The 115,343-nt window shown below is 37.3% G+C and carries 111 protein-coding genes; 68 read left to right on the plus strand and 43 right to left on the minus strand.

Annotated features, from left to right (window positions below; all coding sequences use genetic code 11):
- Positions 1 to 217: 217 nt before the first annotated feature.
- On the minus strand, positions 218 to 466 hold the full coding sequence (locus ACY45D_RS04785; RefSeq protein WP_463108670.1) for a hypothetical protein: 249 nt from the start codon (positions 464 to 466) through the stop codon (positions 218 to 220).
- Between the two features lie 445 nt (positions 467 to 911).
- Here ACY45D_RS04785 and ACY45D_RS04790 point away from each other — a divergent pair, with 445 nt between their 5' ends.
- The 9 genes from ACY45D_RS04790 (at position 912) to ACY45D_RS04830 (ending at position 9,879) form a co-directional block, all read left to right on the plus strand.
- On the plus strand, positions 912 to 1,925 hold the full coding sequence (locus tag ACY45D_RS04790; RefSeq protein WP_463108671.1) for a CobW family GTP-binding protein: 1,014 nt from the start codon (positions 912 to 914) through the stop codon (positions 1,923 to 1,925).
- Positions 1,926 to 1,985: 60 nt separating this feature from the next.
- On the plus strand, positions 1,986 to 2,516 hold the full coding sequence (locus ACY45D_RS04795) for a YaeQ family protein (RefSeq protein ID WP_463108672.1): 531 nt from the start codon (positions 1,986 to 1,988) through the stop codon (positions 2,514 to 2,516).
- A gap of 159 nt (positions 2,517 to 2,675) precedes the next feature.
- Positions 2,676 to 3,014, plus strand: coding sequence for an FKBP-type peptidyl-prolyl cis-trans isomerase (locus ACY45D_RS04800; protein ID WP_089603683.1), 339 nt, complete (start codon positions 2,676 to 2,678; stop codon positions 3,012 to 3,014).
- A 470-nt stretch (positions 3,015 to 3,484) separates the two neighbouring features.
- Positions 3,485 to 5,518 carry a poly-beta-1,6-N-acetyl-D-glucosamine N-deacetylase PgaB gene (pgaB, locus tag ACY45D_RS04805; protein ID WP_463109428.1) on the plus strand — a complete coding sequence of 678 codons (2,034 nt, stop codon included), beginning with the start codon at positions 3,485 to 3,487 and terminating at the stop codon, positions 5,516 to 5,518.
- Between the two features lie 7 nt (positions 5,519 to 5,525).
- Entirely contained in the window at positions 5,526 to 6,791 is a 1,266-nt protein-coding gene (pgaC, locus tag ACY45D_RS04810) for a poly-beta-1,6-N-acetyl-D-glucosamine synthase (protein ID WP_463108673.1), read from the plus strand.
- 25 nt (positions 6,792 to 6,816) lie between these two features.
- Positions 6,817 to 7,230 (plus strand): poly-beta-1,6-N-acetyl-D-glucosamine biosynthesis protein PgaD, encoded by a 414-nt coding sequence (gene pgaD / locus ACY45D_RS04815; protein ID WP_463108674.1) that lies wholly within the window; start codon positions 6,817 to 6,819, stop codon positions 7,228 to 7,230.
- Positions 7,231 to 7,499: 269 nt separating this feature from the next.
- Positions 7,500 to 8,639 (plus strand): acyltransferase family protein, encoded by a 1,140-nt coding sequence (locus ACY45D_RS04820; RefSeq protein ID WP_463108675.1) that lies wholly within the window; start codon positions 7,500 to 7,502, stop codon positions 8,637 to 8,639.
- Positions 8,640 to 8,812: 173 nt separating this feature from the next.
- Positions 8,813 to 9,286 (plus strand): hypothetical protein, encoded by a 474-nt coding sequence (locus tag ACY45D_RS04825; protein ID WP_463108676.1) that lies wholly within the window; start codon positions 8,813 to 8,815, stop codon positions 9,284 to 9,286.
- Between the two features lie 38 nt (positions 9,287 to 9,324).
- Positions 9,325 to 9,879 (plus strand): hypothetical protein, encoded by a 555-nt coding sequence (locus tag ACY45D_RS04830; RefSeq protein ID WP_463108677.1) that lies wholly within the window; start codon positions 9,325 to 9,327, stop codon positions 9,877 to 9,879.
- Between the two features lie 76 nt (positions 9,880 to 9,955).
- On the opposite strand, the gene ACY45D_RS04835 is transcribed toward ACY45D_RS04830, so the two are convergent.
- From ACY45D_RS04835 to ACY45D_RS04845, 3 genes are read right to left on the minus strand one after another with little or no spacing between them, the layout of a single operon-like run.
- Entirely contained in the window at positions 9,956 to 10,525 is a 570-nt protein-coding gene (locus ACY45D_RS04835; RefSeq protein ID WP_463108678.1) for a TetR/AcrR family transcriptional regulator, read from the minus strand.
- A gap of 18 nt (positions 10,526 to 10,543) precedes the next feature.
- Positions 10,544 to 11,452 (minus strand): alpha/beta hydrolase family protein, encoded by a 909-nt coding sequence (locus tag ACY45D_RS04840; protein ID WP_463108679.1) that lies wholly within the window; start codon positions 11,450 to 11,452, stop codon positions 10,544 to 10,546.
- A 47-nt stretch (positions 11,453 to 11,499) separates the two neighbouring features.
- Positions 11,500 to 12,285, minus strand: a complete 786-nt coding sequence (locus tag ACY45D_RS04845) for a crotonase/enoyl-CoA hydratase family protein (RefSeq protein ID WP_463108680.1) — start codon at positions 12,283 to 12,285, stop codon at positions 11,500 to 11,502.
- 374 nt (positions 12,286 to 12,659) lie between these two features.
- Between ACY45D_RS04845 and pnuC the strand changes: the two genes are divergently transcribed.
- The 4 genes from pnuC (at position 12,660) to ACY45D_RS04865 (ending at position 15,997) form a co-directional block, all read left to right on the plus strand.
- Positions 12,660 to 13,244: a nicotinamide riboside transporter PnuC gene (pnuC, locus tag ACY45D_RS04850; protein ID WP_463108681.1), complete on the plus strand. Its 585-nt coding sequence runs from the start codon at positions 12,660 to 12,662 to the stop codon at positions 13,242 to 13,244.
- 20 nt (positions 13,245 to 13,264) lie between these two features.
- Positions 13,265 to 13,534 (plus strand): hypothetical protein, encoded by a 270-nt coding sequence (locus ACY45D_RS04855; protein ID WP_463108682.1) that lies wholly within the window; start codon positions 13,265 to 13,267, stop codon positions 13,532 to 13,534.
- Between the two features lie 125 nt (positions 13,535 to 13,659).
- On the plus strand, positions 13,660 to 14,163 hold the full coding sequence (locus tag ACY45D_RS04860) for a DUF2505 family protein (protein ID WP_463108683.1): 504 nt from the start codon (positions 13,660 to 13,662) through the stop codon (positions 14,161 to 14,163).
- Positions 14,164 to 14,875: 712 nt separating this feature from the next.
- Positions 14,876 to 15,997, plus strand: coding sequence for a GGDEF domain-containing protein (locus ACY45D_RS04865; RefSeq protein ID WP_463108684.1), 1,122 nt, complete (start codon positions 14,876 to 14,878; stop codon positions 15,995 to 15,997).
- Between the two features lie 234 nt (positions 15,998 to 16,231).
- On the opposite strand, the gene ACY45D_RS04870 is transcribed toward ACY45D_RS04865, so the two are convergent.
- From ACY45D_RS04870 to ACY45D_RS04880, 3 genes are all read right to left on the minus strand, one after another.
- Entirely contained in the window at positions 16,232 to 16,420 is a 189-nt protein-coding gene (locus ACY45D_RS04870) for a hypothetical protein (RefSeq protein WP_463109429.1), read from the minus strand.
- Positions 16,421 to 16,780: 360 nt separating this feature from the next.
- Positions 16,781 to 17,299, minus strand: a complete 519-nt coding sequence (locus tag ACY45D_RS04875; protein WP_463108685.1) for a chromate transporter — start codon at positions 17,297 to 17,299, stop codon at positions 16,781 to 16,783.
- A gap of 6 nt (positions 17,300 to 17,305) precedes the next feature.
- Complete coding sequence (locus tag ACY45D_RS04880; protein WP_463108686.1) at positions 17,306 to 17,887, minus strand: chromate transporter; 582 nt, start codon at positions 17,885 to 17,887, stop codon at positions 17,306 to 17,308.
- A gap of 122 nt (positions 17,888 to 18,009) precedes the next feature.
- On the opposite strand from ACY45D_RS04880, the gene ACY45D_RS04885 reads away from it, so the two are divergent.
- The 4 genes from ACY45D_RS04885 to ACY45D_RS04900 all read left to right on the plus strand — a co-directional run bounded on the left by ACY45D_RS04885 (position 18,010) and on the right by ACY45D_RS04900 (position 23,208).
- Entirely contained in the window at positions 18,010 to 18,894 is an 885-nt protein-coding gene (locus tag ACY45D_RS04885) for a LysR family transcriptional regulator (RefSeq protein ID WP_463108687.1), read from the plus strand.
- 283 nt (positions 18,895 to 19,177) lie between these two features.
- The gene (locus ACY45D_RS04890; RefSeq protein ID WP_463108688.1) at positions 19,178 to 21,250 is read left to right on the plus strand and encodes a M13 family metallopeptidase; all 2,073 of its coding nucleotides are present in this window, start codon (positions 19,178 to 19,180) and stop codon (positions 21,248 to 21,250) included.
- Positions 21,251 to 21,534: 284 nt separating this feature from the next.
- Positions 21,535 to 22,506 carry a hypothetical protein gene (locus ACY45D_RS04895; protein WP_463108689.1) on the plus strand — a complete coding sequence of 324 codons (972 nt, stop codon included), beginning with the start codon at positions 21,535 to 21,537 and terminating at the stop codon, positions 22,504 to 22,506.
- A gap of 183 nt (positions 22,507 to 22,689) precedes the next feature.
- A complete protein-coding gene (locus ACY45D_RS04900) occupies positions 22,690 to 23,208 on the plus strand; it encodes a hypothetical protein (protein ID WP_463108690.1) in 519 nt (172 codons plus the stop codon).
- 63 nt (positions 23,209 to 23,271) lie between these two features.
- On the opposite strand, the gene ACY45D_RS04905 is transcribed toward ACY45D_RS04900, so the two are convergent.
- A complete protein-coding gene (locus ACY45D_RS04905; protein ID WP_463108691.1) occupies positions 23,272 to 24,024 on the minus strand; it encodes a DUF4850 domain-containing protein in 753 nt (250 codons plus the stop codon).
- Positions 24,025 to 24,375: 351 nt separating this feature from the next.
- Between ACY45D_RS04905 and ACY45D_RS04910 the strand changes: the two genes are divergently transcribed.
- The gene (locus tag ACY45D_RS04910; RefSeq protein WP_463108692.1) at positions 24,376 to 25,143 is read left to right on the plus strand and encodes a hypothetical protein; all 768 of its coding nucleotides are present in this window, start codon (positions 24,376 to 24,378) and stop codon (positions 25,141 to 25,143) included.
- Positions 25,144 to 25,239: 96 nt separating this feature from the next.
- Here the strand turns inward: ACY45D_RS04910 and ACY45D_RS04915 are convergent, their stop codons facing one another.
- A complete protein-coding gene (locus ACY45D_RS04915) occupies positions 25,240 to 26,832 on the minus strand; it encodes an FAD-dependent oxidoreductase (protein ID WP_463108693.1) in 1,593 nt (530 codons plus the stop codon).
- A gap of 2 nt (positions 26,833 to 26,834) precedes the next feature.
- Positions 26,835 to 27,290, minus strand: coding sequence for a hypothetical protein (locus ACY45D_RS04920; RefSeq protein WP_463108694.1), 456 nt, complete (start codon positions 27,288 to 27,290; stop codon positions 26,835 to 26,837).
- Between the two features lie 130 nt (positions 27,291 to 27,420).
- Here ACY45D_RS04920 and ACY45D_RS04925 point away from each other — a divergent pair, with 130 nt between their 5' ends.
- The 3 genes from ACY45D_RS04925 (at position 27,421) to ACY45D_RS04935 (ending at position 28,365) form a co-directional block, all read left to right on the plus strand.
- Positions 27,421 to 27,618, plus strand: coding sequence for a hypothetical protein (locus ACY45D_RS04925; protein WP_463109512.1), 198 nt, complete (start codon positions 27,421 to 27,423; stop codon positions 27,616 to 27,618).
- Positions 27,619 to 27,709: 91 nt separating this feature from the next.
- On the plus strand, positions 27,710 to 27,961 hold the full coding sequence (locus ACY45D_RS04930; RefSeq protein ID WP_010115997.1) for a DUF6364 family protein: 252 nt from the start codon (positions 27,710 to 27,712) through the stop codon (positions 27,959 to 27,961).
- On the plus strand, positions 27,958 to 28,365 hold the full coding sequence (locus tag ACY45D_RS04935) for a PIN domain-containing protein (protein WP_010115998.1): 408 nt from the start codon (positions 27,958 to 27,960) through the stop codon (positions 28,363 to 28,365). Before ACY45D_RS04930 ends, ACY45D_RS04935 begins: the two co-directional genes overlap by 4 nt.
- A gap of 307 nt (positions 28,366 to 28,672) precedes the next feature.
- Here ACY45D_RS04935 and ACY45D_RS04940 read toward each other — a convergent pair whose 3' ends face one another.
- Positions 28,673 to 29,008 carry a DUF4850 domain-containing protein gene (locus ACY45D_RS04940; RefSeq protein WP_463108695.1) on the minus strand — a complete coding sequence of 112 codons (336 nt, stop codon included), beginning with the start codon at positions 29,006 to 29,008 and terminating at the stop codon, positions 28,673 to 28,675.
- 91 nt (positions 29,009 to 29,099) lie between these two features.
- On the opposite strand from ACY45D_RS04940, the gene ACY45D_RS04945 reads away from it, so the two are divergent.
- The 5 genes from ACY45D_RS04945 (at position 29,100) to ACY45D_RS04965 (ending at position 32,405) form a co-directional block, all read left to right on the plus strand.
- Positions 29,100 to 29,285, plus strand: coding sequence for a hypothetical protein (locus ACY45D_RS04945; protein WP_463108696.1), 186 nt, complete (start codon positions 29,100 to 29,102; stop codon positions 29,283 to 29,285).
- A 35-nt stretch (positions 29,286 to 29,320) separates the two neighbouring features.
- Entirely contained in the window at positions 29,321 to 29,698 is a 378-nt protein-coding gene (locus ACY45D_RS04950) for an IS630 transposase-related protein (protein ID WP_463106851.1), read from the plus strand.
- A 20-nt stretch (positions 29,699 to 29,718) separates the two neighbouring features.
- A complete protein-coding gene (locus tag ACY45D_RS04955) occupies positions 29,719 to 30,225 on the plus strand; it encodes an IS630 family transposase (RefSeq protein ID WP_463109430.1) in 507 nt (168 codons plus the stop codon).
- A gap of 76 nt (positions 30,226 to 30,301) precedes the next feature.
- Positions 30,302 to 30,400, plus strand: a complete 99-nt coding sequence (locus ACY45D_RS04960) for a DinB family protein (RefSeq protein ID WP_463108697.1) — start codon at positions 30,302 to 30,304, stop codon at positions 30,398 to 30,400.
- 220 nt (positions 30,401 to 30,620) lie between these two features.
- Positions 30,621 to 32,405, plus strand: a complete 1,785-nt coding sequence (locus tag ACY45D_RS04965; protein ID WP_463108698.1) for an NACHT domain-containing protein — start codon at positions 30,621 to 30,623, stop codon at positions 32,403 to 32,405.
- Between the two features lie 30 nt (positions 32,406 to 32,435).
- Here ACY45D_RS04965 and gatB read toward each other — a convergent pair whose 3' ends face one another.
- Genes gatB through gatC form a run of 3 tightly spaced genes read right to left on the minus strand, consistent with a single transcriptional unit; the run spans position 32,436 to position 35,772 of the window.
- Entirely contained in the window at positions 32,436 to 33,926 is a 1,491-nt protein-coding gene (gene gatB / locus ACY45D_RS04970; RefSeq protein WP_463108699.1) for an Asp-tRNA(Asn)/Glu-tRNA(Gln) amidotransferase subunit GatB, read from the minus strand.
- Positions 33,927 to 35,405, minus strand: a complete 1,479-nt coding sequence (gene gatA, locus ACY45D_RS04975; protein ID WP_463108700.1) for an Asp-tRNA(Asn)/Glu-tRNA(Gln) amidotransferase subunit GatA — start codon at positions 35,403 to 35,405, stop codon at positions 33,927 to 33,929.
- A 52-nt stretch (positions 35,406 to 35,457) separates the two neighbouring features.
- The gene (gatC, locus tag ACY45D_RS04980) at positions 35,458 to 35,772 is read right to left on the minus strand and encodes an Asp-tRNA(Asn)/Glu-tRNA(Gln) amidotransferase subunit GatC (RefSeq protein WP_463108701.1); all 315 of its coding nucleotides are present in this window, start codon (positions 35,770 to 35,772) and stop codon (positions 35,458 to 35,460) included.
- Positions 35,773 to 35,906: 134 nt separating this feature from the next.
- Between gatC and ACY45D_RS04985 the strand changes: the two genes are divergently transcribed.
- The 6 genes from ACY45D_RS04985 (at position 35,907) to ACY45D_RS05010 (ending at position 40,685) form a co-directional block, all read left to right on the plus strand.
- Complete coding sequence (locus ACY45D_RS04985; RefSeq protein ID WP_010116007.1) at positions 35,907 to 36,947, plus strand: rod shape-determining protein; 1,041 nt, start codon at positions 35,907 to 35,909, stop codon at positions 36,945 to 36,947.
- A 31-nt stretch (positions 36,948 to 36,978) separates the two neighbouring features.
- Positions 36,979 to 37,836, plus strand: coding sequence for a rod shape-determining protein MreC (gene mreC, locus ACY45D_RS04990; protein ID WP_010116008.1), 858 nt, complete (start codon positions 36,979 to 36,981; stop codon positions 37,834 to 37,836).
- Entirely contained in the window at positions 37,823 to 38,320 is a 498-nt protein-coding gene (gene mreD / locus ACY45D_RS04995) for a rod shape-determining protein MreD (RefSeq protein WP_463108702.1), read from the plus strand. Before mreC ends, mreD begins: the two co-directional genes overlap by 14 nt.
- Positions 38,308 to 38,874: a Maf family nucleotide pyrophosphatase gene (locus ACY45D_RS05000; protein WP_463108703.1), complete on the plus strand. Its 567-nt coding sequence runs from the start codon at positions 38,308 to 38,310 to the stop codon at positions 38,872 to 38,874. Before mreD ends, ACY45D_RS05000 begins: the two co-directional genes overlap by 13 nt.
- A gap of 51 nt (positions 38,875 to 38,925) precedes the next feature.
- A complete protein-coding gene (gene rng / locus ACY45D_RS05005; RefSeq protein WP_463108704.1) occupies positions 38,926 to 40,380 on the plus strand; it encodes a ribonuclease G in 1,455 nt (484 codons plus the stop codon).
- 131 nt (positions 40,381 to 40,511) lie between these two features.
- Positions 40,512 to 40,685, plus strand: a complete 174-nt coding sequence (locus tag ACY45D_RS05010; RefSeq protein WP_463108705.1) for a PA1571 family protein — start codon at positions 40,512 to 40,514, stop codon at positions 40,683 to 40,685.
- Between the two features lie 206 nt (positions 40,686 to 40,891).
- Here the strand turns inward: ACY45D_RS05010 and ACY45D_RS05015 are convergent, their stop codons facing one another.
- Both ACY45D_RS05015 and ACY45D_RS05020 read right to left on the minus strand, forming a co-directional pair.
- Positions 40,892 to 42,358, minus strand: a complete 1,467-nt coding sequence (locus ACY45D_RS05015) for a WS/DGAT/MGAT family O-acyltransferase (protein ID WP_463108706.1) — start codon at positions 42,356 to 42,358, stop codon at positions 40,892 to 40,894.
- A gap of 187 nt (positions 42,359 to 42,545) precedes the next feature.
- Entirely contained in the window at positions 42,546 to 43,277 is a 732-nt protein-coding gene (locus ACY45D_RS05020; RefSeq protein WP_463108707.1) for a phosphoadenylyl-sulfate reductase, read from the minus strand.
- 406 nt (positions 43,278 to 43,683) lie between these two features.
- On the opposite strand from ACY45D_RS05020, the gene thrH reads away from it, so the two are divergent.
- On the plus strand, positions 43,684 to 44,301 hold the full coding sequence (gene thrH / locus ACY45D_RS05025) for a bifunctional phosphoserine phosphatase/homoserine phosphotransferase ThrH (RefSeq protein ID WP_010116018.1): 618 nt from the start codon (positions 43,684 to 43,686) through the stop codon (positions 44,299 to 44,301).
- Positions 44,302 to 44,492: 191 nt separating this feature from the next.
- Here the strand turns inward: thrH and ACY45D_RS05030 are convergent, their stop codons facing one another.
- A complete protein-coding gene (locus ACY45D_RS05030) occupies positions 44,493 to 45,107 on the minus strand; it encodes an arylesterase (protein WP_463108708.1) in 615 nt (204 codons plus the stop codon).
- Positions 45,108 to 45,153: 46 nt separating this feature from the next.
- On the opposite strand from ACY45D_RS05030, the gene ACY45D_RS05035 reads away from it, so the two are divergent.
- From ACY45D_RS05035 to ACY45D_RS05045, 3 genes are all read left to right on the plus strand, one after another.
- The gene (locus tag ACY45D_RS05035) at positions 45,154 to 45,903 is read left to right on the plus strand and encodes an ABC transporter ATP-binding protein (protein ID WP_463108709.1); all 750 of its coding nucleotides are present in this window, start codon (positions 45,154 to 45,156) and stop codon (positions 45,901 to 45,903) included.
- Positions 45,903 to 48,491 carry an ABC transporter permease gene (locus ACY45D_RS05040; RefSeq protein ID WP_463108710.1) on the plus strand — a complete coding sequence of 863 codons (2,589 nt, stop codon included), beginning with the start codon at positions 45,903 to 45,905 and terminating at the stop codon, positions 48,489 to 48,491. The genes ACY45D_RS05035 and ACY45D_RS05040 overlap by 1 nt, the downstream gene beginning before the upstream one ends.
- A 273-nt stretch (positions 48,492 to 48,764) precedes the next feature.
- Positions 48,765 to 49,184 carry a hypothetical protein gene (locus tag ACY45D_RS05045; RefSeq protein ID WP_463108711.1) on the plus strand — a complete coding sequence of 140 codons (420 nt, stop codon included), beginning with the start codon at positions 48,765 to 48,767 and terminating at the stop codon, positions 49,182 to 49,184.
- 137 nt (positions 49,185 to 49,321) lie between these two features.
- Here ACY45D_RS05045 and ACY45D_RS05050 read toward each other — a convergent pair whose 3' ends face one another.
- Positions 49,322 to 50,134, minus strand: coding sequence for a rhomboid family intramembrane serine protease (locus ACY45D_RS05050; RefSeq protein ID WP_463108712.1), 813 nt, complete (start codon positions 50,132 to 50,134; stop codon positions 49,322 to 49,324).
- 73 nt (positions 50,135 to 50,207) lie between these two features.
- Between ACY45D_RS05050 and mtgA the strand changes: the two genes are divergently transcribed.
- On the plus strand, positions 50,208 to 50,882 hold the full coding sequence (mtgA, locus tag ACY45D_RS05055; protein WP_463108713.1) for a monofunctional biosynthetic peptidoglycan transglycosylase: 675 nt from the start codon (positions 50,208 to 50,210) through the stop codon (positions 50,880 to 50,882).
- 128 nt (positions 50,883 to 51,010) lie between these two features.
- Positions 51,011 to 53,089: a polyphosphate kinase 1 gene (gene ppk1, locus ACY45D_RS05060; protein ID WP_463108714.1), complete on the plus strand. Its 2,079-nt coding sequence runs from the start codon at positions 51,011 to 51,013 to the stop codon at positions 53,087 to 53,089.
- Positions 53,090 to 53,185: 96 nt separating this feature from the next.
- Here ppk1 and oxyR read toward each other — a convergent pair whose 3' ends face one another.
- The 4 genes from oxyR to rubA all read right to left on the minus strand — a co-directional run bounded on the left by oxyR (position 53,186) and on the right by rubA (position 56,678).
- On the minus strand, positions 53,186 to 54,097 hold the full coding sequence (gene oxyR, locus ACY45D_RS05065; protein WP_463108715.1) for a LysR family transcriptional regulator OxyR: 912 nt from the start codon (positions 54,095 to 54,097) through the stop codon (positions 53,186 to 53,188).
- Between the two features lie 13 nt (positions 54,098 to 54,110).
- On the minus strand, positions 54,111 to 55,049 hold the full coding sequence (gene estB, locus ACY45D_RS05070; RefSeq protein WP_463108716.1) for an esterase EstB: 939 nt from the start codon (positions 55,047 to 55,049) through the stop codon (positions 54,111 to 54,113).
- 63 nt (positions 55,050 to 55,112) lie between these two features.
- The gene (locus tag ACY45D_RS05075) at positions 55,113 to 56,303 is read right to left on the minus strand and encodes an NAD(P)/FAD-dependent oxidoreductase (RefSeq protein ID WP_463108717.1); all 1,191 of its coding nucleotides are present in this window, start codon (positions 56,301 to 56,303) and stop codon (positions 55,113 to 55,115) included.
- A gap of 210 nt (positions 56,304 to 56,513) precedes the next feature.
- The gene (rubA, locus tag ACY45D_RS05080; RefSeq protein WP_010116534.1) at positions 56,514 to 56,678 is read right to left on the minus strand and encodes a rubredoxin RubA; all 165 of its coding nucleotides are present in this window, start codon (positions 56,676 to 56,678) and stop codon (positions 56,514 to 56,516) included.
- Between the two features lie 532 nt (positions 56,679 to 57,210).
- Here rubA and ACY45D_RS05085 point away from each other — a divergent pair.
- Positions 57,211 to 57,756 (plus strand): adenine phosphoribosyltransferase, encoded by a 546-nt coding sequence (locus tag ACY45D_RS05085; RefSeq protein WP_463108718.1) that lies wholly within the window; start codon positions 57,211 to 57,213, stop codon positions 57,754 to 57,756.
- A gap of 107 nt (positions 57,757 to 57,863) precedes the next feature.
- Here ACY45D_RS05085 and ACY45D_RS05090 read toward each other — a convergent pair whose 3' ends face one another.
- Entirely contained in the window at positions 57,864 to 58,367 is a 504-nt protein-coding gene (locus ACY45D_RS05090; protein ID WP_463108719.1) for a YqiA/YcfP family alpha/beta fold hydrolase, read from the minus strand.
- Between the two features lie 298 nt (positions 58,368 to 58,665).
- Between ACY45D_RS05090 and ACY45D_RS05095 the strand changes: the two genes are divergently transcribed.
- A complete protein-coding gene (locus ACY45D_RS05095; RefSeq protein ID WP_463108720.1) occupies positions 58,666 to 59,106 on the plus strand; it encodes an SRPBCC family protein in 441 nt (146 codons plus the stop codon).
- 79 nt (positions 59,107 to 59,185) lie between these two features.
- Here ACY45D_RS05095 and ACY45D_RS05100 read toward each other — a convergent pair whose 3' ends face one another.
- Positions 59,186 to 59,794 (minus strand): hypothetical protein, encoded by a 609-nt coding sequence (locus ACY45D_RS05100; RefSeq protein ID WP_463108721.1) that lies wholly within the window; start codon positions 59,792 to 59,794, stop codon positions 59,186 to 59,188.
- Between the two features lie 197 nt (positions 59,795 to 59,991).
- Here ACY45D_RS05100 and lysS point away from each other — a divergent pair, with 197 nt between their 5' ends.
- Positions 59,992 to 61,518: a lysine--tRNA ligase gene (lysS, locus tag ACY45D_RS05105; protein WP_463108722.1), complete on the plus strand. Its 1,527-nt coding sequence runs from the start codon at positions 59,992 to 59,994 to the stop codon at positions 61,516 to 61,518.
- Positions 61,519 to 62,122: 604 nt separating this feature from the next.
- Entirely contained in the window at positions 62,123 to 63,598 is a 1,476-nt protein-coding gene (locus tag ACY45D_RS05110; protein WP_463108723.1) for a capsule assembly Wzi family protein, read from the plus strand.
- Between the two features lie 481 nt (positions 63,599 to 64,079).
- Here the strand turns inward: ACY45D_RS05110 and ACY45D_RS05115 are convergent, their stop codons facing one another.
- Together ACY45D_RS05115 and ACY45D_RS05120 are read right to left on the minus strand one after the other, a co-directional pair.
- The gene (locus tag ACY45D_RS05115) at positions 64,080 to 64,523 is read right to left on the minus strand and encodes a GNAT family N-acetyltransferase (RefSeq protein WP_463108724.1); all 444 of its coding nucleotides are present in this window, start codon (positions 64,521 to 64,523) and stop codon (positions 64,080 to 64,082) included.
- A gap of 135 nt (positions 64,524 to 64,658) precedes the next feature.
- Entirely contained in the window at positions 64,659 to 65,102 is a 444-nt protein-coding gene (locus tag ACY45D_RS05120) for an N-acetyltransferase family protein (protein WP_463108725.1), read from the minus strand.
- 147 nt (positions 65,103 to 65,249) lie between these two features.
- Between ACY45D_RS05120 and cysD the strand changes: the two genes are divergently transcribed.
- The 6 genes from cysD (at position 65,250) to ACY45D_RS05150 (ending at position 71,221) form a co-directional block, all read left to right on the plus strand.
- Positions 65,250 to 66,158 (plus strand): sulfate adenylyltransferase subunit CysD, encoded by a 909-nt coding sequence (gene cysD / locus ACY45D_RS05125; protein ID WP_463109431.1) that lies wholly within the window; start codon positions 65,250 to 65,252, stop codon positions 66,156 to 66,158.
- Positions 66,159 to 66,298: 140 nt separating this feature from the next.
- Positions 66,299 to 67,912, plus strand: a complete 1,614-nt coding sequence (gene cysN / locus ACY45D_RS05130; protein WP_463108726.1) for a sulfate adenylyltransferase subunit CysN — start codon at positions 66,299 to 66,301, stop codon at positions 67,910 to 67,912.
- Between the two features lie 115 nt (positions 67,913 to 68,027).
- Positions 68,028 to 69,089: an ATP-binding protein gene (locus tag ACY45D_RS05135; RefSeq protein WP_463108727.1), complete on the plus strand. Its 1,062-nt coding sequence runs from the start codon at positions 68,028 to 68,030 to the stop codon at positions 69,087 to 69,089.
- 12 nt (positions 69,090 to 69,101) lie between these two features.
- Positions 69,102 to 69,443 carry an STAS-like domain-containing protein gene (locus ACY45D_RS05140; RefSeq protein WP_463108728.1) on the plus strand — a complete coding sequence of 114 codons (342 nt, stop codon included), beginning with the start codon at positions 69,102 to 69,104 and terminating at the stop codon, positions 69,441 to 69,443.
- Between the two features lie 16 nt (positions 69,444 to 69,459).
- Positions 69,460 to 70,029, plus strand: a complete 570-nt coding sequence (locus ACY45D_RS05145; RefSeq protein WP_463108729.1) for a hypothetical protein — start codon at positions 69,460 to 69,462, stop codon at positions 70,027 to 70,029.
- A 199-nt stretch (positions 70,030 to 70,228) separates the two neighbouring features.
- The gene (locus tag ACY45D_RS05150) at positions 70,229 to 71,221 is read left to right on the plus strand and encodes an NAD(P)H-quinone oxidoreductase (protein ID WP_463108730.1); all 993 of its coding nucleotides are present in this window, start codon (positions 70,229 to 70,231) and stop codon (positions 71,219 to 71,221) included.
- A 134-nt stretch (positions 71,222 to 71,355) separates the two neighbouring features.
- Here the strand turns inward: ACY45D_RS05150 and ACY45D_RS05155 are convergent, their stop codons facing one another.
- Positions 71,356 to 72,366, minus strand: coding sequence for a zinc-binding alcohol dehydrogenase family protein (locus ACY45D_RS05155; protein ID WP_463108731.1), 1,011 nt, complete (start codon positions 72,364 to 72,366; stop codon positions 71,356 to 71,358).
- A 291-nt stretch (positions 72,367 to 72,657) separates the two neighbouring features.
- Here ACY45D_RS05155 and ACY45D_RS05160 point away from each other — a divergent pair, with 291 nt between their 5' ends.
- Positions 72,658 to 73,170 (plus strand): hypothetical protein, encoded by a 513-nt coding sequence (locus ACY45D_RS05160; protein WP_463108732.1) that lies wholly within the window; start codon positions 72,658 to 72,660, stop codon positions 73,168 to 73,170.
- A gap of 129 nt (positions 73,171 to 73,299) precedes the next feature.
- On the opposite strand, the gene ACY45D_RS05165 is transcribed toward ACY45D_RS05160, so the two are convergent.
- The 3 genes from ACY45D_RS05165 to ACY45D_RS05175 all read right to left on the minus strand — a co-directional run bounded on the left by ACY45D_RS05165 (position 73,300) and on the right by ACY45D_RS05175 (position 77,613).
- Positions 73,300 to 74,643 carry a CitMHS family transporter gene (locus tag ACY45D_RS05165; protein ID WP_463108733.1) on the minus strand — a complete coding sequence of 448 codons (1,344 nt, stop codon included), beginning with the start codon at positions 74,641 to 74,643 and terminating at the stop codon, positions 73,300 to 73,302.
- A gap of 512 nt (positions 74,644 to 75,155) precedes the next feature.
- Positions 75,156 to 76,478, minus strand: coding sequence for a polyamine export protein PaeA (gene paeA / locus ACY45D_RS05170; RefSeq protein WP_463108734.1), 1,323 nt, complete (start codon positions 76,476 to 76,478; stop codon positions 75,156 to 75,158).
- Between the two features lie 145 nt (positions 76,479 to 76,623).
- Complete coding sequence (locus tag ACY45D_RS05175) at positions 76,624 to 77,613, minus strand: LysR family transcriptional regulator (protein ID WP_089604397.1); 990 nt, start codon at positions 77,611 to 77,613, stop codon at positions 76,624 to 76,626.
- Between the two features lie 634 nt (positions 77,614 to 78,247).
- Here ACY45D_RS05175 and ACY45D_RS05180 point away from each other — a divergent pair.
- Entirely contained in the window at positions 78,248 to 79,852 is a 1,605-nt protein-coding gene (locus tag ACY45D_RS05180) for an isocitrate lyase (RefSeq protein WP_463108735.1), read from the plus strand.
- A 128-nt stretch (positions 79,853 to 79,980) separates the two neighbouring features.
- Here ACY45D_RS05180 and ACY45D_RS05185 read toward each other — a convergent pair whose 3' ends face one another.
- A complete protein-coding gene (locus ACY45D_RS05185; RefSeq protein WP_463108736.1) occupies positions 79,981 to 80,469 on the minus strand; it encodes a copper resistance protein NlpE in 489 nt (162 codons plus the stop codon).
- 489 nt (positions 80,470 to 80,958) lie between these two features.
- Between ACY45D_RS05185 and ACY45D_RS05190 the strand changes: the two genes are divergently transcribed.
- Entirely contained in the window at positions 80,959 to 81,552 is a 594-nt protein-coding gene (locus ACY45D_RS05190) for a 1-acyl-sn-glycerol-3-phosphate acyltransferase (protein ID WP_463108737.1), read from the plus strand.
- Positions 81,553 to 81,751: 199 nt separating this feature from the next.
- Here the strand turns inward: ACY45D_RS05190 and ACY45D_RS05195 are convergent, their stop codons facing one another.
- Positions 81,752 to 82,096, minus strand: a complete 345-nt coding sequence (locus tag ACY45D_RS05195) for a hypothetical protein (RefSeq protein ID WP_463108738.1) — start codon at positions 82,094 to 82,096, stop codon at positions 81,752 to 81,754.
- A 452-nt stretch (positions 82,097 to 82,548) separates the two neighbouring features.
- On the opposite strand from ACY45D_RS05195, the gene ACY45D_RS05200 reads away from it, so the two are divergent.
- Positions 82,549 to 82,863: a type II toxin-antitoxin system Phd/YefM family antitoxin gene (locus ACY45D_RS05200; protein ID WP_463108739.1), complete on the plus strand. Its 315-nt coding sequence runs from the start codon at positions 82,549 to 82,551 to the stop codon at positions 82,861 to 82,863.
- The gene (locus ACY45D_RS05205) at positions 82,860 to 83,162 is read left to right on the plus strand and encodes a type II toxin-antitoxin system RelE/ParE family toxin (protein ID WP_463108740.1); all 303 of its coding nucleotides are present in this window, start codon (positions 82,860 to 82,862) and stop codon (positions 83,160 to 83,162) included. The genes ACY45D_RS05200 and ACY45D_RS05205 overlap by 4 nt, the downstream gene beginning before the upstream one ends.
- 225 nt (positions 83,163 to 83,387) lie before the next feature.
- Here the strand turns inward: ACY45D_RS05205 and ACY45D_RS05210 are convergent, their stop codons facing one another.
- The 5 genes from ACY45D_RS05210 to ACY45D_RS05230 form a co-directional block, all read right to left on the minus strand.
- Positions 83,388 to 83,648, minus strand: a complete 261-nt coding sequence (locus tag ACY45D_RS05210) for a hypothetical protein (protein ID WP_463108741.1) — start codon at positions 83,646 to 83,648, stop codon at positions 83,388 to 83,390.
- A 217-nt stretch (positions 83,649 to 83,865) separates the two neighbouring features.
- A complete protein-coding gene (locus ACY45D_RS05215; RefSeq protein ID WP_463108742.1) occupies positions 83,866 to 84,912 on the minus strand; it encodes a hypothetical protein in 1,047 nt (348 codons plus the stop codon).
- 5 nt (positions 84,913 to 84,917) lie between these two features.
- Positions 84,918 to 86,543, minus strand: a complete 1,626-nt coding sequence (locus tag ACY45D_RS05220; protein WP_463108743.1) for an NAD+ synthase — start codon at positions 86,541 to 86,543, stop codon at positions 84,918 to 84,920.
- Between the two features lie 387 nt (positions 86,544 to 86,930).
- The gene (locus tag ACY45D_RS05225; protein WP_463108744.1) at positions 86,931 to 87,431 is read right to left on the minus strand and encodes a hypothetical protein; all 501 of its coding nucleotides are present in this window, start codon (positions 87,429 to 87,431) and stop codon (positions 86,931 to 86,933) included.
- Between the two features lie 170 nt (positions 87,432 to 87,601).
- Entirely contained in the window at positions 87,602 to 88,399 is a 798-nt protein-coding gene (locus ACY45D_RS05230) for an alpha/beta fold hydrolase (RefSeq protein WP_463109432.1), read from the minus strand.
- Positions 88,400 to 88,788: 389 nt separating this feature from the next.
- Here ACY45D_RS05230 and ACY45D_RS05235 point away from each other — a divergent pair, with 389 nt between their 5' ends.
- The 3 genes from ACY45D_RS05235 to ACY45D_RS05245 are packed head-to-tail and all read left to right on the plus strand — an operon-like array spanning position 88,789 to position 92,479.
- Positions 88,789 to 89,745 (plus strand): metal-dependent hydrolase, encoded by a 957-nt coding sequence (locus tag ACY45D_RS05235; RefSeq protein ID WP_463108745.1) that lies wholly within the window; start codon positions 88,789 to 88,791, stop codon positions 89,743 to 89,745.
- Positions 89,746 to 89,792: 47 nt separating this feature from the next.
- Entirely contained in the window at positions 89,793 to 90,638 is an 846-nt protein-coding gene (locus ACY45D_RS05240; protein ID WP_463108746.1) for an SDR family NAD(P)-dependent oxidoreductase, read from the plus strand.
- A gap of 17 nt (positions 90,639 to 90,655) precedes the next feature.
- Positions 90,656 to 92,479, plus strand: a complete 1,824-nt coding sequence (locus tag ACY45D_RS05245; RefSeq protein WP_463108747.1) for a flavin-containing monooxygenase — start codon at positions 90,656 to 90,658, stop codon at positions 92,477 to 92,479.
- A gap of 68 nt (positions 92,480 to 92,547) precedes the next feature.
- On the opposite strand, the gene ACY45D_RS05250 is transcribed toward ACY45D_RS05245, so the two are convergent.
- Positions 92,548 to 93,147, minus strand: a complete 600-nt coding sequence (locus ACY45D_RS05250) for a DUF2306 domain-containing protein (protein ID WP_463108748.1) — start codon at positions 93,145 to 93,147, stop codon at positions 92,548 to 92,550.
- Positions 93,148 to 93,546: 399 nt separating this feature from the next.
- On the opposite strand from ACY45D_RS05250, the gene ACY45D_RS05255 reads away from it, so the two are divergent.
- Entirely contained in the window at positions 93,547 to 94,215 is a 669-nt protein-coding gene (locus ACY45D_RS05255; protein WP_463108749.1) for a YARHG domain-containing protein, read from the plus strand.
- Between the two features lie 68 nt (positions 94,216 to 94,283).
- Here the strand turns inward: ACY45D_RS05255 and ACY45D_RS05260 are convergent, their stop codons facing one another.
- Entirely contained in the window at positions 94,284 to 96,086 is a 1,803-nt protein-coding gene (locus tag ACY45D_RS05260; RefSeq protein ID WP_463108750.1) for an aminopeptidase P family protein, read from the minus strand.
- Positions 96,087 to 96,244: 158 nt separating this feature from the next.
- Complete coding sequence (gltA, locus tag ACY45D_RS05265; RefSeq protein WP_463108751.1) at positions 96,245 to 97,519, minus strand: citrate synthase; 1,275 nt, start codon at positions 97,517 to 97,519, stop codon at positions 96,245 to 96,247.
- Positions 97,520 to 98,587: 1,068 nt separating this feature from the next.
- Here gltA and sdhC point away from each other — a divergent pair.
- From sdhC to sucD, 9 genes are all read left to right on the plus strand, one after another.
- Positions 98,588 to 98,986, plus strand: a complete 399-nt coding sequence (sdhC, locus tag ACY45D_RS05270) for a succinate dehydrogenase, cytochrome b556 subunit (RefSeq protein WP_463108752.1) — start codon at positions 98,588 to 98,590, stop codon at positions 98,984 to 98,986.
- Positions 98,986 to 99,351 (plus strand): succinate dehydrogenase, hydrophobic membrane anchor protein, encoded by a 366-nt coding sequence (sdhD, locus tag ACY45D_RS05275; RefSeq protein ID WP_120382835.1) that lies wholly within the window; start codon positions 98,986 to 98,988, stop codon positions 99,349 to 99,351. The genes sdhC and sdhD overlap by 1 nt, the downstream gene beginning before the upstream one ends.
- A gap of 12 nt (positions 99,352 to 99,363) precedes the next feature.
- Positions 99,364 to 101,262 (plus strand): succinate dehydrogenase flavoprotein subunit, encoded by a 1,899-nt coding sequence (gene sdhA / locus ACY45D_RS05280; protein WP_463108753.1) that lies wholly within the window; start codon positions 99,364 to 99,366, stop codon positions 101,260 to 101,262.
- A 14-nt stretch (positions 101,263 to 101,276) separates the two neighbouring features.
- Complete coding sequence (locus tag ACY45D_RS05285) at positions 101,277 to 101,987, plus strand: succinate dehydrogenase iron-sulfur subunit (RefSeq protein ID WP_089604413.1); 711 nt, start codon at positions 101,277 to 101,279, stop codon at positions 101,985 to 101,987.
- 574 nt (positions 101,988 to 102,561) lie between these two features.
- A complete protein-coding gene (locus ACY45D_RS05290; protein ID WP_463108754.1) occupies positions 102,562 to 105,399 on the plus strand; it encodes a 2-oxoglutarate dehydrogenase E1 component in 2,838 nt (945 codons plus the stop codon).
- Positions 105,399 to 106,610 carry a 2-oxoglutarate dehydrogenase complex dihydrolipoyllysine-residue succinyltransferase gene (gene odhB / locus ACY45D_RS05295; protein ID WP_463108755.1) on the plus strand — a complete coding sequence of 404 codons (1,212 nt, stop codon included), beginning with the start codon at positions 105,399 to 105,401 and terminating at the stop codon, positions 106,608 to 106,610. Before ACY45D_RS05290 ends, odhB begins: the two co-directional genes overlap by 1 nt.
- Positions 106,611 to 106,740: 130 nt before the next feature.
- Positions 106,741 to 108,177: a dihydrolipoyl dehydrogenase gene (gene lpdA, locus ACY45D_RS05300; RefSeq protein WP_463108756.1), complete on the plus strand. Its 1,437-nt coding sequence runs from the start codon at positions 106,741 to 106,743 to the stop codon at positions 108,175 to 108,177.
- A 166-nt stretch (positions 108,178 to 108,343) separates the two neighbouring features.
- Positions 108,344 to 109,510: an ADP-forming succinate--CoA ligase subunit beta gene (gene sucC / locus ACY45D_RS05305; protein ID WP_463108757.1), complete on the plus strand. Its 1,167-nt coding sequence runs from the start codon at positions 108,344 to 108,346 to the stop codon at positions 109,508 to 109,510.
- 12 nt (positions 109,511 to 109,522) lie between these two features.
- Complete coding sequence (gene sucD / locus ACY45D_RS05310; protein WP_463108758.1) at positions 109,523 to 110,413, plus strand: succinate--CoA ligase subunit alpha; 891 nt, start codon at positions 109,523 to 109,525, stop codon at positions 110,411 to 110,413.
- Between the two features lie 85 nt (positions 110,414 to 110,498).
- Here sucD and ACY45D_RS05315 read toward each other — a convergent pair whose 3' ends face one another.
- Positions 110,499 to 111,260: a 3-oxoacyl-ACP reductase gene (locus ACY45D_RS05315; RefSeq protein ID WP_463108759.1), complete on the minus strand. Its 762-nt coding sequence runs from the start codon at positions 111,258 to 111,260 to the stop codon at positions 110,499 to 110,501.
- Positions 111,261 to 111,521: 261 nt separating this feature from the next.
- Between ACY45D_RS05315 and ACY45D_RS05320 the strand changes: the two genes are divergently transcribed.
- Both ACY45D_RS05320 and ACY45D_RS05325 read left to right on the plus strand, forming a co-directional pair.
- Positions 111,522 to 112,082: a hypothetical protein gene (locus tag ACY45D_RS05320; RefSeq protein ID WP_463108760.1), complete on the plus strand. Its 561-nt coding sequence runs from the start codon at positions 111,522 to 111,524 to the stop codon at positions 112,080 to 112,082.
- Positions 112,083 to 112,220: 138 nt separating this feature from the next.
- Positions 112,221 to 112,466 (plus strand): hypothetical protein, encoded by a 246-nt coding sequence (locus tag ACY45D_RS05325; RefSeq protein WP_463108761.1) that lies wholly within the window; start codon positions 112,221 to 112,223, stop codon positions 112,464 to 112,466.
- 105 nt (positions 112,467 to 112,571) lie between these two features.
- On the opposite strand, the gene rsmD is transcribed toward ACY45D_RS05325, so the two are convergent.
- Positions 112,572 to 113,132: a 16S rRNA (guanine(966)-N(2))-methyltransferase RsmD gene (gene rsmD / locus ACY45D_RS05330; RefSeq protein WP_463108762.1), complete on the minus strand. Its 561-nt coding sequence runs from the start codon at positions 113,130 to 113,132 to the stop codon at positions 112,572 to 112,574.
- Positions 113,125 to 115,215: a penicillin-binding protein 2 gene (gene mrdA / locus ACY45D_RS05335; RefSeq protein ID WP_463108763.1), complete on the minus strand. Its 2,091-nt coding sequence runs from the start codon at positions 115,213 to 115,215 to the stop codon at positions 113,125 to 113,127. Before mrdA ends, rsmD begins: the two co-directional genes overlap by 8 nt.
- Positions 115,216 to 115,343: the final 128 nt, after the last annotated feature.

Consider the following 115,343-nt stretch of genomic DNA (forward strand, 5'->3'; position numbering starts at 1 on the left):
GCAGATATCAAGCATTGCAACAGTCTTATTTTTTGTAAGAGTTCAGATGAAAGATAAAAACCACATCATCAAAAAAGACTGTATCGCAGCAATGATACAGTCTTTTTTATGTTAACGATTGGTTTGAAAAAGCCTGATCAGCTCATCATCGTGAACTCTGGAGGAGTCATCATTTTCACGATAAAGCACTCATCTTTTTGGGCAATTCAAAACTCAATCATTGTTTAGTTTTTGGTGCAGACGTTGCTGGTGTTTCAGCCGCACTTTCAGATGAAGGTTGGTTGGCATTTGATGAACCAGCAGCAGTTTCTTCTGCTGAAGTTGTATCATTTGGCTGCTCTTGTGTAGAAACAATAACTTTTTCGCTGCTTTCAGCAGACTGAGTTGTTTTTTCAGAAGCTGCAAAAGTTGTTGTTGCAGCAGTCAAAGCAAAAGTTGTTGCTAAAAGCGTTTTAACTAAATTCATTGGAGGCATCCTTATTCATTAAAAATAAAACCTGTAATGCAAAGTCTGAATCGACTGAGCTACAAGGCGTGAACTCATGCTAAGTGCTGAATGAAAATACGGCAACCTTATCAACAAAGCGAAACAGTCTGAGTTACGTGTTTAAAACAAAGGGCTGTGTTATGTAAGAATTTTGTGAGAAATCGGCATTTCCCCAATGATTTAAGTGTATTCAAATATTAAAAAATGACTAAAAATTAAACAGGTTGATTACTAGGATTAAACAATAACTGCAAATTTTCTTATTTATTTGAATCGTCTTTTAGATCAATTGTAACATTTTAACTCCAAAAATAGATTAATCCCTTAATCTTGTCTGTACAATCTCAACTGTAGCTAACAGGCGTTAAGCAAACTTTATATCAATCTTTAATAGCAATCGTTCATTGTAACTTGAGTAGTATCTGTGAAAATTATTTCTCAAAAAGTCGTCAAGACCCATATTATTTCTGGCTTCTTAGGTGCGGGGAAGACCACATTATTACAGCATTTACTACAACAAAAGCCTGAAGGAGAGACTTGGGCAATCCTGATGAATGAGTTTGGTCAAATTGGAATTGATCAGCAACTATTACCACAGCAAGGGGGGTATGAAGTCAAAGAACTCCTTGGTGGTTGTTTGTGTTGTGCAGGGCAATTACCGATGCAAATCGCTTTATCTCGATTGATTCAGGAAAAACAACCTGATCGACTTTTTATTGAACCAACAGGTTTGGGGCATCCTGCACAACTTTTAGAACAATTAACAGAGCCACATTGGCAATCTCAAATTGATATGCGGGCTTTGGTTACAGTTGTGGATGGATCTCGTTTACAAGATCAGGCTTGGGTTCAACAAGAGCTTTATCAAGATCAATTAAAAGCAGCGCAGATTGTTGTTGTTTCACATGCAGATATGATGACTGAACTTGATCAAAAACAATTAGATCAGTTTAAAAATGAGTATTTGGCTTATATTCAAACATGGTTATTGGCTGAAAACGGCAACATTCAACTTGAACAAATTGATGTTACGCATCAAGGGATACAGCGGAAAATTGTGCCTTTGATTCATATTCAAAAACAACTCAACTCAACTGAAGATTTACCTGTAATTAAGCAATTGCCATATCATTATGTAGAGTTATCCAATGGTTATACGGTTGCGGGTTGGAAATTTTCCAAGCGTTGGCAATTTGATTTTTATGACTTATTGGATGCGTTATGCGAGCAAAAAGACTGGTTAAGAATTAAAGGCATTTTTAATACCAATCAAGGTTGGATGAGCTTTAATTTCAATCCTGAAAACTTAAATTATAAATCGGCAGAAGAAAGTATCGATAATCGTGTCGAGATCATTACACAACAGGATCGTGACTGGGAAAGCTTTGAAACTCAACTTTTACAATGCCGAATTGATCGGTCTGAAAATTCTCAGTAATTCGTTTGAAAATCTTATAGACTGAGCGGCATATTTTAGAACTTATTTTTTGGATTTGACATGGCTTTAAAAGCAACGATTTATAAAGCAGATTTAAATATCGCCAATATGGATGTGCATCAGTATGGTGATTATCAATTGACCATGGCATTGCATCCATCTGAAACGATTGAACGTTTAATGGTTCGAATTTTAGCTTATGCACGTTTTGCAGATGAGCAGTTGGAATTTACCAAAGATTTATTTGAAACCGATGAGCCTGCGCTGTGGGAAAAAGATTTAACAGGTCAATTGGTGAAATGGATTGAAGTTGGTTTGCCAGATGAAGACAAAGTTAAAAAAGCCGCTGCACGTTGTAAGCACGTTGCTGTCGTCGCTTATGGTTCAGCTGTTGCAGAATGGTATAAGCGTAGTTCAAAGCTTAAAACCTTATCTAATGTTGAAGTTTGGCAATTGTCTGAGCAGACGACGGCTGCCATTCAACAGTTGTGTGAAAGAACCATGCAATTGCAATTGAATGTAATGGATGGTGAATGGACATTGATTGGTGATCATGCTCAAGCGGTGATTGAGTGGACGCAGCTACAATAAGGCTTTTAAAATTTAAAAGGTGTGAGTTTGGCTGACATCTTTTAAATCAGCTTGTACTTCAAGCGTTGAAAATTTAAGGTTCAAAAATCACAGAGTTCAGCACTTTTTCTTAGACCTGTTTATAATCCACGTTAGAAATTGAAAATTTAGGTAATTGCTATGTCGAATGAATTAGAAATCATTGATTTGAAAATTGGTGAAGGGAAAGAAGCGGTAAAAGGTGCTTTAATCACGACCCATTATACTGGCTGGTTAGAAGATGGTACCAAGTTTGATTCTTCAATCGACCGTGGCAATTATTTTGAAACCGTGATTGGTACTGGCCGTGTGATTAAAGGTTGGGATCAGGGCATCATGGGAATGAAAGTAGGCGGTAAGCGTAAGCTGATTGTGCCTTCTCATTTGGCGTACGGTGAACGCAAAATGGGTAAAGTAATTCCTGCAAATTCAAACCTCATTTTTGAAATTGAATTGTTTGATGTAAAAACACGTGATTAATCGATTGTTATGCTGAAATAGCATGAGTATCTAAAAATAGAGGCCATCGAGGTCTCTATTTTTTTGCAAATTAAAAAGTGAAATTTTTTATACTGGTTGTTATCTCAAATTTTTTTCTTTCATAATTCAGCATTATAAAATATTCTAGTTGAACTTTTTTGTTTTGTTATTTGATCATGATTTATTAAAAATAACGTGAAACATAACACAATAAAATTTTTTCTGTGTGTATAAAATATGCATAATTTAACAATCATCTACAATATTTTTGTTCTAAAAGTGTTTAAATGGCGCGAAGAAATAATTCTGTTCAGAGTTGTTTTTTAAGATTCGTTTCAGCTTTATTCTTTTAAATCATCGTTGTAAAACGCTTGATTCAATTCGTCTAGAAAAAGGATTTTTAGTATTTCAATGATGGAATGCTATAGATGAGTTCAGGTCTAAACAATGATGATAGAGTATTAAAATCTATGGTAACTCGTTACTTTCCTGCTACAGCAATGTTGTGTGCATCACTATTCTTTTCATCCTTTTTGAATAGTGCCTTTGCTGAAGAAAACCAAGCACTGCCAGACACTGCTGTTGAGCAGGAAGCGCCTAAAATTAATTTAGATACGCTGACAATTATTGGTTACCACGAAATCACAGCTGAAAAAAATGCAGTTATTCCAGACTATGCCGTAACGACTAAGCAATTTGAATTGCATTTAGATTGGCTGATTAAAAATGGCTATCACTTTGTGACTGTCAATCAAATCATTCGTGCCAAAGAAGGTAAGTTTAAATTACCCACCAAGCCAGTATTGCTCACTGTAGATGATGGTTATCAATCCTTCTATCAATACGCATATCCGATTATCAAACAAAGAAAAATTCCTGTTGTTCTCTCGGTTGTCGGCAGTTGGTTAGAAACCAAGCCGAATCAATTGGTTCAATTTGGTGATGAAAAGCTAGATCGCAGTAAATTATTGACATGGGAAGAACTTAAAACCATGCAAAATAGTGGTTTAGTTGAAATCGGTAGCCATAGTTATAATTTGCATCGTGGGATTATGGGCAATCCACAAGGGAACTCTGAACCTGCTGCAACGACACGTGAATACAATCCTAAAACCAAACAATATGAATCTGACCAAGCTTATGCAGAACGTATTTTTAATGATTTAAAGAAAAATAATAAGCTTTTAAAAGCACATGGTCTAAAAGCACCACGTATCATGGTTTGGCCATATGGTCGCTACAATATGCAAGCTGTAGAGATTGCAAAAAAAGCAGGCATGCCAATTACGATTAGCTTGGATGATGGTCCAGATCATATTGAAAAATCTTTAGGTCATCTCAACCGAATTTTAGTTGAAGGCAGTATGACGACGGATGCTTTGGCGCAAGAGATTCAAAGTCGTCAAATGGGGCTAACCGATAACAATCGCCCACAAAAAATTATGCATGTTGATTTGGATTATATTTACGACCCAGATCCAGCGCAGCAAGAACGTAACCTTGGACATTTATTAGATCGTATTCGTGAAATGCATGTAACAACGGTCTATTTGCAAGCTTTCTCTGACCCTGATGCAAATGGTTCTGCCGATATGGTGTATTTCCCCAATCGTTATTTACCCATGCGCGCAGACCTATTTAACCGAGTGGCTTGGCAAATTCAAACGCGTACACAAGTCAGCCGTTTATATGCTTGGATGCCGTTATTGGCTTGGGAGTTGCCACAATCTAATCCAGTTTCAAAAGATTTAGTGGTGACTCAGCAAGCCAAAGCAGGGGATCACTTAAACATGGGTTATCATCGTTTAAGCCCTTATTCAGCAGATGCACGTAAAACCATTGAAGGGATTTATCAGGATTTAGCCAAGTCAGCAACGTTTGATGGAATCTTGTTCCATGATGATGCGACATTGTCGGATTATGAAGATGCGAGTCCAGAGGCACTCAAAGCCTATCAAAAAATAGGTTTACCCACAGATCTAGCTGAAATCCGTAATGATGATGCAAAGCTGCAAAAATGGACTGCATTTAAAACGCAAACGATTGATTCTTTTGCGTTGGATTTGGCGCAAAAAGTACGTTATTACCAACCTTTCTTATTAACTGCACGTAATTTATACGCACAAGTTGCTTTATCAGCGTATTCTGAAAATTGGTATGCACAATCTTTAGAGCAATCGATTAAAAATTATGATTTTACCGCCATTATGGCAATGCCATATATGGAGCAAGCACCTGATAAAGATAAATTTTATCGAGATTTGGTGCAGCGAGTGAAACAGCAACCGAATGGAATGAAGAAAACAGTTTTTGAACTGCAAGCGGTGAATTGGCGGAACAATGAGAAAGTTCCAACAGCGGAATTAACTCAAACCATACAATCGTTGTATCAGCAAGGCGTGATTCATGTTGGTTATTATCCTGATGATCCGATCCAAGATCATCCTGATGCCACTGAAATGCGTAAAGTGTTTGATTCTAAATCATCACGTTTGATTCCGTAGGCGACCTATGCACTCATTTCAGCATCTGTGGCAATCCATACTGAATTTTATATTCTATTATCCACTGTTCATGTCGTATTTGTGGATGATCGGCGCACTTATTTTCTATTGGAAAGAGCGTAAAGGGCCCCCATATAAACAACCAGAGGCATTGTCTGAATATCCTTTGGTTGCGGTATTAATTCCTTGTTTTAATGAACAAGATAATGCTGTCGAAACCATTACTCATGCACTGAATCTGAATTATCCAAACTTTGAAGTGATTGCAATCAATGATGGAAGTTCGGATCGAACAGCAGAAATTCTCAATGCTTTGGCTGAAAAACATGAGAAATTACGTGTTGTTCATTTGGCCGAAAACCAAGGTAAAGCAATGGCTTTACAGGCGGGGAGTCTATTAACAGATGCAGAATATTTAATTGGTATCGATGGTGATGCTTTATTAGACCAACACGCTGCGCAATGGATGATTCACCATTTTTTACAAAATCCATCAGTGGCAGCCGTTACGGGCAACCCCCGTATTAGAACGCGTTCAACTTTGCTTGGTCGTATTCAGGTTGGGGAGTTTTCTTCGATTGTTGGTATGATCAAACGTGCTCAAAGAACTTTTGGTCGTTTGTTTACAGTGTCGGGTGTGATTACTGCATTTCGTAAAAGTGCAGTGCATGAGGTGGGTTATTGGTCACCCAATATGCTGACAGAAGATATTGATATCACTTGGAAATTACACCGTGCTGGCTGGGATGTGAGATTTGAACCGAATGCTTTGGTTTGGATTCTCATGCCAGAAACCTTTAATGGTTTATGGAAACAGCGTCTGCGTTGGGCAATGGGCGGCGCACAGGTATTAATCAAAAATATTGATGTGCTTTTTAAACCTAAATTGAATTTTTTATGGCCACTCATTATTGAGTTATGTCTGACGTTAGTTTGGTCATATTTAATGTTGTTCATGGTGATCTTATGGATTTTGCATTGGGTTTTACCTTATGCAGGTTTTCCTGTCGTAAGTTCACCTTTACTGCCAATGGGAACAGGAATTTTACTTGGTACGACTTGTCTACTGCAATTTGCAATAAGCAAATGGATGGATAGTCGTTACGAATCCAATTTAGCCAAAAACTTTTACTGGATGATTTGGTATCCAATCGTTTTTTGGCTGATTACAGTGACTGCAAGCATCATCGCATTTCCAAAGGTTTTGCTGCGTGGTAGTGGTAAGAGAGCACGATGGGTTAGCCCTGATCGTGGTATGCGACATGATGACTAAATCATACAAGTCATAGAGAACATTGATGAAAACTGAAACTTTGATTATAGATGTACGTGATCAGTTGCCTTGGCACAAACGTTATCTATCCAATACAACAACGGCAATGTTATGGGGATTTTGGTTATTCCTATGGCGTCCTTTGGTGATTCTGATTGGGTATATTTCAGTACAAAAGCCCCATTTAATTGAACATTTCTTTGGTACGCTTGCGCATGTTTTAGAGAATGGTTTTACCGCTTTATTGGCTTGCGCCGTTTCTTTATGGTTATGGAGCCATTTCATTCCATCCAAAACCAAAGCACAAGCTAAAGATAAAAGCACTGAAGAATATGCTCGGTCATTCAACTTAGATACGCAGGAACTGAAAATGTCGCGTTTACAAAAAGTTGCGACTGTGCACCATGATGCAAATGGTCGAATTACCCATATTGACTAAAAGTTGTATTTGCCAAAGTCCCACTGGTTGGAAATGTTATTCAGTTAAGAGTAATTTAGTGGTTACTCATAAAAATCTCCCCTAACCCCTCTTTAAAAAAGAGGGGAACTGTTGAGAATTTAAAATAATTTTAGATTCCTTGCGCAGCAGTGCTGCTCATCCCTTCCTTTGAAAAAGGTGAGGAGCATGCTCCGTAAGGGAAGGATTTAAAAAGACTTAACTGATTGGTATTTCCGCTACTTAGGATCTTGTTTTGTTAGGAAAAGTTGATGTCAGTTAAGATTCACTCAGCAGAGAGCATCCGCGGTTTAGCCTGTCTTGCTGTGGTATTTTCACATCTGGCGATGAGTTTTTTCCCTTATCTACATCATTTCGATGCCAATGATACGACAGATCTGGCATGGGTCAATGCACTGCATCATTCTCCATTTGGTTTTTTATATTCAGGTGATGCTGCGGTTTTTGTATTCTTTGTCCTCAGTGGCTTCGTGCTGAGTTATGCAATTTTAAAAAGCCCGGATCAGTTTAGTTATAAAATTAAAAGTATGATGATTAAACGCTATCCGCGTTTGATGATTCCTGCACTCACTTCATGTTTATTGATTTGGTCAGTTTTTAAAGTTATTCATATTGATAGTCATCTTGTCGGCGGGTGGTTACAGGCATTTACAGCACAAAACTTTAGTTTAAAACAAGCCTTCTATGAAGGCACTGTCGGTGCTTTTTTCTTTTCAGATAGTAATATTAACTGGGTTCTTTGGACCATGACCATCGAGTTGATGGGATCGTTTGTACTGTTTTTCTTGCTCTATCTTTATCATCATCAAAAAAATGCATTTTTTCTAGCTTCATTGCTGATCCCCTGTTTGGCTTATTATTGGCGTGGACAAGGTTTTAGTTTTGGCATATCCAGCTTTATTTTCGGGATGTATATTTACCTTTACGCTAAACCACTCAAAAACTATAGCGCAGTGATCATACTATTGATCGGTTTATATTTTGCAGGGGCGCATAATAGCAGTGGTGCTTATTCTTGGATTCATCACATTTTAGGCGATGCAACGTATGACTACTGCAACTTTATTGCAGGTATTTTAATTGTTTATAGTATTTTAATGAATCCGCTATTGTCTAAACGATTGGATCATCCTTTTTTAATTTGGCTCGGAAAGCTTTCATTCTCAATTTATTTATTGCATCTTTTAATGCTATATCTCATCTGTATTCCGCTCTTTAATCTTTTTTCTAGTTGGCAATGGAGTTATTCACTGTCTGTTTTTGTTTCAGCCATCGCTGCGATTTTAATGACTTTGTTGGTGGCGAATTTATATAGTCGTTATGTAGATCAGTTTGCGATTACTGCGAGTAATTGGTTGGCAAATACAGTATTAGGTAAAGGTTTTAAATAATTTGAGTTGTGCTATTTATTTTAGCTATTTATTTTATAAGTCGAACTACTTTTTATGTATTGCTCAGCGTATAATTTAATAAATGATCATTCAAGATATTGATACTTAATTAATAAATAACTGAATGTTTTGTCGATATATTGAATTTAGAACAAATAAATGAGTAAATTAAAATGCGAAAAATATTAATGCTGAGTGTACTCAGTTGTCTTTCTTCATTGAGTTTGGCTGATCCAGTGGTTCAACCCGTGATTCAAGGGAAAAGCTATAATAGTTTTCAAATAACAAATAATACTACGCCAAAGAAAACATTTGGAACGCCATTAAAAATTGTCAAAGGTGAAGTTGATGAATGCAATGGTGGACATTTCCCTGATCAATGGATTTATGATAGTTTTATCGTGTTAGATAATGGACGTATAGATAAAGTCTATTTGAAAATGAATAATGCTGTTAAAATAAACAACATAAAAATAGATGGAAAAATAACGGAAACACAATTTAAAAAGAAATTTTCACCGTTTATTTTTAATTTAGAACCCCATGTTTACGGTATTGAAACACCTAAAGATTCAAACGATTCCGTAACTTTTTACTTTAAAAATGGTCACTTGAATAACTACCAGTTTAATTTTGATGATTGTTAATACGTTAATACAATGAATAAATGAGGGAGTAGGGCGCGATGAAGTTGATCTTTTTGATTCTAATAATTGTCACGCTCTACATGCTTTGGAGATGGGTTGCTAAACATAAAATCAATGCATTATTTGACGAACAACATCAAGCATTATCACAACTGGTAAAAAATGAACAAGAGGGTGATGAGTTACCTGAGAAATCTAAAGCAATCAAACAAGCCTTAGATGCTGAACGTGTAAAAACGACTGAAGCCATTGATGTTGATCACTTAGGCTTAGCTTCACACGTTGCTGTTGTCGAAATGCCAGTTAAGGAACAAGACCAACGATTATTTGATGAAGTTGCACAATTGTTTTTTGATAAGGCCACGCAAGTCAAAGACATTCAGCAAGCTGAAAGAATTCAACAAGAATTTTTAAACAAAATGCCGATGAATACACAAAGCCAAACGGGAAGTTTTGACTTTGGTGAATGGTCAATTTTTTGGAGTTACCATGATCAATCACTTGAATATTATGTCGGACGTTATGGTGTTTTCTATGCGCATGTTGATCGTGAAGGTGTAGAACATAAGGCGGAGTTTAAAGACCGCTATTAATTTGTTAAACCATTTTCAAAATTTCTAACTATTTGTAAATAAGAGCATCCCTTGTAAATATTGTTCATCTAAAAATTTAAGATTGAAGTGCCTGCAAAATTCTCATTTTGACTTGATCAAGATAGAAAAGATCATGATTCAAGCGGTACATTAAAATAGCACCTTCATAATCTGCAATACTGATTTTAGCCAAAGCTTGTGCTGAATTTTCATCCAGCCGTTGACGAAATAATTGATAAAAAGCGAGTTGCCAATCCTGAAAGATTTCACGTATTTTTTGCACAATCTGCTCAGAGATATGTCCTGACTCTATAGACAGGATTCCAACGAGACAGCCTTTAATTTGATAACTAAAAAAATCTACAGCTTTGTCATGCATCTGGTTAAAGCACAGCAAAGGCTCAAAATGACTCATATCATCTGAGTAAGCAATCGCAAATACAGATGCTTTTAGATAAGTATGGGTATGTTCTAAGACTTTGAGCAATAAGGCTTCTTTATTGGGGTAGTAGTAATAAAATGCAGCTTTACTGAGCCCACATGCTTTGGCCAGCATGTCCATACTTGTTGCTGCATAACCATGCGCTTTAAATTGCAAAGCACATGTGTTGAGTATTTGTTCAGGTGTAAGCTTCTGTGGGCGCATGTATTCTGACCTAAGTCTCTAGGGATGAAGTAAATCTTCAAAAGTATTCAGCATTTTATCCCAAATCGGTTCTGAACCTTTACGAAAATAGCCCATATGACCGATTTGTTTTAATCCAAACTCATCAGCCGAAATATTAATAAAGTTCATGGGTGCATGGCGATAATGTTGCATAAACGCATAGCGTGAACTGGGTAAAGCCCAGTCATCATCGAGTGCTGCTACAGCATAAATTGGTGTTTTAACTTGAGCATATTGATTATGCAAATGCTGTTGTTCAGGGTCTGCAAAGAAATAGGTTGGATTTTTGCACCATTTTCGCCATTGTGAATAAACACCTTTGGGGAGGTCAGCTCCCATATTGAGTTTGCTCCAAGGTAAATAACCCACAGCAGCAACCATCGGTGGAAAGACAATATTCCAAATTACTTGAACTTTGATTTTTTCTTTGAGTGGCATATAGCCATGCCAGCCTGCTCCTGTGCCAAAGCAATACATTGCTGTGACTTTATGGTGATTTTCAGTCAGCCCCAAAGCTTGACCGCCGTAAGAATGCCCAACTAGAAATAGAGATAAATCTTCCTGTGCCAAATAATCGATTGCAGCAGTCAAATCTAATTTCCCCCAATCGAGATAAGACATTTGAAAGCCTTTTAAGCTTTTAGGGGCAGATTGACTCACACCACGATAATCGAAAGTAAAGACTTGATAACCCAACTGCGTTGCATATTCAGCGAAACGACGATAAAACGCTTGCGGCACACCAGTCGCACATGAAAGTACAATTTGCGCTTTAATCTGTTGTTTGGGTGTATATAAAGTACCAACCAAGGGATAATCATCCGCAGCTTTAAACGGAATAGTTTCAGTATTAAACGCTTGTATATGCATATGTTGTGTATTCGCTGGTTGCTTTAAGTTTTGCATCGTCATTTCTCTATGATTTGTGTTATTTGTAGGATGAGTTGAACGGTTTATTTACCTTTAAAGTTCGGCATTCTTCGTTCAATCATGGCCATAACACCTTCTTGCGCATCTTCGGATACAAGTAATGGGCTAAGTAAACCCTGTAGATTTGTAAAAGCGGCTTGCGGGTTTTGTAAAAAGGCTTGCTGTGCAGATTGAAGTGCGGCTTGTATCGCAAGTGGCGCAGCTTGGGCAATACGTTCGGCCAATTCAACAGCTCGGTTCAATGGTTGGTCTGTAACGACTTCAGTGACTAAATTCATTTCATAAGCCGTTTGTGCATAAAATAAATCACCTGTCAGGATGTACTTCATGGCTTTGACCCAACCCGCGGCTTGAACAAAACGCACCGTTGCACCACCAAAAGGTAGAATACCGCGTTGCACTTCGATCTGAGTGAATTGAGTATTTTCATGGGCAATGACAATGTCTGAATTCAACATCAATTCGATCCCTGCGGTATAGCAATAGCCTTGTACAACGGTAACGAGAGGTTTAGTGCGTTGGCGGCCAATAGTTCCCCAAGGGTTTACCATTTCATCAGAAAAGCTAAACACACCCTCTGCAAGTTTAGGTTGTAATTCAATTAAATCTAAGCCAGCTGTAAAATGCTCACCATGCGCAAAAACAACAGCACAGCGCAATTCGGGATTATCTTCATATTCAGTTAAAGCGAGTGATAAGTCGTGAATCATGTGACTATCGAAAGCATTGCGCTTATCTGCACGGTCTAATCCGATTAAATAAAGATGACCACGGATTTCACGACTGACTTTCCCTTGATTATTCGACATTGTTTTTTTCCTCTTTGGTTGTTATTTATATTTTTAAACGATCGTTAGAAAACTGTCAAATCAATAAATATGACTGGATCGTCTATCGTTGTATTCGAGAGTTGTATTAAAGATTTGAGCAAACTTGAATTTAGCGCTATGGGGGATTGAGCAAAATCTTCAATAAGATCTTTGCTACTCAAAGTTTTGGATCTTGTTCATGGTGATAGGCTTGAGTTATTTTGGAATCGTGATCGCTGTGATCTGAAGCATAATATTTATTTTAATTTTATGGTGCATTCACAAGATAACAGCATCAGACCGTGATTGTTTTTTACTTGCATTCGTTGTGTATCTTTTCATAATAAGCACATCTTTTTATATGTAGCCTAAGTATGTCACCATTAGAAATATTCGCCGTGATCATCAGTATTATTGGTGTTGCACTTACCATTAAACGGAATATGTGGTGTTGGTTATTTAACTTTTTAGCCTTTGTTTTATATGCTTATTTATTTTTTGAATTTAAATTGTATGGTGAAACCATTTTACAATTCTTTTTCATGGTCGTGAATTTTTACGGATTCTATCATTGGTTAAAAGGCAAACAGCAAGACCATGAAATTCGTATTGAGCCGATTGCTGTAAAAACAGTGATCTTGCAAATGGCTTTGGCGGCTGTGGGTGGGCTAGTATTTGGCTTATCTCTACACTATTTTACCGATGCTGCTTTGCCAATGTTAGATTCGCAATTGGCTGCATTTAGTTTATTAGCAACCTATTGGACCAGTCGTAAACATATTACCACTTGGGTACTTTGGGTTTTTGTCGATATTGTTTATGTCGGCATGTTTATTTATAAAGACTTATTTCTAACTGCGGGTTTATATGCAGCTTTTGTAGGAATGGCTGCATTTGGCTGGTGGCAATGGGAACAAGTGAAAAAGAAACAGCAAGATAAAGCATTTAATGGTATTTAACGGACAGCAGAATCAACGCCATGATGATCGATTTTATTGAAATGCAAAAACAAAAGTTTGATGAAATTGTACAGAAAATCATGGCGGAACCTGAAGAATATTTGGATTTTGATTCAGTTTCAGACTTTTATAAATCGACTTGGTTAGATGATTTTCCAAAAGGAACAACATGGGCAGTGTCAGGTTTGGATGATGGTGCAGAACAGTTTGATATTTATATTGAATATAGAAGCCATTATTTGTCTATTCACATTCAAGACGAAATAAAGCTATCGCATGGCATAAAATAACAAAAACAAGTCGCGCGCAGTCAATCAAAAGTCAAAATTAAAATATATAGTGGGGTTTAATTGACGCTAATCAAAACAATTGAGTCAGCGTTTATGGACTACAAAAACGAGGAAAGGGTTTTTATATGGCACATCAATTTACTGTAAATGCAACCATATCAGGTGTATCACTCAATGATTTCAAAAGATTAGCAGCAGATACCTCGTTGCATGAGGCGGTATGTAAAAGAATTCCAGGAGAGAACTTGGAAATTATTGAATCTAAAATTGAAGGGAATACGTATACTTTACGCCGTGCCTATAATTTAGATGTCAATATTCCAGACATCGCAAAAAAACTATTAAAAGATGCATTTCGATTAAAGCGTTCAGATGTAACGAATTTAGAAGCAATGACATCTAAAGTAGAATTAGGTGCAAACTTACCTTTAGTTGCGAATTGTAGTCGTTCTGTGACTGGTGATGACAAACAAGTGAATATTAAACTGGATTGGGATGTGAAAGTGAAAGTACCACTGATCGGTGGTTTACTGGAAAAACATGCTGAAGGCGAAATTAGAAAATTCACAGATTTAGAAATTGAAATCATTGAAGATGAATTAAAGAAGAATTTAGCAAATCAAAGCTAATTTGATACGAGATTGAATATAGCAAGGCCTCAATGAGGTCTTGCTTTTTTTTGACTAAGCAAAAGTGGCAGTGCATAATAAATGTTATAAGTCTTTATGAATCATAATTTTATAGACAAGGAAAATAAAACAATGAATCAGACTAATTTTAAAATATTTCGATACAGCGTAATACTCAAATAACAGCATTAAGAATTGTTGAATTGAGAATATTTAAGTTCAAAACTGAATTTATTTCAGTATATGCTAAAGAATTACTAAATAAATAAAATTAAAAAACAAAGTATTTTACCAATATACTACCTACTATTAAGTTTATGTTACAAATATGTGAAATAATATAATCAACGTTGAATCATGTTTTATTCAGTTGTAAACTTATTACAATGATAACATTAAAAAACCTAATTTCTTGATTATTGATATTATACTTAGTATTTTAACCAATCTTTACTTATACTAAAGACTAATAATTAAATAAAAGGTGAACCTTGACATGAGCTCTAAATCACACGTATAAAATGATAACCGCATCACGTTTATTATATATTTTGTGACTTGTTTATTTTATTTGGTTTTTATTAATCAAATTAAATAGAAAGTTTTTAAATTAACAAGAGATGAGTATATTGAGTAGTAATTTCCCATGAAGCTTAATTTTGTTAACGTACTTAGAAACGAATATTCAAAATTCATGAAAGACAGTGTCATCATGAATTGGAGCAACGTCAATAAAAGTATCTTAGCATTTAGCTTATGTGCTGTTATTACAGTGTTATGGATTGTATGGTGGCTGATATGGACGAGAGTACCCGGTTACCAGATTTGGATTAATTTTGAGTTTTATCCCGATCTGATGACCGCCTATGTACTGTCATTAGTGGGGTATCTGATTTCAATTGTTGTTGCTTATTTATTACGTAAAAACCTCTTTGTAGAAAGGTATATTCCATATTTTACTACGTGTTATGTTGGTATAACACTTATGTATGGCGCATATTGTACAGGTATTATTAGTTTTGCTTCAATTGCTGGTTTTGTCAGTTTGGTTACGGTTGGCTTGGTCCTTTTTCAACCCAGAGAAGTGTATACAGCTGTTATACCTGTCATTTTTTTGATCTTGATCGCAGGTTATTTAAGTATGACTGATCAAATTGCATATGCACCTATTTATAGTCAAAAACTACAAGAGCTTCCCCTACATAATAATATGTTCTGGGTCGGCAGTATGCTGTATTTTTATATCCCTATCTTTTTAGTGAGTATCACCTTATTTATTATCTTGTTGATCCAATGGCAATATAGGGAAGAATATATCGATAAAATGAGTAAGATAGACCCATTAACTTTGGTGTATAACCGCCGTAGTATCAATGATTTTTTGGCTGTGAATCATCAGCAGAAACAGGACTATATTATTGTTCTTTTAGATATTGATCATTTTAAACACGTGAATGATAGCTATGGGCATGATGTAGGTGATCAAGTCCTTATCAAAGTTGCACAGATATTGATGGATAATATCCGAAAAAATGATTATGTCGGACGTTTTGGTGGTGAAGAATTTATTTTTATTTTAAATCATATTGAATTGAAACAGGCTTTTGAAATCGCAGAACGATGCCGAATAGAAATTGAAAAGAATCTTATTGATCTAAACAACATTGAAAAAATTGGAGTCACAGCAAGTTTTGGTATTTCTATGCCATCTGAGTTTACTGGCGATCTAACCAAAGAAATATTTATACGCCAAGCAGATCAAGCTTTGTATTTTGCAAAATTAAGCGGACGGAATCAGGTTAGACAGTTCTCTGAGTTAGGTATCACAATTTGATCGCTCTTGTATTGAGGTTAGGTGTGTAGTTTTTTATGTTTCTGATTTTAATGAGAAAATTATTTAAATTAATTGATAAAGCGCTATGTTTCTGAGAATTATCTATTTTTACAGGATCATATATTTATTATAGATCATTTCATGCTCTCCAAAATAACAAGGTAGATATACATGGTTCAACGTATACATTCGTTTTTGAAAGAGCATATTTTTAAAGTTTTATTCAGTGAAAAATTAAATCCGCTTCCACTGAATATTTTCATCACTGAAATTGATCAGAAAAGAAAAACCTTTTTCATCTCCTACAAGATAAGAAGACGGGTTGGTCATCAATATCTTCAATAAAGTTCCAGCCTCAATCGTTATCGGTTCTAAATCATCTTTTTTTAGTGTTACAGGTTTGAGTAATTCAATCACATTTATTTCCAACGTATTGTTTGTAAAAACATCAAATTTATTATTGCACAATAAAATCCAACTTTTGTTGTGTTTGGTCAAACAATTGCAAATTTTTGTATCAAGCCTACTGGGTTTTAAATTCTATTTCTTATACTTTCTGATTGTATATAGTTGAATTATATAAGGAGTAATGGCTAAATAATGAATATATTTAACGTGAATTTGGCTTTTATTTTGAGTTGCTATAATGATTTAAACAACAAGCTTTAAAGCAAAAGCTTTGGTTATCGCGTCCAGTCTTGAATGCTTATAACCAAAGCTTATTGTGATAAAACGTATTGAGATCATCTGATCAGATGATCAGGCTTAGGAGGGCAAATGAAGTTATAACAAGACTGCACCAGTACTTGCGCCAATGACCATTAACCAAACAGGATGCACGTTTTTAAATACACTCAAAATAACTGTTAAAATAACAATAATGATCAACAATATATTTTGTGCAGAAGCTTGTGCAATGATCCAAGCACTGACTAAAACGAGACCTACAGTGATGGGTTTCAGTGCTTTTTCAAATTTAGCTCTAAGCGGATGATCTTTAAAATTATTCCAAAACTTTAAAGCATAAACCGTGATAATCGAAGAGGGCCCAAACTTTGCCAATGAAGTCACAAGCAAACCTAGAGGCCCCGCAACATGCCAACCGACTAAAGGTACAATCATCATATTGGGGCCAGGTGCCGCTTGCGCCATTGCAAACATTGAACTGAATTGTTCCGCTGTCATCCATTGATGAACTGTGACCACTTGATGCTGCATTTCAGGCAAAATCGCATTTCCGCCTCCAAAAGCCAATAAAGACAATTGAGTAAAAACCAGTGTCAGCGCTAAAAGTACATACATGCTGTTTTACTCCTGATTCATTTGATGTTGTTTAAATGTTAAAACCAGCATATTAATCGCCACTAAAATCAATAAGGTCAGTGCCAATGGTAATTTAATCAATAACATGAAAATGATGGTTAATAGGATGGTGAAATAAGTCAATTTACTTTTCAGCATCGGCTTAAGCATTTTAAAACCTGTTGCAAAAAGTAGCCCCGCGGCGGCAGCTGCCAAACCTTGAATCATGTGTTGTACCAGTGGAATCTGCTGAAATTGTGCATAAAGCTGATACAGTGAAATCACGATCATGGTTGGAGCGAGCATCAAACCAAATACCGCACTGATTGCACCTTTTAGCCCTGCAAAATCATAACCAATCGCAACCGCCATATTGACAATATTGCCGCCCGGTAAAATCTGACAGACGCCTAACAAATCTGTAAATTGTTCAGCAGTAAGCCACTTTTGATCTTCAACAATTAAACGCTGTGCCAGTGGTAAAACACCGCCAAAGCCCATTAAACCGAGTTTGCTAAAGCCTAGAAATAATGTTTTGCAATTGGGTACTTCCAAATGTTGTTCTAATGGCATGGCTTTAGTATTCATTTAGACCTCTTTCAATTGCTTTGCTATTTACCTTGAAACCCATTATCTGCTTGTTTACCTATAATGAAAAATGCTATTTTTGCTGTTAGATATATCAAAAAAGTATGCTTTTAGGTGGGATGATGATTGATATTCATAAACTCAAAGCGTTTGTCGCCGTCGTAGAGGAAAGTAATATTTCACGTGCAGCAGTGCGTTTGAATATGCAACAACCACCACTTACTAGAATGATTAAAAGCTTAGAAAATGAATTATCGACTGATTTATTGAAACGTTTGCCTCGAGGTGTTGAAGTCACAGAAGCAGGTAAGGCTTTGTATCAAGAAGCATTGACCATACTTGCGCATGCGCAAGCGATTCCAAAACGTGTACAAAATATTTCAATGGGTTTAGAAGGGCAAATCAGTATAGGTTTTACCAATTCAGTCGGTTTGCATCCATTTCTACCTGCATTATTACGTAATTTTCGAGAAGCTTTCCCTGCTGTTTCTATTCAATTAGAAGAGGATGGAAGTAGCTCGCTGATTGACTCTATTATCAATGATAAAAATGATATCGTGTTTTTACGCAAACCTGCGCCAATCGGTTTCGGATTGACCAGCTTGCATGTGTTAGATGAACCCCTGATTGTCGCATTGCCCAATAATCATCCTTTGGCAAATCAAATAGATGCAATTCATATCTTAGATTTAGAGGCCTATGATTTTGTTCTCTATCGACGTTTAGCAGGGCAAGACTTGTTTGATAATATTTTGGCCAGTTGTTATCAGGCTGGATTTAGTCCCAAAATTGTGCAAGAAGCTCCTCGTTTAACGTCAAGTCTTAATTTGATCGCAGCGGGAATTGGTTTGTCGATTGTACCCGCTTCGATTCGTGACTTTTGGAATAAGCAAATTGTCTATAAAGATCTTAAAGCGGATACGCCGTGTATCGCCCCAATTTATGCAGTGTACAAACACAATACTGCCAATATTCGTTTGGCGCATGTGTTGAATTTACTTAAGTGATTTCATTGATTAGCGTGTTTTAGATTTTTATCAATTTTATTAAAAATTATACAATTCAGCTTGCTTTGGTTTAATTGTTGCTGTTATTTATAACGGATTGATTTTCAATTTATTTAACTGGGCTAAGAACAGTAATTTAAGCTTTATTGATCAATCATAATTAAATGCTTGTTCAAATTTAATGATGTGGAAATTGCATTTTCGCAACAGATTAAACTTGCTTAAAAGCACAAAATTGAAAGTTAACTGCATACGTTTAAAAATTAAAATAGAGGATAGATCTTTGAAATACAGATTCATAAAAAGTGTTTTAGCAACAGCAATCATGTCTGCATCTGCGTCACTTTGGGCAGCTACGACAGTTCAACCTGTACAAACCACATCATCGACAGAACAAGTTCAAAAAAAATCAGGTCTAGAAAAGCAATATTTTGATTCAAGTATCAGTGAAAAAGATGATTTTTATGAGCATGTGAATGGGTTGTGGTTAAAAAATACCGCAATTCCTGCTGATAAATCACGTTGGGGAACCTTTGATATTTTGCATGAAAATTCGGTCAATCAGTTACATGATATTGTTGATGAGTTATCCAAACAACAATCGGCAGAAGGAAGCGCTGAGCAAAAAGTTGCGAGTCTGTACGCTAATTTTATGGACGAAAAAAGTATTGAAGCACTGGGAATAAAGCCGATTCAAGCTGAAATTTCAAAGGTTGACGCACTAAAAAATAAACAGCAATTGGCACAATTGGCAGCGCATTTTTCACGTATTGGCGTAACCAGTCCTTTTGACGTGGGAATCGAACAAGACATGAAAGATTCTACGCAAATGCGTGCTGTACTTGGGCAAAGTGGCTTAGGTCTTCCTGATCGTGATTATTACTTAAAAGATGATGCAAAATTCAAAAAAATCCGTTCGCAATATGTTGCTTATATTGAAAAAACACTTGCAATGGCAGGGGATAAACAGGCATCACAACATGCTAAAGATATTCTAAAATTAGAAACACAAATTGCAAAAGTGCAATGGAGCAATGTACAAAATCGTGATGTGCAGAAACTCTATAATATTTATAAAGTTGAAGATTTAGCCAAGTTAAGTCCGAAAATTGATTGGCAAACCTATCTAAAAGGACAAGGTTTAGCCGATAAAATTCAAACCATTCAAGTGGTTCAACCAAGTTATTTTAAAGCGCTTAGTCCGATTGTAGAGAACACTACTTTGGATACATGGAAAGCTTATTATAAATTTCACTTAGTCAGCGATTTTTCATCTTTATTGAGTAAAGCTTTTGTCGATAACAGCTTTAATTTTTATAGTTATCAACTTAGAGAAATGAAAGAGCAAAGACCACGTTGGAAACGTGGCGTACAGTTAGTTGAGGGTACGCTTGGTGAAAGTTTGGGTCAGATTTATGTGAAAAAGCATTTTTCTCCCGAGAAAAAACAACGCATGGAACAACTGGTTCAAAACTTAATGAAAGCTTATCAACAAAGTATTGATGATTTGGATTGGATGAGTCCAACGACTAAGGTTGAAGCACAGAAGAAATTAGCCAGTTTTGCTGTGAAAATTGGTTATCCAAACAAATGGCGAGACTACTCAGCTTTAGAGATTAAAAATAATGATTTGGTTGGTAATGTGATCCGTTCACGTGAATTTGAGCATCAATATGCATTAAATAAATTGGGTAAACCTGTTGATCGTGATGAATGGGGGATGACACCACAAACCATCAATGCCTATTACAATGCTTCTTTAAACGAAATCGTTTTTCCTGCTGCAATTTTGCAGCCGCCATTTTTTGATATGGATGCGGATGATGCTACGAACTACGGTGCAATCGGTGCGATTATTGGGCATGAAATCAGCCATGGTTTTGATGACCAAGGCAGTGAGTTTGATGATGTCGGTAATATGAAAAACTGGTGGACGGATGAGGACCGTAAGAAGTTTAAAGAAAAGACAGAAGTTCTTGTAAAACAGTATGCTGCATACGAACCTGTGAAAGGCTACCATGTCGATGGCGAACTCACCTTAGGTGAAAATATTGCCGATAACTCGGGACTTGCGATTGCTTATAAAGCCTATCAGCTGTCTTTAAATGGTAAACCTGCACCCGTTTTAGATGGCTTTACAGGTGAACAGCGTTTTTATTTAGGCTGGGCACAAGCATGGCGTTCTAAAATTACAGATGCATTGCAAGTTGAATATATAAAAAGAGATCCTCATTCACCCGATAAAGTCCGCGGTAATGCAACATTGCTGAATCAAACACCATTTTATGATGCATTTAAAATCAAACAAGGTGACAAGATGTATTTGCCAGCCAATAAACGAGTGACCATTTGGTAAGCGACTTTATTTTTAATTCATGCTTTTTACCGAATTTTAGCCGAGGTTAAAATTCGGTTTTTTATGATTCATCGTTATTATCTGCTCTATTATCTAAGTTAAAAAATAGTTAATTAGATTTTAATAATCTTAACTTTGTTTGATTAAGTCTCAAAGTTTTGTGATTTGTGTGCTTCATTCGTTATTTTATTTTGATAAATGGATAATAAAATCAATATATTAAGTTTGTTATTTTGGTCGATTTCATATATTTTCATTTAAAAAATATAATCGAGAATTGTTACGTGAATTTCAAAACATTTCTGTTGTTGGGTGGGGTTGGCTTTGGTTTACATGGTTGTACCAGTATCAATGGATTAACATCAGAATCATTTACTCAGTACACTTCGCCTCAAGAAGTGATTGATAAAAAGAATATCAATGACAATAACAGTTCAGCAAAAGAGTACGTCTATTATTGGGGACCTCAGCAAGGCGAGACTGAAGTTCAATCTGTAATCCCTAAAAGTTATTTAAGTCGTTTTTGTGCAGCCAAAGATGGAAAGTTTTCTCAAATTCAAAAAAGTTCAATGAGTTTGGTGAAGGACGTTTGGTCAAAGAAGTTACTGAATACTTATAGCAGTGTGAAACAAGGCATCGGTGGGTATCAGTGTAAGCAAAGCGATGGTCAGCAATGGTATGTGTCGATTGAGCCTATTTCTGAACGTAAGCTAGATCATACTGAAACGCGAGTCGTTTATTTACAAACGAAACTTGTATCTTTGGATGAGCTGAAAAAACTGTATGCGAAAACCAATACACTTCCAACCGTACAAGAGAAAAAACCAAGTTTAAATAATGCTAAAAATACGGTTTCAACCAAAGCACCACCACCAGTAAAAGTGGTTGAAGAGAAAAAGCCAGTCCTTCCACCCGTAGAAGAAGAAAAACCACCCGTTGAGAAAGTTGTTTTATCGCCACAACTGCAACAGATGCAACTGTATGCTTCTGCACGTAAAGATTTAGGGCGAGGGCAGAACCAAATCAACGCATGTAATAATGCTGAACGCGCTTATGGATATGGGCGCTTGCGTGGCGCAAGTGGAATCAATGTCTACGCAGAGTCAGGTGTTTTGGTTGCTAAATGTTTAACCAGTGTACCGAGTTATAGTCGTCGTTTTTCGAATCCGCAAGATCGTGCAAAACGTATTTTACAAAATTTATCCACCAACCAGAATCATGCTGTCGCGAAGTATATGTTGAAACAGATGAAGTAATGCTTGATGTGATTAGATTTAAAAATGAATGTTCAATGACCAATAGCCATTTTACGCTAGTGGTCTGAACTTTTAGAAATTCTATTTGTATTGAAACGATAAAGATTCGTTTACAGAGTCATAACAGGTGAATCATTGGCTTTCATGATACAAAGAAAATTATTTTGTATTAGAAGATTGCTTATGTTAAGCCAAGTATTTTCGTCTATTGGTCAACGCTTTTCCCGCAGTATCCAGTCTGCTTTTATCGCCGTAGCTTTGCTTGGAACTACGCAATTGGCAACAGCAGGGCAAACGGTCGATCAGTTGAGTGATTGTTTAGTCAAAGCCACCACAGCAACCGATAAAACCACAGTGTTGCAATGGACTTTCTCTGCTTTGTCTGCACATCCCGATTTAAAAGCATTGAGTAATGTGACAGATGCGCAACGAGAACAACTCGATCAAAAGTTTGCTCAGGTTCTGCAACGTGTAATCGTGGAGCAATGTGCTGCTCAAACCAAGGCAGTGATTCAAACTGAAGGTCTACAAGCGGTCGGTGATAGTTTTCAAGAGTTAGGACGTAGCACGGGTGAAGATATTATTCAAAATCCACAAGTGAAGCAGCAGTTACAAGGTGTGATTCGCTATGTAGACTTGAATAAATTAGTCACGACTTTTTTAACACCTGATATTTTTAATAAATTGGGCATTACCCGATAGTTTTTATACTGCTTTACACAACCCTCTCCTTGATTTAGGTGAGGGTTTTGTCTTTTACATTTATCAATGTGTCGTATTATAAAAATTTAGAATCGGTGTTGCTAAGTTTTGATTGGCTTTGTCTAAAGTGACATGAATATTCACAAAATTAAAATCGTCATTATCTGCGTATTTCGCAATACCATGGGTTTTGTTATTTAAATTGGGAATTTGATAACTAAAAAATGCTGTGGTTTTGGATGGATAAACCAGCTTTAATTTTTTATTGAGATCTTTATAGCCTCCAAATTCTGAATCAAGGCTTTGTTTTAATAAGTTTGGAAAATACAAGGTCGCATTCGGCAAACCACAACCCACACAGAAAGATGAGTCATATACTGTAATCGCTTCCTTTTTATTTGGACTCATCATCAGAACTGAACCTGTACCATTGGCGCCTGTTGCCGCTGATATATCTGTCCAATGTCTGGGAACAAGAATATAACCAAGACTTGGAATTGCAACGAGTTTGAGTTTTTCAGCCTGTTTAGCATCAAGTTTAAAATTGAACGTACAGTTACTTTTGGTGCAAGGTTCAGTATTTTTAAGCAAACCATCTTCAGCAGGGTTTTCTACCGTTACGCCATAAGCAGGAATTTTGACTTGGTTTGAAAATGTCGCCTGTCCGAGAGCATAGAATTGGTTGATTTTTTTCCGTTGTGCATCAGTGTTTGAAAACTTCGGAAAAGTAGGTTGAAAGGTTTCTACATTCTGTGCATGCGTAGTGGTAGTAAAAATAGATAACAGTAAACTAAAACCGATGATTTGCTTTTTCATTTTTAAAATACGCTGACTTCGATGATTCAAAAATAGCATATTGTTGAGATGTGTGGGAAATCGAGCTGATGAATTTGTTAAAGGCTTGGTTGTGGTTTGGTATAGGATTGCTATCGTTGAAGAACTAGGGTTGAAGAAACGCTTACACTTTTATTATTTTTCGCATCAATCAATTGTGAAAACAGTTGGCTTAAATACTTTGATATAAATGACTCAGAAAAAATTGATTATTTTGCTAAATTGCAGTTTGAACCTAAGTTAAATTCAAATTATGCATTTTTAGATAAGCGTATAGATTGGGAATTGTAGTATAAAATATTTTATAAAACGAATACTTTTTGAGTAATGGATATGACACATCGCCAAACGATTTTGAAATGGATTGCAGCAACATCTTTGGCAGTGTGTGCAATGCCTAGTTTTGCTTGTTCAGATTTGCCGAATATTTGCGAAATGAATGCGCAACATCATCAAAATATGATGGATATTGGACATTCGATTGCTGAAGCAAATTATTGGCAGCAACAAGAGGAGATGCAGGACGCAGATGAATATTATTATCACCATGAGCCTTCATATGGTTATGACCCTACATTACAACGCATGAATGTGGCAGGTAGTGTGGCAAATACTATGGCAAACCATGCCACCCGATTAGAACAAGTTAAAAATGACCCACGTTACCAAAGTTATGAAAATGGTAGTTGGGAGTTTTTTCAGGATGCCCCTAAAGTCAAAGCAGGTGAATATTGTGCCGCATTATATTGGCAGAAAGATAACTTTGTTCGAGTGTCAGGCCCAGGTGGTGAATACAAAGGTGCTCTGTTAACCTTTTGGGGGCCAAATATTCCAAAGCCTGAAAAGCAACAAACGATAAAAATTTCGTTATATCAAAATGATGAAGCACCACAGAATGTACAAGTGTTTAACTATGCTTTGCCGAATTATGAATATGGTGCAATTGCGATCGCAGTACCCACTTTGGATGCTTTGCTGTCAAATATGGAAGATAAAATGAAGTTTGAGATTAAACAGGATGGTAAATCGATTGCCAATATTGCTTGGCATAGTGGTTTACGTGCAAAGGAGATGTTACGGCAGTGTACGAGCGGTAAGTGAGTTTTTAAACACGTCTAGAACACTATTGTTCTTTACCAAATAAGATGCATACATTGTGCAATATACAGGGTATGCATCATTATTTTGAATCTAAGCTCAATGTGAGTTTCCCTTTTCAGGAATATGTGCGGCAAATCGTTCTGCCATTGCAGTAATGGTTAAGCTAGGATTTACTCCCACATTTGCTGGAATCGCAGAGCCATCAACGATATAGAGTCCAGGATAGCCAAAGACTTCATGGTGAATATCGATTACACCTGTTTCGGTTGAATCTGCCATAACTGCACCTCCTAGAATATGGGCCGTGACTGACATATTGCCTAGGCTTTCAGCTGCCATATTCTGTGGAATACCATTACTGACTTCGGCAACAGCACGTGCAGCAGCATTTGCCTGAGGTAAAAAGGATGGCGTTCGTCCATCAGCCCCTAGTTCGGAGCGTAAACCATAATGAAAACCACGTAGTGCAGTTCGACCAAAGCTAAATTTCATTTCATTATCTGCTTGTTGCATTACAGTCAGATAGGTCGTACGCTTGTACCAATGCCGTGCGAAATAGATTTTTAATATATTCATTGGGTGACGTAAGTACGCCCAAAGGGTACGCAGTATACGGCGTGTTGGATGCGTATCATCAACCATAGGTACCATATAAAACTTCATCATGGCGTAGCTAGGTGGTAGTCGATTCTGTGTAAGATGTGTTTTTTCATCAGCATAGAAATGTGTTGATATGGATGTACCATAGGTAACATCGACATCAGGATCTCGTGCAGTAATACCAACAAGAGCCTCACTATTGGTACGTACTCTTTGACCGAGTGTCTGAGAAACTAGAGGTAGAGTCTGATAACGATCTCGTGAATTAAACAGGATTTCTTGTGTGCCAATTGCACCTGCCGAAATAATGACTTTCGTAGCACGTAATGGCGTGTATTTTTTGCCTTTCTCCCAAGGATGTTCGATATGCAGAAGATAACCACCCTCCTGATGTGGAGCAATATGACTGACTTTATGTTCGGCTAATATTTTAACACCGAGCTTTTCAGCAAAATATAAATAGTTTTTATCCAGTGAATTTTTTGCACCGACAGCGCACCCTGTAAAACAGCGTCCACATTGTGTACATCCGTGTCGTTCAGGTCCTTGCTGATTAAAATAGGGATCAGGACTTACTCGATCAGGGTCACCAAAGAAAATTCCCTGTGGCACACTGCCAAATGTATCTGCTACACCCATATTTTGAGCCGCTTTCTCTAGCCATTGATCTTGAATGCCTCGATAGGGATTATCGGCAATCCCTAACATTTTTCGTGCTGTGAGGTAATGTGGTGCGAGTTCTTGCTGCCAATCCTGATGAAGGTGTGACCATGCTGGATCAAGATAAAATGCTTTTTTGGGTTCTAAAAGTACAGCACCATAAAGATTACTACCGCCACCGACACCAATCCCTCTTAGAATCGCGACATGCTGAAATATTTCTTGGGCAAAAAAACCTTTCATTCCCAAAGTTGGCATCCAAGAAAGTGCAGTAGTACTGGTAGCTGCTTTATCAAAATCTTCTTTGCCTAAACGCCGACCCATTTCTAAAATGGCAACTTTCCAACCCTTTTCAGCAAGCCTTAATGCGCTGACACTCCCACCAAAGCCAGAACCAATAATAATCACATCATAATCTACAGCACTCATGACTATTCTCTTTCTAAAAGAAACGGAATAGCAAAATGACGCAGTATAGGCAGATGGAGACGTGTCATACCTAGCAATGTATTATCATCGATCACACGCAGCTCATCTGTGACCCAGCGCCAAGGTATTGGGCTTGGTGTTGGGTAGCTTAAAGTAATGACTGGTTGACCATCTATTTCTGAAGATTTTTCAGTCACTTTCATTTGCAAAGCATCAATTGTCCCATTTCCTCGTTTGAGTACATTGGTTGCAGTATCTTTGGCAGTAAACTTTTTACCCTGCCAGCCCCATAAGCCTGAAAGATAACAACTCGGCATACCTGTTAGACGTAACCATAATGGCCCGACAAAACGTGCGCGCCAAAATCCTTGTCGTTGTTCTGCGGGTAATAGTTGACCTTGGTGGAATCGTTGTCTGAGTTCAGATAAAGAGATTTTAGGATCGATGTGTGTTGTCATATGGGGTAACCCTCTTGTTTTTTATATATTTTAAAAATTTGATTAAAACAGTGTTAAATTTATTTAACATTGATGTTGGGTATATTCTTTGATTTTAGTAATTCTGACAATGTCGTTTGTCAGTTAAAGTTTGTCTGTTCAGCCAAGTGATTGGGTTGGAGAGGCTTTTCAGCAGTTAGGTCAGAGTGCGGGTGAGGATATTGTCAAAGACCCAGCGGTCAGACAGCAGTTACAAGGTACTTTGCGTTATATTGATTTAAATAAATTGGTTACGACTTTTTTGACACCTGATATCTGGAATAAGTTGGGTGTGTTAGGAGGGCGGTGATTATTTCACTCTATATTCACGAACTAAAATAAATTGCTAAAAAACAATTTATACGTATAATTAATTATATTATACGTATAGGAGTATACTCATGCAAGCGAAGTTAACGCTCTCGATTGATAAAAATGTAATTGAACGAGCAAAGCATTATGCACAGCAACATCAGCAAAGTGTTTCTAGTTTGGTTGAGGCTTATTTAGATCGTATCTCAGCTCAAGCGAATAGGGCAAATGAGATCCAAGCTCCAATTACGGAACATTTAATTGGAATGTTCGCTGCACAGGACAATGGTCGGGATTATAAAGAATTACTCGCAGATATACGTATGGAAAAGCATCTATGAGTGAGCGTATTTTTGTTGATTCTGATGTGATTTTAGATGTTGCTTTAGCACGTCAGCCCTTTGTTGAGGCGAGTCAACAGGTTTTGGCTTTATGCGAGAATGGTGCTTTTACAGGTTGTATTTCTTCCAACAGTGTCGCCAATATTTACTATATTTTGCGTAAGTTGGGTGGGGATGAGAAAGCCCGTATATTTATTAAACAGCTGCTAAAATTTTTAGTCATTATTCCTGTTGATCATGTTGGAATGAGCAAAGCTTTAGATTCTAAATTTACTGACTTTGAAGATGCTATTCAGCATTTCGCAGCTTTAAGTTTTTGCTGTACTGCAATCGTTACTCGAAATGTTCAGGATTATAAGTTTGCTGAGTTGAACGTGGTGTTGCCGAGTGTTTTTGTGGGTTGATTTAAATAAATTGGTTATGACTTTTTTAATGCCTGATATTTTAGGAAAGTTTAGGCTTTTGGACATCCCCTTACCCACAAATATTTCTAGATAAATATCAATATCTTGCATATTTATTTTTGAGATACTCATAAACATCATGGGTTTAAGTTGCTGTTGTAACATAGCATTTTCGCCCAAAAATGTATTTTTCACAGCTCATTGCATGGAATTTTGTATTATTTGGGCTAAAAAATCAAAAATACAGCTTAAATTTCATTTTCCTTCCCATAGTAAATTTTAAACTTACACGTTTTATATCATGTACTTAAAGACTTATGGGTAAGGGGATGAGTTTAAGTTTTTCTGCATCTTTGGCATTGAGTTTAAAGTTGAATGTGCAATTGCTTTTGGTGCAAGGGGCAGTATTTTTTAACAAACCATCTTCGACAGGGTTTTCTACCGTTACGCTGTATGCAGGAATTTTGACTTGGTTGGAAAATGTTGCCTGTCCAATAGGATAGAGTTGATTGGCTTTGTTTCTTTGTGCTTGTGTATTTGAAAATTGTGGAAAAGTTGGCTTAAAGGTTTCTACGTTTTGAGCATGTGTAATTGGTGTGAATACAGCTAAGAGTAGAATAAGACTGAATATTTGCTTTTTCATTTTTAAAATACGCTGACTTCGATACTTTAAAAATAACATATTGGTGAGATTTTTGAGGAATCGAGGTAATGAATTTGTTAAAGGTTTGGTTGTGGGGTGGTATAGGATTGCTAATGTTGAAGAATTATTTCGAGCACGTTTAGAAAATAAAGAATCTTTACATACGCAAACTAATACGAAACTTTTACCTTCTTTGAGTGAATTACAGCAACGTATTGAAGTGTCTAATCAATGGTTTTTTGAGTTTGTGCAAAATATAGAAAAAAGATATTTTTGAGCTACAATAGATAAATTCTTTTAAACTGTTTTTACATGCCAAAAATATATTCAGAAGACTTACGTCAGAAAGTCATGGAGTTCTACACAAAGAGCAACCATAAATCAAATACCTGCACGACTTTCAACATCGCCCGAACAACATTGGATGACTGGATTCTACTTGAACAGCAGACTGGACAACTGGCTCAGCCTAAACTTGTCAATGTTGGTAGACCATCATCCATTAAGGATTGGCAGGCATTCAAAGTATTCGTGGAAAATACAAAGTTTTCACAGGCAAAAGACTTAGTTGCCTTATTTGAAATTCAGTTTGGATATGCGATTACTTATGATGTCGTGCTTGCTGCACTTCATAAATTAGGTTGGACTCATAAAAAAAGAGTTTCCTCTACAGACAAGCCTGCAAAATAAGCAGAACGGTATTTCAATGGATTCTCCCTCAATGGGAAAGTGAATATGGTCAGGAAAATATTCTGTATGTAGATGAATCTGGAATAAACAGTGCTGAGACAGCAGAATATGGCTGGTCATTTAAAGGGAAACGTTGTCAAGATTTAAAATCAGGTGGTCATGGAAAAAGAATAAGTATGCTCAGTGCCGTGAGATCAAATTCCCCATACAGTTTTTTGTCACCAATAGTTTTTCAAGGTTCATGTGACAGAAAGTTATTCACAGGATGGCTTGATTATTTATTTCAAAATTTACCTAGGTCAAAGTATCTTTTGATTCTAGACAATGCTTCTATTCATAAAGGCAAAGAGATAGTACAGCTTGCGGAAGCGTATAATGTACGAATTGCCTATCTTCCTGCATATAGCCCTGATTTAAATCCAATTGAACAAGCATGGTCTGTACTAAAAAGGAAAGTCAGAAATATTGTAAGTCAGCAGAGTATTTCTATCTCTGAGGCTTTAGATATTGGATTTAAAGAAATGTAGCCTTTAATTTACATGTGGCTATATAAATTCTAAGCAGTTATTAGAAGTTCTTCATTTTCAATTTATAGATCAAAAGATGGGAAGTCTTTCTGTTGAAGAGATTCTTTATCATATGATTAATCATGGCGCATACCATCGGGGAATATTGCGCATGCTTTGCATCATGCAAATATAGAACATTCTGCGGATACTTATACGATTTTTGTTCATCACATTGAGCCTGAGCATAGAGTGCAGTGATTTAAATAGATTGTGAAGTTGTATGGTGGTTGGGTAGAGGTTGAGAATCAAAAGAAGGGTGGGGTAAGGTAGTTTTTGGTTGTGAATAAGATTATCTAGATTTTTAGCTAAATGTTTGGTAAGTTTTAGAAAATATAGAATATGAAATTAATTATATGATAGAACCTGTAACAATTTCTAGTGTACTAGGCGTGGCTAAAGTTTTAAATAAACCATTGGCAGATCTTTATGACTATTTAAAAAAAGAAAGTAAACTTAAAATTGATAAAGTGCGATTTGATGAAGCCAATAAAAAATTAACTTCGAAAATTGATAATTTAAAAAAAGTAAAAACCATTTATAAAGGTGATGACGCAATTGATCTTAAAATTTTTTATTATCCACCCCAGTTAATTGTAGATCGCCTAATTATAAGTTCTGAAAATTTAGAAAAAATATCAAGTGAAAATATTGTTATACAAGGTATTGCTGGTCAGGGTAAATCTATTTTATTAAGGTATTTAGCAATAACTGAATATCAGAGAAATACTAAATTACCAATTTTTCTAGAATTAAGAAAAATAAATAAAGATGGCGATGTAGTAAAATTTATTCAACAGAGTATTGAGGATATTATATCTGATGTTACAGGTGAATTGTTTAATTGGATTTTAAAATCAGGGAGAGTAGTTTTATTCTTAGATGGATTTGATGAGCTTAAAGAAGGAGATGCTATAAACATTATTAAAGAATTAGAAATAATTGCTGAAAAATATCCTGAGACACAAGTTGTAATTAGTTCAAGACCAGATAGTGGAATTCAGGCAAGTAATTTTTTTAAAGTTATAGATATAAAACCTTATGGAAAGCAAGATCAAGTTAATCTTATTAAAATTTTAATTGAAGAAGATGAGAGTTTTAAAAATATTATTGATGCACTAGATAAAAGCTCATTAGATATTGAAGATCTTTTATCTACTCCTTTGATGATTACAATGTTTGTGATGATCTATCGTGCAAAACTTATAATACCTGATACTGTATCTAAATTTTATCAAGATCTATTTGGTGTGTTGATTTACAAACACGATAGAACAAAGCCTGGTTATGTAAGAGATTTTCAAAGTGGATTAGATGAGCTATCACTACAAGAGTGGTTTGAATATTTTTGTTTTATGTCTAAAAATAAAAATAAATTGTCTTTTGATACAAGATCTGAAATTCTTGAAAGTATTAAATCTACATTGAATAGGAAATTTGAAAAAGAAGTTCCGACTAAAATATTAAATGATATAAATAAAAATCTATGTTTAATAATTCGTGATGGAAATAACTATAATTTTGTGCATAAAACTATTCAAGAATACTATACTTCATGTTATATTAAAAATAGAAATGAGGATATTTCTAAACAGATTTATGGTAAAATACATAAAATATCCAATAAGTTTAAAGCAGAATTAAATTTTTTAGAGCAAATAGATTCATACCGATTCAATAAATATTTACTCATACCCGCATTAAAAGAATTCTTTGAGCAATTTGATACGAAGATATTATTTAAAAATCAAATAAAGATCATCGATGCTCGTGCATCAGAAGAGAGAACTGATGAATATGCGGAAGGTTTTGTTGGAATTTTATTGTTGAAACCCTTAGATTATTCTGAATTTATTCAATATTTTATAAATAAGATCAAGGTGTATGATGAGTCTTTTGTTCATCCTGTAATGGAGTTGGGTGGGTTTATGTCTTTTCTTTCATACTTTAATTTATTTGATAATTTAAGCGAAGAAGATGTTATACATAATAAATGTACTAAAATATTGCAAAATGAAAATGGGACTTATATTGAAGAGTTATACGAGCTTTTAAAAAAATACTATGATCAAGCATTAAAGAGTATAGAGTTTGAAGAAGATATTTCTATTTTAAATCTTATGGAAGAAAACCCGCTCTAAAGCGGGTTTTCTTTTAAAATGAGATCAGCCTCAACCAATCAATTTCTTCATCAATTCATTCACTTGAGCTGGGTTGGCTTTACCTTTTGCAGCTTTCATGACTTGACCGACGAGACCATTAAAGGCTTTTTCTTTACCAGACTTGTATTCTTCGACCATTTTTTCATTGGCTGCAAGTACATCTTTGATAATCGCTTCAATCGCACCTGTATCGGTTTCTTGCTTTAAGCCTTTCTCAGCAATAATGTCATCCGCAGATTTTCCTTCTGCTTCCCACATAAAGCCAAACACTTGCTTAGCAATTTTGCCGTTAATGGTGTTATCGACAATACGTGCAATCATGCCACCCAATTGCTCAGCAGAAACTGGCGAGTCTTGAAGTTCTAAGCTGGCTTTATTTAAAGCACCTGAGAATTCACCCATCACCCAGTTTGCAGCAACTTTACCTTGAGCAGCACCACCCGCAGCAACCACAACAGCTTCATAGAAATCAGCCATTTCACGAGAAAGCGTCAACACATGTGCATCATACTCAGTCACGCCAAAATCAGCGATAAAACGAGCACGGCGTGTTTTGGGTAACTCAGGAAGCGCAGCCCGAGCCGCTTCAACTTGTTCATTTGAAATGATAACAGGAAGCAAATCAGGATCTGGGAAGTAACGATAGTCGTTCGCTTCTTCTTTTGAGCGCATCGAACGGGTTTCCATCTTCACAGTATCGAACAAACGTGTTTCTTGGTCGATCTTGCCACCATCTTCCAAAATGTCCATTTGACGTTCAATTTCAACATTGATTGCTTGTTCAATGAAACGGAAAGAGTTGATGTTTTTCAATTCACAACGTGTACCGAATTCATTGCCTGGACGACGTAAAGACACGTTACAGTCACAACGGAAAGAACCTTCCGCCATGTTACCGTCAGAAATCCCCAACCAACGCACTAAAGTGTGAATTGCTTTGATATAAGCCAAAGCTTCTTCTACAGAACGCATATCAGGCTCAGACACGATTTCAAGTAAAGGTGTACCTGCACGGTTTAAATCAATACCCGACATCCCTTCGAATTGATCGTGAATCGATTTACCTGCATCTTCCTCTAAATGTGCACGTGTTACGCCTATGCGCTTCACTGTGCCATCTTCAAGCTGAATGTCGATATGACCCAAGCCAACAATTGGATTGTCCATCTGACTGATCTGATAGCCTTTAGGCGAATCAGGATAGAAATAGTTCTTACGAGCAAACACAGAAGCCTGATCGATATACGCATCGATACCCAAGCCAAAACGAATCGCAAGATCAACGACTTCTTGGTTCAATACAGGAAGAACCCCCGGCATTGCCAAATCAACAAGACTGGCTTGCGTATTTGGATCTTGACCAAAAGTGGTTGAAGAACCTGAGAAAATTTTAGAATTGGTCATCAACTGCGTGTGGATCTCAATCCCGATAACGACTTCCCATCCATCAATCAAGTTTGATTTAGGTGCTTTTTGCGCTGTTTTTGAGGCATTAGTCATTTATACGTTCTCCTCAGCAATTGCCGCACGTTTAGTATGCCAATCTGTATTTTGTTGATATTGATGAACAATAGATAACAATTGAGATTCTGACCAATAGTTACCAATCAACTGCAAACCTACAGGAAGCTGATTTGCATCAAAACCAACAGGTGCATTGATCGCTGGCAGACCTGCCAAGTTCACCGCAAGGGTATAAATATCGCCTAAATACATTTCAGTCGGGCTAAGATTTGCACCGATTTTGTAAGCTGTGGTCGGTGCAGATGGCGCAGCGATGACATCAACATTTTCAAATGCTTTTAAGAAATCTTGTTGGATTAGACGACGTACTTTTTGTGCTTTGACATAATAAGCATCGTAGTATCCCGCAGAAAGTGCATAAGTACCAATCAAGATACGACGTTGAACCTCTGCACCAAAACCTTCTGAACGAGAGCGTTTATACAGGTCTAAAATATCGGTTGGATTTTCACAACGGTAGCCATAACGCACGCCGTCATAACGTGACAAGTTCGATGAAGCTTCAGCAGGCGCAATCAAATAATACGTTGGCACATAGGCTTCACTCATGTTGAGATCAATCTCAACTAAGGTTGCACCCATGTCTTCCAATTTTTTTAATGATTCTTCAACACGTGCTTTAACGTCAGCATCTAAACCTTGAACATTAAAGTATTGTTTAGGAATACCAATACGTAAACCTTTGACTGCTGTTGCATTTAAATTTGCAACATAATCATCGACTGCTTTATCTACAGAAGTTGAATCTTTAGCATCATGTCCTGCAATGGTGTTCATCAAGAATGCACAATCTTCAGCAGAACGTGCCATTGGACCAGCTTGGTCAAGTGATGATGCAAATGCGATCATCCCGAAACGTGATACACGACCATAGGTTGGTTTTAAGCCTGTTAAACCACAGAATGATGCAGGTTGGCGAATTGAACCACCCGTATCTGTACCTGTTGCAATAGGGGCTAAATCCGCAGCAACCACAGCCGCTGAACCCCCTGATGAACCACCCGGAACATGTTCTAAGTTCCAAGGGTTTTTAGTCGCACCATAGAATGAACTTTCAGAGGTTGAACCCATTGCGAATTCATCCATGTTCACTTTACCTAAAGTGACTAGGCCAGCTTCTTTGGTTTTGGCAACCACAGTTGCATCATAAGGCGAGATAAAATTATCTAGCATTTTTGAACCCGCAGAAGTACGAATACCTTGGGTACAAAAAATATCTTTGTGTGCAATTGGAACACCAGTCAAAATGCCTGCTGTACCAGATTTGAGTAAACTATCCGCCGCATCTGCTTGAGCGAGCGCTTGTTCAGCCGTTACCGTGACGTACGATTGAACACGGTCATCGATTTTTGCAATACGGTCTAAATAGTGTTGAGTCAATTCACGAGATGAAAACTGAGCAGTTTTTAAGCCTTCAGTCATTTCACGAATCGATAAACGGTGTAAATCAGTCATGAGTACAATTCTTTACGATTAATTTTATAAATTAGGTTTAATTGGTTGAATATTATTCAATCACACGAGGTACAAGGTATAAGCCGTCTTGTGTTGCAGGGGCGATCGCTTGATATTGCTCACGATGATTGCTTTCTGTCACAACATCAGGGCGAAGTGGCTGTGGGTGATCAAATGGGCTTTTAAGTGGCTCAACACCATCGGTATTAATCCCTTTTAATGTTTCCATCATCCCCAAGATTTTATTTAAACTTTGAGCATATTCAGCAGATTGCGTATCATTCAACGACAATCGAGCAAGGTTGGCGATCTGCGATACTGTTTGTGCATTTAACTCTGCAGTGTGCTGAGCATCTGAAGTTGACATGATGTCTCACCTAATTAGTTTCAAAAAAATTCAAAATATCGTGCGTTATAATAAGCGATTGACTTGTTCAAATCATCACATTTAGTTAAAGTTGCCATCTTGCGTCCACATAAAGTTTAAACTGAGAACGACCCGTGATTCTAAAACGACTAATTGGCTTGTTTTCGCCAGATCTTGCCATTGATTTAGGTACTGCAAATACACTTATTTATGCACCAGGAAAGGGCATTATATTAAATGAACCGACAGTTGTGGCAATTCGCCATAGTGGTTCGGCGAAAATTGTTGCAGCTGTAGGTTTAGACGCTAAGCAAATGCTTGGTCGTACGCCTGCAAACATTTCTGCAATCCGTCCGATGAAGGATGGTGTGATTGCAGATTTTGAAGTCACTGAAACTATGTTGCACCAATTTTTAGATAAAGTGAACGAAAAACGTTTATTTCCACCTGCACCTCGTGTAGTGGTTTGCGTACCGTGTAAATCAACTTTGGTAGAACGTCGTGCAATTCGTGAAGCTGTATTTAATGCAGGTGCACGTGATGTACGTTTGATTGAAGAACCAATGGCTGCTGCAATTGGTGCAGGTATGCCAGTTGAGCAAGCTTGTGGTTCAATGGTTGTAGACGTTGGTGGTGGTACAACTGAAATTGCCATCATTTCGTTACAAGGTTGTGTGTACGCAGATTCTTTACGTATCGGTGGTGATGTATTTGATGAACAAATCATTAACTATGTACGTAAAGCACATGGTTGTGTGATTGGTGAAACAACTGCGGAAACCATCAAAAAAGAAGTGGGTATGGCGATTTCTGATGGTAAAACTTTAGAAATTGAAGTTCGTGGTCGTAACCTTGCTGAAGGTGTACCTCGCGCTATTACTGTTACTTCTGATGAAATCACGCAAGCCATTTCTGATCCATTACAAAGTATTGTTTCAGCAGTAAAATCTGCATTAGAACAAACACCTCCTGAACTATCTTCAGATATCGCAGAGCGTGGTATCGTGTTAACAGGTGGTGGTGCATTACTGCGTAATTTAGACAAATTACTTGCGCAAGAAACAGGTTTACCTGTTGTTGTTGCTGAAGATCCTTTAACTTGTGTGACTCGTGGTGGGGGTAAAGTCTTAGAATTCTTTGACAATCCAAACCATGATATGCTTTTTGTAGGCTAAACTTTCGTAGATTAAGTTTAAGGACGAGGCGGTGCAACCGAATCTCTTTTCAAGACAACCGCCATCTTTTCGCTCGTTCATCATTGCGGTCATCACTTGCTTGGTAGTGCTGTTTTTTAACTGGCGCATGCCTCAAGTGATTCAACCTGCAAGAGATGTCTTGTATGCGGCGTATAACCCGATTTATGCCTTAGCAAGTTATCCTGTATTGTCGAAAGAATGGCTCAATCAGCAAACCAAATCTGAAGCACAATTGCGTCGTGAAAATACTGCGATGCAAGCGGAATTGCTTCAAGCGCAAGTGCGTCTGCAAAAACTCTCTGAACTTTCAGCTGAAAATGCACGTTTACGTGGTTTACTCGATACGCCGTTAATCATTGATGGGCGTATGGAAATTGCTGAAGTGATTGGGACGGATGCAGATCCTTTACGTCACATCATTATCATTAACCGGGGTTCTGCCAATCAAATCAAAGTGGGTCAAACTGTTTTGGATGATAAAGGGATCATGGGGCAAGTGATCAGTGTTTATCCACACAGTAGTCGTATTATGTTACTTTCTGATAAAGAACATTCTTTATCTGTACGTTTAGAAAGTTCAGGTATGCGAGCGATTGTGACGGGTACAGGTGATTTAGGTCGTTTGAAAATGGAATACGTTCCAACCAGTGCCAATATTAAAGTAGGCGATAAAGTCTATAGCTCTGGTTTAGGACAACATTTTCCAGCGGGTTACCTAGTGGGTTCAGTCTCTAAAGTGATGCGCCATAATACAGGTGAGTTCGCTCAAATTGATGTTGTACCTGCCGCACAGTTGGCTGGTGGTCATCATGTGGTGGTATTATTTTCTGATTCCTTAGCGATGGAGCAGCCAAATGTTGATCGCTAAAAAGTTACGCTCAGAAAAACAACGTAAAGACCCGTTATTCATTATTGTCGTTTCAATTATTATTTGTTCGATTCTAGTCGTTTACCCAATGTCTTATGTGTTTGCGGGTTGGCGACCAGTGTACATGTTTATGATCATGCTTTTTTGGGTGCTTTGTCAGCCCACATGGTGTGGTGTTTGGTTTGCATTTAGTATGGGTTTATTTACAGACCTGTTGCTAGATGCACCTTTGGGCATGAATGCGTTAAGTTATGTTCTGATTGCTTTTTTGACCCGTTATTTTATTCGTGAAAGACGTGTGCTGACCTTTAGTAATCTTTGGATTATCAGCATGTTTGCCATTTTGGCTCATTTGGTTTTTACTTTTATGGGACAGATAATGGCAGGTGTGCATTTTTCGTTTGCACGGCATTGGCAACCTTTAGTGTCTAGTATTTTATGCTGGCCTATTTTCTATTATTTATTGAGAAGATGGCGCATTTAATTTTGGCTTCGAGTTCAGCTCGACGAAAAGAATTGTTGTCACAGGTCGGATTAAATTTTGAAATCTGTAGTCCTGATATTGATGAATCTGTTTTAGAACATGAGCAGATTGATCAGTATGTAAAGCGATTAGCGGTACAAAAAGCTCAAGCTGTTTTGGCTTTGTATCCTGAAAGTATAGTGATTGCTGCGGATACAAGTTTGGTTTTTGCCGATCAAATTATTGGTAAACCAGAGTCTAAGCAACATGCTTTTGATATTTGGAGATTATTGTCAGGTCAAAAGCATGAAGTGCTTACAGGTGTTTGCGTTGCAAATGCCAAGCAATTATTGAGTGTTGTGGTTCGTACTGAAGTTGAGTTCCAATATTTAAGCGTTAAGGATATGGATGAATATTGGGCGACAGGTGAACCGATCGGCAAAGCGGGTGGATATGCAATCCAAGGTTTTGCTGCAAAGTATGTTAAACATATCAATGGTAGTTATAGTAACGTTGTGGGACTACCGTTACATGAAACAATACAGTTACTCGATCAAATACAGCAGGGCAGTTGACGCACTAAATTAACTGCGAAAAAGAATTTTTATAATGTTTTGAGTTTTGTTATGTCTGACGAGTTATTGATTAACGTCACGCCTATGGAATGTCGTGTGGCCTTAATTCAAAATGGTACGGTCAATGAATTATTTGTTGAGCGTACTGTTAAGCGTGGGTTGGTTGGAAATATTTACAAAGGTAAAGTGGTGCGAGTACTTCCGGGTATGCAGGCTGCTTTTGTAGATATCGGACTCTCTCGAACTGCTTTTTTACATATTAATGATATGGTTTGGACACGTAACCAACCAACACCTAATGTCTTTGAACTTTTACAACCTGGGCAAATTCTTACTGTTCAAGTCATGAAAGACATGCTTGGAACTAAGGGTGCACGTCTGAGTACCGACCTTTCGATTCCTTCTCGTTATTTAGTGTTGATGCCTTATGGTCATCATATTGGGGTTTCTCAGCGGATTGAGTCAGAAGAAGAGCGTGATCGATTACGTTCGATGATTGAACGCATTCAGGCAGAGCATAAACTCCCTGGTTCTGTGATCGTGCGTACTGCTGCTGAGGGAATTGAAGAAGCAGCGATTGCACAAGACATGGCTTATTTAGCTAAGTTATGGCAATACATTCAAGATAAGCAAAAGAGCGTGGTTGTCCCGTCTTTAATTTTTGAAGAACTACCTTTACCACAACGAGTCATTCGTGATTTGGCAAATGAAGATACTGCTAAAATTTCAGTCGACTCACGTGAAATTCATGCCAAGCTGCAAGAGTTTGTTTGTGAATTTGTACCCAGTATGACCAATCGCTTGATTCATTATCCGGGTGAGCGTCCAATTTTTGATTTGTACAATGTTGAAGAAGATATTCAACGTGCATTACAAACACGTGTTGCATTAAAGTCTGGTGGTTATCTGATGATTGATCAGACAGAAGCCATGACCACCATTGATGTCAATACAGGTTCTTATGTGGGTGGGCGCACTTTAGAAGACACCGTCTTTAAAACCAATATGGAAGCGACGCAGGTCATCGCTCGCCAACTAAGGTTGCGAAACTTAGGCGGTATTATCATTATCGACTTCATTGATATGCAAGAAGCGCAACATCGTGAAGAAGTGATGAATCAGTTTGATAAAATGCTCGAACGAGATCATGCCAAAACTAAAATTACTCAAGTTTCAGAGCTGGGCTTAGTCGAAATGACACGTAAGCGCACACGTGAGTCGCTTGAGCATTTGCTGTGTGAGTCATGTCCAGCGTGTCAGGGGCGTGGTTATATTAAAACTGCAGAGACAGTATGTTACGAAATTTTTCGAGAAATACTTCGATATGCTCGAGCTTATGAGTCTCAGAGTGGCTTTACTGTCGTTGCTCATCCCTCGGTCATTGATCGGTTATTAACCGCAGAAGCCCCAGCAGTCGCAGATTTAGAGCATTTCGTGCATCGCGTGATTAAATTCCAAGTTGAAAATTTATATACGCAAGAGCAATACGATATCATTTTAAGTTAAAATTGTAACAGAATATCGTTAAACAGTTGTTACATCTAAAATTTTACTTTGTGCTTTGATTTCACAATACTAGACATAAAGGTAGCCAAAGACATTTCTCCCTTTAAATCGTCTTAGCAAGTGAGGTTAAAATGAGCGTAAGTGAACAAATAATAAAAAGTGGTATTCAGCATGTATTAGAGTCACAGCCTAAAAATACATGTGTCATGTTGGATGATGATGGTAAAGAAGTAAACATCACCAAAGACATGGTGGTTAATATGTGTCATCAGCTTCTGAGACAATGCCGTAACGTAAAAAATTAAGGGGCCAATTTAAGCCCCTTAATTTTTTCTGAAATTTATTTTATCGAGAACAGATTTTTTCTTTTGAATTGATCTAATTGATGACACATTTAAAGCTTCATCTATGAAAAATCAATCCTTCCATTTTTGAAAAAAGAGAAACCCTTCTGAATTTAAAGTCATTTCTAAGCCTCTTTTGAACAGGAGGCTTAGAATAATATTGACCCTTAAGCAGGTTTTTGTATTTCTGGTGATTCTACAATCACTGGTTTTGGATGAGCTGTTACTTTTGATGGTTTTACATCAGTCGTTTCATTTGCAACATCACCGTTTTCTGGATTTTTCTCAGCAATTAACTGTTCAAATTTCTGAATTTCATTTTCCAAATGCGTAAGTAGGTTTTGCAATTTTGGTAATGATTTACGACAACCTGTTAAACCAACTTCCAATTTATCCAAATAACTGGTCATGGTGATATTCAAAGCTTGTCCATCAAGAACAATAGATGCAGGGTAGAGTGCATCTAACTTTGCACCGTTCCAATACAGCGGTTCACGTGGTCCAGGAACATTAGAAATAATCACATTGAATGCTTGGCGTTTCGGCATCATTCCAGAAGCAATATTTAAACCAGCCAAACCATAAACAAAAGCACTGTAATTTAAAATCTGATCAGAACTCATGCGTTTAAAGCGAGTTTTTGAATTTTGAACACTGCGACGAATGATTTCTAAACGCTCTTCAGGGTGTTCTTTATGTGTTCCTAGATTTGCCAGAATCATGGTGATTCGGTTACTCATATCTGAGTCATCATCACGTAATGAAGCAGGAACCATTGCAATCAGTGGTTTTTTAGGTAAAGCATCTTGTGTAATTAAGTAATCACGTAGTGCGCCTGAACAAACTGCCAGTACGACATCATTAATGGTGACACCTAAAGCCTTAGAAATATTTCTAAAACGATCTAGTTCAAAAGATTGCGCTGCAAAACGACGTGAAGAACTTACACGTTGGTTAAACAAGCTACTTGGTGCTTGAAAGCTTGATACATAATCGGGTTTTTTCCCCATTTCTTTAAAAACGGTTTGAAAGAGCTCTTGGGTTACTTTAGGTGCAGCTTCAATTTGCCCTTTCAGTGTATTGAGTATTTTCTTAACTTTACCGAGTTTAGGTTCTTTAAAGCGCTGAGAGCGTTTACCTTCCACACACCAAGGTGGAATAATGGTTTTCGCATTTGGATCTTTTGAAAAAGATTTTTCGACTAAGCGCATCCCTGCCACACCATCAATCATGGCATGGTGGATTTTAAAGTACATGGCAAAACGATTGCCTTCAATACCTTCAATAATATGACAGGTCCAAAGTGGCTTGGCACGATCAATCAATGCGCTATGTTCTTGTGAAATATAAACCAATAATTCGCGGATACGTCCCGGATGAGGAAGTGCAATATGACGGAAATGATGATCTATATCGAAATCTTCATCTTCGTCCCAAAAGAATCCATTCAAAAGGTTGTTAAAGGGTGGGACAGGAATACCTTTTGAATTACGAATATCTGCAACTAAGTCTTGGATAAAAGTGGAAGGCGCATGTTCAGGGATTTCAAATAAGAATAATCCACCTACATGCATGGGTTGTTGCCGTTTCTCTAAATTAAGAAAAATAAAATCAATTGGGTGTAATGGGCGCATAATTTTAGATTGCCTCACTGCAATTTCGACAACAACTCATATTTGAGTGTTGTGTTGTTAGAATTATAAAACTTAACATGAAGTATAAAACGATTTCGTTGCTAAAATCCAAGCATTTCGATGAATGATAGGTTTAGAAAAAAGTCACTTAATGTAGTGACTTTTTTGAATATATAGCATGTTTAAATTATTTTAAGTTTCCAGCATGCAATCCACATTCTTTATGGGTTGCTTCTTCCCACCACCAGCGGCCTTCACGTTCATGCTGATTTGGTAAAACCGCACGAGTACAGGGTTCACATCCAATCGAAATAAAGCCTTTTTCATGTAAAGGGTTATATGGAATTTCTATCATACGGATATAATTCCAAACATCTGCACTCGACCAATTCGCAAGCGGATTATATTTGATGAGTTGTTTACCGACACCTGAAAAACCAAGATCAGCTTGAATCACTGGAATTTCGGTACGCGTACCTGGGCTTTGGTCTTTACGCTGTCCAGTAATCCAACCATCTAAAGTCGCAAGTTTTTTACGTAAAGGTTGTACTTTGCGGATTCCACAACATTCTTTATGATCATCTTGATAAAAGCTAAACATGCCTTTTTCATTCACCAATTGTTGTACGGCTTCAGCTTCAGGGAAACAGATTTCAATTTGAATGCCGTAATGCTTACGGACTGTTTCTAGGAATTGATATGTTTCAGGATGTAAGCGTCCTGTATCTAAACTAAAAACACGAAATGGCTTGCCAAGATTATGTGCCATATCGATCAAGACAACATCTTCAGCACCTGAAAATGAAATTGCGATCTCACCTTGTTGCGACAGTGCAAGTTCTAATATTTCAGATGGAGATTTATCAGCGTATTCAGCTGCAAGTGCATCAACAAGATCAATCGTTGGAATGGTGGTCATATCTGCTCCTGGCAGTTGGCTTGAAGCTATGTTCGGTGTCGACTTGAATCCTAGCAAATTTAATATTGTCTAAATATAGATCAGCTTAAAAATGATTGAATCAGGGGTAATCGTCATTTGAATTTCATTTTATTTTAAAGTAAATGAATTAAACTGCTTAGCAGATTAATTAGAATACTTATGAATAAAATAGATTTATAGGGTTCAAATTTATTTCGCCTCAAACTATAAACCCTCGGTGTATATATTCTGTTTTTTCAATAGATTGTACTCAAATTTATTCCAAATTACGCTTGTTTTAGTAAATCTGTAATGAAAAGTGAAATGACACAGAAACTTTCCGTCATCTGTAAAACTTTAATGTTATGATAGCGCCAAAATTTTAAACCGACATTTGGGAGAACCCATGGAAATCGTATGTCTTGATCTTGAAGGGGTATTGGTACCAGAAATCTGGATCAATTTTGCTAAAAAAACAGGAATCAAAGAATTAGAAGCAACAACGCGTGATATTCCAGACTACGATGTGTTGATGACTCAACGTTTGAATATTCTTAAACAACATGGTTTAGGTTTGAACGATATTCAAGCTGTAATTGCAGATATGGGGCCATTTCCAGGTGCGAAAGAGTTTGTTGAATGGGTTCGTACACATTTTCAATTGATCATTCTTTCTGACACATTCTATGAGTTTGCTCATCCTTTAATGAAGCAACTGGGCTGGCCAACGATTTTCTGTCACAAGTTGGAAACAGATGAAAATGGTATGATCACTGCTTATAAATTACGTCAACCTGATCAAAAGCGTGAAGCAGTAAAAGCATTACATGGTTTAAATTACCGTGTGATCGCAGCAGGTGATTCTTATAACGATACAACTATGTTAGGTGAAGCTGATCAAGGTTTCTTATTTGATGCACCTGAAAATGTCATTCGTGAGTTTCCACAATTCCCACCTATCCATGGCTATGAAGCATTGAAAGAGGCGATTCGTAACGCTTCAGTGCGTGATATTCCTGCTTAATCCGCAAAAGAGTAAATGTAAAAAAAGACGCTAAATGCGTCTTTTTTATTGTGTTATAGAAAGCTCATTTCCCTACGGTGAAGGCTTGAATACTTATTACATTACAGAAGTTCCTTCTCTTGTGCCATATATGGCTTAGGGGGAAAGTTTGGATAAAGGCTATTTATAAACCACGGTCATTTTGTGAACTTCTACAACGCCCCTCGAATTAACGGATAAGCATTGTCCAATAAAAGTTTTTGCGCAGCTGCATTAGGATGAATCAAATCTTTTTGCATTAAGCTTTTATTGCCTGCGATACCATTCATAAAAAATGGATGCATTTTAACTTTGTATTGTTGGCTTAAGACTTGATAGTTGTTTTCAAACGCCTTGCTATATGCTGTGCCGTAGTTTGGCGGTATTTTCATACCCAATAACACCACTTTGGCTTTGGTTTTCTGACTTTGTTGAATCAGTTGCGCTAGATTTTTCTGAATCATTTGAGGTGGTTGACCACGTAAACCATCATTTCCACCCAACTCAATCACCACAACATCGGGTTTGTAGGTTTGCAAGAGTTTTGGTAAGCGCGCCAAAGCGCCACTGGTGGTTTCACCACTGGCACTGGCATTGACAACTTTGTGCTGTTTGGGGAATTGTTGATTTAAACGTTGTTGTAATAAAGCGACCCAACCTTGCTGTGGATTTAAGCCATAACCTGCACTTAAGCTGTCGCCTACAATCATGATTGTTTTTGCAAAACTACTAACGGGCAACAGACAGATCATGCTAAAAATTAAACAATGAATAACATTTTTCATCATTTTCAAATTTAACCATATTTTGATTTGCATAGTAGGGTACTTTCAGATGTCTAAGGTTCAGGATGATTCAATCTCTCCCATCATGCCACAAGTGATCATTGCTGCACAGCAACTGACACAAAAGATAGAATTACCACATCAAACGCTTACAATTTTTGAAAATTTAAATCTCAATATTTATACAGGCGAGCAAGTCGCGATTACAGGCCGTTCAGGTTCGGGAAAATCCACTTTATTGGGGATTCTCGCCACTTTAGATCAAGCCAGTTCAGGACAACTCACGGTTTGTGGTGAATCAATTGAGAAGCTGAATGAAGAACAACGTGCATTAGTACGTCTTAAACATATTGGTTTTGTATTTCAATCTTTTCAATTGCTTCCACATTTATCTGCGCTAGAAAATGTGATGTTGCCATTGCGTATTCAGAAAGATGTTAACTATTTGGACGCTGAACATAAATCATTAAAATTATTGGCAAAAGTGGGTTTGGAACGTCAAAGTCAGCAGACACCTAAAGTATTATCAGGTGGTGAGCAGCAACGTGTGGCGATTGCGAGAGCACTCATTTCTGACCCTAAAATTATTTTTGCAGATGAACCGACGGGTAATCTTGATGAGCATACAGCGCATGAAATAGAACAATTACTTTTTGATTTAAATAGAGAATTGGGTACAACCTTGGTTCTGGTGACACATGATCCTCAATTGGCTGCACAATGCCAACGTCATTATGAGCTGAAAGATGGTGTATTGATTGAACATTCTCAATTCACTCAGACAGGTGAGGTTGTGTAATGTTTACTTTGTTTAAGCCATTATTCAGACAAAGTTTTGCGACTTCAGGTATTTATTTACTGATTATTGCTTTAAGTTTGGCGATTAGTGCCACTACAGCACTTAAATTCAGTAATGATCAAGTGCAACAAGCGGTAACGTTACAAGCTGCCAAAATGCAGGCGGCCGATTTAGTGCTGAGTGATAATTATCCAATAGAACAGCAGTGGTTAAAGCAGGCGGATGAACTTAAATTAAAACAGTCACATGTCACCATGTTTGGTTCTATGGCGTCTACCCATGATCAATTTGTGATGGTGAATGTCAAAGCAATTGATGATGCTTTTCCGTTGAGAGGCGAGTTGCAGATTTCACCTAAGCAAAAATTAAAAAGTGGTGGAGTATGGTTAAGTAAACGTGCTCAAGAATTGTTAAAACTTACAGTGGGTGATTCTGTTCAAATTGCCGATGGTCAGTTCAAAGTGACAGGTATTATTGAACAGGACTCAAATCAAGAATTGGGTTTCTCTGCTTTTTCGCCAACCGTGATTATCTCTCAAGCCGATGTGGTTAAAACCAATGCAGTTCAAATCGGTAGTCGTGTTGAGTATCGTTTATTGATGGCAGGCGAGCCTCAAGCTGTAACGGCATACCAAAAGCGATTTAAAGCCTTTAAAGAACAAGAAAAACTGAATGATCTAAAGGCAAATACAAAGCCATTAGAACAGAATCAGATTGCTCAAGATCAAGCTACTCAAAAGCAGGATCAGCCAACCAATCAAGCGGCAACGGATCAATCCACTCAAGCGATGCAAAGTGCAGAATCGGATTTGGAAGATCAAACCAGTTTGAGACTACGTAATGCCAATGATGGAAATTCTCGCTTGCTCAAACCGATTGAAAATTTAGATATTTTCTTACAGTTGGCAAATATCTTAACCATTTTACTCTGCGGTTTAGCAATTGCTTTGACCAGTCAACGTTATGTACAGCAAAACCAAGATCATATTGCATTGATGCGTTGTATGGGCGCAACCAAACAGCAAATTTTTCAAACATATTTGGGACTACTTGTTATTGTGATTGTTATCGCAATCGTGATCGGCAGTATTTTAGGATTGGTTCTCGGTTATTCCTTACTGCAATTGATGTTGCAAATGATTCCAAATCTTGAATTAAGCTTTTCTGCTTTTGAAATGTTGCTTGGCCCTTTACCGATAGCGATTTTCACCAGTGCCATTGTTTTGATTGGATTCATTTTCCCAAGTCTATGGCAATTACTCAGTACACCGCCAATTCGAGTGATTCGTCAGCAAGAAAAATCTGCACGTTCAATGGTGTGGATGATGTCAGCAGGATTGATCAGTCTGGTTATTTTTAGTCTTGTTTTAACTGAAAATATCGTTTTAACGGCATTGGTGATGGGGGCTGTTGTCGTTCTCACAGGTTTGTTGTTTGGTATTGTTTGGTTGATTCTCAAGACTTTAAAATTAATGCGGAATCAGCTTTCGGCCTATGTACGCACGCCATCACAAACCTCATTACAAATTACAGCATTGGCTTTGGGATTGAGTTTAATTACAGTTTTGGCGGTATTACGCACAGATTTATTGGAACGTTGGCAGCAACAATTACCTGAAGGAACACCGAACCAATTTATATATGGATTACCTCCTTTTGAGCTTGATGCATTTAAGCAGCAACTTGAACAACAACATTGGACAAGCACTCCCTTATATCCCAATGTTAAAGGTCGACTCATCGCCAAAAATGATCAAGCCTTTTCAGCAGATTTGATTAAAAAGAGTAATTCGCTTCGCCGTGAACTGAATCTGACTCAAACGGATCAATATCCACAAGACAATGTGATTGTTTCAGGGGATGCCAAACTAACGAAGGTTGGACAAGTCTCTGTGGAAGCAGAATTGGCGAATGAGTTAGGGATCAAAATTGGTGATCGTTTGACTTTTAGTTTGCCAGAAGGACGATTACAGGCACAGGTGGTGAATTTAAGAACAGTAGAATGGCAAAGTTTTAGTCCGAACTTTTTCTTTATTTTTACACCCAATACTTTGGATGAAAATGCAGGAAGTTATTTAGGCAGTTTCTACGTACCAGCTGCTGAAAAAGCGAAAATGGTCAATCTGATTCAGCAATTTTCAAATACTGTTTTTATAGATGTGTCATTAATTTTTGATGAGATTAAGCGCTTAGTTGCGGTGTTGGTACAGATCATTACTGTACTTGCAGTTTTGGTCAGTCTATCGGGCTTTTTAGTTCTGATCGCTTGTATTAATTTGTTGATGGATGAGCGCAAAAGAGAAGTCGCTTTGATGCGGTCTTTTGGTAGCTCTAAACGTCAATTAAAAAACATGATGAGTTTGGAAATTGGTTTTATTGGTTTGTTGGCAGGAATTGTATCGTGTTTCTTTGCAGAAGTGATTAGTGCGATTGCAAGTTATCGAATGGACATGGTTGTACAGTTGCATTGGGAAATTTGGATTATTTTACCGATATTGATGGCATTATTATGTGCATTGATCGGTCGCTATCGCCTCAGTTATTTGTCGGAAATCCCTCCTTTACAAAGTTTGAGGGAGTTAAACTGAAAGCTATTCAATAGATTTATAAATGAATAACTTTTATGTGGCTGTATTAAATTGCAAAAATAAAGACTGAAACAATATTGGTGCAGCCACAGCTAAAATCAAAAATTTAAAGCTTATAGGAATACAGCTATGCAGTGGATCCTGTTAGAGTTTTTTCCACAAATTGTAATGTTCTTTCATAAATTTAAAGACAAGTTTACCAGTAATAAAAGCTTAGCTCTTTATCCCGTACTTGCTATTTTCCTGATGCTTTTCTATTTCAATGCATTAGGGATGATCTATTATTGGGGTGCATTGTCTATCTTTGTGTCATTGGTTTTTTGGTTGAATCGAAAGGATTATGGCGATTTAAGCCTATTGCCATGCCTTATGAAAATAGACGATGGAATGGAGCCTTTTTATTTTAAAACGAAACTTAAATTTGCTGAATTACACGGTAAAGTGATTCATATCGATCTACCGCAGAGTCATTTGCCCATAGAAATTGTTTTTAATGAAAACTCATCAGTGAAATTTAAGTTTAATCAACAAGAAATCAAAGGTTTATTTTTGGATCATGCAAGCATCATAATGAGAAGAATAATTTACATGCAAAATGTATCTTCAGGTGGTCATCAATTTAATATACAAATACAACTTAAAGGATTTTTTACGCCCCTTGTTATTTTAAAGATTTCAAAAGTTTTTCATTAATATGGACATGGAAAAATAGAAACGGAATATCAACTCAAGAGGTAAATTCTATTTCAATAAACCAAGCGACGTTTTGATCTTTTATATAGCTGTGTCTAACCATTAAACAGACCATAATATTTTGATAACGAAGCTTTTTAAAACTTCAATTGACTACGCATTTGAGAAATCGCTTCTTGCCAAAGTGGGGTAATTGGTTCAATCAAATTTTGGCAATATAAATACACGGTATAAGTTAAACCGATACCAAATAAAATAATCATAATATTGGCAATCTGCCCTGCGTTGACACGTTGAGCGATATACCAAACCACTGCTAAAACTGCGCCCATCACCATCCCGCCAATATGTGCTGCGTTATTAATCCCAGAAGCAAAGAAACCAAAAGCCAAGTTAATCGCAAGGATCGTTAAAAGTGATTTTTTATCTAAAATAAACCTTTGATTTTCGGTAGGAGGGAATAGTGAAAGTACCGCTAAAGCACCCCCTAATCCCATAACTGCACCTGATGCTCCTGCAGACACACGTGGAATCAGTTTAGGATCAAAAGTTTGTAGTAGTTCATAGCTATTGCGAATATCAAGATAACCACTGAGCAAACTACCGATTAACCCAGCCAAAATATAAAGGCTTAAATAATAAACACGGCCGAAAGTTTGCTCTGCAACATTGCCAAACACATAGAGTGCCCACATATTCATCATCAAATGGAGAATACCAAAGTGAAAAAACATGCTACTCAATAAGCGATAAGGTTCCTCTAGGAAGGTTAAAGGTGCATAATCTGCTCCCCAGCGTAATGCATCTAAAGTGCTTGGGTCAGTAATATTGACACCTGACAAGACCTGCAAAGCAAATAATCCAACATTGATCGAAATGAGTAATAAGGTTATTTTCTCTATCTTATTCGGTGTTTGCACGTAGGATGAACCTTCTTGATAATCAGACATGAAATTTCTGTGCTTTTTATAGATAGATTTAGCTTAGCATGAAATTTCAAAATTTTCGGAGTAAGCAGCTGACATGAAAGCTTTTATTGTTCGTGGTTTGTTAATTATGATCAGTCTTTTGATCATCATTCAGCTGTGGATTTTCTCAAGTTTGGTGTACTGGCGTACCCATGATGTTGAAACAACGATGTTTATGCGTTGGACATATTTGTCTGATTTTAAACCGATCAAACATCAATGGCGTGATTATGATGAGATTAGTGATCATTTTAAACATGCGATTGTTGCTGCTGAAGATGCTAAATTTATAGATCATCATGGTTTTGATTGGGATGGGATTGAAGATGCATTACAACGAAATTTAAAGAAAGATAAAGTGGTTGCAGGTGGCTCGACCATTTCACAACAATTGGCAAAAAATTTGTTTTTCTATAATCGCCGTTCATTTATTCGCAAAGGGCAAGAAACCATTGCAACAACCATGATGGAACGCATGTGGACCAAGCAACGCATTTTAGAGGTCTATATGAACTCGGTTGAGTTTGGAGATCATATTTACGGTGTTGAAGCCGCAGCACAGCATTACTTTGGAAGAAGTGCTAAGCGTTTGAGCCGTGAACAAGCCGCATTTTTAGCAGTGTTGTTATCCAATCCTAAATATTATCAAGATCATCGAGATGACTCTAAGTTGCAATATCGTAAACGTATGGTTTTAAAATATATGCGCTACACACGTATTCCAGATTAGCGTATTTCCACAGCATAAATATTTATTTTCAAAGCAAGAAAAGCACAAAGATTTGTGCTTTTTTTATGAAATTGTCATAAATTTGAAGCATACTACTTTTATGACATTTATTGATGCAGGTTTATTGCATGAACAGCGCAGTGGCGACCACGACACCTACAGAATATGCTTATAACGAACGATATATAAATCGTGAATTGTCTATTTTAGATTTCCATTTACGTGTTTTAGAACAAGCCGTTGATCCTTTACATCCTTTATTGGAACGGATGAATTTCTTGTTGATCTTTTCTCGTAATATGGATGAGTTTTTTGAAATTCGTGTTGCAGGTGTAATGGAACAATTGACCTTAGGGAATGAAAGTCGTACGCCAGATGGTCTCACGCCAAAACAAGTTTTAGAGCAAATTTCCAAAACTGCGCATGAAGCAATAGAGCGTCAATATCGTATTTTAAATGAAGAAATTTTCCCTAAACTGCGTGAAGAAGATATTTGTTTTCTGCGTCGTGGTGAATTAACACCTGCACAATCTGTTTGGATTAAAAAATATTTTCAAGAACAAGTTGCACCTGTTTTAACACCGATTAGTTTAGATCCAGCACATCCATTTCCTCGTCTAGTCAATAAAAGTCTAAACTTTATTGTGACTTTGGAAGGTAAAGATGCGTTTGGTCGTCAAATTGATCTAGCCGTTGTTCCTGCACCACGTTCATTACCACGTGTAGTGCGCCTACCAGATGAGTTAACAGGGGGCAAAGAACATTTCGTAATGCTCTCTGCGATCATTCATGAACATGTTTCAGATCTTTTCCCGGGAATGACCGCGACAGGCTGTTATCAGTTCCGTGTAACACGTAATGCAGATTTGGCGTTAAACGAAGACGTTGAAGATTTAGCCAAAGCACTGAAAGGCGAATTGAGTTCTCGCCGTTTTGGTCGTGCAGTTCGTTTAGAAGTGACTGAGAATTGTCCAAAACATATTTATGAATATTTGCTTGAAGAGTTCGATTTAGAACACGAACAGCTTTATAAAGTAGATGGGCCTGTGAATTTGGCACGTTTGGTGTCCAACTTTAAACGTCCGCATATGCGTTATGACTCGCATGTGCCATCATTGCCAAAAGTATTAAAAAAGACAGAAAATATTTTTTCGGCAATGCAAAAACAAGACATTCTTTTACATCATCCATTTGAATCTTTCGCACCTGTGATTAATTTGCTGCGTGAAGCTGCGCGTGATCCGCAAGTCTTAGCCATTAAACAAACCCTTTATCGTAGTGGTGCAGATTCAGAAATCGTTCAAGTGCTTGCTGAAGCAGCACGTAACGGTAAAGAAGTCACTGCTGTCATTGAGTTGCGTGCTCGCTTTGATGAAGAGTCGAATATTGCGGTTGCCAATGTTTTGCAAGAAGCTGGGGCAGTGGTGGTCTATGGTATTGTCGGTTATAAAACCCATGCCAAAATGATTTTAGTGGTACGCCGTGAAAACAATAAATTAGTGCGTTATGTGCATTTGGGTACAGGTAATTATCACGCCACCAATGCACGTATTTATACCGACTATGGCTTATTGACCACAGATAAAGAGCTGTGTGAAGACGTACATCGTATCTTCCAAGAGCTCACTGGTATGGGGAAAATGGCGAAGTTGAAGAAACTTCTTCATGCACCTTTTACTTTACATGCTCAACTTATTTCTTTTATTGACGATGAAATTGCCAATGCGAAAGCGGGTAAGCCTGCGCAGATTATTGTCAAAGTAAACGCTTTATCTGAAGTTCAATTGATCAATAAATTATATGAGGCATCACAAGCGGGTGTGCAAATTGATTTAATTATTCGTTCAATTTGCTGTTTACGTCCGGGCTTACCGAATCTGTCTGAAAATATCCGTGTTCGTTCTATCGTTGGGCGTTTCTTAGAACATACGCGTGTTTACTATTTTGGGAATAATGGTAATTCACGTATTTATTGTTCAAGTGCGGACTGGATGGATCGTAACTTGTTTAATCGTGTTGAAGTTTGCTTCCCGATTGAAGATCCTGCATTGAAGAAGCGAATTTATCAGCAAGGTCTTGTGAATTATTTGAAAGATAATACTCAGGCTTGGTTGTTGCAAGGGGATGGTACTTGGGTTCGTGCTCAGTTAAAAGATGGAGAGGTTGCGCATAATGCACAGCAAACTTTGATTGAGTATTTTAAATAATAAATTCAGCAATCAAGTATTTAAAATTTTATTAAATATTTGATTAAAAATAAAAAAGGAGTCAGTCATGGCTCCTTTTTTATTGCAGACAGAGGCTTAGTATTGACCCAAGTTTGCAGTAATTTTTTGTAGAATTTGTACCAGTACATCAAACTCACTTTGTAGAGGCGTACTTTTACGAGTCACTAAAGCTAAAGTACGTGTTGGTGCATTTTCAATCGATTTAATCACCAACTGATCGTTACTTTTGAGCATATGTGCATGCAAAGCAATTTCAGGAAGTAAAGTATAACCTAAGTTAGAGCTGACCATTTCCACAAGTGTTGGTAATGAACTTGCCTTTAACCGATGATCATTTTTACGTTCGCCAATTGGGCAAACGCTTAAAGTATGGTCGCGTAAGCAATGCCCTTCTTCAAGCAACATTAAATGTGACAAATCAAGATCATCTAAGCTTCTTGCATTGACAGCATTTTGATCTGCTTTATTACTCACTAAGAATAATTGCTCTTTTGCAATTTCAGCAACTTTTAAACCACGGGTATCGAAAGGAAGCGCAAGCATGATCATATCGAGATTGCCGTGCTCTAACTTCTCTACAATTTTCTCACTTTGAGCTTCATGTAAATGCAATTGAATTTTAGGCAATTGCTTATGCACTTCTTCCAAAAGCCTAGACAAAAGAAACGGAGCAATTGTAGGAATAATACCTAAATGCAAATCACCTGTGAGTGGTTCACTCATTTCACGACTTAAGCGCATTAAGTCTTGTGCATCGGCGAGTAGAACACGGGCTCGGGCAACAACTTGTTCACCTAACGGGGTTAAGCGTACATTTTGGCGATCACGTTCAACGAGTACGCCACCCAATAAACGTTCTAACTCCATAATCCCACCCGATAAAGTGGATTGAGTGACAAACGAACGGCGCGCTGCTTCAGTAAAGTGCAACGTCTCAGACAATGTCACCAAATATGACAGCTGTCTTAGGGATGGTAATGCAGCCATAGTGTCCTAATGCTTATGATTTAAAATGATGTGCAAATAATCCGCTAATTTGAGGAATAAAATGCGGTGGCATATCATGCCCCATTCCTTCAATTAATTCAAATTTAGCACCTGAAATTGCTTTTGCTACTGCCTTACCATGGCTTGGAGGTAATAATCGATCTTTAGATCCATGTAACACTAAAGTTGGTTTTTCGATTTGCTTATCCAATTTAAGTAAGGAACCTGTACATAATATTGCTAAAAACTGTTGAAGTACACCCGCTGGATGATAACTACGACGATATAATTTACGGGCGGTCTGAATGGCATCGACTTGGTTGATATAACCTGGTGAACCAATTAGACGAAATACCTTTAATGAATGGTTAACAATTCCATCTTCATCCCGTGATTCAGGCTTACCAATCAGGCTAAACAGTTGTTTTGGAAAAGGAGGCGGGAGTAAAGGTTGGTTATTACTGGTAAATAATAAACCGAGCTTTTCAATTTTTTCAGGATACTTTGCTGCAAGAATTTGTGAAATCATACCGCCCATCGAAGCACCGAGAATATGTGCTTTTTCTATTCCTAAGCGGTCAATCAACAGTGCAACATCGTCTGCCATGTCATATAAGTTATAAGGTGCACCATCATTGGGTAAACCTAAGGCAAAACGGCTCATCAATTTAACAGCATTTAGGCGAGGGCCTTTGTGTCTGACTTTAGACGATAAGCCAATATCACGATTATCAAAACGAATGACGTGAAAACCTTGATCAATCAAGGATTTACAAAAAAAATCTGGCCAAAATAACATTTGCGCACCCAATCCCATAATCAAGATCACTGTTGGATGATCTGGATTACCACCTGCTTCAATGTGTAATTGAATACCGTTGCCTAAATCCACCGTGGATTCTTGCATAAATGCGGTATACGGTGAGCTTTGAAATTGAAGCGCGCTATTCATTGTTATTTTCCTATCAAACAAGGATTATTTTTTGTTTAAAAAACATTCCTTCTTATTTAAACCTTAAACTGATGCAGGAATCAAGTCAGGAACCAGTTTTGTCAACGCTAAACGTTGTTTAGCTGCTGTTGCACCTAACAAAACAAAGCCTCGTAGTGTACCGTCTGCGTCAATCGCTTTAGACAACATACCGTCATCAAACTCTTCATTTTCCCAAGTCACTTCAATATCCATTGGTGCAGGAAGAACGGTGAGTGGAGCAGCAGGTGTTTTAACTGCAACTGGCATAGCCGGGTAGTGTACATTGGTGGTTTGACCACTTAATGTTTTTGCTAAAGCACGTGCTTGTTGCATGATTGGCATCACAAATGGCAACAATGTTCCATTCACTTCCGCACAATCCCCAATGGCAAAAATATCAGTCTGATTGGTTTCCAATAAGGTATTGGTAATGACACCACGACTGGTTTTTATATTTGCATCTTTTGCCAATGCTGTATTGGGTTGTAATCCAATTGCAGATAGAACAACATCTGCAAGTAAAGATTGACCACTTGCAAGCGATACAACATAGCCACGATCAGATTTAGATACTTTTTCTACGGTGGTGCCAAGAGCAAACTTGATCCCAGATTCTTCTAGATTTTCTTGAAATGCTTGTGCAACATGGTTGGGTAATAAGCGACCTAAAGGTTGTGGTGCTAAATCGATTACCGTCACTTGATGACCTGTATTTTGTAAGTCATTGGCAAATTCACAACCGATCAAACCTGCACCGAGGATGACGACGCGTTTATCTTCACATTCACCTGTACTACAATTGTCTAAAGTTTCTCTAAATGCACGATAGTCCATCAATGAGTTGACAACATGTATATCATCACTACCGTCTCCTGCGATGGCCAAACGGATTGGACTTGCACCTACAGCAAGGATGAGTTTTGAATATTCTTGTGTTGAACTTTGACCTTGTTGTTCTATCACGAGTTGATGATTGGCTGCATCAATAGATTTTACCCATGTCTCTTTTTCAATACGCATATTCAATTGCGTACTCATTTTTTCAGCATCGCCTAAACCAATGTGTTCAGGTGCTTTTTTCCCGACTAAGGCATTGGATAAAGTCGGTTTAGCATAATTCACCGCATCATCAGCGCAAATCATCACTAACTCTTGTTCAGCATCTAATTTACGAAATTCTCTTGCGAGGGTATAGCCTGCCATGCCAGAGCCTACGATGATGATCGGTTTCATATTTTTCTCCATACGGATTGAATTGTCATTATGATCGACTTCTTCGCTTTATATTAACAATAATATTTTAATAGAGCTGAATGGCGGATGATCTTATCAGATCGGCTGTTCAATCTATTTGAGGCGAAGAAGTCTTGAGGGGTGAATAAAAAATGAATTTTGAATGACTCGTAAAAAAAGACCATGTAAACATGGTCTCTACTTCATTTTTTAGACTTCTATCATTTCAAAATCGGCTTTAGAAACGCCACAGTCTGGACAAGTCCAGTCATCTGGGATGTCTTCCCATTTGGTACCTGCTGCGATGCCATCTTGTGGCCAACCTGCTGCTTCGTCATAGATCCAACCACAAACGATGCACTGATATTTTTTCATCTGACTCTCCGATATCTGACAGGTAATGTGTTTATTCTGCCAGTAAAATTCCATCTACTGCTTGACTCAAATAATATGCAATTCATAGGTGTACATATTTTTCTAAATTTTTACGCAGTTCTGTGTCTAAAGTAAAGTAAATATCGGAGTTTATCTCACTAAGCGCAAAGCTGAATGGCTCAGAAGGACAAAAGCTGTGTTGTTTGGGCTAATTTTGGAAATAATTGTCTGACAATTTACTGGTACTTGATCTTCTATAAGCAAAAAAGATTAAAATTTCATGACAAATGATTTGATTTTAAAACATTTTCAAAAAGATGATTTCTACCTAAGCGAATTGAAAATATCTTCAATTTATCCCAAATAGATTTTGAAATGCATAGCTTATTATACCCATTATTTTATCTAAAAATGTGCCATGAAATTTCAAGCACTTAAATCATGGTATGAAAGCTCAGTTGAAAGCATTGCTGCTTTTTAGCTGGAAAAGCGTTAAAATTCACATATTATTTTTCTCTTCCAATCTCCCTTCATGATGAAAATGTCTACTTTATTGTGGTCAGGTATTCGTACTGTCCAAGATTTCCCTAAACCAGGGATTTGTTTTTATGATTTAACGCCCTTGTTTATGAACAATCTTGTTGAATTGACTGATGCTTTAATTGCAAAAATTCCAGCAGAACAGTTAGCTGAAGTGGAAAGTTTTGTTGCCGTTGAAGCACGTGGTTTTGTTTTGGCAAGTTTATTGGCGCAACGTACAGGTAAAGGCTTATTATTGGTACGAAAAGCTGGCAAATTACCACCACCAGTGGTTGGCGTTGGTTACAGTTTAGAATATGGTTTAGATCGATTGGAAATGTCGGCGGGTATTCAGCCTCAAAAAGTTATTATCGTGGATGATGTCTTGGCGACAGGTGGTACTTTAAAAGCTGTAAAACAGTTGATGCACAAATGTGAACATACCGTACTAGGTGCGAGTATTTTTCTAGATTTACCTGATTTACATCAAGATTTAGGTATGGAAGTTTGGTCAGTTTTAGATGAAAATTCTAAACCTGTAGCGCAAGCAGTTGCTTAAAACGGTTAATATTCGATAAATCGTTTGAAAATAGATTTTAATGAAGAACCTCTTATATTCAGTGTATAAGGGGTTTTGCTATCGTTTTATTTAAAACAGTAACTCATTTACCGAATAAAGGTTTGTTCCATATATTCAATCAGTCGATTTAAATTTTCAGGTTGTGCCAAACGGTGGTGTCCACCTTCAACAGCATCGATTTGCATATACGTTTCGAGTAGCGCAGTTGCTGCATACATATCTAGAATTTCATCACCCAGTTCAATATAGGCGATTTGTGGAATGTCATGTTCCAAATCATGTTCATTGATTGCTGGATAATCTGTTCGAAAATCTGGACTGAGACTTGGATTGGCGATAATAGTGGGAATACGATGAAACTGAGACATTCTAAGGGCCCAATAGCCACCTAAGCTATGTCCAATCAGTAAGTCAGGTTTTATTTTTTCAATCGTGTCGTGGTAAAAATTTTCAACAGTTTTAAAATTCAGGTTTCGATAATCGACTTCTATACAATATTTTTTTTCAGCATCTATGGCATGGAACTTGGTAGATTCTTTGGAAGAATCTAATCCATGTAAAAATAAAATCTTAGAATGGCTACTCATCATTTTTATCACTTTCTAGCTGTCTTTATTTATAAGGTAAAGAGTGAAATAGTCATAATTTAAAAATGTTAAAACTTTACATTTCAACTATTTTGTTCTCAGTTTATTGTACTGAGCAACGACTCTTTTATAACTTAGCTTTTGGTCTAAGTATCTCCATTGTTATTATAAGTTATTGAATTTTATTAATTATTATAAATGCTGTTCACATATTTTTAGCTTGTTTTAACAAAAAATAATCAATCTATATACCGAATAGGTTAATCTCGATAACTATAGCGGCATATTCATAGGTGAATTGATGATCACTCTACAATATGAAATCGATATTCATGCAAATGCGCAAAAAGTTTGGCATGTGATGTGGGATACACATACTTATTCGCAATGGACACGCTTTTTTTCACCCAGCTCACGTATGCAATCTGACTGGAAAATTGGTGGTGAAACCTTGTTTCAAGATGCAAGTGGTGATGGCATGCTTGCAACGATTACTGAATTAGAACAGTTCAAAAAGGTTATATTTCAGCAGCAAGGTATCTTAAAAAATGGTGTTGTGGATCGTAACAGTGAAGATGCACAACAAGGCTGTGGTGGTTTGGAACAATATTTTTTAACTGAAAATAATGGCGTGACGCATTTGTTTGCTCAAGTTGAAACATCAGCGCAATATAAAGAAATTATGGATCGAGGTTTTCAGCAAGGTTTTGCTGTGATTAAGCAGTTGGCAGAAGAAAAATAGTGATTATTGCTGAATATTAATTGTCGAATCATCATTCGCAAATCTGAAAGCGAGTTTTGAGTTCAAAACAAGACTCAACTTATTGGCATTGAATGATAATTGGCTGTTCTATTGAAAATGATTTAGGTATGCCATTCTCATTTCGAGGGTAAAAACGAATCTTTTTCAACAAGGGTTCTAAGATTGGGCGCATTTTGCTATTGATTGCAGGTGAGTAGTGAATGCGTTGGATATTGCCATTAAAATCGACTAAAAAATTAGCATTGATGCTGATATTTTCTGAAGCCTCCTGTTTGGCTTGATTTTTTTGCGTACAAAATGGTTCTAATAAGCTTTGTAATTGTGAAAAATTAGGTTTGACCGCATAGAGGACCGTTTCTGGAAATTTGATAAAAAGTATGTATTTACCATAATAATATTTAGTTAAAGCGATTTGTTCTTCATCTATATTCAGTGATTTATTTTTAAAATCATTGGTGACGAGAGGTAAATTCTCTAAGCTCATTTTTTTAGCAATTTCCAATGCTCTCGTATTGAGAATGGATTTTTCAGGATTTGGATTTAACAGTTTTACATATGTTTGCTGAGAATTTTGTTTGGGTGTGATTTCTAATTGCCAAATATAGCCCTGATTTTTGATATTGGTGCTTTCTATTTGAGGTGGTAAATCTTTTTTAGTATTACTCATGACGATATGTTTCTCCGCAGCACTTCCTGTGGAAAACAATAAAATGTTTGCGAAAATGATACTTTGGGCGAATCCTTGCCAGTATTTATTCATGATTTTTTAATTTTTACATTGATCGTTGTGTTATATGCATACGCATTATGTTGTAAATCTGCTATGCTATGCAACTTCCGTTTTTTAATTTAATCGAGGCAGAGATGACGCAAAGTAATGCTCAATCGACTTCTGAACAACACATTTCCGAAAACGATTTAATTGCGCAGCGTCATGCCAAGTTAAAGCAAATACAAGATCAAGCAAAGCAAACAGGTGTAAGCCCATGGCCAAACACCTTTAAGCGCGAGCATTATGCGCAAGATTTACAAGAGCAATTTGCTGATAAATCTAAAGAAGAAATTGAAGCTGGTGAACAAGTTCATGTTTCTGTAGCGGGTCGTGTCATGTTGAACCGTGGTTCATTTATTGTGATCCAAGACATGACAGGTCGTATTCAGTTGTATGTACCACGTAAAGAACTTGCTCCTGAAGTACTTGAAAGCATTAAAGGTTTAGACCTTGGTGATATTATCGCGATTCAAGGTTATCTTGGCCGTTCAGGCAAAGGCGACTTGTATGTGCATATCGAACATTTTGAACTATTAACTAAATCATTACGTCCACTTCCAGATAAATTCCACGGTTTGAATGACACTGAAGTGAAATACCGTAAACGTTATTTAGACTTAATTGTGAATGAAGAAACACGTAAAACTTTTGAGATTCGTGCAAAAGTAGTGTCAGGTATTCGTGCATACCTAAGCAATGAACGTTTTATGGAAGTCGAAACACCAATGATGCATGTGATTCCGGGTGGTGCTTCTGCGCGTCCTTTTGAAACACATCACAATGCTTTGGATATGCCATTGTTCTTACGTATCGCTCCTGAGCTTTATTTAAAACGCTTAGTGGTGGGTGGTTTTGAGCGTGTTTTTGAAATTAACCGTAATTTCCGTAATGAAGGTGTTTCAACACGTCATAACCCAGAATTCACCATGATCGAATTCTATCAAGCTTATGCTGACTATAAAGACTTGATGGCTTTAACTGAAAGTATGCTTGAAAAATTGGCTATCGATATTTTAGGTTCTACAGATGTGCCATATGGTGAAGAAGTGTATAGCTTCAAAGGGCCATATAAGAAAATTTCAATGTTTGATGCCATTCTTGAAAATAATCCAAGCTTTACACCTGAAAATGTTTCGGATCGTGAATTCTTGGCAAAATTTGTTAAAGAAGAATTGAAAGAACAAGTAAAACCGGGCTTTGGTTTGGGTAAACTTCAAACGATCGTATTTGAAGAAACGGTTGAAACGAAACTTCGTCAACCGACATTCATTACAGAATACCCAGCGGAAACTTCTCCATTGGCACGTCGTAATGATAGCAATCCACATATCACAGATCGTTTTGAGTTCTTCATCGGTGGTCGTGAGTTGGCTAATGGTTTCTCCGAGTTAAATGACCCGATTGACCAAGCAGAGCGTTTCCAAGCGCAAGTGGAAGAAAAAGATGCAGGTGATGATGAAGCCATGCACTATGATGCAGACTTTGTTGAAGCTTTAGAATATGGTTTACCGCCGACAGCAGGTGAAGGTATTGGTATTGATCGTTTGGTCATGTTGTTTGCCAATGCACCAAGTATTCGTGATGTGATTTTATTCCCACATATGCGTCATAAAAATTAATAGTGATCTATTTTTAAAATAGATTTCCTATTTTCATAAAAACCGAGTTCATTAATGAATTCGGTTTTTTATTTTGTGACTGAGTTCGCTCTATTTTTTTGAGCAAGAATAATATTTATCTAAGGTAACGTCAGTTCGGGATAAACTCTGATGTAAGTTATTGAAAAGATAGATTATGCACAGCGGGGTCTTACCGTTTAAAGTCAGATATAAGGATTAACCCACTTCGTCTTGCACTTCGCTTGAAATATATTTCAATCTTGTTCAGGTTCGACCTGAGAGGTACTACCTCGCAAGGCTTTCGGGATGAGTGGCACTGCCACGCAAGGGCAAAACCATTTGTCAGTCGCCAACTCGACAGATACTATCAAGTACCTAATATATTGCAAAAACAGTATATTACAGATCTTGCGGAATATATTCCTCATGCCTCAAACAATGCGACTGACGTTTCCGCGTATCATATAGTTGGGAATATATTTTATCCCGAGTTCAGGTTAAGGTATTTTGAGTGAAAGTTTGTGTAAGAACACAATTTCATCATTGCAAAATTCACACAAAGAAATTACTGTGTCACCGTTAATTAAATTTGAGAAAGAAGTGCATGTATTTAAGAAAATCACTTTATGCTGCTGTATTATTTGGAATGTCGCTGCCTGCTGTGTTCGCACAAGGTATTGTACTGAATAATGAAGATATTCGTACAGATCTAAATTGGTTAAACCAACAAGGTGTGATTCAAATTAGCACATCGACTTGGCCAATGAGTGGTGATGAAATTCAACGTGCTTTATCTCAAGCTCAGGTTTCAAATAATGCACAACAAAAAGTCATTGATTCTATTCAAAATGCATTAAGAACAGACAATCAAACAGCAAAATTAGCTTTGTCAGCAGAGTCTGATCAAAAAAATATTCCACAAGCATTTGGTGATGATACTAAAGCGCAATATGTAGGTACTTTAGAGTTCAATGCGGGTGGTGCAAATTGGGATGCTAAGCTTCGTGTAAATGGTGAAAAAGATCCTTTAATCGACAATGGCCATGATGTAAATGTCGAAGGGTCATATATTGCTGGTAAGCTTTGGAATCAATGGGTAATTGCAGGTCAAATCCCAACCTATTGGGGCCCTGGGCATGATGGTAGTTTAATTCGCGGTGATGCAAGTCGCCCCGTTTATGGATTTACTGTACAACGTGCTGAGCAAAAAGCTTTTGAAACACCATGGTTATCTTGGATTGGTCCTTGGCAATATCAAGCTTTTGGTGGTCAATTGGATGATTATACAGCAGTGCCTGACGCTCGATTATTTGGATTACGTTTAACTGCACAACCGCTTCCTTATCTAGAGTTGGGTGCATCACGTATTTCTCAAATTGACGGTGAAGGTCAACCTGGAAGCTTTAGAGCTTATTGGAATGCATTTATTGGTAAAGATAATGAATGTAATGATGGTTCATGTACTGGTGAAGGAAACGCCTCAAACCAATTGGCAGGTTTTGATGCACGTTTAAATCTACAGCAATTATTGAATGTTCCAATGAGTTTCTATGGACAATATATTGGTGAAGATGAGGCAGGATTATTGCCATCGAAAAAAATGTATTTGGCTGGTGTAGATTATTCTTCAAGTTTCAAAAACTTGCCGTACCAACTTTATGCAGAATGGGCGGATACGACCACTAATGGTGACGCAAAAGGTATTTCATATAACCACCATGTTTATACAGATGGTTTTTACCAACATGGCTTCCCACTAGGTCATGCAATGGGGGGGGATGGTGAAATGGTTTCAGTCGGTGGAGATATTCGCTTTGATGTAATGAACCGTTTATCTGGTCGTGCGATGTATGCCAAAGTGAACCAATCGGCAAGCCAATTTGGTACAGATCAAATTAATTTAGCATTTCCTGAAAATGACAAAATTAAAGCACTAGATGTGACTTGGACGCATTATATTAAACCGACACTGCCATTAAAAATTAATGGCTGGGTGAGTGATTCTGATGTACACGGAAATGATGGTGGTGTGTCTGTTGGCGTTGAAATCCCTTTAGATAAATCACTTATTGGTTATTAAGTGAACAAAAAATACCTAATTCTAGGTATATACAGTATGTTATTGAAACTTTAGGATGAATTGACTTCTTTAATAAACCTTAGTTAAAGAAGTTATTCCTACCCTCAAAGCTTGAGTTGTTTTACAGGTCTTGCTTTGAATTTTTATAGACTTATTTTGAATAAAATAAGTCTTTTTTTATTGCTAAAAATTTATCCTGAAATATGCAGTTTGGTTCAGGTGAAAGAGAAACCTTACTATTTTAAAGTAATTTTTTTATAAAAAAATACCCAATTCTAGGGATATCCTTGAGTGATTTTTTTAACTATGATTAAACAACTTCTTTAGCATGACTTTAATTAAAATAAAGAAGGGTACTCCAACTTTAAGTACAAGACCTCCACTTTGTACTTCATGTGCAAATGATCGCTTACTTGAGAGAGTAAGCTTTTTTTTGCCTGTAATTCCATTTGCTTATCGGTTCTAGTCTTTATTTTAGTATCTATAATGTATGCTTATATTGAATAAACTCTGTTTTACTGGCAATACGGTCATAAAGCAATTGCGCTGTGTGATTCGACTCTTGAGTGAGCCAATAAACTCGATCAAATTTACCCGCACAAGCTTGGTAACAATGCTCAATGAGTTTTCGCGCTATACCTTGATTTCTAAAGTGTTCGTCTACATACAAATCTTGTAAATAACAATAAGGCAAATTTACCCACATACTCATATGTGAAATTAAATGCACAATCCCGACGATATTGTTATCAATTTTTATTGCAAAACCAAACATATCGGTTTGTTCAGGATTTGTGATTCGCTGCCAAGATAATCTTATTTGCTCATCACTTAATTGTGTATTATAAAAAGTTAAGTAAGCTTGCCAAAGTGGAAGCCATTGTTCAAAAGTAATTTCTTCTAATGCGATAATTTGTGTGCTCATTGCAAACTCTAAATTTTATTTATGGTGTTTTTATATACCAATATAAAGAAACAAGTAAAATAATTGTGATATTCATCACAATTTTATACTTGGTTTTTAAATTGTAGGCTCAAGCTATGCCTAAACATATAATGATTACAATGTTTTTATGTAGTGAATATACTTAGTTTTATCTGCGATCTGATCATAGAGATATTGTGCTGTAAGATTTGTTTCATGGGTTAACCAAAAAACTCGATCAAATTTACCTGTGCAGGCCTGATAACAATGTTCTATTAACTGTCGTGCTAATCCTTGATTTCTAAATTGTTCATCGACATATAAATCTTGTAAGTAACAATAAGGCAAATCTGTCCACGTGCTTATATGTGAATTTAAGTGAGCAAACCCAACCACATTTTCATCTATTTTTATTGCAAAACCAAAGATATCGGTTTGTTCAGGATTTGTGATTCTCTTCCAAGATAATCTTATTTGCTCGTCACTCAAATGTGTTTTATAAAAAGTTAAGTAGTCTTGCCAAATTGGAAGCCATTGTTCAAAATTAATTTCTTCTAATGTGAAAATTTGTGCATTCATTGCAAACTCTAAATTTTGTTTATGATGTTTTTATATATCAATATAAAAAAACAAGCAAAAGAATTGCATTGTAAATCACTATAATGAATATAAATTTTAATATGTGTAATAAGTACACTTTTTTGTGAGCTGGTGCTGTCAATGTCTATATCTGAGGAAAGACTTACTCATCTAAAGCAGCTTGAGGCTGAGAGTATTCATATTATCCGTGAAGTTGCTGCTGAATTCGAAAATCCAGTGATGCTTTACTCTATCGGGAAAGACTCAGCAGTGATGCTGCATCTTGCTTTAAAAGCATTCTATCCTGCAAGACTTCCTTTCCCACTGTTGCATGTCGACACAGGTTGGAAGTTTAAAGACATGATCACATTCCGTGACAACATGGCAAAAGAGCATGGTTTTGATTTAATTGTGCATCAAAATAAAGAAGGTCGTGATGCAGGTGTAAACCCATTCGATTATGGTAGCTCTAAATATACTGACATTATGAAAACTCAAGGCTTAAAGCAAGCTTTGGACAAGTATCAGTTTGATGCTGCATTTGGTGGTGCACGCCGTGATGAAGAAAAGTCACGTGCCAAAGAACGTGTTTATTCGTTCCGTGATTCTAAACACCGTTGGGATCCTAAAAACCAACGTCCAGAATTGTGGAATCTTTACAATGGTAAAGTGAATAAAGGCGAAAGTATTCGTGTATTCCCATTGTCAAACTGGACTGAGTTAGATATTTGGCAATATATCTACCAAGAAAGTATTCCTTTGGTTCCTTTATATTTAGCTGCTGAGCGTCCAGTGGTTGAACGTAGCGGTACACTGATCATGGTTGATGATGAGCGTATGCGCTTAAAAGAAGGCGAAGTTCCGCAAATGAAATCGGTACGTTTCCGTACTTTAGGTTGTTATCCATTGACAGGTGCAGTTGAATCTACTGCAACGACATTGCCTGAAATTATCCAAGAAATGCTTTTAGCCGCCAGTTCAGAGCGTCAAGGTCGTATGATTGACCATGATGAAGCTGGCTCGATGGAAAAGAAAAAGCAAGAAGGTTATTTCTAAACATTTCAGAATCTTCCCCTAACCCCTTCTTTATGAAAGAAGGGGAATTCCCGAAATAGAACGGAGCCAAGTCTCCCTTTCTTAAAGGGATATTTAGAGGGATTAAGCCGATTTCTAAAGAATTTGTGGAGTTTTGAGCAATGTCTCATCAATCAGAATTAATTAGCCAAGACATCTTGGCATATTTAAAACAGCATGAAAATAAAGATCTTTTACGTTTTCTAACCTGCGGTAACGTAGACGATGGTAAATCAACGTTAATCGGTCGTTTGCTTTACGATTCAAAATTAATCTATGAAGATCAGTTGCAAGCTGTGACTCGTGATTCTAAAAAAGTAGGTACAACCGGTGATGCGCCAGACTTGGCATTACTTGTAGATGGTCTACAGGCTGAGCGTGAACAGGGGATTACCATTGACGTGGCTTATCGTTATTTCTCAACAGAAAAACGTAAGTTCATCATTGCAGATACACCGGGGCATGAGCAATATACACGCAACATGGCGACAGGTGCGTCAACTGCTGATTTGGCGATTATCCTGATTGATGCACGTTATGGCGTACAAACTCAGACTCGTCGTCATACCTTTATTGCAAGCCTTTTGGGTATTCGCAATATCGTGGTTGCGATTAACAAAATGGATTTGGTTGAGTTTTCAGAAGCTCGTTTTAATGAAATTCAAGCAGAATATAATCATTTCATCAATCAGTTGGGTGATCGTAAACCTGCCAATATCATCTTTACGCCAATTTCAGCGTTAAATGGTGATAACGTGGTTAATCCATCTCCAAATACGCCTTGGTACACGGGCAAAACGTTGATGAATACCCTAGAAACGGTTGAAATTACACGTGACACCAGTGCGCATGAATTCCGTTTCCCTGTGCAGTATGTGAATCGTCCAAACCTTGATTTCCGTGGTTTCTGTGGAACGATTGCTTTAGGTGAAGTTAAAGTTGGCGATGAAATCGTGGCTTTACCATCAGGCAAGAAATCGACAGTTAAAGAGATTGTGACGTTTGATGGCAATCTTGAACATGCGATTGCAGGTCAAGCTGTGACTTTAACATTGAACGATGAGATTGATATTTCACGTGGTAATGTTTTGGTGAAAGCAGGCGAACAACCGTTATTGTCTCGCTCTGTACGTGCTTCTGTAGTGTGGATGACTGACCAGCCTTTGGTGATTGGTAAGTTGTATAACATCAAGATTGGTACTCAGACGATTCCTGCGAAAGTGTCTAAAATCAACTATCGTACCAATGTGAATACGCTTGAGCATACTCAAGTTGATCAACTTGAGTTGAATGCGATTGCGGATATTGATGTTGAGTTTGATGCACCTGTGGTATTTGACCGTTATCAAGACAGTCGTTATACAGGTTCATTTATCTTTATCGACCGTTTAAGCAATGTCACTGTTGGCGCAGGTATGGTTGAAGCTGCAGTTGAATGGACTGCACATAATGAACCTGTCACTGCTGAAGATCGTGCTGCACGTTTAGGTCAAAAACCTGCTGTAGTGGCTGTGTCTGCTCAAGCACTTGAAAATGCTCAAGCACTTGAGAGTCTGTTGATTCAACAGGGTGTAGTTGCGATTGCCAAAGCTGATCTTTCTGCTGAGCAAGTTGCCTTACTTCGTCAGACCGGTATCGTAGTGATTACCGATGCTGAACAGGGTGCAGATGTTGTATTTGCACAAGATGCTGTTGAAGAATTGGCTGAGAAAATTGTGGAATTGGTTCGTCTGTAAGAGATTGGATTGAAAAACCCGCCGTGAGGCGGGTTTTCTAATATTGTCTTTTTATTATTTTTTTTATATATTTAACAGTTGTTAAAATGGTATTTTATTAGATAAGTGCATAAATATGAAGAAAGTAAGTGTTAAAAAAATTATTAGACAAAGAAAAGAAAATTTTTTAGTTGCAAAAAAGAATATTAGACAAAAGAATTCAGATGCTATCTATACAAAATGGGTGAAAGCTCATTGTCAAATGTCAATTTTATTACCTAGTCATATTTATTTATATAAATCTGAAATTAGAGGAAGTTTATTAAATTCATTAAAAAGAATTCCTGACACAAACTCTTTTACGAAACCAATAGCATTAGATTTTAAGAATGTTAAGAGATTAGATGCAGTTTCAACTAACTATTTTGTTCATATGTTAAATAAATATTCGCATATTCCAATGAAAGGACGAGTATCAAAAAATAACACTGTGCGGTCAATGCTTACAAAGTTAAAGATTCATGAGACTTTAGGTATGCCCGAATATTTTTGTAAGCAACAAAAAGTTAATAAATGGTTGATGGCAAGAGGTACTAGCTCAGATTTAATTGGGGGGTATGAGGTAATAGAGAAAGCTTTACTTGAAAAATTTGGTGAGACAGAAAATTTTTATGTCATAAATGAAGCCATTTCTGAAGCTGTAAATAATGTAATAGATCATGCTTATGATGTTAATGATATTCATCGAGAATGGCTTATATTTCTTGCAATTGAGAGTGAGGAATGTAGTGTTGTAATTTCTGATTTGGGAAAAACAATACCTGTATCACTTCCAGAGACTATTCAAGATAGTTTCGAAATGGGAGTTACGAATGTTTTAACATCTTTACGTGATATGGATTTTGAGAATTGGCAACAAATAGATGATGCAAAAAGAATTCAATTAGCTAGCTTATATCGTAGAACTGAAACGAAAGATAAACATAGAGGTAAGGGATTTGCTAATATGATGGAAGTATGTAAACAAGTACCCGAAGCACAACTTTACGTGTATAGTCGAAAGGGATTATGGATGATGAAACACGGCTCTGAAGATCGCATGCAGGCATTTAAAAGTGCAATCAAAGGTACTATAATCTATTGGTCAATTCCCACTGGTCAATCTTTAAGTGAAAATTTAAGAAATTTGGCAGCTTAAGGAAAAAAGTATATGAGCGAAAATAATGTGATTCATGTTGCAAATGACTTTTACCCGCGCCCATCTGGTCGCTATGCTAAAGATGGTCAATATACGGGTGAAGCTTTTAGAGAAAACTATTTAGTCCCAAAATTAAATAAAATTATCAATAATACATCTGATAAAGAGAGTTTTTTAGTTGTAGATTTTACGGGTGTGACAATGGCTGGTTCGTCATTTTTAGAAGAAGCTTTTGGGGGGTTAGTGAGAAAGCATAATTTTAATAAAGATGACTTGTATAGGATTTTGGATATACAAAGTCCTAGAAGACCAGTAATTAAGTCTAGAATACAAGAATATATAAGAGAGGCATAATATAAGGGGGATGCTTTTGGATACTAGTTGTTTTATTGACATAATTGTAAAAGCACTCACTTATTTTGGTGGGTGCTTTGCTTTATATGTCTTTCTTCAAAGAGTACATAATCAAACACAACAACGAGCCTTAAAAGCGATCACTGATGAAATAATCAAAGTTAATGATTTTACAATTGAGTTTATTGTCAAATATGAGATTTTAATAGATAGCGATTTTGATGTTAAACAAGCATCAGAGTTAATGATCTTAAAAGCAAAAATTAACGCGCATCTAAATTATATTACTGATTATATTAATTTCTTTCCTTATAATGGTCCTGTCAAATATTTATATCAAGAATATATACAAGATAAATATGAAAATAAAGAAAAAATTGTAGCAGAAGACATAGAATTTCAATATCAAGATGTAATAATAAGGGATTCAGTTTTAAGTATCGATATTGACTTTATAGAAAATAATAATTTGAAAAAATTAAATGATGACGTAAGAGTGCTTTCTCAGAATGATATTGACCAGATCATTCATTTAGGCAGTAAATTACAAAATCATTTAGAGGAAAATACTAGAAAGTTTATTTGATAATACGAATTTGCTAAAAGAAATAGGTTATTCAGCTTTAAATCAATTAATCGATAAAGTGGGTTGCATTTAATTCAATCATCGATATTCCGAAAATATTTAAATCTTTCATACATAAGTCCACTATTCTTCAAAACCACAAAGTTTTATGTTTCTATACATAAAACTTGAAAAGTATTGAAAGACTTAGGAGCGAACCATGTCACAAGCAACCATGCAACACGTCATCATTACAGAACCCGGTGGCGTAGACAAACTCGCTTATGAAACGGTTGCAATCCCGCAAGCAAAAGCGGATGAAGTCTTGGTAAAAGTACATGCATTTGGTATTAACCGTCCTGATATTTTACAACGCCAAGGCCTATACCCAATGCCTAAAGGCGTGACCCCAGTACCAGGCTTAGAAGTTGCAGGAATCGTGGAAGCCGTTGGTGCAGATGTCACCCAGTTTAAAGTCGGTGATAAAGTTTGTGGTTTAACCAATGGCGGTGGTTATGCAGAATACTGTATTGTTCCACAAAGTCAGACATTAACGATCCCTGAAGGTGTGAGCTTTGTACAAGCTGCAGCTATTCCTGAAACATTCTTCACTGTTTGGGCAAATGTATTCCAAATGGCGAAAGCAAAAGCAGGTGAAACGCTATTGGTGCATGGTGGTGCAAGTGGTATCGGTACAACGGTACTGATGCTATGTAAAGCATTTGGAATCAAGACCTTTGCAACTGTGGGTTCAGATGAAAAGGTACTAGCCATCGCAGATCTAACCGATGCGATTAACTATAGAACTCAAGATTTTGAACAGGCGATCCAAGAAAAAACCAATAATGAAGGTGTCGATATCATTCTCGATATGGTCGGCGCGCCATATTTAGAAAAGAACTTAAGCTTACTGCGCCGTGATGGACGTTTGGTTTATATCGCATTCTTGGCAGGTGCAAAAGCCAAAGAGATTTCACTCGGTCAAATTATGATGAAGCGATTGACGATCACGGGTTCGACCATGCGTGCAAGAACGACGACGGAAAAAGCTGAAATTACGCAGGGCATACAACAACAAGTTGCTCCACTTTGGGCAAAAGGTGAATGTTTGCCGATGATCTATAAAACCTTTAAATTTAATCAAATCCAAGATGCGCATGCGATCATGGATACAGGTGAACATATTGGTAAAGTTGTGGTTGAAGTGATTTAAATACTATTTGTATTTGGTTGATATGACTACGAATAAACGCCTCTTTGTATTGAAATGAGGCGTTTATTTTTAGCTTAAAAACTATAGATAAAAGCTACAGATTAAAACCATAAGTTAAAATCCTAAACTCAAATCTAAAACCCTTCTAATACAATTTTGCCAATACTCTTCCCACTCTCGATAAGGGTGTGTGCTTTCACAATATTTTCAGCATTAATTACACCTAAATTCTCAGACAATGTGGTTTTAATTTTGCCTTGTTCGACCAATTCAGCAAGGTGATTTAAAATCTGTCTTTGGCGTGGCATATCATGCGTTTGGAATGTAGAACGAGTAAACATTGATTCCCAATGAATTGCCACAGACTTGATTTTAAAAGGGTTGATCACGAAATTGTCGGGATCATCAATTAAACCAAAATGACCTTGTGGCGCAATTAAACTAGCGATCGACTGGGTATAACCTGCCGTACCTGTAATTGAAAAAATATAATCAGGTAAGCCAATATTCAAATCAAGCACTTGTTGTTCTAAAGGTTGGTGATGATCAACGATATAATCCGCACCAATGGATTGTAGCCATGCTTTCGACTCAGGACGTGAAGCAGTTGCAATGACTTTGAGATTGGTCAATGTTTTTAAAAGTTGTACCGCAATTGAACCGACGCCACCCGCAGCACCAATCACTAAAATAGCCGCATTTAAATCTGTAGATTCTTGTACTTTTAGACGATCAAATAACATTTCCCATGCCGTAATTGAGGTTAAAGGCAGGGCAGCCGCTTCAGCATTGGTAAGTGTTTTAGGCTTGTGTCCAACGATTCTTTCATCGACCAATTGAAACTCTGCATAAGAACCACTGCATTGATTCGAGCCTGCATAAAAGACTTCGTCGCCGACTTTATAGTGTTGAACTTGTTCACCTACCGCTCGAACGATACCTACTGCATCATGCCCTAAAATTTTCCACGCTTCATTTTCACTTGAAGTGCGTTGGCGCATTTTAATATCGACGGGATTGACTGAAATGGCTTTCACTTCAACCAACAGATCATGTCCAGTTGCAGTCGGTTTTTCTATTTCAATATTTGAAAAAACATGAGGCTGTGAAATAGGCAAAGGTTTTTTGTAGGCAACTGCTTTCATTCGATTTCTCCATTTTATCGTCTGATCAATCAATAGCAAAATTCGAATGACTTAGAAAGTACAGAATTGTGTATCTCTATGTTCTATCAATAAACAGAGCGTTATAAATAGATAAGACTTTATAAACAAATCCAGTGAAATACCAAAGTCAAATTCTAAAATAATCGTCATAAATAAAAACAACATAGATCAATCATTCTATCTGGATCAAGACGGATGAAGATTATCTCTGATTTAATTTTAAAATTATGCGAAAATACTCATTCTATTGATCTCTATTTTAGGACTCCCATGACCGACTCTTCTGCATCATTAAGTGATATTGAAATTTTAGACATTCTCCAATCGATGAAATCGGATGAATTGAATGTTGAAGCAAAAAAAATCATTCGTGATGGTGGAAAAGCAGGGCGTCAAGAAGCACATAAACAAGCTTTGGTTGCACTGAACGATAGTTTTGAAGAGAAGTTTGTTGAAGCTGTGACTTTGGCTTTAGATTTAAATGAAGCTCAAGCCAAAAAAATTCGTTATAAGAAAGACCGTATCCGAATTCTAAAAGCACGTGGTATCGATTATCTAGCGATTGATGGTGCAGAAACTGCGCAAGTATTGTCACAGGTTGCGCAAGCGATTATTCGTGAAGATGCCACAGTAACACATGATTTACACAACATTTTTCCTTTTTGGAAGGAAGGTTGGCCAATGGTGCAGTTCGACAGTGCTTATAAAACGTTAGAAGAAGATATTTCAATTCATTATCAAGCTGTACTTGATCAATTGATTCATTTGTATGGTGGGAACTAAATTTTAAGCCATAACTTGAATGAGGAAAAATACTTCTAATCCTCAGTTTATTTTGGACAAGTTACAGCATCAAAAAAAGCACCATTCAAGGGTGCTTTTTACATATTATGGATTCATTTATCAAAGATATTATGAACCGAGTGTTGAATACAGTGGGAAAATACCAAAAATCAAAGCAGTTACTAACATTACTAAACACGTAATGATCGCCCACTTAATTGCGAATTTTTGATGTTGTCCAAATTCAATACCTGCCAATCCACACAATAAATAAGTCGATGGAACGAGAGGTGAAAGTAAGTGTACAGGTTGTCCTACGATTGAAGCACGCGCCATTTCAACTGGTGTAATACCATAATGACTTGCTGCCTCAGAAAGAATAGGCAGAACACCATAGTAGAAAGCATCATTCGACATAAAGAAGGTCAAAGGCATACTCACAATGGCTGTAATGGGTGCTAAGTAAGGCCCCATGCTTTCAGGAATAATTGCAACCAATTCCTTAGACATTGCATCGACCATACCTGTCCCAGATAGGATACCCGTGAAAATACCTGCTGCAAAAATGATACCCACAACGTTTAATGCACTACCTGCATGGTTCGCAACCAAGCTTTTTTGCATATCGACATCTTTATAGTTCACAACCAGTGCAATACACAGTGCGACCATAAATAGAATTGACATAGGTAATACGCCTTTTACAAGACAAACCATTAACGCCACTGTTAATAAAGCATTGAACCATCTTAAATTTGCACGGTTTGCTTCAGGATTGGTTGAAATCTGAATATTATCACCATGGCTAATATCGAGTTCAACGATACCTAAACGCTTACGTTCCATGCGTCCGTACATATAGCCGAGGAAATATAACCAAATGATTGCAAAAACCATGGGTAAAATCATCGGGATGAATACATCACTTGGGTCTACATGCAATGCACTGGCTGCGCGTGCAGTCGGGCCACCCCAAGGCGTTAGGTTCATAATTCCACTTGCGAGCATCATTAGACATGCCATGATTAATGGACTCATGCCTAGACGTTTGTAGAGTGGAAGCATTGCAGCCACACAGATCATATAGGTGGTTGAACCATCACCATCGAGTGAAACAATGAGGGTTAGTGTGATTGTGCCAATCACGACTTTGAGAGGATCACCTTTAACCAGTTTTAGGATAAATTTGACAGAAGGGTCGAATAAACCCGTATCAATCATGATGGCAAAGTAAAGAATTGCAAAGAGTAGCATAACGCCAGTTGGTGCAAGTTTTTTCACACCTTCGAGCATCATTTCGCCGAGTTCTTTGATTTCAATATGCGCTAAACTATCGACGTAAAAACTTAAACCGTAAGCAATGAGAGCAAATAAAATAGGGATAAGCGTTAAAGCAGCAAGAGCAGTCATTCGTCTGGACATAATCAAGTACATAAAGCACAAGATCATGCCTAAACCTAATACGGTTAACATGATTCAATCCTTGAGTAAGGCTTTAACTTTTGAAAGCCTTTGATGTTTTGGTACTGTGGGTATTGATAGATGCTAAAGATTTATGAGAAGAATTAAAATATATAAAAAAAAATATTGAAATGATCATTATTTTTTTAATAAATAGTATTTAATAAACAATGGTTTATAATTTATTAAAATTTTGTTTCCAAAATGGTGCATATTTTTAAACTATTGTTTTTAATAGATTTTATTTAAATGAATTTTGATTTATAAATTTTAGATATTTTTCATATTTCTAAAATTTATATATAAATGATGTGAATAGTAGAGATTTACTACTTGGTGAAAGCCTTGTGTCGTATACTTTATGGCAGATTGGTGCCGAAAATAGGCTACTTATAAAAAAGTGATGAAATATAGTTTTGCATGTTTTTTGTACTATTTTTTTAGGGAAAATAAAAAACCAAACAATATTTCTTGTTTGGTTCTATATTAAATCACTGATTTAAGAGTAAAACTCAAGTGAAATGTTAAGGCTCATCAGTGGATTCTAGTTCAGGTCTTTCAAGTAGACGTGTAACCAAAAGTTGGTCAATCTTAAAATGATCGACATCGACCACTTCAAACTTATAACCACCAAAAAGTACTGTATCCGCAGGTTTTGGAATTTTACGTAACTGATACATCATAAAACCAGCAAGGGTTTCATAACTTTCTTCATCAGGCATTTCGTCAATGGCTAAGGCGTGTTTCATGTCTTCAATTGGCGTACTACCTTCAATTAACCATGAGTTATTATCACGCTTAATAATTTGCTGTTCTTCTTCAATTGGTGTGACCCAATCTCCCATAACGGTGATCATGATATCTGAAAGGGTAATCACACCTACGACCAACGCGTACTCATTGATTACCACTGCAAATTTTTCTTTGGTTGAACGAAAGCGATCTAATAGTTCAGACAGGGTTAACGTATCTGGAATCGTGAGAACAGTACGAATGGTGTTTTCATTTAACTGAAGTAAAGATTGGTTATTGAGAATACGCACGAGGATATCTTTAGCATCGATATAGCCAATCACATCGTCAATATTTTCACTACACACTAAAAACTTTGAATACGGGTATTCGGCTAATTTTTGACGAATACTGGCTTCGGATTCCTTCAAAGTAAAATACACCACGTTTTCACGGGTCGTCATACTTGAGGGAACATTACGCTCTTCGAGTTCAAATACATTTTCAATAAAATGGTGTTCTTGCTTTTGTAATACACCAGCTTGTGCACCTGCATCCATCACCGCAGAGATATCGTCAAATGTGATGTTGTCTTCACGTGTCGTATTGACTTTAAATAAGCGGAATAACAAATTCGCAATCGCATTGATAAACCATGCTAAAGGCTTACATATCACAATAAAAATTTGAATTGGCTCAATGACAGATACAGCGATTTTTTCAGGTGCAATCATTGCCAAACGTTTAGGCATTAAATCTGCAAAAAGAATAAACAACGATGTGACTAAGGTAAATGAAAGCACAAAGCTAATGGTTTCAGCCCAATCACCGACATAGAAACGAGAAACAAATTCAAAGAAATAGGGGCGAAATGCGCCTTCACCTAAAATACCACCAAGAATGGCGACAGCATTTAAGCCAATTTGAGAGGCAGCAAAAAAGTCAGCTGAATTTTGCTGCAAATCTAAAACTTTTTGAGCACGTTCATCGCCTGATTCTGCAAGGATTTTGAGTTTAACTTTACGCGCACCAGCAAGTGCGATTTCAGTTAAAGATAAAAAACCTGCTCCTGCAATGAGTATTGCGATGATTACGATATTCTGGAAGAGGCTCACGAATCCACCTGTGGATCATCATTATTATGAAATGTTAACAACCCCTTCTAAGTTAACACATAAAAGGGTGGGTAGCGAGTCACTTGCTCACTACCGACTTAAGATGAGTATAGTCTTGAAATAATAAGAATTTAAGAAAATTCTATTAATATTGAGAAAAATGTGAATTATTTTGCATAAATTCACGATTTTCTTCTTCAATCATTTGACGTGCAACATAAAGGATGAGCTGTCTTAACCAGCGATGTGCAGGGTGATGATGAAGTAAAGGACACCATGCCATTTTTAATTCAAATTCAGGAATATAAAAAGGTGGGTCTTTAATCAATAAGTTTTGACTTTTGGCTTGTAAACGAGCAATACGTGTCGGTAAAGTCGCAATCAAGTCTACATTGGATGCCAATAACGCAGGCATTTGATAGTGACGTGTAAATACAGAAATTTTACGCTTTTGCCCGATACGCTCTAAAGCTTGATCAATCCAACCTAAACCCGCTTGCTTTTCAGGATTAACACCAAAGCCGACACCCATACCTGTTTTAGATACCCAAATATGTTGTGCATCTAAATAACTTTTTAGATTCAAATTGGTTGCAGCAGGGTGTTTGTTGTTCAATAAACATGAAAAACTATCACGCCACACTAAAACCTGATGAAAACTTTGCGGAATTTCATTAAAACGGTTAATCGCCAAATCAACTTTGCCTTGTTCCATATCTCGATAAGACACGTCACTCGGGGTTAAAAAGTCCAGAACCACATTCGGTGCTTCAGAACGTAATGCTTTGACTAAACGTGGAACCAACGTTGCTTCTGCATAATCAGAAGTCATGATGCGGAACACACGATTTGATGTATAAGGTCGAAACTCTGTACGAGGCTCTAAAATCATCGATAAATCAGAAAGCGCATCACGAATACGAGGTTGTAATTCTAATGCACGTTCTGTTGGAGTCATACCTTCAGATGAGCGAATTAAAAGTGGATCATTAAATAAATTACGTAGACGACGTAAAATATTACTCATTGCAGGCTGGGTAACACCTAACTGTTCAGCTGCACGAGTTACATTTTTTTCACGTAGAAGAACATCAAGATAAATTAGAAGGTTAAGGTCGACCCGCTCCAGATTCATAAAATAAATACCGAAAATAAAATTCTGAAATCGTTTTGGATTATGCCATAAGGAAATGGTCTTGTGTGAAAAGCAGATGAAAAAAACATCATCTTATTTGCATCATTGAATATTCATTTAAAACTCAAACAGAACACAGGACAGCATCAAATAAATAAGAAGGCGAATACTCAATCTCAAGCAAGATATTTGATTGTGATTTGAAGTGAAACCTATAAAAGTAGGTGGAGACTTTGTATTTTCGAATGGTTTAAAAATAGGTTGTTGTTTGAATCATCACCATATTATCGCTAAAAAATAGTCAATCAAGTGATTTTGTTACATGTTCAGACTTAAGTCTAATGAATATAAAAACAATGAAATGTTCTATTTTTAGACATATTGTGAAAATTAGGAAATATATAAAAGTAATATTAAACAGTTGTTTATGATTTTTTAATGTGATTATAATACGGTTTTGATCTATATATTTTTTAAATAAATACTGAAAATTAACTGAGAATATTGGATTAATTGATGTAGTCAAACTAAGCTTAGCCCATAACAACGAAGTGTTCTAAGTCTGAACAATCAAATACCGAGTGGATTTGGCCCTTCGATTGATGAAATCCTAATATTATTACAGGAAAATATCATGAGTACATATCAAACAGCGATTGATGCAATCCGCGAATTAAAAGCAAAATTCGGTAGCACTTGGCGCGATATTAGCCCAGAAGATGCTGCACGTATGCAAATGCAAAACCAATTCAAAACTGGTTTAGATATTGCTAAATATACAGCTGCGATTATGCGTCGTGATATGGCTGCTTATGATGCTGATTCTAGCAAATATACTCAATCATTAGGTTGCTGGCACGGTTTTATTGCACAACAAAAAATGATTGCGAACAAAAAATACTTCGGTACGACTGAACGTCGCTATATCTACCTTTCAGGTTGGATGGTTGCTGCACTTCGTTCAGAATTTGGTCCTCTTCCTGACCAATCTATGCACGAAAAAACTTCAGTACCTGCATTGATCGAAGAAATCTACACTTTCTTACGTCAAGCTGATGCAAAAGAATTAAACGATTTATTCCGTGCGCTTAAAAAAGCAAACGAAGCTGGTGATACTGCTAAAGCTGCTGAAATCACTGCTCAAATCGACGGTTTCCAAACTCACGTTGTGCCAATTATTGCTGACATCGACGCTGGTTTCGGTAACGAAGAAGCGACTTACTTACTTGCTCGTAAAATGATCGAAGCTGGTGCTTGTGCGCTTCAAATTGAAAACCAAGTATCTGATGCTAAACAATGTGGTCACCAAGCTGGTAAAGTAACAGTTCCACATGAAGACTTCATCGCTAAAATCCATGCATTACGTTATGCATTCTTAGAAATGGGTCTTGATGACGGTATCATCGTTGCGCGTACTGACTCTGAAGGCGCTGACTTGACTCAAAAAATCCCAGTGGTTAAAGAGCCAGGTGACATCGCTTCTCAATACATCAGCTACTTAGATACAACTGAAATTGACATTGCTGATGCTCAAGAAGATGAAATCTTGATCAAACGTAATGGTAAATTACACCGCCCTAAGCGTTTAGCTTCTGGCTTATACCAGTTCCGTGCTGACACTCAAATTGACCGTGTTGTACTTGACTGCGTATCTAGCTTACAAAACGGTGCAGACCTTCTTTGGATCGAAACTGCAACGCCAAACGTTGAAGAAATCGCTCACATGGTTAACCGTGTTAAAGAAACAGTTCCAAATGCGAAGCTTGTTTATAACAACAGCCCATCATTCAACTGGACTTTAAACTTCCGTCAACAAGCTTACGACCGTTGGGTTGCTGAAGGTAAAGACGTTTCTGCTTACGACCGTGCTAAATTAATGAGCGCTGAGTACGATGCTTCTGAATTAGCTGCTGACGCTGATGCTAAGATCCGTACTTTCCAAGCAGATGCTTCTCGTGAAGCGGGTGTGTTCCATCACTTGATCACACTTCCAACTTACCACACTGCTGCTCTTTCTACTCATGAGCTTGCACAAGGTTACTTCGGTTCTGAAGGTATGTTGGCTTATGTTGCTGGCGTACAACGTAAAGAAATCCGCGGTGGTATCGCATGTGTTAAACACCAAGCAATGGCTGGTTCTGACATCGGTGATGATCACAAAGAAATCTTCTCTGGTGACAACGCTCTTAAAGCGCACGATGATGCTAAAAACACAATGAACCAATTCTCAGCTCACTAAGCTCTGAATTGATTCAAAGAAACCCTGCGCAAGCAGGGTTTTTTATTACTTATGAAATTATCTGATCAAAATTGATTTTCAATGAAACAGATTTGAAGTTTAAAACCAAAAATAAAATTGACCTCGGTCTATTTTAATTCTTTGTGCAATTCATAGTGATCTGCGAGTGGGCCATCGATTTTTGCTCCTGTTTCAAACTCACGAGCTTCAATAAAGTTTTCACCTACAAAGAATTTACGATTCTCTGCATTTTGATCTAAGGTGATCATTGAGCCTGATGTATCAAAACTGAAAGTACCTTGAGATTTAAATTCTTTACCATCACCTTTATCTTGATATTGTTCTGTCAGTTCATAAGTATGATCTTGTTTCAGTTCTAACTTGGTTTGGATGCCTGAACAGTCTGCACATGGTAATAAACCGATATATTCACCAGTCCAATCTAAACTGTTTTGTGCATTATGCTCAGAATCTATAGTCGGACTAGCAGCCTCATAGTTTGCAGCAGCGAGAGTTTGAGGCGTCGTTTGGATATCTTCAACTGCATTATGTGTTGGTTTTGCACAAGCTGTAAGGAGTAAAGTCACAATAGACAAAGTCGTAATCGTCTTCTTCATTATGTTCACCAGTATGACTGATTTTAAAATCGTTAAGGAGAATAGAAGTTTATCGTGAACCTCGCTGATAAAGTGCATGATTTGAGTAACATAAGCTTCTAGTCTATGCATACATCTCACATAAACTGTGAAGCCATCTGGGATTCAGAGTGTTGATAAACTCAAGAGAAACGGTTTTCAATACAAAAACGCATCAGAAATAGTTGTATGATGTTTTGATTGATAATTCCAATCTTACACATTTTGTTTAAAAAGATACTTGAGTAATATTGATAATATTGTAGATAAAAGCATCAGATTTTATTATTTCTGATCTAGAATAATTGGCATGTGAAAATTCATGTATTTTACTGATAAATATTCCTTTAATTCACCTAAAATTCTCTTATGCATTTGTATATTAATCGCTGTTTTTTTCATCAATAAAGACTTTTTTATTCAACGTGCATTGGTACAATTCGCAGCAAATTTTCTCTGTTGGTGTGTATTGTGTTCGAAAAGTTAGCTGAACAAAGTTTAGGTTTAATGGGGTGGGAAATTGACAATCATTGGGATTTAACCATAGACCAATGTGTCATGATTGCTGCACCACATACAAGTAATTGGGATGCACTTTATGCGCGATTGGCGTTAAAAGCTTTGGGTGTTAATGTTCGGATCACGATCAAAGACAGTTATATGAAATTACCTTTAGGTCCTTTTGTACGTGCAATGGGTGGAATTGGTATCGATCGTCGTCCGAAGCAAGACGGCGAAGCACGACCAAGCATGGTGCAGTTGATGAGCGATTTATTTAAAACGCATCCAAAATTGGTCATGTTAGTGACACCAGAGGGTACACGTTCTAAACAAGAAAATTGGAAAACGGGTTTCTACCATGTTGCAATGAGCGCAGGTGTTCCAATTGCATTGGCTTATATGGACTATGCCAAGAAAAAAACAGGTATTGGCAAAATTGTTTATCCGACAGGGGATTATGAAAAGGATATGGCTGAAATCATGGATTTCTATGCACAAATTAATCCAAAGCATCCTGAGTTATTTAGTGTAGATACACGTTTTCATAAAACCAATGGAAGTTGAATATATATTGAGAAACATACCTTGATTATTTTTTAAATCTAATTTGAACAATATAATGAATAAGCATCAATATTTTAATATGGATCAGTACTCAATATGTACTGATCCTTTTTTTATTGATTAAGAAAGAAAATTTTTAAATTTTAGTAATATAACTATTTTATTGAAATAGCCTAAGCTATTGAAATAGACTGGTAATTTAGTGCAAAGGATTTGTTTCTGACTGAGCTTGCTGTACACCACCTAAGGATTCACAAGCTGATTTATACACATCGTATTGTTGTTGTACAACCTCATTTAAAGGAATTTTAAACAATTCATCACCTGATTTATAACTTTCTATATAAGAGGTTGCTTTCTCCTTACTCACAGCAAGCGAATGCTCGTGATAACTGGTCATGCTGCTATGGCTTAGCTGAGTTGTTTCAATATTATTGCATTTGAATTGCGTTAGTAGTTTTTCAGCAGTTTTAATTTCGTTTGATGTGCCAATAACACATCCAGTTAAAACAAAGATAACACTGAGTAAAATCGAGGTTTTCATCACGAAAAGTTATAATAAATAGGTCGCAAAATTTTATACTTATTTTATAGTTATAAATAGATTTATTTCATAATCATATTTAACATCAAGAAGCTATTTGTTTAATATTTAAGCAATTAAAATGGTTTGCTTTAATGTTGTCTTGTTCATGCAATCGCTAATATTTAGATGAAAATAGTTGTTGTTAATAAAAAGTATCCCAATGCAAACAATAGGCTGAGTCCGATTCTTTTAAATTGTACTTCAGAGATTTTTAAAAGAGTTGTGTATCTAACATCATAGGGATGTAACCACAATAACTTACAGCAAAGCGAACCTTTTTACACTAAATTGAGCACTCATCCGTATTTATAGTAGTACGTATATTTTTTATTAAAAAAATATTGATTGATCAAATTCTATTAAATAATCATAATAGCTAAAGTAGCTACTTTTTAAAATGGAAATAACCAATGCAAGTCATCACCGCAAAAGAAGCCAAATTACGTTTTGGTGAGTTGTTGGATACTATGCAGCGTGAACCTGTTCTCGTGACGAAAAACAATCGGCCAGTTGGTGTTTTTGTATCTTTAAATGATGTTAAAGGTACTCATCTTGAAAGCCTTTTTGATAGAAATGATCAAGAGGAATTTGAGGAATGGGAAGATGAGAAAATTATGCAAGCCCTTCACTCAATTGAAACTCATCCTGAGAGTTTAACACCTGCAAAAGTTGTACATGCTCGTGCTATGCAGAAAGCTCGTGAGATATTGGCTAAGCATAAATGATTTATCAAATTGCTTATTCAAGTGAAGCTGAGCAAGATTTAATAGACATGTTAGTCTACGGTATTCAAGAATGGGGCGAAACGCAAGCCGAATCGTTTTATTTAGATATTACAAGTAGAATTAATACCTTAACAACAAATCCAAATCGTGTACGTGAAAAATATATTGCAAATGGCAGGAAAATACGGGACTTTATTATGGTAGGCACACCATATCGTGCGCCATTCCTCATTGATCAAGAGAGTAAACAAGTGATTATTTTGCGGGTTTTAAGAACGCAAAAGATTTTTACATATTGATATTTTTCCATAGCTAATTCAGTTGTATTTATAGAAGCTTACAATCAACTATTCATAAATATTTTAATTAAAACAATTAACTACGGGTCATTGGTGAATAAAACTAAGTGATTATTAGATTCAATATTTAAATGTTTATAAGATTTTACTGTTGAGCATTCACAAAAGTACAGTAGGTGTTTAAATAATGAAATTTTTAATTGATTAATCAATAGATCGAGCGATTCAACTTTGTTGTTTATTTAAAAAATTTGTAATAAAGCGCTGCGTATTTTCATCCAAATAAAATGGGGCAATCAATGGTTTGATTAAGTCATCCAATAAACCATGTTGCTCTAAAGCTGCTAAGCTATGTGGGGCAAAGCGTTGAGCTTCGATAAATAAATCATTTTCATTGATACCCACAGAAAGAAGTAATTCCTGTAGGCTATATTCACCGAAATATTCATAATACGCTTCAACGACATTTAAAATGACTTGTTGCATATAATCTGTTTGACGGAGTTGCTTCCATGATTCATAAACTAGGATGAAAAATTCTTCAAAATCAATTGATTGAAATTGTGAGAAAGTTTCTTTAAGCGAACGTTGCTTAATATCAGCCCATAAGTGTGTTGCAATATCAGCAAGATCTTCATTGGGTAATAAGATGATATTGCTGAGTTGCTTACGGATCGCAGAAGCCAGTTATAGATCGAGCGATTCAACTTTGTTGTTTATTTAAAAAATTTGTAATAAAGCGCTGCGTATTTTCATCTAAATAAAATGGGGCAATCAACGGTTTGATTAAGTCATCCAATAAACCATGTTGCTCTAAAGCTGCTAAGCTATGTGGGGCAAAGCGTTGAGCTTCGATAAATAAATCATTTTCATTGATACCCACAGAAAGAAGTAATTCCTGTAGGCTATATTCACCGAAATATTCATAATACGCTTCAACGACATTTAAAATGACTTGTTGCATATAATCTGTTTGACGGAGTTGCTTCCATGACTCATAAACTAGGATGAAAAATTCTTCAAAATCAATTGACTGAAATTGTGAGAAAGTTTCTTTAAGCGAACGTTGCTTAATATCAGCCCATAAATGTGTTGCAATATCAGCAAGATCTTCATTGGGTAATAAGATGATATTGCTGAGTTGCTTACGGATCGCAGAAGCCAGTTGTTGTTCTAACTTGAGCTCAATATTTTGTTGTTGATCTTGAATGAAACTTAAAACTTTTGAGCCAAAACGGTCTTGTTTAATGGTGTATTGGCGTAGTTGATTTAACCAGGGGGTATTGCTTTCTACAATCTGATTGGCAAGTTGTAGACTGACTTGTTGTATTTGTGGATTATGTTGTAGATTTTCCTGAATATAATCTCTAAATTGCTGTAGTTCTAAAATTTTAGATAACCACAAATCAAAAGAATCATCGGAAAGTAAATCTTTAAAAACGGTGTCACTATTAACTGCATAATGATGAGTTTTCTGGGCTGCAAAACCAATAAACTCAAGGATCTCTGCGCCTAAATTTAATTCAAAAGCATATTTTTGAACAACGTCTTGTAATTGTTCAAGTTGAATCATGTTCTTTAACTGGATTTGATCCGCATGTTGATAAACTTGAGCAACAAAATTCTGTAAATACTTGGAATTATTTTCATCTAATAATTGTTTTTTAATGAAGCTAACTTGCTCAAGCAGCAAGGCTTGAGCAAGTTCTTGAGCGATGCTCGAATGGGGGGATGAGTGATTTAAATCCACTAGATTTATATACCTGCTTTCCAGCCATTTACAATTGGGTAGCGGCGTTCACGGCTAAATGCGCGTGAGCTAATGCGTGGACCAATTGAACCTTGGCGGCGTTTATATTCATTGCGATCAACTAAACGAATGACTTTTTCAACCACTTCACGCTCAAAACCTTTGGCAATGATGTCTTCTTGACTTTGATCTTCTTCAATATAAGCATAAAGAATTGCATCAAGTACATCATAAGCAGGTAAAGAGTCTTGGTCTTTTTGATCTGGGCGAAGTTCTGCTGAAGGTGGGCGAGTAATTACACGTTCAGGAATTACAGGTGTTTCAGCAATGCTATTACGATATTTTGCCAATTCAAAAACAATGGTTTTATAGACATCTTTTAATACCGCAAAACCACCGATCATGTCACCATAAAGTGTGCAGTAACCCACTGAAAGTTCAGATTTATTACCTGTAGCAAGGACTAAATTTCCAAACTTATTTGACAAGCCCATAAGTAATGTACCGCGAGCACGTGCTTGAAGATTTTCTTCAGTTGTATCCGCAGGGGCGTTGCCAAAGAATGGATAAAGTGTTTGCATGAAGCTATTCACGATTGGATGAATCTCAGCAATACCAAAGGTTACGCCCATACGCTTCGCTTGTTCAGTTGCATCTTCTACACTGATTTGTGACGTATAGGTATAAGGCATCATCACTGCTTGAACTTTATCTGCACCAATTGCATCTACTGCAATCGCAAGTGTTAATGCTGAATCGATACCACCAGATAAACCCAAAATTACACCTGGGAAGCCTGAACGCTGTACATAATCACGGGTTGCTAAAACTAAAGATTGATAAATCTCAGCCATGGTGTCTAAAGCAGGTGCTGACTCTAAGACTTTGTATGCTTTTTCTTCAGCTTGATAATCGACAACATACAAGTCTTCTTTAAAGCTTGGTGCTTGGAATGCAACATCACCTGAATTATTGATCACAAAGCTTGTGCCATCAAAAATCAAGTCATCTTGACCACCGACTTGGTTTGCATAAACCACATGCACATTCAATTGTTTTGCTAATTCTTTTAAAGTGGTAATACGGTGTTGCGGTTTACCTACTTCATAAGGTGATGCATTGAGTACCAATACACTTTCAACATTGAGTTGAGCGAGCTGTTGTACAGTGGTGAGTGACCAAACGTCTTCACAAATTAATACACCAAACTTATGTCCTAAGTATTCAAATACAAGATGTTGATGACCTTCATTAAAATAACGTTTTTCATCAAAAACACTGTAGTTTGGCAGGTTCTGTTTGTTATAAACCCCAAGCACTTGTCCGTCTTTCATAACGGCTGCTGAGTTATAACGATGACCATCTTCAGCAAGGTTTACAAAACCAAAGACCATAACGATATCTTTAACAGTCGCAAGTTGTTCAAAAGCGCGTACAGTACGTTTTGCTAAACTTGGACGTAGAAGTAAATCTTCAGCAGGGTAGCCTAAAGTAGAAAGTTCAGGGAAAACAATAATTTCAGCGTTTTGCTTTTTGGCTTGATTGGCCTGTTCAATCATCTTTTGAACATTAGATTCAATATCACCAACAAATGGAGAGAATTGCGCAAGTGCAACTTTAAAACTTTTCATTTAAACCAAATCCTATTCCAATAGGGTAATTACATGCATTTAGTTGATTTTTAAAAATATAGTTATTCAACATGTGCATATATAGACACAAAAAATTGCCAAATGGCGAAACTATAAAATCATCATCAATGATTAAAAAATCTTTATTTTCTTGCAATGCAAAAATTTCAGATATTGGGTATTTTAACTAAAAAAAAGGGAGAAGCTAGTCATTCCTTAAGTTTATTCAAAACACCGATATTGACAGCACGAATGTAGTGCATTTTTTCAACAGAAACCAGTTATTTTTCAATTATTTTGATGCAATGTAATGGAATAGAAACAACAGGTTTTCAATTTGTGATTCACTTCACGTTTATTTTTAATGTGTCCAATAGACAGTAAGCTTTACTTTGAATTTGGGTGATTCAATATAATATTTTCTATACGATTTAAATAAATATCCCGTGCAATATCACCTTGTTGCTCGATGTTGTAATCAAAATACGGTTTACCTTTGATTAGGGTATAGCGATAAGGATTGTATTTTCCAGCACTCAAATACAAGGCTGTTTGTAAAATAGCGCCTTTCAGTAGTACATTTTCATGGCGTTGATGTTGATAAATATGCGCCATTTCATGAATAAAAACAGCTTGATAGTTTGTGCTTAGGCAAGAAAAATCTTCACAATAATCAGCATCTTTTAAGTGAATATAACCATTTGGTGCCATGAAGATCCCAACAGGTTGCCACGGCAGATAAGGATGGTTTAAGACTTTAACTTTTGCATAATCAATTAAATCACCAAACACGGTTTGACTGATTTGAATTTCGCCATCCGTCAATCCACGTACTTTAAATTGATCCAATTTAAATATACGGATGAAGAATGGAAGCAAATTCAACATGAAATTAGACCATTTAAACATTTAAAACATAGATATAGGATCATTCTATTTATCTTTAAATATTGTGTTGAAGAGGGATTTTATCAAAGCTAAGTGATCAACTTGCTATTGCCGAGATAGGAGTTGTTGTAAACAGTCTAATCAAAAATCAAGTGCAATGGTAGTTAGATTCAAGCGACCATTTGTTGCTCTAAAAATGCTTGGATCATGCTTAAAACCAGTGCGGGTTGCTCTTTATGAGGCATGTGGTGCGCACCTGAAATAATGTTCATTTGAGTTGAACCTGAGCTGTAATCGATAAACCGCTGTGGTTGTGCCAATGATCCATATTCGTCTAATTCACCATGAATCACGAGTAAAGGGCAGTGCACTTGTTTTAAATAATCATCCAATTGCCATGTTCTAAATTCATCAGACAGCCATGTTTCTGTCCATGCATCTAAAACCCATTGCGCTTTTTCAGCATGATATTTTTTCAGTCGATCAAATTGTTGTAATTCTTGAAACATGATTTTTGCTTCACGGATGCCTGAAAGCGTCAGTTCTTCAACCATTGTTTGAGCTGACATGGTGATCAATGCTTTGCATTGTGGAGCATAGTGCGCAGCACAACAGGTTGCCATACCGCCACCTACACTGTGACCCATTACAATAAAATCTTGAATCGCAAGTTGTTTTAAAACTGCTGCAAAAGCTGAACTTGCTTCTTTCGCAACAAAATCAATATCCAATTTTTGGGGATTTGCAGAAGATTGTCCAAAGCCTACACGATCATAGGCAATCACTTGACGCTGGGTTATTTCAGCAAGCTGTTTGGGGAAGTCTCGCCAAAGTTCTACAGAACCTAGGGAATCATGCAGCAGAATAATTGGTGTAGCAGTTTGCAATTGCTCAGGTGTCCATGTTTTGACATAGAGCTGTAAATCTGGCTGAGACTGAAGGCTTACCCATAATTCTGCAATTTTCATCATTGACCGTATGTACCGTTAAATATGATTGAAGGTCAACATAGCCAATATTCAAATCACTTTTCAAGCGAACTGAATTGAATAAATTGTTCGTATGCGTCATTTCTTCATATGGCGCAATTTTTAATCGCTCAAATGCCAAAATTATCCTCTTGGGTCATTCCTTATCAGTAGGGGCAATCTGCAAGAATAATTGTCAGACAGTTCAGTGAAATAGTCATAAATTGCAAACCGATTGACCTTAAATGCTAATCGTTATTGTCACAGCATGCCTTAATTTCTTTATATCACAGTAGTTTTTTTACTCAAAAGGCGATCCAGATTCTGAATTTGATGTTGCGTTTTATTCAGAAAAAAGATTTCCCATAAACGAATAAAGAGTATTTATCATGCGACTCACCAAGCCATTAAAAAAAGCAGCTGCCAAATTCTTTGCTGCTGCACCGTTCAGTTTGGAAAAACAATCTCCAGTCATTCCTATTCGTCATATGAAGTTTGATTTTGATCCAGCAAAATTAGATCACAAATTTTATTTGGATGCGGAATTGGCCAGTGCCTACTTTGCCTCATTGTCGATTTTTTTGACCCGTGGTGAAGATCTTGTGATTGATACAGCACGTTATCATCGTGATTTCATTACAGATCCATTATTAAAACAGCGTGTAACTTCATTGATCGGTCAAGAAGCGATTCATTCAAAAATGCATGAAGAATTGAATGATGCCTTTATTGAAAAAGATTTGCCTGTGAAATTATTTCGAGTGTGGGCCGGTTGGGCATTTGACTATGGATTTAACCGCTTGCCACAACCTATGAAATTGTCCTTGATGGCGGGTATTGAACATTTCACCGCAGTATTGGCTGAATACATGATGAATCACGAAGAGGTATTCTTCCGTTCACAAGATGAAAAGCAACGTGCAATTTGGATGTGGCATATGCTTGAAGAGTCAGAACATAAGGATATAGCCTTTGATGTTTTCCAGTCATTGTCGAATAGTTATGCATTGCGTATCGCTGGATTTTTCCCTGCATTGATCACGATTTTAGTGTTGATTTCTATCGCATCATTATTGGTTCCGTTTTATCGCAATCCTAAAAACATGATTAGTTTACGTTATTGGAAAGAGATGCCACATAGCTTTCAGCTTATTTTTGGCTTAAAAGATGGTGTTTATGGCAGCAGTTTAAAGCATATTTTTGATTATTTACGCCCTGATTTTCATCCTAATGATCACGATACAACAGCATTTTTAGAATATTACAAAGAGAAATTACTGCATCCTGAAACGGGTTTACTTACCCCATATTTAACCAAGGAATTTACACCTGCTTTACGTGTGTAAAACTGATCAATTAAGCCTACAAAATTAATCATAAATGGATTTAAATCATGGGAATTTTTTCTAAAAAACGTAAACCTAGCCAAAATACTTATGCTGTTGTCACAGGTGCGGGAAGTGGTATAGGGCGCAGTTTTGCTATGGAATTGGCAAAACGTGGTGGGACAGTGGTTTGCGCAGACATTAACTTAGATGCGGCACAAGAAACGGTCAATCTAATTACTTCACAAACTCAGCGCAAAGCATTTGCAGTGCAATGCGATGTTGGAATAAAAGAGCAAGTGCAAGCTTTGGCTGAAAATGCTGAAAAGTTGATGGATCATCCAGTAACTTTGCTGATCAATAATGCGGGCGTGGGTTTAGGTGGAAAATTTGATGAGGTTTCATTAGACGATTGGCAATGGTGTATGCATGTTAATTTGTGGGGCGTGATTCACGGTTGCCACTATTTTGTGCCTAAGTTTAAGCAGCAAGGTTATGGTGCCATCATTAATGTTGCATCGGCAGCAGGCTATACCGCTGCGCCTGAAATGACGGCTTATAACGTGACGAAGTCTAGTGTGTTGGCACTTTCAGAAACGCTATCTGCTGAATTACGTCAAGATCAGATTCGTGTCAATGTCCTGTGTCCAACCTTAGTGCCTACAAATATTATGAAAAATGGACGTTTACCTCAGCATTATGCAGGTCTTGCTGATGATTTACTGATGAATCATGCATTTATCACCAGTGATAAAGTGGCGATTAAAACGCTGAATTCTTTAGATGCAGACAAGCTATATACCATTCCGCAACCTGACGCAAAGCTATTTTGGATGATGAAGCGTGCTTCACCATCGTTATATGCAAAAGTGTTGGGGATTGGTTATCCGTTATTTAATAAGTACGTAAAATAAGAGTTGAGTAGAACGATATGAATACACAAGCAACTTTAGACACTTTGTTGGACGGCGACAGTACGACTGAAAAAAAGTCGAAGCAATCAACAATTCAAACAACAGTTGAAGAAATTAAACAAGTCACTCAACCTGAAAGTGTAGAAATTCAAAACTTTGAAGTAAAAAAAGCCGAAGCAAAAAGCATTGAAGTAAAAAAAGTCGAAGCACAAAATGATGAAGCTAAAAGCGTTAAATCAAGTGTAGCAAAAGCAGAGATCAAAGTTGAACCTCAAACTGAATCTGCACAGAAAACAAAACGCCAAACAACGAGAAGGGCTAAAAGCACAACTCAAACTACTGCTAAAACGGCCAATAAAAAAGCATCGGGAACGCAAGCAGATATTCCTGTGCATACCTATGACAGCATTGTGATTGGTGCGGGTATTTCTGGAATTGCAGCAGCGTATAAAATGCAGCAAGCGGGTTATCAGGATTATATCGTACTCGAAAAAGCCAGTCGTGTAGGTGGTACTTGGCGTGATAATAATTATCCAGGTTGTGGTTGCGATGTACCTTCAGCATTGTATTCATTCTCATTTTCGCCAAGTCATAAATGGAGTCATTTATTTGCGAAGCAGCCTGAGATTCTCAGTTATTTAGAAGAAGTGGTTGAGAAATATGATTTGGGTGAAAAAATTGAATTTAACAATGAATTAATTGGTGCGAAGTGGGATGAAGCAAAACATATTTGGAATTTAGAAACCTCTAAAGGGCAATATCAAGCGAAAACGGTACTGTTTACCACAGGTCCGATCACTGAACCATCTATGCCAAAATTAAAAGGAATCGAAACCTTTAAAGGGGAAATGTTCCACTCAGCACGTTGGAATCATGAGTATGATTTGACCAATAAGCGTGTTGCGGTGATTGGTACAGGTGCATCGGCGATTCAATTTATTCCACAAGTCCAACCGCAAGTTAAACAATTACATGTATTTCAACGGACTGCACCGTGGGTATTGCCGAAGGCAGATATGCCGTTGAATGATAGAGCTAAGCAGATTGTGGCTAAATTTCCAATCATTCAACAAACTTGGAGAAATAGTATTGCTCAGATTTTAAATGGCATTAATTTTGGTTTACGCCATCCTAAAGTGCTTGAACCGATCAGCTTTCTCAGTAAACAGTTGTTGAAATTGCAAATTGATGATGATCAATTACGTAAGAATGTTACTCCAAACTTTGCCATTGGTTGTAAGCGTTTATTGTTCGCCAATAATTATTATCCAGCACTACAGCAAGACAATGTGAATTTAATTCCACATGGTCTCGTTGAAATTGATGGAAATACGTTGATTGCGGCAAATGGAGAACGACATGAGGTTGATGTCATCATTTGGGGAACAGGATTTGAAGTTTCGCATCCACCTATTGGTAAGCGAGTTTATGACACAATGGGTCAAACGCTTGCTGAGCGTTGGAAAGGTAGTTCTCCTGAAGCATATCTAGGTGCAAGTATTGAAAAAGTTCCCAATGCATTCCTTGTTTTAGGGCCAAATATTCTTGTTTATGATTCATTTATTGGGATTGCAGAAGCCCAGATTGACTATATTGTGGATGGTTTACTGAAAATGCGTGATTTGAAATTCACTCGTTTTGAAATCAAAAAGGAAGTGATTCGTAAACACAATATCAAAGTGCAAAAGCAGCTACAAAGTACTGTATTTAATGTGGGCGGTTGTAAGTCTTATTATTTGGATGAAAATGGTCGCAATTTTGCAGCGTGGCCGTGGTCGTTGAAGCAATTGAAGAGCCAGCTCAAAGCACTCGATTTGAAACATTACGATACAGCGTCCTAATCTAGGACAATCAGTTATTCTCTAAAACACTCTCCTTTTTAAAGGAGAGTTGCAGAGGATTGATAACCCTAGCTTGCTGCTATTATTCTTTTGCGTTTTTGATGAAGTTTAAAAATAATCAATTCTGCAATCAATAAATTAACCACCCATCCTAACCATGATTCAAGTTGGTAAATGTGAATAGGGCTAAGCCAGTCAAAATAAGGTTGTAATTCATATAAAATCATTTTCCATGAACGTAAACTAAGTGCAGATAAACTCAGTGCAAAACTACGAATCATCCAATCACGATGTAATAACCATTGCTTTTTTAATGCTGCGCGTAGGGCAAATACAGTGCTAAATCCCCACAAAACACTCAGTAAAATAAAACTGACTTGGGTGACGGCTCCACCTGCAGCGGAAAGCGCTAATATAAAACCGCTGGGTAATGCAAAAACCAAAATCGTGATGATGTAAAGCCAACCACTGAGCCGATGAATGCGTGGATAACAATTTCTAAATAATTGAAAAAATTGAGTAAATCCTGCTATTAATGCAAAGCTACTGGTGATCACATGAACTTTAAAAGCAAATTGCCATGGTTGAGTATTCACAACATCTTGTTTGAGTAATAAAAAGTTTTGTTCCGTATTCCATGGAAAATAAGCAATGCAAATTTTCACCATAAGAAAACACAGATATGTATAAAACATAAAAATAACAATATTAAATGTGATGTATTGATACGACATTTTTGTTTTATTCATCTGCGACCAAGTTTAAATTTTTATAGGAAAATTATAAAGAAAGTGCTTATTAAACCAATTGTTTTATTGTCAGTCTTTTAAAAAACTTTCAAATCAAAGAATATATTTGCACAATACTTGTAAATTCAGGTCAATCAATGAATTACCCTCTAAGAAAGATAAACATGCCATTAAAGCGAAAAGATTGCTACGAATTTAAAACATTCAAAATTTCTGATTGATCAGACGATTGGAAATCTTTACATTTTGATTGATTCATAAAGTTTTTATTTCAATTAAGATTGAACACAATAACGCATCAATAAAATAGGAAAAATAATGAAAAAATTCGCAATGGCTATGCTTGGTATGAGTGCTTTGCTGGTACAGCATGTTTATGCTTTAGAGATACAGCAATTACAAAAGTCTTGGACGGGTAAATACGATGAGCAAAAAATAGGGGTATTCATCCAATCTATCGATCGTAATCAAGTGAAAGGTTACAGTATTCTAGGTAAAAATAAGCAAAATTTTACTGGTAAAGTTCAGACAACTTCACAAGGTTATAAAATTACCGCAATCGAAAATGGCGCAAAGGCGAGTAGTGGCACATTTACTTTTATTGTCAATTCAAAACAACCGAGTGTTTTAGAGTCGAGTTGGGAATCAAGTACAGCCAAAGTTAAACCCAAATACTTCGATTTAAAACCGCAACAATGTCGCTATCAGCGTGATGTAGGTGATTATCCTGCCGGATCGCAACGCTTATTAAAAGATGATGATTTACAAATTCCTGCAGAAGAGCTTGATTGGATGCGTAATGAAATTTACGCACGTCATGGTTATTCATTTGCAAACAAAGAGATTGCTACTAATTTTGCGGATTATGATTGGTATATGCCATGCAGTACCAATGTGGAAAATCAATTGACCCAGATAGAAAAAACCAATATTCAACGCATTAAAAAAGTACGTCCGTATATGGCGAAAATGGAGTGGGGGCGTTAATTGGATTTTGCTGAATATAAAGGACATAAATGTTTAATTTATGTCCTTTGCTATATGAAAATAAAATATTAGATCGGTTGAGTGTTATTGATTAACCACGTTAAAATCTCACCTTTTAGATCAGGGGATAAACGCTCACGGACCATTTGGTGATATTGGTTTAACCACACTTTTTCATCATTGGATAATAAATCTAAAATAATACAAGTTTGGTCAATTGGACAAAGTGTGAGTGTTTCAAATTCGAGGAAATTGCCATAAGTTTGATCTTGAAACACTTTAGGCTGATTCACGACTAGATTTTCAATACGAATGCCGTATTTTCCTTCATGGTATAAACCAGGTTCATTTGAAGTAATCATACCTTTACGCAGTTTTGTATAGATTGTCGCAGGTGAATAATAAGAAATAACTTGTGGGCCTTCATGTACATTCAGTGCATAGCCAACGCCATGACCCGTACCATGTCGGTAATCTAAACCATATTGCCATAAAGTTTTACGGGTAATCGAATCTAATAACGGTGCAGCAATACCTTCAGGGAAAACGGTTTGTGCCAATGCGATATGGCATTTTAAAACAAGGGTATAATCACGTTTTTGCTCAAAGCTTGGCTCGCCAATCGGTACGACACGGGTAATGTCTGTAGTGCCATCTTCATATTGACCACCTGAATCTATCAGCAATAAACCATCACCTTGAATTTCACTAAAGCTTTCTTCTGTTGCACGATAATGCGGAAGTGCACCATTGGCATTAAAGCCTGCAATTGTAGAGAAGCTTAAGCCAATAAAACCGAGTTGCTGCGCGCGAAATGCTGTGATTTTCTCATCAATATCGAGTTCATTGATCGGTTGTTTTGTTTTTAATGCGGTTTCTAACCAATGAAAGAAATGGCACAGTGCAACACCATCTTTTTGCATGGCATTTCGCACATGTGCAATTTCCGATTCATGTTTTTGTGACTTAAATAAAGTACTTGGGTTAATGTCTTGGATCAGTTGATTATGTTGTGTGATTGTTTGTGCATGTAAAATTGAGACTTTTGCAGGGTCAATTAAAACATGTTGATCTTTGAGTTGGATTAAAAAGTGCTGTGTTTGGTTGTATGCCTGTATTTCAATGTGTTCATCATTGAACTGTGCTTTTAGCTCAGTTGGAAGTTTTGCTGCATCAATGAAAAGTACAGTGCGATTTTGATCTATAAATAAATGTGCTAAGAACACTGGATTATATTCAACATCACTTCCTCGACAGTTGAAGATCCATGCAATGTCATCCAATGCTGAAATAAAATGAGCTGATGCATCTTTTTCACGTAATGCTTTACGAATATGTGAAATTTTTTCTAAGCGAGTTTGTGCATTTAAATCGCTACGCATTTGCCAAATAGTTTCTATAGGAAGTGCAGGGCGATCCGTCCAAATTTGGTCAATTAAATCAAGTTGAGTTTCAATGTGAAAATGGTTTTGTGTAGCAACTTGATTGAGTGCATCAAATTGTTGAACTGAAATCGTTTGACCATTCACAGAAATTTTTGCATTTTTTGCCAAGTTTTTTGCCAACCATGCCAAATGGGTTGATGATTCATCAGCTGTTTGTTTCTGCAAAACAAAACCAGTATTGAGTAATTGCTGTTCCGCCTGAACCCAGTAACGTCCGTCGACCCATAAACCAGCAAAGTCTTGGGTAATGATAATTGTGCCTACAGAGCCTGTAAATCCAGTCAGCCACAAACGGACTTTCCAGTAATCTGGTAAGTATTCTGACATATGTGGATCTGCACTCATGGCAACAAATGCATCGATCTGATGTTGTTGCATTTGAGCGCGTAATAATTCAAGTTTTTCGAGCGAATGTTTGCTGTTCATTTTCATTTAACTTCTATAATTTGAATCGATTGAAATTGGTTTTTTAATGCTGTTGTTATTCTATGCATGTTCTTTTGAATTTGTGATGTTTTAATTTAAATTTCTCATAAAAAAACCACCCAAGAGGGTGGTTTTTTGTTCGATCTGTGAAAAACGAATTAACGTTTGATATCGCGTTGAACTTCGCCAGTATAAAGCTGACGAGGACGACCGATTTTGTAAGGTGCGCTGTGCATTTCTAACCAGTGGCTGATCCAACCAACAGTACGTGCAAGAGCGAAAATTACAGTAAACATTTCAGTTGGAATACCAATCGCTTTAAGGATGATACCTGAGTAGAAGTCTACGTTAGGGTATAAGTTACGTTTGATGAAGTATTCGTCAGACAACGCAATACGTTCAAGTTCCATCGCAAGCTCAAGCTGTGGATCGTTGATACCAAGTGCGCTAAGCACTTCGTCACAAGTCTCTTTCATTACTTTCGCACGTGGATCGAAGTTTTTATAAACTCGGTGACCGAAGCCCATAAGTTTAACTTCTTTAGTCTTCACTTTTTCCATGAAGTCAGCAACGTTTTCTACAGTGCCGATTTCATCAAGCATCTTAAGAACAGCTTCGTTCGCGCCACCATGAGCAGGTCCCCAAAGCGCAGCAATACCCGCAGCGATACATGCGTATGGGTTAGCACCAGTAGAACCAGCTAAACGTACTGTAGACGTAGACGCATTTTGTTCGTGGTCAGCATGAAGCGTAAAGATACGATCCATTGCTTTAGCAAGAATAGGGTTAACTTTATAGTCACGGTCTGCTGGAGTAGCAAACATCATGTACAAGAAGTTTTCTGCGTAGTTTAAGTCATTGCGTGGATATACAAATGGTTGACCGATTGTATATTTATAAGTCCAAGCAGCAAGTGTTGGAATCTTAGCAACTAAACGAACAGCAGTAATTTCACGGTGGTCAACGTTTTCAACGTCAAAACCGTTGTGATAGAACGCAGAAAGTGCACCAACAACACCACACATCACTGCCATAGGGTGAGCGTCACGACGGAAACCATTGAAGAAACGGCTTACTTGGTCATGAACCATAGTGTGGTTGCGAACTTTTGCATCAAATTCAACTTTTTGTTCAGCAGTTGGAAGCTCGCCATTTAATAATAAATAACAAGTTTCTAAGTAGTCTGCTTGAGTCGCCAATTGAGCGATAGGATAACCACGGTGTAAAAGAACACCTTCGTTACCATCGATAAATGTAATTTTAGACTCGCAAGCAGCAGTAGCCATAAAACCAGGATCAAAAGTAAAGTGACCCGAGGCCAATACATCTTTAACGTCGATTACATCTGGGCCCAATGTGCCGCTGTAAATTGGTAATTCAATTTCTTTGCCATCAAGCTGTAATACGGCTTTTTTGCCAGTTGCTTCAGACATTCAATAGATCTCCTGTCCTGGTGAATGTTGTATCTAATGTCGCATAATCATATTTTAATGTGCGAATTAGACGAGTCGAGATTAGCTAATAAGCTTAATGAGCACTAAAATTTTGTCAATTATACTTATGGATGAAAAAATGACGTTTCAACGGTAAGTTAGTTGCGAAAAGGCGACTAAATTGAGCATCGCATTTCAGTGTCGGTCAGTATAATAAGGGAAATTCTAGAGAAGGTGCAGAAAAATAATTAGAATGCTTGGGTCATAAACAATATTTTTCACCCTTATTGCGGTACTTTTGTAATTTGAAAAAAATTCAATGACAATATTAAAATTATATAAATATCATAGCTTACATACATTCTGTGCTGTAAATGAGTTGGAAAATAGTCAATACGATTGTTGAAATATTTATTTTCATTTTAATGATTAACTGATTAAAAAATAGTTAAAACAATCCAATTGTTAGTTTAAAAAATAATCAAATCTAGTGAAAATTAATAATTAAATTGCATTTGTTTTAATCAAATTGTGCAAAAAACGATATGTTATACCTTCATTATTCACACACTAAGTTATTCTTTCTTATTACATTCAGCTGCGTTAAATCATTCGACAAAATGTTGAATATTAAAAAAGGAAATAAAGGATTATTTTCAACAGACATAATCGGTATAGAATCCAAACAAAAAGGAAATAAATAATAAACAAAATGGAATGAAAAATATTAGGACGCTTTTGTCCGTAACCTTGTGCTTTAGTCTAAATTTATCAAAATAATATAAGTTGCAATTATGTATTAAAATGGTTTTTGCAAAGTCTATAAAAAATAAAGAGATAGCATGTAAATGAGTGTGCTGCTGATATGGATTAGCTTTGAAATTAATGTAAATGATTCTTATTTGAGTGATTTTTAAAGAAAAAGCCAATTTTGATTGTTTGTGTTTTGACAGTTGACGTTTTATAATTCGATGTCGTTTAAAGTTCAGGCAATTGATTTTGCCTGACAATGCTAGCTTTCCTTCGAATTAATTCCAACAAACTCCGGATGGAGTTTTTACTTACAGGATGCCCGCTGTGAAAAGCAACAGACCTGTCAATTTGTCCATGGGTCAAGTTTTAGATGTAAACTTAAAATCCCCTGTGGCTATTGCATCAATTCTACACCGTCTTTCAGGTGTCATCGTATTTTTACTCGTACCGGTACTTTTGTGGCTATTAGATAAGTCTTTGTCTTCGCCTGAAGGTTTTGCTCAAGTTCAAGCTATTTTTGATAGCTACATTGTTCGCTTTATCGTATGGGTGTTTGTCGCTGGTTTATTATTTCATTTTATTATGGGTATTAAACACTTACTCGCAGATCTTGGTTTTGCTGAAGAGCTTCAAAGTGGCCGCGTAGCAGCAACTATCGCATTAATCTTGGCTGCGATTTCTGTAATCGCATCATTTGTATGGATTGTTCTCTAATGAAAAGTGCTACAGGTTTAACGGGTTCAGGTTCACGTGATTGGTATATCCAACGCGTTAGTGCTGTTGTATTAGCTGTTTATACTGTTGTGGTATTGGGTTGGATTCTGTGTAATGGTGGATTCAGCTTTGAACAATGGAATGGCTTTATGATGACTCTACCAATGAAGGTTTTATCTTTATTGGCAGTCTTATCACTTGTTGCGCATGCTTGGATTGGTATGTGGCAGGTATTCACTGACTATGTGACTACTCGTCAAATGGGTCCTTCAGCTTCAGGTTTACGCATTGTATTAACATCAGCAGTGATTATTGCTGTTATTGCATATGCGATCTGGGCAATCCAGATTTTTTGGGCGAATTGATAGGAAGATGTCATGGGCGCTATAACCCCTAAAGAAGATTATTCAAATATTCCAAGCCAAGCTTTCGATGCAGTCATCGTAGGCGGTGGTGGTTCAGGTATGCGTGCTTCTTATCAACTTGCACAAGCTGGTTTGAAAGTTGCTGTTCTGACTAAAGTATTCCCAACACGTTCTCATACTGTTGCGGCACAAGGCGGTATCGGTGCATCTCTTGGTAATATGCAAGATGATAACTGGCACTATCACTTTTATGACACAGTAAAAGGTTCTGACTGGTTAGGTGACCAAGATGCAATCGAATTTATGTGTCGTGAAGCGCCTAAAGTTGTTTATGAATTAGAACACATGGGTATGCCTTTTGACCGTAATGCGGATGGTACGATTTACCAACGTCCATTTGGCGGTCACTCTGCAAACTACGGTGAAAAAGCTGTTCCACGTGCATGTGCTGCTGCTGACCGTACAGGTCACGCACTTCTTCATACGCTTTATCAAAGCAACGTGAAAATGGGTACTCAATTCTTCGTTGAGTGGATTGCGCTTGATTTGATCCGTGATGATGAAGGTGCGGTGATTGGTGTAACTGCAATTGACCAAGAAACGGGTAAAATTGCGGTATTTCAAGCGAAAGCGACATTGTTTGCTACAGGTGGTGCGGGTCGTGTTTACCGTGCATCTACAAATGCATATATCAATACGGGGGATGGTCTTGGTATGGCTGCTCGTGCGGGTATTCCATTACAGGATATGGAATTCTGGCAGTTCCACCCAACAGGTGTTGCAGGCGCAGGCGTATTGTTGACTGAAGGTTGTCGTGGTGAAGGTGCAATCCTTCGTAACAAAGACGGCGAACCGTTCATGGAACGTTATGCTCCAACTTTGAAAGATTTGGCTCCACGTGACTTCGTATCACGTTCAATGGACCAAGAGATCAAAGAAGGTCGTGGTTGTGGTCCTAAAGGCGATTATATCTTACTTGATATGACTCACTTGGGTGCTGATACGATTATGAAACGTTTACCGTCTGTATTTGAGATTGGTAAAAAATTCGCAAACGTAGATATCACGAAAGAAGCGATTCCAGTTGTACCAACAATCCATTATCAAATGGGTGGTATTCCAACGAATATTCATGGTCAAGTGGTTGTTCCTGAGTTTGAAGCCAACGAAGCTGGTTTCCATGCAGGTTATGACCAAAATACGAAAGAATATACAACCAATGGTAAAATGAATTATACGAAACCAGTGAAAGGTTTCTATGCAATTGGTGAATGTTCTTGCGTATCTGTACATGGTGCAAACCGTTTAGGTACAAACTCATTGCTTGACTTGGTGGTATTTGGTAAAGCTGCTGGTGAACACATCATTGATTATGTGACTAAGCATCATGGTGATGAGTACACGCCAGTTCCTACCAATGCGTTGGTGAATACCATGAAGCGTATTCGTCAGCTTGATGATTCGACTTCTGGTGAAAATGCTCAAGAAGTTGCTGATGCAATTCGTGACATCGTTCAGGATCATGCTGGTGTATTCCGTACTCAAGCATTGCTTGATGAGGGTGTTAAGCAGATTCTTGCCATTGAACCACGTGTTCGCAACATCTACTTAAAAGACAAATCTAAAGTATTTAATACAGCACGTATTGAAGCTTTAGAAGTTGAAAACTTGTATGAAGTTGCTAAAGCAACCTTGATTTCTGCTGCTGCTCGTAAAGAGTGCCGTGGTGCACATACAGTTGTTGATTATGAGTTGCCAGCAGATCACCCGACATATTCGTATGGTCGTCGTGATGATGAATGGATGAAACATACTCTATGGTATTCAAGTGATAATCATCTTGAATATAAACCAGTACGTTACAGCCCGTTGACTGTTGAAGCTATTGAACCTAAGCCACGTACATTCTAATTGGGAGAATAAAGATGAGTAGAGGCACTCGTACATTCGAAATCTACCGCTATGATCCTGATAAGGATAAAGCACCGTACATGCAAACTTTTAAACTTGAATTGACTGATAAGCACCGTATGTTGCTTGATGCACTTCTTGCATTAAAAGTACAAGATGAGTCATTAACATTCCGTCGCTCTTGCCGTGAAGGTATTTGTGGTTCGGATGGTGTGAACATCAATGGTAAAAATGGTCTTGCTTGTTTATGGAACTTGAACGATTTACCTGAAAAAATCGTAATTCGTCCATTACCAGGTTTGCCAGTGGTTAAAGATTTAGTTGTGGATATGAATCAGTTCTACGATCAGTATGACAAAATTCAGCCATTCCTAATCAATAATCAACCTGCGCCACCGAAGGAGCGTTTACAGTCTCCTGAAGAGCGTGATCATTTGAATGGTCTGTATGAATGTATCTTATGTGCATGTTGTTCAACTTCATGCCCATCATTCTGGTGGAACCCTGATAAGTTCTTAGGTCCATCTGCATTGTTAAATGCCTACCGTTTCATTATTGACTCGCGTGATACAGCGACTCAAGATCGTTTATCACGTCTTGACGATCCGTTCTCATTGTTCCGTTGTAAAGGGATTATGAACTGCGTATCTGTATGTCCTAAAGGTTTGAACCCAACAAAAGCAATCGGTCATATCCGTAGCATGTTGCTTGACCAAGCGGGTTAATACTGCGTAAAAAAGAGCGTACATCATTTGATGTGCGCTCTTTTTTTTATTGATTTTATGGTGAAATAGGTAAAATGATCGGGTGGGTGGATTTTTTATATAAATGGATGGATGATATTTGATTATTTTTTGTATGTATTTCGCCAATTTATGAGTGGTATGTGTCAAAAAAATCAATTCAAGCTGTAGTTCATGATAGCATTTAACAAATGAATATATGTGAAAAACGTACTGGATTTTGGTACATTTTATCTACATAAGTCTGATTCAGAACAGTTTATAAATAATATATAACGTCATCTGATAAGTCGCTTTAGAAAAAGCAAATTCAATTTTTGTTTTTTCTAAGTCGATTTGCAAAAAATTGCTCAACTGCGGTTGAGTATATGTGAGTAATGATGCCATTGAGGGCGTTATGATTCATTGTATACATTAGTAAAAGCTAATGTTTATAACGCCCCGTGGTCACTGTACCTAGTGGGTGAATGTCAATTTACCGATTTGGCATGATCAATCATGGGAGTGCTTAAAAAGCATCCTGTAATGTTTTTTGCAATAGGAAATGGGTCCACAAATGCAAGAAGTTGCTGACGCACTGCGTCTTGACACTGAACTTTCCGCTGATAGCGCAGCGTATATTGAAGAGCTTTACGAACAGTACCTTTCTTCTCCGACCTCAGTAGGTGAGGATTGGCGTCAATATTTCGATAAATTCCCTAAAGGTGATCAACCACACGGAAATATTCGTGAGCAATTCTTATTATTAGGTCGTAATTCAAATCGTATTCAGCCTGTTGTGCAAAGTGAAGTAAGTACTGAGCATGAACGTCGTCAAATTGGTGTGTTACAACTGATTGCTGCATACCGTAACCGTGGTCATCAAAAAGCAAAGCTTGATCCACTGGGTTTAGCTAAGCGTGAAGATGTGCCTGATTTAGATCTTGCAGCACATGGATTAACCAAGTCGGACTTAGACACTGTATTTAATGCAGGAAATCTTGCAATTGGTAAATCTGAAGCAACTTTAGGCGAAATGGTCAATGCAATGGAAGCAACATATTGTGCTTCTATTGGTACTGAGTATATGCATATTGTTGATACCAAAGAAAAACGTTGGATTCAACAACGCCTTGAAAGTGCGCGTGGTCAATTCAATTTCTCTGTAGATCAAAAGAAACATGTTCTTGAGCGTCTAACTGCTGCTGAAGGTTTAGAGAAATTCCTCGGTAATAAATATGTTGGTGCAAAACGTTTTGGTGTGGAAGGTGGTGAATCTTTCATTCCAATGGTGAACGAACTTATTCAACGTGCAGGTGCTGTAGGTTGTAAAGAAGTCGTGATTGGTATGCCACACCGTGGTCGTTTAAACTTACTTGTCAACATTATGGGTAAAAACCCTGCTGACTTATTTGGTGAGTTTGAAGGTAAATCACTGAATAAAAAAGGTTCAGGCGATGTTAAATACCATCAAGGTTTTTCTTCAAATGTGATGACTCCAGGTGGCGAAGTTCACTTGGCATTGGCATTTAACCCATCACACTTAGAAATCGTAGGACCTGTAGTTGAAGGTTCTGTACGTGCTCGTCAAGTACGTCGTAAAGATATTGGTGGTGATGATGTATTACCAATCATTGTACATGGCGATGCTGCATTTGCAGGTCAAGGTGTAAACCAAGAAACCTTCCAAATGTCACAAACACGTGGTTATACCGTGGGTGGTACGGTACATATCGTTGTGAACAACCAAGTTGGTTTTACCACATCTGATCCGCGTGATGCGCGTTCTACAGAATACTGTACTGATATTGCAAAAATGATTCAGGCGCCAATTTTCCATGTAAATGGCGATGACCCTGAAGCTGTTTTATTTGTTGCTCAATTGGCACACGATTTCCGTCATACATTCCGTAAAGATGTTGTGATTGATATGTTCTGTTACCGTCGTCGTGGTCATAACGAAGCAGATGAACCAGCAGCAACTCAACCAATGATGTATCAAGTGATCAATAAAAAAGCGACTACACGTACGCTTTATGCAGATCAATTGGTACAAGAAAAAGTATTAGATCGTGCAGATGCTGATGCTTTGGTTGAAAAATATCGTGAAGATCTTGAAGCAGGTAACCATGTTGCGAATGCTTTAGTGCTTGAACCAAATGAAAAAATGTTTGTAGATTGGAAGCCTTATTTAGGTCATGAATATACAGATGTTTGGGATACGACTTTCCCAATCGAGCGTTTGAAAGAACTAGGCGTAAAAATGCGTGAGCTTCCAGAAGGCTTCGTTATGCAACGTCAAGTTTCAAAAGTGATCGATGATCGTTTGAAAATGCAAACAGGTGAAATGCCATTAAACTGGGGTGCTGCAGAAGTTCTAGCGTATGCAACGATCCTTGATGATGGTTATTTGGTTCGTTTGACTGGTGAAGACGTTGGTCGTGGTACTTTCTCGCACCGTCATGCAAAACTACATAACCAAGTTGATGGTTCTGTTTATATCCCATTGTGTCATATCAAAGAAAATCAGCCACGTACTGCAGTATATGACTCATTATTGTCTGAAATGGCAGTACTTGCTTTTGAATATGGTTATGCAACAACGTTGCCAAAAAGCTTGATTATTTGGGAAGCACAATTCGGTGACTTTGCAAACTGTGCGCAGGTTGTGATTGACCAGTTCATTTCATCTGGTGAGACGAAGTGGGAACGTGTGTGTGGTTTAACATTACTTCTTCCACATGGTTATGAAGGCCAAGGTCCTGAGCATTCTTCAGCACGTTTAGAGCGTTTCTTACAGCTTTGTGCAGAAGACAATATGCAAGTCATCACACCGACTACGCCTGCACAGATTTTCCATGCAATGCGTCGTCAAGCGATTCGTCCAATTCGTAAGCCGATGATTGTCATGTCACCGAAGTCTTTACTTCGTCATAAATTAGCAACTTCTACTTTAGAAGAGCTCGCAACTGGTACATTCCAGACTGTGATTGATGAAGTGGATCAAATCAACAAAGCGGATGTAACACGTTTAGTGCTTTGTGGTGGTAAAGTTTATTATGACTTACTTGAAAAACGTCGCGAAGAGAATTTGAATGTTGCAATTGTACGTGTTGAACAATTGTATCCATTCCCAGAAAAACGCATTGCTGAAGTTCTTGCGACTTATCCAAACATTCAAGAGCTTGTTTGGTGTCAAGAAGAGCCGAAGAACCAAGGTGCTTGGTTATTCATCGCGCCTCGTTTATATGAAGGTGTAATGAGTTCAGGTAAACAAATTCGCATTAGTTATGCAGGTCGCGATGCTTCAGCTGCACCGGCTTGTGGTTCACCATATTTACATGCAAAACAACAAGCTCAGCTCGTGAATGACGCACTTGCGATCGTAGCTGATCAATCAGGAGAAACTAAATAATGGCAACCGAAATTAAAGCACCGGTATTTCCAGAGTCAGTTGCTGACGGAACAATTGCAACTTGGCACAAACAACCAGGTGAAGCTGTTTCACGTGATGAAGTGATCTGTGATATTGAAACAGATAAAGTTGTTTTAGAGGTTGTTGCTCCTGCTGACGGTTCAATTTCTGCAATCATCAAAAATGAAGGTGATACTGTTCTTTCTTCTGAAGTGATTGCAATGTTTGAAGAGGGCGCTGTTTCTGGTGCTGCTCAAACTCAATCTGTTCAAAGCGAACAGAAAGTTGAACAAGCTTCTTCACAAACTGAAGCGGGTGCTGCACCTGTAGTAGAACGTGCTCAAGTACAAGATCAAGCACCTGCAGTGCGTAAAGCATTAACAGAAACAGGTATTTCTGCTGCTGATGTAGATGGTACTGGTCGTGGTGGTCGTATCACTAAAGAAGATGTTGCAAATCATCAAGCAAAACCAGCTGCAAATGTAACGCCATTGAGCGTAGCTGTTGGTGAACGTATTGAAAAGCGCGTTCCAATGACACGTTTACGTAAGCGTGTTGCTGAGCGTCTGCTTGCTGCAACTCAACAAACTGCAATGTTAACAACGTTTAACGAAGTGAACATGAAGCCAGTAATGGAAATGCGTAAGCAATATAAAGATGCTTTCGAAAAACGCCATGGTGCTCGTTTAGGCTTCATGTCATTCTTTGTTAAAGCAGTAACTGAAGCGCTTAAACGTTATCCAGCTGTGAATGCTTCAATTGATGGCGATGATATCGTTTATCACGGTTATTATGACATCGGTGTTGCAGTTTCTTCTGATCGTGGTTTAGTGGTTCCTGTATTACGTGATACAGACCGTATGAACTATGCTGAAGTTGAGTCTGGTATTGCTGCTTATGCAGGTAAAGCTCGTGAAGGTAAATTGTCTATCGAAGATATGACAGGTGGTACTTTCACAATTACCAATGGTGGTACTTTCGGTTCATTGCTTTCGACTCCAATTTTGAACCAACCACAAACTGCAATTTTAGGTATGCACAAAATCCAAGAGCGTCCTATGGCTGTAAATGGTCAAGTTGAAATTCTTCCAATGATGTACCTTGCGCTTTCTTATGACCATCGTATGATTGATGGTAAAGAAGCTGTAGGTTTCTTAGTAACAGTTAAAGAGTTACTTGAAGAGCCTGCTAAACTTATCCTTGACCTATAATTTAATACTTAAGAATCCCCCTAAATCCCCCCTTTAATTAGGGGGGACTTTCACGAATCAAATCGGTTCTAAGACTTGTGAATATTTCCTTTGTAGAGAAGGGTTAGGGGAGATTAAAATGGAGATAAAAATGTCTCAACAGTTTGATCTTGTTGTAATCGGCGGTGGTCCAGGTGGTTATGAAGCAGCGATTCGTGCTGCTCAGCTTGGTTTTAAAGTTGCATGTATCGAAAAACGTGTACACAAAGGCAAACCATCTCTAGGTGGTACTTGCTTAAATGTTGGTTGTATTCCATCAAAAGCATTACTTGATTCTTCACATCACTATGAAGACACACTTCATGGCTTAGATGTTCACGGTATCTCAGTTGAAAATGTACAACTTGACTTAGCTAAACTTTTAGCACGTAAAGACAAAGTTGTAGATAACTTGACCAGTGGTGTTGCTCAATTACTGAAAGGTAATGGCATCGAATGGTTACAAGGGACTGGTAAATTACTTGCGGGTAAAAAAGTTGAATTCACACCATTAGATGGTGGTGATGTTCAAGTTCTAGAACCTAAATTTGTTATTCTTGCAACGGGTTCAGTACCAGTAAACATTCCAGTGGCTAAAGTTGATGAAGACTTAATTGTTGATTCAACTGGTGCATTAGAATTCCAAGAAATACCTAAACGTCTTGGTGTGATTGGTGCAGGTGTCATTGGTCTTGAACTTGGTTCAGTATGGCGTCGTCTAGGTTCAGAAGTGGTTGTATTTGAAGCATTAGATACATTCTTACCAATGGCTGATAAAGCTTTGGCGAAAGATTATCAAAAGCTTTTGACTAAACAGGGTCTAGATATTCGCATCGGCGCTAAAGTTTCTGGTACTGAAATTAATGGTCGCGAAGTGACTGTTCAGTATAACCAAGCTGGTGAAGACAAAACTGAGACTTTCGATAAGTTGATCGTTTGTGTAGGTCGTAAGGCTTATGCGGAAGGTTTATTGGCTGAAGATTCAGGCATTAAATTGACTGAACGTGGTCTTATTGATGTAAACGATTGGTGTGCGACATCTGTTGATGGCGTCTATGCAATTGGTGACTTAGTACGTGGCCCAATGCTTGCGCATAAAGCAATGGAAGAAGGTGTAATGGCTGTTGAGCGTATGCATGGTCATGCAGCTCAAATCAACTATGACACGATTATTTCAGTGATTTATACGCACCCTGAAGCTGCATGGGTTGGCTTGACTGAAGAGCAAGCGAAAGAAAAAGGTCACGAAGTTAAAACAGGTCAGTTCCCATTTGCTGTGAATGGTCGTGCTTTGGCTGCAAATGAATCTGCTGGTTTCGTGAAGTTTGTTGCAGATGCAAAAACTGATCGTCTATTGGGTATGCACATTATTGGCCCAGGCGCTTCTGATATCGTTCACCAAGGTATGATTGCACTTGAGTTTGTATCTTCTGTTGAAGATCTACAGTTGATGACTTTTGGTCACCCAACGTATTCTGAAGTCGTCCATGAAGCAGCATTGTCTGTAGATGGTCGTGCAATTCACGCGATTCAACGTAAACGTAAATAAAAAAAAGAGCGGTTTCGACCGCTCTTTTTGGATTTGGGTGATGATTCAGCGTTGAATGATCACCTACTGGTAAAAGAACAAATTTTAATAAATGCCAATAGTTAGTGAGATGGATGTCTAATTGTTGGTGTGTCATAACAATGTGAAAAGTAGTAAAAGGTAAAAAATGAATTTACATGAGTATCAAGCGAAAGCGCTGTTAAAAAAATATGGTATGCCAGTTCAAGAAGGCATTTTGATTACAACACCAGAAGAAGCAGCAGCTGCCTTTGATCAAATTGAAGGTAAATTCGCTGTCATGAAGGCACAAGTCCATGCTGGTGGACGTGGTAAAGCTGGTGGCGTAAAAGTTGTTAAATCGAAAGAAGAAGCAGCTGAATATGCAAAAAATCTTTTGGGTACTCGTTTAGTTACTTATCAAACAGATGCAAATGGTCAACCTGTAAATAGCATTCTTGTTTGTGAAGACGTTTATCCTGTAGAACGTGAATTATATCTTGGCGCGGTTGTAGATCGCTCTAGCCGTCGTGTAACTTTTATGGCATCGACTGAAGGCGGTGTTGAAATTGAAAAAGTTGCAGAAGAAACTCCTGAAAAAATTATCAAAGTAGAAGTAGATCCATTGGTTGGATTGCTTCCATTCCAAGCACGTGATGTTGCATTCCAATTGGGCTTAAAAGATAAGCAAATCAACCAATTTGTAACGATCATGGCGGCTGCATATAAAGCATTTGTAGACAATGATTTTGCTTTATTTGAAATTAACCCACTTTCAGTTCGTGAAAATGGCGATATTTTGTGTGTAGATGCTAAAGTCGGTATCGATTCAAATGCGTTGTATCGCTTACCTGAGATCGCAGCCATGCGTGATAAATCTCAAGAAAATGAGCGTGAGTTAAAAGCATCTGAATTTGATCTGAACTATGTTGCACTTGAAGGTAACATTGGTTGTATGGTGAATGGTGCTGGTCTTGCAATGGCAACCATGGACATCATCAAATTGTATGGTGGTCAGCCTGCAAACTTCCTTGACGTTGGTGGTGGTGCAACCAAAGACCGCGTAATTGAAGCATTCAAAATTATTCTTTCTGATACTTCTGTACAAGGTGTTCTGATCAATATCTTTGGTGGTATTGTACGTTGTGACATGATTGCTGAAGCAATTATTGCAGCGGTTCAAGAAGTAAATGTGACTGTACCTGTGGTTGTTCGCTTAGAAGGGAACAATGCTGAGTTAGGTGCAAAATTACTTGATGAATCAGGTTTAAAATTAATTTCTGCGAACGGTTTAGCTGACGCCGCAGAAAAAATTGTTGCTGCAGTGAAAGCGTAAGGAGTATCAATCATGAGCGTATTAGTAAATAAAGACACAAAAGTATTGGTACAAGGTTTCACGGGTAAGAATGGTACTTTCCATTCTGAGCAAGCAATTGCATACGGCACAAAAGTTGTAGGTGGTGTAACACCGGGCAAAGGCGGTCAAACGCATATCGGTTTACCTGTTTTTAATACCATGCGTGAAGCTGTAAAAGAAACAGGTGCGAATGCTACATCAATTTATGTACCTGCACCTTTTGTTTTAGATTCTGTAATTGAAGCAATTGACGCAGGCGTTGAGCTGATTGTAGTGATCACAGAAGGCGTACCTACTTTAGACATGCTGAAAGCTAAACGTTACCTTGAAACGTATGGTAATAATGCACGTTTAATCGGCCCTAACTGTCCAGGGATTATCACACCGGGTGAATGTAAGATCGGCATTATGCCTGGTCATATTCATCAACCAGGTAAAATCGGGATTATCTCTCGTTCTGGTACATTGACTTATGAAGCTGTTGCTCAAACAACTAAGCTTGGTTTAGGTCAGTCTACCTGTATCGGTATTGGTGGTGATCCAATTCCGGGTATGAACCAAATTGATTGCTTAAAACTATTCCAAGAAGATCCACAAACTGAAGCGATTATCATGATTGGTGAGATTGGTGGTACAGCGGAAGAAGAAGCTGCTGAATATATCAAATCTAACGTGACTAAGCCTGTAGTGGGCTACATCGCAGGTGTAACTGCGCCTAAAGGTAAACGTATGGGTCACGCTGGTGCGATCATTTCTGGCGGTCAAGGTACTGCTGAAGAGAAGTTCGCTGCATTTGAAAGAGCGGGAATGGCTTACACGCGTAGTCCAGCTGAGCTTGGTTCAACCATGCATGAATTGTTGAAAAGTAAAGGTTTAGTTTAAAGCTTAGTGTTTTAAATTAAATACAGAAATGGGAGTCAATTGACTCCCATTTTTTTTGGAATGCGCATTTAAAAGTTTAAGCAGATTAACCTTTTACTAAACTACCATCGACAATTAAGTTTTGACCCGTCACTGCACGTGACCATGGCGATAAAAACATTAATACAGCATCAGCAAATTGTTCAGGTGTGGTCACTTGCTGAAGGGGTGTCGATGTTGCAATCAAGTCAAAGACTTGGTCTGGTGTTGCATCACTGGCATCAGTTTTACGCAATAAACCACCTGACAGCATATTTACATTTATACCGTATTGACCTAAATCATGCGAAGTTGTACGTGTAAAAGCCAAAAGCGCAGCTTTCGCAGCAGTATAGTCATGATAAGGCACTACAGGGTTTTGAACTAAATTGGTTCCAATATTAATAATTCGCCCAAAGTGATCTTTTTTCATGTCATCTAAAGCGGCTTGAGTCGTGTTTAATGCAGCTTTCACAGCGCTGTCCAGTTGCTGCTGCATGCTATTCCAGCTTAAAGTTTCAACTTTTGGACGTTGATCACCGTTAAATTTAAAAGATAGCAAAGCATTGTTGACCACTGAAGTAATGGCGTGTCCATAATGCAATTTTGCTTTTGCAAACATGGTCTTAATTTGCTCAGCATCAGTGATATCAGCTTTGTAAATAAAAACCTGATCTGGATGATCCTTTGCGAGTTGTTGTGCCGATTCTTCACTATTGAAATAGTTCACAACAACTCTAGCACCTTCACGAATCAGTGCATGGGTAATGGCGAGTCCTAAGCCACGCGCACCGCCAGTGACAAGAATAATTTGATCACGTATTTCCATAATTGAAACCCAATTGTGATAGGGGAATCTTGATCTTAACATTAATTGTGAATATATTTGTTCTTGTTTATCTGATGTTGAAATATTACATAAAATCAGCATGTTATTTTTAAAAAGGTGAGAGGTTTTTGTTGTTGATATAATCTTTAAAATGATTAAAAGACGGGGTATTGAAATCAACTGATTTATAAGACAGCATCTTATTTAAAATCATAATTGTGCTATATTTTATAAACTTGTCTTTAACAAGATGAAATTGAAATGAAAAGTATCATCTGTAACCTAGTCCTGTCTTTTACTATGATTGGGCAGGGTTACGCAGCTGATATGTTATTCGTTGATCGAGAATCCGATTTAGAACCTAATCAACAGTATATTTATATAAATAATCAAGTGACTGAGGCAACACCTGAATTTAAGCAAGAAGCGCTATTTAATATTCAAACACATGAAAATAGCCTAAGCAATTTGAATGAGCAGCAAAATAACAATTTTTTTGAGCAAGCAACGGAGCAGAAAAAACTAGCTGAAGAACATGACCAAGAGGTCATGGACTATTCAATTCTCAATAATGAATTTTATAAAAATGATCGGCTGAAAATTTTCAATTACACCGCTTATAATATGCAACAACTTAAGAATACTTTGTTAAATCCAACCAATTCAAATACCAGCGGAACTGAATTAACCATTTCTTTTGGCTATGGTATGGAATTTAAAATCAATGCTTTAAACAGACTGGGTTATGAATATATTTCTAGCTTTCCTTATGATCGTGGGCAGTTATTACGTGTGTATTGGGTTCGAACTTTAACGTATTAATTTTAAAATAATCACATTTCTAACTTTTCAATCATGAATAAAAAATGTTGAACGTTCTACAACTTGAAACATAGGCTTGCATAGATCTCCATCCTTTCTCATTAAATTAGACATATTAGTCGAATAGGATGTTCAGCCATGATTAAAAAAATGCTATTGCTTAGTTTAGTTGGGATTTCACTCACGGGATGTATTGTTGCGCCTTATGATGATTATCCAGATCGTTATGATCAACGCCATGAGCACAGGCATGATTCTGATGGTCGTTGGGATCGACATGATCGAAATCGTTGGGAGCATAGGCGTGATGATGATCGATATAACCATGACCGTCATGATTGGAATAAAGATCATCGAGACTGGAATAAAGATCGTCGAGATTGAAAACTGCTAAATATTCGAATGTTCTAATCAATAAAAAATGGGCAATTTCAGCCCATTTTTTATTGTATTGGTAGTTATTTAAAATTGATTCTCAGAACTATTTATTCAAATTATTTTTTTAAACAGTCCAGCATGTACAACACCCGCTCTAGTCTGTTTTTGTAATTGCCATGATGCAGGTAGTGTCAATTGGTGTAATGCACGATCTGCTTCTACATAAATCAATGCATCATTTTTAAGATATTGATCAGCTTTTTGAGCAAGTTCTTCCCATAAGTTGAGGTTATATGGCGGATCTAGAAAGACGACATCAAATTGTTCATTCATACCCAATAAAGTCTGCTGAGCCGTTTGCTGTTTTAATTGGCAGTTTTCAGCTTTTAGTAATTGAATGTTATCTTTCAATATCTTGGCTTGTTTGGGATGAGGTTCAACCATAATCACTTGACGAGCGCCACGAGATAATGCTTCAAAACCGAGTGCGCCTGAGCCTGCACAGAGGTCTAGCACGTTGGCGTTTTGAATATCCCACATTAACCAATTGAACAAGGTTTCACGCACACGATCAGGTGTTGGACGTAAGCCATCAACATCAGCGAAGGGGAGAACACGACGTTTCCATTCTCCACCAATAATACGTAATTGATTCTTTACTTTATTATTCACTAATATCTGCCTGAGTTGCTGGTGAAGCTGTTTGCGGTGTAGGCGTCGAAGCTGTTGAATTGGTCGTGTTGCCAGTATTCGCACGAGTTGTATTCTGTATTGCAGTATTTTGAGTCACTGCGTTTGGTTTAGGCTTAGGCATAGCATTTGGATTGGCCGATAATGTGATATCACCACTTGGTAATTCACCCGGTTTAATCCCAGCAGTCATCAAGCCACCACTCATTTGATGACTGAGTGGTACAAGTGGTTTTTTCTTGCGTGTTAATAACCAATAATCAAATACTGGGCGTGCAAGTTGAGCTGCTGAACCACCGTGCTTACCATTTTCCCAAATGACAGCAATCGCAATTTCAGGGTTTTCAGCTGGTGCGAAACCGACAAATAAACCATGATCGAGTTGACGCTCAGTTAATAGTGCTTCGTTATAACGTTTACCTTGCGCAATACTTTTAACCTGTGCTGTGCCTGTTTTACCTGCAATTTGATACATCGGTGTGCGAATACCACGTCCCGTACCTGTCTGGATTACGTCGACCATTGCATCACGCATTTTGACCCAGTCGGCATCTGTTCCACTGAAATTAATTTTACCTGTCGGCGCATTCAGTACAGGATGTTTTTTAGCACCTTTAGATTCACGTAATACATGTGGGATCACATGCGCACCGTGGTTGGCTGTAATTGCGGTTGCCATTGCCAATTGTAATGGTGTTGCGGTAAATGCACCCTGACCGATACTTACAGAAATGGTTTCGCCTTTTAACCACTTGCTTTTTCGAGTGCGCATTTTCCATTCTGGACTTGGGTATAGGCCTGAACTTTCACTCGGTAAATCTACCCCAGTTTTTTCACCAAAACCAAATTGGCGCATCCATTCATTCATCTTATCGATACCCATTTGATAAGAAAGAATATAAAAATAAGTATCACAAGACACGACAATGGATTTATGCATATTGACGCTGCCATGACCTGTTTTTTTCCAGTCACGGAATTTATGCGAATCACCCGGTAGATGGAAATAACCCGGATCTGAAATAGCAGTATTCCAGTCTACAGTTTTATAATGAATCCCACCCATGGCTTCCATAGGTTTAATAGTCGAACCGGGCGGGTAAGAACCTTGAACAGCACGGTTATATAAAGGCTGATCTAAGTTGTCACGTAGGGCGCTATAATCAGCCGTACCGATTCCCGTAACGAATAAATTGGGGTTAAAACTAGGGCTTGAGACCAAAGCAAGAATTTCCCCAGTACGTGGGTCAATCGCGACAATTGCGCCACGGCGATCTTTCAGTTGTTCTGCGGCAATCGTTTGTAAACCATAATCTAATGATAGATATAAATCATTACCACGAGTCGATTCTTTACGACCCAAATGACGGAGTACATTTCCGTGTGCGTCAGCTTCGATCGACTCATAACCCGGTACGCCATGCAATAAATCCTCATAAGATTTTTCAACACCAATTTTCCCGATCAGGTTAGTGCCAGCATAGCTGTCTTTATCAATTGATTTTAATTCTTTGTCGTTAATACGCCCCACATAACCAATCACATGAGCAAATAATTCACCATGTGGGTAATAACGTGTCATCTGAGTTTCAATATTGACACCGGGGAACTGAAACTTGATTTCACTAAAACGTGCAATATCAGTTTCAGTTAGATTCAGCTTTAAAGTAACCCGTTCTGTTTTTTTAGAGGTTTTAATTCGACTCTTAAAGCGATCAATATCTTCTTGGCTAAGATTTAAAATAGGAGTAAGACGTTGAACTGTTTCGTCAATATCTTCTACATCCGCTCGACTAAGTGTTGCTGTAAAAACGGGGTAATTGTCTGCGAGTAGAATACCGTTGCGATCATAAATATAACCACGAGCAGGGGCAATCGGTTGTAAACGGATACGGTTTTTGTCGGAAGCTTCACTAAACTCTTGATGATGGAAAATCTGTAAATAAGCATAACGAGAAATCAGTAGGCACATAAAAAATGACACGATTCCAATCGCAAAAAACACGCGGCTGCGAAAAATGCGTTTTTCTTGTTGAACATTTTTGAGAGGAAACTGCTGCTTCATACGTCGTCGGCTTAAAGTACTCAAAAGAGAGATTATTGCGGGGCGGAACATTTTACCCCAAAAATGTAGATAATGATAAAAAACCTAACATTCTAAATGAAAAATAAATATGACTTTGACTTTGCAGA

Source organism: Acinetobacter sp. BZX-2 (assembly GCF_055179795.1).

What these genes read in the sequence shown, in the direction of transcription:
- ACY45D_RS05225 (WP_463108744.1), bottom strand. Translation starts at nt 87,431, where the DNA reads ATGTTGAATTTGCTTCCATTCTTCATCCGTATATTTAAATTGGATCAA.
- ACY45D_RS04830 (WP_463108677.1), top strand. Translation starts at nt 9,325, where the DNA reads ATGAAGTTGATCTTTTTGATTCTAATAATTGTCACGCTCTACATGCTT.
- ACY45D_RS04960 (WP_463108697.1), top strand. Translation starts at nt 30,302, where the DNA reads ATGGGAAGTCTTTCTGTTGAAGAGATTCTTTATCATATGATTAATCAT.
- ACY45D_RS04965 (WP_463108698.1), top strand. Translation starts at nt 30,621, where the DNA reads ATGATAGAACCTGTAACAATTTCTAGTGTACTAGGCGTGGCTAAAGTT.
- ACY45D_RS05175 (WP_089604397.1), bottom strand. Translation starts at nt 77,613, where the DNA reads ATGAATCTGGAGCGGGTCGACCTTAACCTTCTAATTTATCTTGATGTT.
- ACY45D_RS05085 (WP_463108718.1), top strand. Translation starts at nt 57,211, where the DNA reads ATGATGAAAATGTCTACTTTATTGTGGTCAGGTATTCGTACTGTCCAA.
- ACY45D_RS05325 (WP_463108761.1), top strand. Translation starts at nt 112,221, where the DNA reads ATGATTAAAAAAATGCTATTGCTTAGTTTAGTTGGGATTTCACTCACG.
- estB (WP_463108716.1), bottom strand. Translation starts at nt 55,049, where the DNA reads ATGAATAGCGCGCTTCAATTTCAAAGCTCACCGTATACCGCATTTATG.
- ACY45D_RS05010 (WP_463108705.1), top strand. Translation starts at nt 40,512, where the DNA reads ATGAGCGTAAGTGAACAAATAATAAAAAGTGGTATTCAGCATGTATTA.
- thrH (WP_010116018.1), top strand. Translation starts at nt 43,684, where the DNA reads ATGGAAATCGTATGTCTTGATCTTGAAGGGGTATTGGTACCAGAAATC.
- ACY45D_RS04785 (WP_463108670.1), bottom strand. Translation starts at nt 466, where the DNA reads ATGAATTTAGTTAAAACGCTTTTAGCAACAACTTTTGCTTTGACTGCT.
- ACY45D_RS05120 (WP_463108725.1), bottom strand. Translation starts at nt 65,102, where the DNA reads ATGAATGCACAAATTTTCACATTAGAAGAAATTAATTTTGAACAATGG.
- ACY45D_RS05205 (WP_463108740.1), top strand. Translation starts at nt 82,860, where the DNA reads ATGATTTATCAAATTGCTTATTCAAGTGAAGCTGAGCAAGATTTAATA.
- ACY45D_RS04865 (WP_463108684.1), top strand. Translation starts at nt 14,876, where the DNA reads ATGAATTGGAGCAACGTCAATAAAAGTATCTTAGCATTTAGCTTATGT.
- ACY45D_RS05015 (WP_463108706.1), bottom strand. Translation starts at nt 42,358, where the DNA reads ATGCGCCCATTACACCCAATTGATTTTATTTTTCTTAATTTAGAGAAA.
- ACY45D_RS04825 (WP_463108676.1), top strand. Translation starts at nt 8,813, where the DNA reads ATGCGAAAAATATTAATGCTGAGTGTACTCAGTTGTCTTTCTTCATTG.
- ACY45D_RS05235 (WP_463108745.1), top strand. Translation starts at nt 88,789, where the DNA reads ATGCGACTCACCAAGCCATTAAAAAAAGCAGCTGCCAAATTCTTTGCT.
- ACY45D_RS05240 (WP_463108746.1), top strand. Translation starts at nt 89,793, where the DNA reads ATGGGAATTTTTTCTAAAAAACGTAAACCTAGCCAAAATACTTATGCT.
- ACY45D_RS05115 (WP_463108724.1), bottom strand. Translation starts at nt 64,523, where the DNA reads ATGAGCACACAAATTATCGCATTAGAAGAAATTACTTTTGAACAATGG.
- ACY45D_RS05155 (WP_463108731.1), bottom strand. Translation starts at nt 72,366, where the DNA reads ATGAAAGCAGTTGCCTACAAAAAACCTTTGCCTATTTCACAGCCTCAT.
- oxyR (WP_463108715.1), bottom strand. Translation starts at nt 54,097, where the DNA reads ATGGCTGCATTACCATCCCTAAGACAGCTGTCATATTTGGTGACATTG.
- ACY45D_RS04855 (WP_463108682.1), top strand. Translation starts at nt 13,265, where the DNA reads ATGATGATCGATTTTATTGAAATGCAAAAACAAAAGTTTGATGAAATT.
- sdhC (WP_463108752.1), top strand. Translation starts at nt 98,588, where the DNA reads ATGCCCGCTGTGAAAAGCAACAGACCTGTCAATTTGTCCATGGGTCAA.
- ACY45D_RS04875 (WP_463108685.1), bottom strand. Translation starts at nt 17,299, where the DNA reads ATGTATGTACTTTTAGCGCTGACACTGGTTTTTACTCAATTGTCTTTA.
- ACY45D_RS05090 (WP_463108719.1), bottom strand. Translation starts at nt 58,367, where the DNA reads ATGATGAGTAGCCATTCTAAGATTTTATTTTTACATGGATTAGATTCT.
- ACY45D_RS04835 (WP_463108678.1), bottom strand. Translation starts at nt 10,525, where the DNA reads ATGCGCCCACAGAAGCTTACACCTGAACAAATACTCAACACATGTGCT.
- ACY45D_RS05050 (WP_463108712.1), bottom strand. Translation starts at nt 50,134, where the DNA reads ATGTCTGATTATCAAGAAGGTTCATCCTACGTGCAAACACCGAATAAG.
- ACY45D_RS04820 (WP_463108675.1), top strand. Translation starts at nt 7,500, where the DNA reads ATGTCAGTTAAGATTCACTCAGCAGAGAGCATCCGCGGTTTAGCCTGT.
- ACY45D_RS05180 (WP_463108735.1), top strand. Translation starts at nt 78,248, where the DNA reads ATGAGTACATATCAAACAGCGATTGATGCAATCCGCGAATTAAAAGCA.
- ACY45D_RS05135 (WP_463108727.1), top strand. Translation starts at nt 68,028, where the DNA reads ATGAAGAAAGTAAGTGTTAAAAAAATTATTAGACAAAGAAAAGAAAAT.
- ACY45D_RS04795 (WP_463108672.1), top strand. Translation starts at nt 1,986, where the DNA reads ATGGCTTTAAAAGCAACGATTTATAAAGCAGATTTAAATATCGCCAAT.
- gltA (WP_463108751.1), bottom strand. Translation starts at nt 97,519, where the DNA reads ATGTCTGAAGCAACTGGCAAAAAAGCCGTATTACAGCTTGATGGCAAA.
- ACY45D_RS05075 (WP_463108717.1), bottom strand. Translation starts at nt 56,303, where the DNA reads ATGAAACCGATCATCATCGTAGGCTCTGGCATGGCAGGCTATACCCTC.
- mreD (WP_463108702.1), top strand. Translation starts at nt 37,823, where the DNA reads ATGTTGATCGCTAAAAAGTTACGCTCAGAAAAACAACGTAAAGACCCG.
- cysN (WP_463108726.1), top strand. Translation starts at nt 66,299, where the DNA reads ATGTCTCATCAATCAGAATTAATTAGCCAAGACATCTTGGCATATTTA.
- ACY45D_RS05320 (WP_463108760.1), top strand. Translation starts at nt 111,522, where the DNA reads ATGAAAAGTATCATCTGTAACCTAGTCCTGTCTTTTACTATGATTGGG.
- pnuC (WP_463108681.1), top strand. Translation starts at nt 12,660, where the DNA reads ATGTCACCATTAGAAATATTCGCCGTGATCATCAGTATTATTGGTGTT.
- ACY45D_RS05260 (WP_463108750.1), bottom strand. Translation starts at nt 96,086, where the DNA reads ATGAACAGCAAACATTCGCTCGAAAAACTTGAATTATTACGCGCTCAA.
- ACY45D_RS05285 (WP_089604413.1), top strand. Translation starts at nt 101,277, where the DNA reads ATGAGTAGAGGCACTCGTACATTCGAAATCTACCGCTATGATCCTGAT.
- ACY45D_RS04930 (WP_010115997.1), top strand. Translation starts at nt 27,710, where the DNA reads ATGCAAGCGAAGTTAACGCTCTCGATTGATAAAAATGTAATTGAACGA.
- pgaD (WP_463108674.1), top strand. Translation starts at nt 6,817, where the DNA reads ATGAAAACTGAAACTTTGATTATAGATGTACGTGATCAGTTGCCTTGG.
- ACY45D_RS05230 (WP_463109432.1), bottom strand. Translation starts at nt 88,399, where the DNA reads ATGAAAATTGCAGAATTATGGGTAAGCCTTCAGTCTCAGCCAGATTTA.
- ACY45D_RS04950 (WP_463106851.1), top strand. Translation starts at nt 29,321, where the DNA reads ATGCCAAAAATATATTCAGAAGACTTACGTCAGAAAGTCATGGAGTTC.
- ACY45D_RS05150 (WP_463108730.1), top strand. Translation starts at nt 70,229, where the DNA reads ATGTCACAAGCAACCATGCAACACGTCATCATTACAGAACCCGGTGGC.
- ACY45D_RS05040 (WP_463108710.1), top strand. Translation starts at nt 45,903, where the DNA reads ATGTTTACTTTGTTTAAGCCATTATTCAGACAAAGTTTTGCGACTTCA.
- gatC (WP_463108701.1), bottom strand. Translation starts at nt 35,772, where the DNA reads ATGTCAACTTCAGATGCTCAGCACACTGCAGAGTTAAATGCACAAACA.
- ACY45D_RS05195 (WP_463108738.1), bottom strand. Translation starts at nt 82,096, where the DNA reads ATGAAAACCTCGATTTTACTCAGTGTTATCTTTGTTTTAACTGGATGT.
- lpdA (WP_463108756.1), top strand. Translation starts at nt 106,741, where the DNA reads ATGTCTCAACAGTTTGATCTTGTTGTAATCGGCGGTGGTCCAGGTGGT.
- ACY45D_RS05210 (WP_463108741.1), bottom strand. Translation starts at nt 83,648, where the DNA reads ATGCAACAAGTCATTTTAAATGTCGTTGAAGCGTATTATGAATATTTC.
- pgaB (WP_463109428.1), top strand. Translation starts at nt 3,485, where the DNA reads ATGGTAACTCGTTACTTTCCTGCTACAGCAATGTTGTGTGCATCACTA.
- ACY45D_RS05200 (WP_463108739.1), top strand. Translation starts at nt 82,549, where the DNA reads ATGCAAGTCATCACCGCAAAAGAAGCCAAATTACGTTTTGGTGAGTTG.
- ACY45D_RS05030 (WP_463108708.1), bottom strand. Translation starts at nt 45,107, where the DNA reads ATGATGAAAAATGTTATTCATTGTTTAATTTTTAGCATGATCTGTCTG.
- ACY45D_RS04845 (WP_463108680.1), bottom strand. Translation starts at nt 12,285, where the DNA reads ATGTCGAATAATCAAGGGAAAGTCAGTCGTGAAATCCGTGGTCATCTT.
- ACY45D_RS04905 (WP_463108691.1), bottom strand. Translation starts at nt 24,024, where the DNA reads ATGAAAAAGCAAATCATCGGTTTTAGTTTACTGTTATCTATTTTTACT.
- odhB (WP_463108755.1), top strand. Translation starts at nt 105,399, where the DNA reads ATGGCAACCGAAATTAAAGCACCGGTATTTCCAGAGTCAGTTGCTGAC.
- lysS (WP_463108722.1), top strand. Translation starts at nt 59,992, where the DNA reads ATGACGCAAAGTAATGCTCAATCGACTTCTGAACAACACATTTCCGAA.
- ACY45D_RS04800 (WP_089603683.1), top strand. Translation starts at nt 2,676, where the DNA reads ATGTCGAATGAATTAGAAATCATTGATTTGAAAATTGGTGAAGGGAAA.
- ACY45D_RS04915 (WP_463108693.1), bottom strand. Translation starts at nt 26,832, where the DNA reads ATGAGTGCTGTAGATTATGATGTGATTATTATTGGTTCTGGCTTTGGT.
- ACY45D_RS05160 (WP_463108732.1), top strand. Translation starts at nt 72,658, where the DNA reads ATGACCGACTCTTCTGCATCATTAAGTGATATTGAAATTTTAGACATT.
- ACY45D_RS04880 (WP_463108686.1), bottom strand. Translation starts at nt 17,887, where the DNA reads ATGAATACTAAAGCCATGCCATTAGAACAACATTTGGAAGTACCCAAT.
- ACY45D_RS05045 (WP_463108711.1), top strand. Translation starts at nt 48,765, where the DNA reads ATGATCTATTATTGGGGTGCATTGTCTATCTTTGTGTCATTGGTTTTT.
- ACY45D_RS05315 (WP_463108759.1), bottom strand. Translation starts at nt 111,260, where the DNA reads ATGGAAATACGTGATCAAATTATTCTTGTCACTGGCGGTGCGCGTGGC.
- sucC (WP_463108757.1), top strand. Translation starts at nt 108,344, where the DNA reads ATGAATTTACATGAGTATCAAGCGAAAGCGCTGTTAAAAAAATATGGT.
- ACY45D_RS05220 (WP_463108743.1), bottom strand. Translation starts at nt 86,543, where the DNA reads ATGAAAAGTTTTAAAGTTGCACTTGCGCAATTCTCTCCATTTGTTGGT.
- ACY45D_RS05100 (WP_463108721.1), bottom strand. Translation starts at nt 59,794, where the DNA reads ATGAGTAATACTAAAAAAGATTTACCACCTCAAATAGAAAGCACCAAT.
- gatA (WP_463108700.1), bottom strand. Translation starts at nt 35,405, where the DNA reads ATGACTGATTTACACCGTTTATCGATTCGTGAAATGACTGAAGGCTTA.
- ACY45D_RS04920 (WP_463108694.1), bottom strand. Translation starts at nt 27,290, where the DNA reads ATGACAACACACATCGATCCTAAAATCTCTTTATCTGAACTCAGACAA.
- ACY45D_RS05185 (WP_463108736.1), bottom strand. Translation starts at nt 80,469, where the DNA reads ATGAAGAAGACGATTACGACTTTGTCTATTGTGACTTTACTCCTTACA.
- sucD (WP_463108758.1), top strand. Translation starts at nt 109,523, where the DNA reads ATGAGCGTATTAGTAAATAAAGACACAAAAGTATTGGTACAAGGTTTC.
- sdhA (WP_463108753.1), top strand. Translation starts at nt 99,364, where the DNA reads ATGGGCGCTATAACCCCTAAAGAAGATTATTCAAATATTCCAAGCCAA.
- ACY45D_RS05000 (WP_463108703.1), top strand. Translation starts at nt 38,308, where the DNA reads ATGGCGCATTTAATTTTGGCTTCGAGTTCAGCTCGACGAAAAGAATTG.
- ACY45D_RS04860 (WP_463108683.1), top strand. Translation starts at nt 13,660, where the DNA reads ATGGCACATCAATTTACTGTAAATGCAACCATATCAGGTGTATCACTC.
- ACY45D_RS05290 (WP_463108754.1), top strand. Translation starts at nt 102,562, where the DNA reads ATGCAAGAAGTTGCTGACGCACTGCGTCTTGACACTGAACTTTCCGCT.
- ACY45D_RS04900 (WP_463108690.1), top strand. Translation starts at nt 22,690, where the DNA reads ATGTTAAGCCAAGTATTTTCGTCTATTGGTCAACGCTTTTCCCGCAGT.
- gatB (WP_463108699.1), bottom strand. Translation starts at nt 33,926, where the DNA reads ATGACTAATGCCTCAAAAACAGCGCAAAAAGCACCTAAATCAAACTTG.
- ACY45D_RS05110 (WP_463108723.1), top strand. Translation starts at nt 62,123, where the DNA reads ATGTATTTAAGAAAATCACTTTATGCTGCTGTATTATTTGGAATGTCG.
- mtgA (WP_463108713.1), top strand. Translation starts at nt 50,208, where the DNA reads ATGAAAGCTTTTATTGTTCGTGGTTTGTTAATTATGATCAGTCTTTTG.
- ACY45D_RS04840 (WP_463108679.1), bottom strand. Translation starts at nt 11,452, where the DNA reads ATGCAAAACTTAAAGCAACCAGCGAATACACAACATATGCATATACAA.
- ACY45D_RS05095 (WP_463108720.1), top strand. Translation starts at nt 58,666, where the DNA reads ATGATCACTCTACAATATGAAATCGATATTCATGCAAATGCGCAAAAA.
- rubA (WP_010116534.1), bottom strand. Translation starts at nt 56,678, where the DNA reads ATGAAAAAATATCAGTGCATCGTTTGTGGTTGGATCTATGACGAAGCA.
- ACY45D_RS05140 (WP_463108728.1), top strand. Translation starts at nt 69,102, where the DNA reads ATGAGCGAAAATAATGTGATTCATGTTGCAAATGACTTTTACCCGCGC.
- ACY45D_RS05165 (WP_463108733.1), bottom strand. Translation starts at nt 74,643, where the DNA reads ATGTTAACCGTATTAGGTTTAGGCATGATCTTGTGCTTTATGTACTTG.
- sdhD (WP_120382835.1), top strand. Translation starts at nt 98,986, where the DNA reads ATGAAAAGTGCTACAGGTTTAACGGGTTCAGGTTCACGTGATTGGTAT.
- rng (WP_463108704.1), top strand. Translation starts at nt 38,926, where the DNA reads ATGTCTGACGAGTTATTGATTAACGTCACGCCTATGGAATGTCGTGTG.
- ACY45D_RS04910 (WP_463108692.1), top strand. Translation starts at nt 24,376, where the DNA reads ATGACACATCGCCAAACGATTTTGAAATGGATTGCAGCAACATCTTTG.
- ppk1 (WP_463108714.1), top strand. Translation starts at nt 51,011, where the DNA reads ATGAACAGCGCAGTGGCGACCACGACACCTACAGAATATGCTTATAAC.
- ACY45D_RS05020 (WP_463108707.1), bottom strand. Translation starts at nt 43,277, where the DNA reads ATGACCACCATTCCAACGATTGATCTTGTTGATGCACTTGCAGCTGAA.
- ACY45D_RS05245 (WP_463108747.1), top strand. Translation starts at nt 90,656, where the DNA reads ATGAATACACAAGCAACTTTAGACACTTTGTTGGACGGCGACAGTACG.
- mrdA (WP_463108763.1), bottom strand. Translation starts at nt 115,215, where the DNA reads ATGAAGCAGCAGTTTCCTCTCAAAAATGTTCAACAAGAAAAACGCATT.
- ACY45D_RS05255 (WP_463108749.1), top strand. Translation starts at nt 93,547, where the DNA reads ATGAAAAAATTCGCAATGGCTATGCTTGGTATGAGTGCTTTGCTGGTA.
- pgaC (WP_463108673.1), top strand. Translation starts at nt 5,526, where the DNA reads ATGCACTCATTTCAGCATCTGTGGCAATCCATACTGAATTTTATATTC.
- ACY45D_RS04940 (WP_463108695.1), bottom strand. Translation starts at nt 29,008, where the DNA reads ATGAAAAAGCAAATATTCAGTCTTATTCTACTCTTAGCTGTATTCACA.
- ACY45D_RS04935 (WP_010115998.1), top strand. Translation starts at nt 27,958, where the DNA reads ATGAGTGAGCGTATTTTTGTTGATTCTGATGTGATTTTAGATGTTGCT.
- ACY45D_RS04885 (WP_463108687.1), top strand. Translation starts at nt 18,010, where the DNA reads ATGATTGATATTCATAAACTCAAAGCGTTTGTCGCCGTCGTAGAGGAA.
- ACY45D_RS05035 (WP_463108709.1), top strand. Translation starts at nt 45,154, where the DNA reads ATGTCTAAGGTTCAGGATGATTCAATCTCTCCCATCATGCCACAAGTG.
- ACY45D_RS05250 (WP_463108748.1), bottom strand. Translation starts at nt 93,147, where the DNA reads ATGGTGAAAATTTGCATTGCTTATTTTCCATGGAATACGGAACAAAAC.